The following is a 111,717-nucleotide window of genomic DNA, read 5'->3' as shown; positions in this document are numbered from 1 at the left end:
GGGGCTTAAGTCACATCCAAGACCATTATATTTTGTTGACAAAGATATTGTACCTCAGGTTCTCAACCAACCAACCCATAATATCTGTGTAGAGGGTGCCACGACACTCGCAGCGTTCCAACCTCTGTCAGCATCTAGTACTCAGAAAGGTACTTTCTGGAGTGCCGATCAGTTCTTTCTTCCTAGATTGCGATGGTATCGAGGTTCAGGCATTCTATCGGGAAGCTGGCTAGATGAGATTCAGCCAGATCGTGAAGCTCGAACAATCATCCCACCAATTAATCCGGAACTGACGGAGTTTTTTGGTAGCGACGATCTTCGCAGTCGCCTCAAGATGGTCCAAACAAACACATCAGAGGGCAACGGTGTTCGGGTTTCGCTGGAACTTGAAATTAGTGGTTTCAGCAATCAGCCTACACGTCTGGCTATTTCAAAAGACTACCCAATCAAGTCAGAAGATGAGCTCCAGGGGCAGCTGCCTTACATCGCTCTTTGGCCTAATCTACCTAGTGAAAGTCGATGGACAAAGTATTATCTCTCTGTTCAGGAGAGTAAGGAGAGGTCAAGTTCTTCATATGCGTTCGCGATCGATATGCCTACAAAAGACTCAAAGGATTCGATCCTTGATGGAGATCTTGGTACGATCTATCGGGTTTGGCAGACGTCAGCACACCCAGATGTTCTGAGTCTAGTTGACAAGCGTGGTGATCATCTGGGTATCATTCCAATATTAACTCCTCAGGTCACTACAGGACGTTCAGGGAAATGGACTGTAGGCGTTGACTTTGGTACATCGTTCACTAATCTCCATGTCTCCAAGGCGGGAGCCAGGGAGCGTCTAGAGCTGTCCATGCTGACGCTCAATATTACGGATACAGCGGAAAACTTTGATGGTAATAAGGATTTCTTCGTTCCATCCATCCTGACCGCACCACAAGATGGAACGAACCCTCCAATGGCAACTCTGCTAACAGTGCGAGGAGCGAGCGAGAGTGAGACAACACCCGAGTTCATCACAAAGTCACGTATCTATGTACCATCGCTGGATGAACCACCACTGAGCGACTTTGTTGTCAGTGATATTAAGTGGACCAAGCCAAAGTATTTAGATGCATTCCTAACCGCACTTATTAATATGGTTAGTGCTCACGCGGCCAAGGGAGATGTCAGTGAAATAACTTGGAAGGCATCATACCCAACTGCTTTTTCGGAGTCCGAGGTTAGTCGGTATAAGAATGCGTGGGAAAGGGCGTTGCGTTCGGCAGCTGGTCTCAGCAAAATAAGGCACAAACTGGGTAACGATGGAACTGCAGCATCTGCGTTCCAAACAGAGAGTATCGCATTCGCTCAATATTTCGCTGATGAGATCGGTGAGCAGCTTGTCTACACAACGTGTCTGGATGTAGGTGGAGGTACATCAGACATCAGTATTTGGAAGGATATGACGCTGGTTCACCAGCTCTCAATTCCGTTCGCAGGTCGAGATATCTTCCACCATACACTCAAGCGAAATATTGCGCGCATCGGCGAGGTATTTGGCTTATCTGACGAGAAATCACAAGAGCTCCTCGTGGATCTCAAGGAAAGTGGAGAAAACTTTGATGCCTACCTGGATAGTTACCTGAGACTTAAGGGTGGAAGCGTCCTTGAAAGAATCCGCAACTCGGAGAATACAGAGGCAATCCAGCGTTTTAGGGGTCTCCTGGCATTCGCCTATGGAGGATTGTATTACTACATCGGTCTAGTTCTTCGATATCTCAACCAAGAAGATGCCACACCAGTTTATCTAGGGGGAAATGGCTCCCGCTTCATTAACTGGATTGAACCAGACGGCCAGTATTCCGAGTCCTCTGACATCAACAAGGTCTTGTCATACATCCTAGCGAAAGCAGGCAATTATTCTACTGATCAACGTAGAGATACGGTTCTATCTAAGTATCCCAAGCAAGAAGCTGCAGGTGGTCTAATTGTAGATAACACACGTTTGAAGGGCGTTTCATCCTCGGGACCAGAGGCCTATGCAGGGATTTCGATGAAGTTTGTAACTGACGTTGGAACGCTCACCTTCAAGCCGGAAGACGAGCTGCAACTTCCAGACGACTGCCAAGAAATCAAGTCGATCGCGATCGACGACTTCACGGAAATTGGTAATTTCATCGAAACATTCAATCAGGCTGTTCGCGTCTGTGGTGTTCGGGATTTGATGAGCCCGATCACGGCCAAGACTGCGGAAGAGTCACTAGAGGCAATTAGGTTTGATCTTGACAACGAAGTCAAGCAACTACTCAACAATCGTCGATCCACGGGCGATGGATCACGACAGAACTACGAGCCTGATCCGGGGTTTATCGTTGCTCATAAGGCACTCTTGAGAGTTCTTGCAAAGCAATGGTCGAAGCTCTGAACCATGGATGCATTTCAAATGACAACAGCAATTCAGGACATACTCTGATGGTATCGGCTTTTATGGGGATTTAGAAAATGAGTCCCAGTCATAAGTTTTAGATTGCCAAACATTTACCGCTTTATCTCTCCAGAACCTTTCCTCCTCTATCTTAACAGAAAGAATCATCCTCTGACCTTCTCAAACCACTCATTGCTTCCTACCTAGAATGTCCAATCTCGAGACGATCCCTTTCCAACTCATGGCGGGGCAGCAGTTTTCCAGCTGTTCTGATTCAAGGTCATGCGGCAGCGAGAAAACGACCCAGAAGGATAGATCGGGACAGCTGGTCATCGAATTGAACAATGGCCTGCCTGTAAATGCAGTCTTTTACTTTCCAGATGAATCAGAATGTACTGACAGCCTGCGTAGGAACTGTGATCTAGTAGCCACGTTTAAGGGGAAAGAACTTGAAAGCTTGGTCAATAACAGCCAAGAGTTGGAACAATATCGAGTCGCCCCAGCAGCAACTATTCAGTCGCCCGCCATACAGGACGCTAACAAGTTTCAGGATACTAATGCGGTCGGCCAACCTGATGCTCCAAGAAATGAGAGTAACTTGTTCACATCGCCATACTTCATATTTGGAGTTCCCGCATTACTAGTCGCCCTATTCCTTCTATTCAGATTTTTTCGCTTGCCCTCGCCACAGAACAAGAGACAAGCACGTTCAATGGGAGTTAGACCGACTGCGGCTTATGGACAGTCATTACAGCCAAATACCCCGCAAATAGCATCAGCTGGAGTTACTAGCGACATAAGTCGGCAGCTTTCCGCCATGCAGGCTCAAATCAACCAGCTTAATGCAAAGATCGGCAATCTGGAAACAGAACTGATTGTGATAGGTCAGAATATTGATTCGGCAAAACCTAGGGTTTCACCAATCGTATCGAGCCAGCCACTGAGCGCGAGTCCTGTCCAGATTTCTGCACCACCCCGCCAGCTGGATATAAGTCTGATCAAGGAGGCGGTTGCAACTTCTGATTACCGTCTCATTAGTAACTTTGCTCATGAGTTCGTGACCGAGACACTTGACTCAAGGCAGGGTAAGGAGGAAGGTGTACGTTTCTCTATTGATGGCAACCAAGAAACATATCAGCAACGTGCTCAGTCTGAGTTTATTGCAATTACCTATGCGAATCAGACGTACCTGATTCCAAATATTCTGCCGAATGCTACTGATCCTGCTAGGACGATCAAGCGACATGTTGATCGCAACAAGGTGTATCGGGGCGATGGGCAGAACCTGCTGAATCTTTCCGAAGTGGCGACTGTTGAAAAATCTGGGGAGTCATACGTATTGGCAAAGCCAGGCCGAATCGGTTGACACGATGCTAGAAGAACTCTTTATTTATTGAGTTCTTCTATTCTCTAAGCTTCTTCATCGTCTCTTCAATCGACGCTTGTTCCAAGTCAAGCTCATCGACCTCGTCGGAAGTATCCTCCTCTTTGGGTTCTGAGGATACATCAGATTTCGACGTGCGGGCGGGTACTGATTCGGGTGGGTGATATCCTGCTTTTGAGTTTGATTCTTGTACGGCTTGATTAATCACGGCTACGTCGACAAGCTGCCCAACCCCGCAAAGACCGAAGGTGAATAGCATTGCTGTACCCAATTGATATTGACCGAGGTACATCCGATGCAGGCCGCAGATGCCTACAAAGCCAAGGCCCCAGAGCAGGTAAGCAATTGAAGCGTGCTTCTCTTCGTGGGTGGTTTCCTGGTTTGACATTGTTCTAGGTAAGAGTCAGATTTACTAGCCCACACGTAGCCGCATGTTTACGGTGGTAGACGTCAAAAGAATCCCAACGGAATGTCCGTGGATCATATCTGCTGTGACTTCGATCTACACTTGCATGTGTTGTTACCCTAAACATCGGAATACCATATTTAGCTTGCCACAGAAGGACCTGTTTAGCCAGCGTGTTGTATTGATCACGTGTATACCCGGAATGGCTCGCTACATCACCACGGCCATCTGGAGGTGTTTCAAGGCTGATATGAAGCGCCACATTATTCACTGAGAAATTATTCGGTGATTTACTATGAACAGTAAAGTCTCCAAACCTTGAATATCCAGCACCGTACGCACGATTTTCATCAGGAACAAATCTGATAAGATCCCCATTCTGACTCACAAGCATGTGATAGCTGGCTTGGTCATTATCATTTGGATGAGGGGTCTGGAAGAAATTAATTGTTGCCGGGGCGGAGATAACAGTTTCATGAAGCACGATCAAAGCTGGCTGATGTGGGATTTCCCTACCAAGTAGATCTTTTGCGTCTCGATCACCAAAGTTATCTGAATGAGCAGGTGCTTGCTGCTCCTCCACAAGGCCAAGCGAGCTTCTGCAGGCCTCTAGATCGGCCTCGGATAATGGCTCGATCCCAGAGCTAATCAAACGCTGTACTTCGGGCCAACTTTTCTGGTTCAGAGCTTGGCTCTCTGTTTGAGCAGGTTTGCCCGTAGAAGGAATATCATCACGGTTAAAAAAGTGAAATGCATAGTAACCGACACCAACGCTAAGAAGGCCAAGCGGCAATGCAATGAGGGCTGATCGGATGAGGGAAGACTTCCTGGTCATGTGCACAACTTACTGAATGAAGGAAAGATATCTATACTTTTTCATAATTCCAGATCTTCCATTTACCACTCTCACGAGCAAAGGTATATTTGTAATTATTGGTTCCAGTAGAGGGCTTGTTGATACCAGGTCCGTGCAGTGTGTCCTGAGTCCTTACTCTAACAATAATGCTGGGACGCTCAGGATCCTGAGGGTCAAATGAGATAACAGATTCAATATTGGTTGATTGATAGGTATAATATTGACGATTATTCCGGAGCCACGCAACAGGTCCATCAGATTTAGTCAGATCTGTCCACAGAGGTCCAGAAGACACAACTGATGATGCGGCAGATGCGTCATATGGGGAGGCAAAAACTCGCGATCTTACATTCCACCATTCTTGTATAACAGACTTAGCCTCTTGTTCCGAAATTGCCTGTTGAGATGGATTCCAGTCAAATGCTGTGGAAGTGCCCGAACCGCTGAAGCGACTAGCACTGCTGATAACGACTGCGATACTTGCAATGCCCAACGGATAGCAAACAGCGATGAGTAGCAACGCTGTCTGGTTGGAAAAACCTCCCTGTCCCTTCCAGGAGCGGGACATCAAGGATCCGAAGTAATGCTTTTTCATCATGGAGTTCTCTAGAAGACGTAGGAATGTCGGGACTAGCCATATCCCTGATTTTCATCCTCAGCATCAACGCCACCAGTTTTTCGGAGCTTATAGTTGGTGCCATTGCATTCAGCTGTATAGTTTACATAGCCGGCGAACCGACCGTCTGGGTAATTTTCTCTAACATAACCGCCGCTTGAACGTTGCTCGGGAGTTGAATTAACGATCTTGTATCCTTTTGATGTGTAATCACCAGTGCTGGAATACTGTTGATCATTGCACCATGCGATGGAAAGCCTTTCGGCTTCTCCTTTCTCATTCGGATACTGCCAAGAATACCTACCCGTGCCACTATATTCCCAGACTTCTACTTCGCTTGAATTTGCATCTATAAGTTTATCTCGAGCTTCTTTCATGGCAAGAATCTGATCGCCGGTTAGGGAACTATCCGGCATGCGAGAAAGCAAGTGGTAGACCGAGTACGTGGAATGCTCTTTCGACTTAATGGCAGCGTAGAGAAGCAGATTGAAATCCTTTTGTCCAAGCCTAGGGTTAAGTAATGAGATATTATTTTGTCTAAGTGTCAAATACTCAACAGGAACATTATTTGCCGCCAATACAAGCTTTGGGATGTCAGTATATGGCTTGCAGGTTATAGACGAGGTCTTAAGAGTGCTGCGACCATAATTTACCGTTAGAACACCTGTGTCAGCGTTGAAAGCTGCAAGCTTGATGTGTCGATCAGGCTTGGTATCCTCGAGCTGAAAACCATCGTGAGTCGAGGCTTTGACTGGAATGCCTCGAAACAGCCAGTTTTTGGGTACATCTTGTACCTCACGACTCACCAAGAAGCTGTTTCTGCTCCATTCATTGCTTGGATTGACAATGACGAACTCACTGCCCGACTTGATAATGTACTCAATATCCTTGTCATTACCACAGCTATAGGCCTGTAGAGTTCTCTTGGGGCCAATCCCAAGAATAAGCGCAGCCATCACCCCTCCCGAAGCTACCGCAGCGGCGGCGATGGCAATAACAAGCTGCTGGTTAATCTGCTTTGTCATACCTCTCGCGGAGGCTTGGCGTACCTACAATAAACCATCTGCTGTACCATTGCTTCAATAGCGAAGGCCCCAAGCTCGACTCAGCTCGATTGTAAGACCTGCCTCCTTAATGCGATGAATCTAGCAGGCTAGCTCTCCGCTTTTTAATGCCCAAAGGTAGGCACCTTAACGAGGGAATAGATACGAGGTATTTTCTAGACCAACAGGTGTTTTCGGCCCAAAGCTTTCAGTCGTTTTAAAACGAGTCAAGATGCCAGGCTGCTTTGCATCCTGGTCGAGGTAAAAGTACCCAGCGGCTGCCCATCCTGGTGTTGTGCGTGACTGATTATCTTTAAAAGCAAACGTAAATGTCCTCCCCCCGTCAGCCGCTCTCTGAAGGTTGGAGATGTTTATCTCGCCATGGATTGTTACCCTTTCTCCATTGGCGGTATCCACAAAGTCGTATGTAGCTGCACCAGTCTCATCCTGCACCAGCTTCGCCAAGCCGTAGATACAGAAGGTTTCCTTTTTATTGCACAGTCTATTTGTAATTGGTAAATCGATGCCGTTGAAGGTGACTTGCTGCGATGAACGCTCGTGTTCGACCGGGTCTGGCTTGAAGTCTGGCTTGTGGGGCTTGTCTGCTTCTTGTTTATCCCCACTTAATAGATTTGTGCTTGTGGTGCCAGTATTCTGATGCGCTGTTTGATTCTGTGTGACGGCACCGATGATTACGATGAATACGCCTGCAAACAGCCAGCCAAGCACTGCTAGGGCATTCGAGGAAGCAACCTGACTGCTATCAGAGTTGTTGTTCAAGATCGGATCTTGTCTCTGCCTGTCTTTCTCTGTTTCCTTATGAGAGGGTTCATTTTCCTCTCCTCCAATAGCATCAAGTTGATCCAGCAGATCTTCCGACTGTTTCATGACCTGCCCTAGGTCATGTTCACTATCACGAGCCAAGATCACCTCCCATGTCAATAATCCCCAAACTATTGTACCCCCTCCCGGATAATGCGTCAAATCTAGTTATACCTGTTCCAGTCTTCTATGAAGAATAAGACTGCTGTGGATATCCGTAGCCACAACATCTCGACTGATGCTTGTCAATGTGGCCACGCCTGAAAAGCCGACTGGCATATGGCTCAAGTCTTATCTCTGAATAATATAAGTCAGCATGGCATGTCTTATCACTCCTCAATGATTCTGGAACTGGTCACTTGATTTGATTCGGCGTACATTCTTGGTGATCAAGCTGCTCGCGCAGCCGAGCGATCAAGCGCTGAAGCCACGCCTCACGCCGCGTGAGGGTGAGCGGGATCGAGGCCGATTCATTGAGATGCAGCTCCACACCGGGCGCCAGCTGGAAGCGATGCCAGCGGCTGGAGGAGGCATTGCTGCGCCCCGCCATGCGCGAGGCGCGCAGCGACGGCGATCGACTGCTCAGCGGTGCGCCGAGCAACGGCAACAGCGAGGGGGAGGGTTCAGGGGCAGACGACTGGATGCTCTGGAGGTAATCGAGGGCGTCCTTGCTATCGGGGACAGGGGAGGTGGGATAAGGGCCGTCATCCAGCTGGTTGAGCTGCTCCTGCAGAGCCTCGTCACCGCCGGCCACCAGGGGAGCAATGGCCGAGAGGCTTAATCCGCGCCTGGCCAGGGAGCGAACCAAGAGCAGCTGCAACAGATGGCGCTGGCCATAGACCGCGCGGCGGCCATCTTTGCCGGGTCGATCGATCAGACCTTCGGTGGCATAGAGGCGCACGGTGCGCGGGGTGATCCCTTCCCCCATGCGCTCGCCGGCCAGCTCCAGCAACTGATCAAGGCCGTAGATGGCCTCGCCGGCAGCGGGAGCGGACGCAGAACGGGAGGAGGGCTTCAACATGCAGAAATGGTAACACTGTTGCAGTGCAACTGTCAACGCGAGTCGTAAGATGCTGGGATCGGATCAAGCGCTCATGCCACCCCTGCTCGCCTCCCTCGCCGCTGCGACCCTCCTGGCCCAGGCCAATCCCCTGATGATCCCCGCCAAAAACGGCAACACCTGCCCCGGTGGCACCAGCTACGCCGGCGCGGGCTACTGCAAGGTGCGCGGCAACGTTCAGTACTTCCCCGCTAAGAACGGCACCACCTGCCCAGGCGGCAGCTCCTACGCAGGGGCCGGTTATTGCAAGGTGCGCCAGTGAGCGCTGCGGAGCTGACGATCACACCGCGCTACGGGGAAGCCCTGCTCTGGGCTGAGCAGATCCACCGGGATCAGCGCCGCAAAGGCAAACCCATCCCCTACATCTCCCATCTGATCGGCGTCAGCGCCCTGGTGTGGGAAGACGGCGGTACGGAAGACCAGGCCATCGCCGCCCTGCTGCACGACGCCATCGAGGACGCCGGCCAGAGCCACGCGTCCATCGCCGAACGCTTTGACAGCGCCGTGGCCGACATCGTGCTTGATTGCACCGACACCAACGGCACACCTGTGGGCGGAGAGAAGGAGCCCTGGCTGCTGCGCAAGACCCGCTACATCGCCTCCCTCGAGCACAAACCAGAGGCCTCGCTGTTGGTGACGGCAGCTCAATGGTTCACAGCTCCAGGGACAAGCAACCGGCTTGTGGTGCACAAGGTTTGTCCAAGGGGAATGGTCGGCCGGTTGTCTGGCGTGTCTGATGAGAGCCGGTTAGTTAGGCCGCTTCGCTTAGATCTCGCTCTTCAGCCAGCTCATCGGGAGAAGGGAGCAGTTCCCTGATCAGTTGAGCAACAATCAAACCCCGATTGCGGAAACCCATCTGGGCCTTAAGCCCGTCAATCCAATCCACGAGATCACGAGGCAGCTCTAGCGTTACGAGCACCAGCTCTTGCTGATCGGCTTTTTTGCTGGTCTCCATCGCAAACCTCTGGGTGGTTTCAGCTCATAATGCCTGCCTCACGAAAGGAGGCAAAAAAGTCCTCCTGTAGGGTCGCGCTCTCTCGCAGCTCTGCGCAGGGGACTTGTTGTCGGGCCACTCCCGGAACATGAAGGTGAGAGTCAAGGCAGGGTTGTCCAGAAGGATGTCAGCGCCGACAACCTCGGTCAAAGGCTGTAATCGCAGGCCCTGCTTAGGCGCTCGCCACTCACCCACCCGCGATCAAGGTTGTGCGGAGCGCAGGGGGCAGACGCCATGGAGATCGGACAACTGGCTACACCAGCGGGTTGACCACGAAAGCACGATCCTTGTTGTGCTTCATTGGGCTAGCGGCAGCTCGGCCTGATCCAGCAGCGGATTGGTCGCGGTGCCCATCGGTACAGGCATTTCCCTCTGGTCAGCCAAAAGACTGCCCACGCTGCCTTGCACTCAGCAATGCAAGCCGGTATGGTCCTTGGTGCTCACGGACACTGGCTTCTCCGCTGGGCTTTGACCTCTGGCCAAAACTGCATGAAGCCTTATCAATTCTTATTCACCACACTGGCGAGTACGAGCGCGATCGGCGCCGTCGGAACCATTGTCGGCCCCTCGATCGCAGATTCGCGTCCTCAATATTCCGCCCCCCCCTCAGCACCACCCTCCGCTGAGCATCTCCTCGCCGCACTGCCCACCACCGATCGCCTTTGGGTGAAGGTGCGCAGCGCCATCAGCATTGAAGAGCTGGCCGAGAAACTCGCTCAAGACGAGAGCAAGCTCGCCAAGCTCAACGACGTCGACGAAGACCATTCCTTCGGCCGTGGCGATTGGCTCGTCCTTCCCAGCCAAAGCAGCAAGCAGGCCAAGCAGCTCGCAGCGATCGACACCAGTGAACTGCGCCGCACACCTCCTCTCGCCGCTCCCCCCGAACCCCAGGAGCCCGCGCGGATCAAGCTCGGCGACAGCCTCGCCAAAATCGCCAACCGCTACAACCTCAGCATCAGCGAGGTGTTGCGTCTGAATCCTGGTCTTCAGGTCGCCCGACTCGTGGCTGGCACGCCGATCCGCGTGGCCCATTCCACGCCTGGCCGCAGCCGCATGATCCTTGGTCTCAAGCCCACGGCCTCTGGTGGCCTGAGCTGGCCCGATCAGCCTGATTTCGGCTTTGGCGGCAACCCGGCCGCTGAATTCGGCAACACCGCCTGGATCTGGCCGACCAAGGGCATCTTCACCTCCGGCTACGGATGGCGTTGGGGCCGGATGCATAAAGGCATCGATGTTGCCAACAACGTGGGAACGCCGATCGTGGCGGCCCGCTCAGGGGAGGTTGTGGTGGCTGGCTGGAACAATGGCGGCTACGGCTACCTGGTGGAACTGCGGCACGCCGATGGGTCCCGCAGCCGCTACGCCCACAACAGTCGAATCCTGGTGCGCGTAGGCCAGGTAGTTAAGCAGGGAACAGTGATCTCTCAGATGGGCAGCACGGGTCGCAGTACAGGGCCCCATTTGCACTTCGAGATTCTTCCGGCTGGCCGTGGAGCGGTCAACCCTTTGCAGTTCTTGCCGCAAAAGGCCTAGAAGTATTTAGAGATCAATAGGCATCAAATGCGACTTGATATTAAGCCGCATTCGCCACAGTCTATTTTTTAGTTTTGGCGCAGACAGCCCCATTACAAGAGATCTTGACAGGCTTAAGAGACAGGAGATCAACGGCACCGGATGAGGGATCAAATCGCCATTTGGAGGTGACAACAACGTTGTTTTGCTGAGCAGATAGACTTGGGTGAATAAAGTTGCCGAGGCTTGTAGCAAGAACACGATTACCATGTCGTGTCTTGATGATGGAGATCGGTTCTGCGCCGTGTGGACCTGTACCGATAGCGACGTCTACCAGATTTGCGTGAATCCATGAGGATAAGATCACCTTTAGCTTGGAGTGACTTTGCGGGTTCCAGCTATGCAGAGCCAAAACACGGAAGCCAGAAGCAGTCGCCATTTGAGTTTTTAGGCGAGCTAGATCTTTGTCGCAGATAATATTCTTGCAATACACAGCATCGCCTCCTATATAAGCACTAATGAATGTGACAGGTACCAGTCCACCAGAGACCGCATAAATACCGCTCGAAGGCAAGGCAGTCGAGGAAGTATAAATCCCATTAAAGAGCACGGCACTCTTTGACGATGAAATTTGGCGTGAGATCCCTGAAAGATGAGACAGGGTCTGCAATGGGCCCAATCCTTCTGGCGAGCGCAGGCAGTCAAAGGAATGGTTATTGGCAAGCCCAATGAGATTGAAGCCAATCAGACTCGCATCAGCCAAGTCCTGTGGATGGCTTAGAAATGCAAAGCTTGATTTGCTACGAGGAGCCCAGAACGCACTGCATCGATGGCCAACACTAGTTTCCCAATTGATGAAGTTAATATCACCTACCAAACTCCGACTCGGATCGAGTTGTTGATATGCACGCCGAAAGCCAGATCGATAGACAGGGGTAGCAACATGAGACGATGCCCATCCTGCATCCCCGAATGCAGAGAATGAAAACTCAACCGGGCTTTGTGGCGACGAAGCTTGTACATCGAGCAGGGGCTTCGCGACTACATCTACAGTACTCGTATAAAGACCTGAATTGTTTACTCGATATTGCGAGGGAATAGCTGATGCACAGGAGGATATAACCGGCATTAACAAGCCAAGGACTGCAAGTCTGCGGATCACTCTCGAGGCTTTCAAGCTTGTACAAATATAGACCGCCAAACGCCTTGTGTATAGGCAAATCCCCATTTGAACCCATGCAGAGATTGCATCAACCACTACAGCTCGGATAGCATAGGAATACGCTTAGCAAGTGGGGTGTAGCAGTCCGTACAAGCTGAATCGCCAAACAAGCCTAATGAAGGCTGCCCTCAGTTAGTTTTCCGACACAACAACTGGGCTTTGTCAACGATGGCGTACGTCAGCCTCAGCATGCGTTGCTTTGAACTGGAAAACACTAAGTGAAGCCCAGTGCTAGCAAACCCTAGCGGAAAAGCGAAGCATATTTATCCATAAAAAGTCGCTTAGACCTGAGGACGCACTGATCACGAGTAAGACCACCTAGCAGACGATGAGAGTCATCATGGGTGAGGTGAAATGCATACGAGGCTGACATGAGTGGGCAGCCTTCTAACTGAAGAGAAATCAGGAGGTCATGGTCTTCCCATCCATAGGATTTGTATATCAGGTCGTGCCCTCCACACCTCACGTAATCATCTCGTCTGCAGATCAGGTTGCCAAAGCCTGGGCGAGTGTTCACAGATGTCCAGTGTTCAATCGAAATGTATTTAGAGCCATTTTGGTCAGTCGATAGTACTGGTAGCTCACCCGACCATATTGTTTGAGCTGAAGCCATGCCCACTTCATAGATATCCCTGATATAGACAACGCTTCTCTTGGCATTAGGCTTATTGACGCAATCCAACATGCCACGAAAAGATGATCTTGTGAATCTTAAGTCGCAGTCAAGGAAAAACAGATAGTCTGCCGATGTAAAGGCAAAGCATTGCAGTTGAAGGATGCTCTTTGAGTGCGGCAAGCGAAGACTAGCGCCAGATAGCGATGATTTCTCTGGTGACACATAACGCTTCCACGAAGACTTCCTGGTGCCGCCATTATTTGCCAACACAAGCACGAATGATCCACATCCGAGAACGATTGATGAGAGGCAGAATGTATTTAGCAATTCTAGACCGGAATTCAACCAGAATCGAAGGTCCTGATCTCTTCTGTAACAGGGAATGACAAGGTCAATCATCTATTCCTTGAGTAGTAACGAACCCGATTTGCTTTCACAAGCTCTGGCTCGTTCCATCCATTTTGGTCACAATGGTCAAAGTGAAGATACAAGAGATCTCTCGAACGAGCACAGATACGCTTTGTCGACTTGCAATATCGTTCAAGTACATCTTGATCTTCGCAACCCCAACCCACAAACTCTTCGTCCCATCCACCGATTGATAGCAGCTCAAGACGGTTGTATGCAGGGCAAACCATAAATCGCTCACCTTGCATCAGCTGCTTATAGATAGCTCCGCTACAGTCTTCGGGTGCAGCCTTTGGAACTGAGATAGTATAGCTATTGACACAAGAATCATCATTTCCGGACATGACTCTGTATCCACCAATGATTAACTGTGGTGATGTAGTCACAAGACTGCACAGCGTGTCTATGGAGAACATTGGAAGAAGGTCGGCATCAAGTGGGATGACATAGTCACCTCGGGATTCACTAAGAGCATGGTTAAGGAGACGTGTCTTGTGGAACTCCTTACGATCAGAATCTACCCTTAGACACTTAACACCATGCTCAGCCAACAATTCCGAGAGTTCGCGATCGGAAAATGCTGTCTCTTCTACAAAGATCAGCTCGCACTCTGCCCGTGTGATCTGAGGAAGCAGGTATTTACAAATGCGCCGTACATCATCTACTCTGTGACGGGCCGGCAGTAGGAAACTGATGACGGGCATGATAGAGCGGATTATCTCTTCAGGGAAGGCGGAAGAGTTGAGGGACCTGCTCCTGCAAAGCAATATCTACTCATCAAGACTCGCCGAGGTGAAGAACCCGGAGCGGATGTCGTTGCCATCTATCCACAATATACTGGTTGATCAAGGAGGGATCAAAAAAGATGACTGGTTAAGTTTACAGAATGTAGTCAGTGAAAACTTTTTTGCGTCTGAGTACAAGGGAGTTACCAGTGGCAGATCGGGCAGACGTGCTGAGTATACAAAGCCAGCGGAGTGGATCGTGCAAAGAGATCTCTGGCGACAAAAGAATCTATCGAGGATTGCAGGAAGAGACTATGCTGTCGTCAATATTGCATCACGCTTATTCCCTCACGATCCCTTTGATATATCGATACTTGACTGCAGGTTGTCAAGTGACGAATACGAGAGACTTGGCAAACTGGTTGACTATTATAAGAGCCAGGATGTCACGGTAATATTTAGAGGCTTTCCCGCACGACTAGTCGAGTCACTGGATTTTCTACAGAGAATAAGAGGAGCTCATGAGGGCAGAACAATCATTCTGACTACTGGCTGGTCTGTTCATCCACGAGAGAAAAAGGTCATTGAGAATCGGTTTGGGAAATGCAACGTTTTCAGTGAATATGGGGCTCAGGATCTTGGTATTCAACTGTATTCATGTGAATACTGCGGCATGTTCCATGCAGAAAATCCACGCAGCCTGATCAGCATTAGCGGCCGAAAAATATTTTCAACGGACCTCTACAGTCATACGCAGCCCGTGATTGCAGCAGAGACAACCGACTTAGCAAGGGTAAGGTCTGATACGTGCCCTGCCGGGGAAGGCTTGGTCTTCATGCCCATTTGCATGCCACCAGTGCTACTTCCTCCATCAGAGCGCTCTAGTAGCAGTATCCAACAAATTAGTCCTGGCTCACAAAAGCTGTTGTTGGGGCCTAATGCGCACCCTATTCTTGCTGAGATCCTAAATAGTGGTCCCAAGGTCAATTGGAACCCTAGAGATAAAAGAAAGGACTACAGGCAAGCGCTGCAGGATCTTCTTTCAAAGAACAATATTAGCGAATGCAGAAGTCTGCTTGCATCAGTTCTTGACAAGGAGATGCTATTGGTATGGAAACAAAGGAAAATGAGCTTAGTCTCATTCCTTCTGGGATTCTTAGTGGTAGCCGATAATCATCAGTGGATAGATCTTGCCGGACCTTGGCTCGATAGTAGCGGATCTGATTATCTTCTAGATCTTCTTTCAGCTACGCGAGCAATCTGTGAGAATATCGAGCAGCGAAGCGGTCTTAGTGATGTAGCTTTGTTGGTCGTCGACATAGTCATCAGCCTTTTCTCACTTGACCCAAGCACTCCATTTACTAACTCGCTTGATTCGATAGAACCTCTTCTGGAAGACTTATGCAGAAACATTGGCAACTCAAGGCTCGGCGTAGCCAGCCTCCCAATGGCATCAGCTATCAATTCTTATCTATCTGCCTATTGCTGGAGACATCGCAGAGATATGCTCGAGATGGTATTCAGCTCCTATTCTGGATTCAAGACCCCAAACATGAATTTGATTGAGCAATACCAGTCACTGGGGCTTTTAAGAAAGATCTGACCGATGCTGATGGATATTCAATTTCGAAAAGACAGGCTCCTGAACTCTTGTTGTATATACAAGTCTGCGATAGCACGCTCTGAATCCAATGTGGATAGTTTCTTTATCCGGCGACCAGAATTTAGGGCCACTTGGGATGCGATTAATAGGAAGTCAGAAGATATGTTTAGAATAAGTTCGGCTCTCAGTGAACAGCTCACTACTCAAACCAGTCAGGCGGCCAAGGAGCGACATGACGTCGTCTGTGTGGTTGCATATTTGAGAGATCATGATTACTTCTATGATGCGATCTCATCAATTTTGGACCAGACAAGAAAGCCAGACCGTGTCGTTATTGGTATTGACAATGCATATCAGGATAACGCTTCACAAGATATTCAACTCGCGTCACGAGCACTGGAATCAGCAGACATTCATGTGTCCACCGAGCTTTTCGCAGGCCTAAATGGTCCATATCATATATTTAATAGCATTATTAGCAAGATGAATGACGCTGTCCTCCTCTGGCTTCATGATTCAGATGATATTTCACATCCTACAAGACTAGAAAAACAAATTGCGTTCATGGACTATCACCAGCTCGATATCTGTGGATCATTTGAGCTACGATTTGATCAGGCCGGATATGAGCTATTCCAGTACCCCGTCAACGTGTCTCGTGCACTATCGATCGAGCCTGGCCATTGCATGCTATGGCCTTCCTCGCTAATTAAAGCAAGTCTCTGGCGAAAACTTGGCGGCTGCAGTGATGCGTTCAGATTTGGCGCTGATACAGAGTTTCAGCTTAGAGCCTGTTTCGTCGCACGCATGGGAAATCTGCCTTCTTTTCTTTACGCAAGGAGAAGACGATCCAATTCACTAACATCATCCATAAATACCGGCCTGCGTTCGTGGACCCGTGGATATATTAATTCCATCTATAAAGCTGAGTATTATCAGCGTCAAATGATTCGTTCTTCGGGAAAAGAACCCGTGCTTACGCCTCGCTTCAGCGTGGCCAACGGTCAATTCGGTGGTGAGCGATGCATAGACACGCTCACCGACAGTAGTGTCTAGAACTATAAACAGACATACTCTCCCCATGGAAGTTCAGTGTAATCAATATTTCTATTTGCCTCGCGGCATACTCCCTTTTGGACAGATCCATTTGGCATCCTGAACCAGGTGATAATATAATCCGTCTGATTAACACCAAATGTCACCTTCGTAGTGGTATCACAGGATTTAAGTATATCTTCTGCTATTTGACGCTGGGTATCACTGGAATTCATGAAGCGTTCGGTTCCTTCAGTACCAGAGAGACTAAAGGTCGCGTATTCATTGAACGAGAACGGATTCACGGCCATGGGGCTCATCTCACCGCTTGTGAACTCATCAACTTGACCGCCGTTAGCGGCTATCATTCTGCGTGCCGCTTCGAGCGATTCTGCGCAGGTCTTGGTTCCAGGCTGATATATGGCTGACTGCCTTTTACTTAATAAGGCAATACCGAGACTGACAACTCCTACAGGAAATAGCGCAATGAGAAGAAATACGGGCTGTATCTTTCCGAATACAGAAGCGCTCTTTTTCATAGGGCTTTTTTGTATCGCCCTACCTTAGCAGTCCCTTGTTCTATGGCAAGCTTTTTTGTTGTCTCCTGGTGTGATCACTCTATTTCAAAAGACTTCCTCCACGCGTACCTGCGAATGGGGATCTCCCCCGCCATTTCTTTCCTTGCGAGTTTTAGCACGGGCGCATTGGAGAGGATCAGACTAATATCCACTGTGACGTCAGTCGTTGCGGCAAGGGCACCGATATCTCGATGGGGATGGTGATGGAAAGGCTTGCGAGAGTTTGCGCGGCTGATTTCACCGCTCCTGCAACACCACCCCCTGCCTGAGCACGGTGACGCGATCCACCGCAACCTGATCCGCCATCGGGTGACTGAGGCGCAGCTGCTGCAAGAGCGCCCAGTCGAGCTGCTCCCCCTCCAACCAAGCCGGGAACCATTGGATGCGGGTCATCGACAGCCAAGCGGGCCAGCGCTCAGGAACGGTGTCACCAGCCGTCGTCCCAGCCACCCACACCGTGGCGGTCTCGCCCTGCTGCAAGACGCGGTAGTGCACCTGCAGCTTGTTGTGTGGGAGTGGACTTCTGCTCATCCCTGCGCCTGCCGCTCGTTCTCCTGTTGCTCCTCCTGCCAGGCGCGATGCAGATCAATCCGTGTGATCCGGTAGCCCAGTCGCCGTGCCGCCAGGATCAGCTCCTTGCGCGAGCGGCAGTGCTTGAGGGCGCGCTGCAGGGCTGCATCAGCCTCCACATTGGCCACAAAACGCTCCAGCTCTGACCAGCTCATGGGAGAGGAACTCCTGGGTCTCTCACCATGCCAAGGGCGCCTGAAGTGCGCCAGGTTCCGCAGATCACACTCCTCCAAACCCTGCGTCAGCACTGGGAAAACCGGCCGGGACACCGGCCGGCGGGAGGCGGAGCCTCCCGAGGTGGCTCAGATCACTGAGACCGTGGTGCCCTTACGGCCCTGGAAATGCCGGGCCATCGCATGAGCATCTTCTGCAGGAATCAGGCGGAGCTTTTTGACGGGCTTCCCGCGACGACCGATCGGGGTGGTGATGCGCTCATGGCCATAGGCCTTGATGCCATCGGGATAGGTGTGCAGCACCAGGAAACGGATCTCGCAGCAGGGAGCGGTGGGGCGTGCCATGGAAGGGGAAGGCGTGGAACACCCCGACCGAGGCCCGCTGTGGCGGAGGCGGCAAGGACTGCGCAGCAGCCCGGCCTGATCCTTGCCGCCTCTGACGCAGTGGGCACGCTGGGAGGGATCCACGCCGCTTCCATGGCACGCGCCGCCGCGGCTGTGTGGTGAGCCGAGTGCTGGTGCGGTTCGGAAGGGAGAGCCTCAAGGCCTAAGGCCAGGAGTGAATCACCGAGAGGGGGAGCAGTCCTCGAGATGCACCGCACCGGCTCAAGACGCACCGCAAGAAGCGCCGCGCCGGGCACCTCCAGGATCGCCCCTGGTCAAGGGCTGACGCGAGGCGAGCGGACTGGTTGGTGTGGCGCGATCGCCCCGGCGGAGCCGGTGCTCACCGCGCATCAGCGACTGGACTCGCCCCTTGACTGGCGGAGCGGTCCTGAAGGCGTCCCGTCGCTGCGTCGGAAGGCGTCAGTTCTGTATGGCTACCCATGCTGTTGGTTTCGGTCCTGAGGATCCGGTTGGGTTGGTGGAGTCCTGTTATCGGGCGGTGGAGTGGCTGCTGGCCACCCACACCGCCAAAGGGCTCTTGATCCCCAGGCCCTGGATCGATCACCCCTATGGGGAAGAAGAGATCGCCCTGCTGGAAGAGGAGTTGCTTCCTGCAATGGCGGTGTTTCTCGCCAGGGTGGAGGCGATTGATCGAGCGATCGAGGCCGATCAGGAGCTGGAGTTCAAAGCTCACCAGGTCCGCTGAGGGCCAGGCCGGCGGTGGCCGGCCTTTTCTGCTGTTCCCGTTGGGCGGGTCAGGCCGCGGGTGCGTCTGCCAAGAAGCTCTCGATCCAGCGCTGGTGCCGGCTGGTGGTGATCAGCCCAGCCAGGGATGGTTGAGCCTCAGGCACCTGGAAGGCAGCGCGGAAGCCTTTGGAGAAGGCCTCCAGCCGAGCAGGAGCGAGGGCCTTGATCCGCTCCTGCAAGGCTGTGATCGCAGTTGGCTCCAAGGCTTTCTCGTTCTGTGGTGCCGCAGGTGTGGGCTTAGCCGTGACCGCTGGCTTGGCATCGCTCACCTGGCGCTGCTGCTTGTCGTAGAGCGCCAGGCCGAACGGATTGCCAAAAGTCATCAGCGCCCGTTTGGTGGCATCGGTCTCCGCTTCTTTGAGCGCCGATTCATGGGCCAGGCCCTTGTCGGCATCAATGCCATGGCCGGCGCCTGAACCCTCGCGGATCAAGGTGCGGTGGCCGGCAGTCACCGTGATGCGCACGCGGGCGGTGTAGGTGACACCCCAGCCGCTTTTGCGATCCCGCCCAATCGGGCGTTCGTGTTCCGCCACGCAGCGGCTGATCAGGGTGCAGCGCTCCCAGCCGTCAAAACCAAAGATGCGGTTGGCCTCTGCAATCACCTGCCACCCCTCGAGATAGCTGACGCGGCCACGCCCCTGCTCCCGCTGGCGCACATGGGCCCGATCCAACGGCGCCGACAACAACGCCACCTGCCTCTCACTAAACCCGGGGCCGGGGCCAGGGGCCCCCTCGATGTGGGCGGTTGCAGGGGCAGGCGATGGTTGAGCAGCGTCTTGGCTCAGCGTTTCGCGCAGTAGTTGAAGCGTTGTGGGTGGCCGGCTGGTGGCGTTGCGGCGAATTGGAGCGGAGTGGGTAGTGGCTGTGGATGTGATGGCCATGGCGATGAAGTGGTGTGTGTGGAGTGGTGAAAAGGAAGTGGGGCCCGCACCTGCAAAACCCCACTGCGAGGCCCACTGTGGGGGCTAGGTGATGGACCAGTGGCGGCGTTTGATGAGGCGTGCGCCTGGGACGGCGGTGGAGGAGAGGGAGAAGGCGAGGTGGGCGGCTTCTGGTTTGGGGAGGCCTGAGATGGCGGAGGAGATGACGGAGCGGATGCGGGCCTTGATGGAGGTTTTGTTTGGTGTGGTGGTGGTTTGGGTGGTGAGGAGATCTGGAGGGAGGAGATCGGGTTCATCGATCTCGATGGCTTCTGTGGTGCGTGAGGTGAGGCGGTGATCGAGCAGGTTGTGGGCAGTGGCGGATGGGTCGAGGCGGGAGAGCAGATGAATGAGGGTGGATTCGAGGGCGTCAGCGCGGTTGTCTTCTCGTTTGGCGAGGGCTGAGAAGCGCTTGGATTGGCCGGAGTGGTAGTTGGCTTCTGCGCGGAGGCGTTCGATCACCCAACAGGTGGCATCGGCTTTGCGCAGGAAGGCCTCGCGTTTGTTGTCCTCAAGTGCGAGGGATTCCTCGAGATCAGCAATGGCGAGAGCACGTTCGTCGTCGTCCTCGGTGTCGAGACGCTCCGAGAGGCGAGCAATCCACGAGGTTTCGGCTTGGAGATCAGCGCCGAGCTCCCAGAGGGTGGGGAGCTGGGGGGTGACATCAGGAGGGGTGGTGACAGGAATGGCGACAGACATGGCTGAGGTGTGTGATGTGTGGGAAGGGAAGAACGGATGAGGCCTATGCCGCCTCAGGGATCTGGATCACCTCGATGGGGATGGCCGAGCGGCGGCTGAGGCGATGGGCCTGATCGAGCAGCGAGGCCGTGCCGCGGGATCCCGGGAACGCGATCACGAGCAAGGCAGCGCCGAGGGGAAGAGCGGAGAGCAGATCCAGAGAGCGCTGGAGCATCTGGCGATTGCGGATCGGCCCAGCGGCGCGGCCGTGTTGCCTCCAGGCGGCAGGGCAAGGGATCTGGGGCCAGCCCAGCTGATCGGCAGCGGCCGCGATCGCCTGATCAGCCCCGCGGGCAGCGCCATGGAGCAGGGCCTGTACCAGGCGGCCACGGGTGGCGCGCAGGAGATGGGTGGCGATCAATTCGGAGGGCCAGGTGAGATCACGACCACCACCGGCCACGACCACCAGCTGGCCGCTACCTGGCAGAAAGATTGAGGCAAACAGAGAAGGATCAGGCGGCGCCAATGCGGCGGCCTGGGTGAACAAAGGCATGGGAAGAAAATGAGCGTAGAGGGATCTCTTTCAAGGGCTCCGGCTACAGCGGAGGCCATCCCTTGATCACCTTCTTATTGTATCAGTACGGGCGTACTATGCGCCAGGTGAGACGGGGCTTGCGGGGCTCTCTTCTTGAATCTTTACGGCTCTAGATCCAGGCATCTGGGGCATCAGCAGCGGGGCAACTCTTCTGAAAGCCGAGCAGCCATCAAGCGCCCAGAACGCAGCCACCAACAGCGCTTCTAGGAGCATCAGACGGGCCCCAATGCGCCGGGCCACCGCAGCCGCGGGAGGACGCCATGCCTGCAGAACCAACGCCACACATCCCGGCGGCGGCAAGGACAGAAGAGATCACGCGAGCGCCAGGGCCGGTGTCCGCGCAGCGGCTACGCCGGCTCGCGAAGCCCTGGCGCCGTGTGACATCCTCCAATTCCGCCGCCGGGTGGCGACACACGCGCGAGCAAGAGACCCTGTTAAAAGACGAAGACCTTGACACAAGGACAGAGTCCTCGCGGCTATAGAAATACAGAAGAAATAACTAGTAGCCAGATTATTGAGCTAGAAACTGGGCCAGAAAGGTCCATGAGATGAAACGCGTTGCAGCAGCTGGCATTGGGGCGGGTTGTATTACGGCATTAGCCGCAGGCTGGTACCTGCTCAGCCCTTTCGCGGCAGTCGCGGGATGTAGAAACGCAATTATTGAGCTCAATTCTGAAAGGGCATCAGAGTGCATTGACTTTCCAGTTCTAAGAGAAAACCTTAAATCCGAGCTTCCTGCACTGCTGGCAAAACAGATGCAGCAGGACCCAGAAATGCAAGCCAATCCTTTCGCCAGCTTCGGCATGGCCCTGATCATGCCAATGGTATCTGCAATGGTTGATGCTTACGTCACGCCAGCGGGACTAAGAACAGCCTTCGAAATGGCAAAGTCAAGCCAATCTGGCGTAGGGGCTAGCACAGAGAATGAGGGCGAGGCCGCCGCAGCCAATAGATCAGCAGAGCTGAGCGAGTCATTACAGAAAAGCTCGCTCGGTTACAAGGGCCTTGATAAGTTCCAGGTAACTGGAACAAACGAAGACGGGTCTAAGATCACGCTTATATTTAATCGACAAGGGTTTGCGGACTGGAAGCTCTCAAGCATAAGCTTCTAGCAACATAGTCTTTACAAGCAAGTATTCACCAAAAGAGCTAATGCAGAGCGGAAGATATGCTATCTGCAGTAAATAGAGGAATTCCAGGCCTACCGTATCTTTAGATCACCCAGGGCAAGGACAGGGCAAGAGGAACCAACTGCTTCCAGCCATCGTTCTGATAATCCAGCCTGTCGCGAGTCATGCGCAGAAGACTCACTCCAGCTCAAACGTGTTGTGGACGATGCCGCTTCCGTCAGGGCCCGGGACAGTGACAACAGCAAAGCGTTGGCCTCCGCGTCGATAGTCATAGCGACAGAAGCCCATCCCCGTTCCCGAGCAGCCGCTCAGGCTGGCCAGGGTGTTGTGGGCCAGTCGCTGCTCAAACGGCAGGGGATCGCGATCGGGCTTGGCCACCCAGCCGTCCGCAAGCAAGCGCGCGTCAACCTCACTGATCGGCTCTCGAGGTTCGATCACCGGCAGGGGCGTCTCTGTATCGCCACCGGAGCGCACGGCCTGCGTGAGCACAACCCCCGCCGCCGCAGCCACCCCCAACCACCAGAACCGTCTGGGCCAGCGGGGATTGGCATGGCTGGCGGCCACGGGCGCGCTGAGAACCGGGGTACACGCCGATTACAGCAACGAAACGTCGCCAGCGGTCACTCCGCCGTGGAGCTGGCGACCGGTTCGAGGAGATCCAACAACGCCTGCAATTCCGCCTGCGGCTCCCGCTGCAACACCCCCATCACGTCCGCTCCGGGGTCTGCCGCTTGCGCGAGTGCTGCACCAACGGCTCCCTGAAGTTGCCCGGCCAGCTGCAATGCCATCGGGGCAATCGCTCCATCCACGGCCACAACCGCCAGGCTGCCCAGCCACTCCATCGCCGCCCGACAGGCGTGGTCCTGAAAGGAAAGACACTGCAGCAGAGTGCGGCACTCTGCTGCATGTACAAAAAGCGTCAGAGCCCTGCGTTCCGCGCGCCGGCGGGCTGTAGCGGAGCAGGGTTCAGCAACTGCCATGGCAGAGGGCAAGGTCCCGCTCTCCTGCTCGCCGCTACGGCGTAACGCCATCTCCAGACGCTGCTCCGCTGATCTCCGGAGCACCCCATCCGGCAGCTGCTCCACCAGGGCCTGACCGTCACGCTCGACCGCTTGCAGGGTTTCGAGTGATGCCTCACCGGTGCACGCTGTCAGAGGTGCCAAAAGCCGATCAAGCCGCCACTCCAGCCAGTGCTTCGCACCGACGAGCAATCCCTCGATAGCGCTGGCTCCCTGGCTGCGGAGCAGCCCATCGGCGTCCTGCCCCTCAGGCAGCTGCACCACAGAAGCGCTGAGCCCACCGGCAACGAGCTGCGGCTGCAACTGTTCAAGCAGCTTGTCCGTCGCCGCTTGCCCGGCCCGGTCCCCATCGAGGGCAACGAGCAGATGCTTCATCCCCTGGCGTTGCAGGAGCTGCAGCTGCAACGCCGACACGCTCGTCCCCAGACAAGCCACGGCATTCGTGAGCCCCGCCTGGTGGAGCTGGATCACATCCAGCGGGCCTTCCACCAACAGCGCTGTGCCCTCCTTACGGATGGCCTCCACGGCTTGGTCCAGCCCAAAGACCACCCCATTGCGTTGGAAGAGCAGGTCGTTCGTGCTGTTGCGGTACTTGGGTTCCTGGTTGCCGATAGCCCGGCCGCAGAAGCCAGCGGTCTGGCCGGAGGCGTCATTGAGGGGAATCACAAGGCGCCCACCGGCAAAACCCAGGTGCCAGGCGCGAGCGGTGTAGGCACTGATGCCACGGGCCTGGAGGTAGTCGGCGCCATCGCCGCCTTGCTCGAGCTGTTGCACCAGTTCCAGGTGGAACTGAGCCCGCTGCTCACTGCGCTTGGCCATCAACTGACGCCTCTCGCGCCACTCCTGCTCGAACTGCTCCTGCGCCTCCGGGTCGCCTTCCGCCACGCTCACACCCGTGCGGCGGGCCAGCTCGAGCACGGCTTCTTGAAAGCTCAGGCCCTGCCTGTCCTGCAGCCAGCCGATGGCATCGGTGCCTTTGCCGCAGACAAAGCAGTGCACCCGGTTGCGCGTTGGGCTAACAGACAGCGAGGGGCGGCGATCGTCGTGCCAAGGGCAACGGGTCACGAACTCCCGGCCACTCTTCTGGAGTTCAGTGGGCCCAAAGAGATCCGTGACCTGGGCCCGTTCGCGCACGCTTTCCAACACCGCCGGCGTGAGCAGCCCAGCCGGGCGACCCGTGGGGTGGCCGCTGGGATGCCCACTGGGTGCACGGCGGGCCGCACCTCCAATCACCCGATGAGGGGCGGCCATGCCGCTGGGTTTGCCACTGCCGCTGGCCATGCCACTGCTGTTCATAGGCACTCCACGCCGGGGTAGAGGTCAGTGCCGGTGAACAGCTTGCGGGCCTCGTCGCCCTCCAGGTAGCAGTGGCTGCGGTCCAGGCGAATCGTGGTCTTGCTCAGGTCGGAGCCGGCGGCCATCTGGCCGTGGCGGTATTTGCCGTGGTGCACCTCTAGCAGGCCCGGCTGAGAGGGAGTGAATTCATCGAGCTTGGGCCGATCGATCAGCCACACCGCCGATGCGTAGCGCTCCAGCTCGGATGTGCCCGCCAGGTGGGAGACATCGGGGCCGGTGGGGTTGCCGTAGGCGCCGCGGTTCAGCTGCGCCACCACGAACACATCGAGTTCACAGCGGCCGGCCAGGGCCTTGATGGCGGTTGCACGGGCAGCCAATTCAGCGGTGGTGTTGCTGCCGTAACCAGGCGTGGGGCCCATAGCGTGGAAGTGATCGAGCACCACCGCCGCCAGCTCGGGATGGGCGCTTTTGCAGTCCTCCACCAGAGCCGCCAGCTCTTCCACCGTGGCGGCGAAGTGCGATTGGTAGAGCACCCGGCCCATCCGCTGCCCGTTGGGGGCAATGCTTTGTTCGAACTGAGCAGAGAGCTGGTTGAGGTGTTCGAAATCGCGGCCCTCGATCACCTCACCGCGGCCCTCGAGTTCATTGGCGGAGTAGCGCGGCGTGAACACCCCGCTGGCGCGGCGGCAGTAGTTGGCCAGTAGCCGTGCGCCGATGGCGCGGCGGCTCAGTTCGCAGGAGAGCACCAGGACAGAAGCGCCGTTGATGGCGAGGCCCATGGCGGCGGCGATGCCCACCGTGGTTTTGCCCACACCGGACTTAGCAGCCAACACCCAGGTGCTGTCGCCAGTCCCGGGGAGCACCCCGCCGCGCATGTCGATGTCCAGCGAGGGGATACCCGTCGAGATCGGCTTGGGGCGTTGCTCGGCTGGGAGAGAAGCCAGCGCGAGGCACTCGCGCCTGGCATCGGCCTCGCTGCAGACCTGGAAGCTCTGGCGATAACGCCCCGCCGTGATCGAGGTGGCGTCATTGAGCAACTGCCGGCAGCTCTCCAGTTCGCCATCGATGCCGCAGTCGATCTGCTCGCGCGCCAGGAGCTTGCGCAGGCCTGGATAAAACAGCGCCCGTGCCTTGGCGCTCTGGAAGAGCCGGCAGGCAATTTTGAAGTCCAGCTCGGGGTGAATCAGGCCGTCATCCCCCCAGGCGATCACCTCAGACAACGCTTCCTCTATCTGAAAAAGCGACCCGCGGAAGCGGCCTTCCAGGGCGCGTTGGCGCAGGTCCTCACGGATGGCGTTGGCATTGAGCACGTCGATGTCACGACGGCCGCGGAACAGCTCATCGATCTCAAGCGCCAGGGCCCTGAGCCCCGGTTGGGTCCAGATCGAGCCGGGCACCACCTCGTCAAACCGCAGACCAATGGCGCGGCGGAAGAGACCCCAGCGCTCGCGTTGGTCGTCGGTTCCGACCAACACCGCAGCCAGCAGATTCTTTTCGTGCTCCGCCAGGGAGTGATCAGCCGGCACGTCCGGGACCTCAGCTGCCATCAACCCGGCGGCGGTCTCAATGAAGACGCCTTCATCGATCAGCCGTTGAATCAGCGACGGATCGAAGGCACCGGGCATGGGGGTCTTGAACTCCTCGTTGCCGGGGTCATTGGCGCCGGCAGCGGTGTTGGCATTCGGGGTGGTGGTCATGGCGTGAACAGCGATGGGACGTGTGGGCCCTGGATTCAGCGCCTGGCCTCCTCGGCGAACTGCTCGGCCGCCTTGCCTGGCGTTCCGAAACCGGCGGCCTCCAGAACTTCCGCCAGGTGTTGTTTTTCGCTCGCCGGAAGCTCGCGGCCCGCCATGCCCTTTCCCTTCCACTCATGACCGTCCCAGAGCAGAAGCTCACAGGCACGAAGGTGGTCGGGGTGGAAGGCGGGAGCCGGGCGTTTTTGGCCCACTCCTGGAGTGTTCCCACCGATGGCGCTCGTGAGCCGTTGGGTGTATGTCGCGGAGTCAGATGCGCCCCAGCAGAAGACATGCCAGAACTCCACCCCCAGACCCGCTGCCTTGCGATCAGCGCTCAACAGAGCCATGGCGCAATCCGAGCCGCTGCGGCCCTGCGGGTAGGTCACGCGCCAGAAGTCAGGCACGCGCCGTAGTGCGCTGATCAGCACCGACCAGAAGGCCTCGGCGCCGCCGGCGTGGCGAATCGCCTTCTGCAACTTGCTGACCAGGGCTGATCCCGTGGGGTGGTAAGCCGGCCAGCTCTGGGGTTTGTGCTGGTTGTAGGTGGCAGTGAACTGAGCGATCAACGGGCTTTTTGGGGCAGTGCTCTCGGGCTGAGCTGAGGGTTCCGACGGTCCCGCGGTTATGGCTTGCTGTGTTTGCAGCACTTGGTCTTGCTTGACCTCTGCGGTTTGTGGCTCCGGCGTGCATGCATCAGAGGCCGCAACATCGCCTCTCTGATCGCCTCGACCGCATGGACCCTGGGGCTCATGGAGGCGAATGCAAAGCCCTGTTGTGCTGCTCGTGAAGCTCAACCAACCGATGGCTTCCAGATCCAGCAAATCGGCCCGGATTTCTCGTGGGTGCAGATGCCAGGCCTCCGCCAGTTGACGGCAACCCACCTGAACGCTGGATCCACCTCGAGCACGGAATTGCAGGTGCCCAAACAGCGTGGCTACACGCAAGGCGCGACTGGGACGCCGCGACCCTGTGCGCCCACGATCGAGCTGTTGCAGGGCTCGGTAGGTGAGATCAACGGCCTCAGTGCTGACGGCGTAAAAGCGCATGGGCGATGCAGGAATGCCTGCCCGTGGTGATACCTAGAGGCTATGGGGGGCGCCCCTGATCACTGTGCTGGACTGAGTTCTCTGGTGGGCTCGATGCGCCAGATCGGCTGGTGGCTGTTCCCTTGGTGTTGTCCCACCCCGAGGAGCGGCTGTTTGGGCTGTTCTTTTGGTTTTGTTCTCTAAGAGTTTTTAGAGATATAGATGGTGAGCCAATCTGATCCACCCCCTGTGACCAGTCTGGCTACAGCAATCGAACCAATCTGGCTACAGCAGTCAGATCGTTCTGGCTACAGCAGAGGCCTTTGGGGTTGGAGCTTGAGATCAGATTGATCCAGCCGCTGAGCTCAAGTCGCCCTCACCTGAGCAGGGCCTCATGGTCCAGTGAAGGCAATCTGTACCCACCGCTCACAGGCCAACGCTGTAACGCAACCCGGCCGAACGGCGCAAGGGTGAAACCACGGGGAATGCTCGCGGCAGTTGCCGCTGTTTCCCATGCCCCCTCGTCATGCCCCCGTTGCCTCCACCGTGAAGACCTGGCTGAACACCAGCAGTGCCCATCGCCCACTGTGCGAGCGCACGGTGATGGAGCTATCGCGCCGGATTCAGCGCTGGCAACAACACCCCGATGGCCCCAGCCATGCCCCCAAGCCCTTGCGCCGCAGTGCCTTGCGGGCGCGGGAGCAACTGGTGCGCCACAACCTCGGCCTGGTGGCTCACACCTGGGGCCGCCATCGCTGCAGCCTGCCCGCCCACGACGACACCACTGCCGATGCGCTGCAGGAAGCGGCGCTGAATCTGGTGCGCGCAGCCGAGAAATTTGATCCGGCCAAGGGCTATCGGTTCTCCACCTACGCCACCTTCTGGGTGCGGCGGGGGTTCACCGAGTTCGAACAACGCGCCAAGCGCGCGATTCGCTTCCCGGCAGAGAAAGCAGCGGTGGTGCTTAAGGCCCTGCGCCTGAGTCAGCAACAACAGGCCACCACGGGTGATGAACCCTCGCTGGAGTGGTTGGCCGCCCAGCTCAAATTCGATGGCAAAGCGATGAACGCGGAGCAGTTGGCGGAGTTCATCCGGCAGTGGGATGCCACCCGCACCGGATCTCTGGATGGCGCAGAGGACGATGGCGACGAGAAGGGTGGTTGCAGCCGGCTTGATCTGGCCTCCCTGCAGCAAGCAGCCGAACAGCAGCAGACACAAGAGCCCGACCCACAACACGCGGCCCTGCCGCAGTTGATGAGCTGCCTGGATGAACAGGAGCACCGCCTGATCCGCAACCGCTACCTGCGCCGGCCGCCGCTGAGCCCCTGTCAGCTGCGCCGCTCCATGGGCGGGATGCAGCGCGAGCAGCTGGAACAGTTGGAAGCAACCGCTCTTAACAAGTTGCGCCAGTCCGCCACCGAGCACAACCTCAAGATTCAGCTCTGATCGATCACCAGCCACTGGCTGGCCGTACAACGCCCGGGGACCAGTCGTCCTCGGGCATTTGTCCTGTTGTGGCCCAGGTCTATGGCCTGTTGCTACAGATTGGTGATTGGCCTGGGGGTGATGCAACCCGAGGACTTGCGGCGTCACGTTCAGACCCTGCAAAGCACGATTACGAGCCTTCTCGATGGCTGGACCGTTGTGGTCTGCAGTGCCCACCAGCGCATGCGCGACACCACAGCGCTTCTGCTCCCGCAGCTGCAATTCAGCGCGAGCAGCACCGCAGAACTCCTGGCGCTGCCGCTACCTGAAACGGGGAAGTTGCTGGTGCTCTGCGACGACGACAGCCCCGATGGCGGGGCCACAGAGCTGATCACGCAACTGCGCGAGCGCCACGGTGACAAGCGTTGCCGCTTCCTGCTCTGCCTGGATGCGGCGATCAGCGGCGAACGGCTGGTGCGGCTCTGGCGGTTGCGCCCCGATGGAATCAGTTGCCGCGAGAGCTGCGGCAGTGGCCGTCTGCTCCAGTGCGTCGCCGTGCTCCTGCGCCACGGCCGCTACGAAGACCCCCAGCTCTCCGATCGCATCCGCCACCTGCTCGCCAACACGCCGCTGCAAGAAGAAGCCGTAGTGCTCTCCGTGAAGGAAGAACAGCTGGTGCGCCTGGTGGCCGGCGGCCGCAGCACCCGCGAGATCGCTGCTCAACTGCAGGTGCGCACCGACACGGTGCGGCGCCGGCTGAGTGCCTTGTACGGCAAAACAGGAGCCCGCAACCAAGGCGGACTCCTGGTGTGGGGCCTCGAGCACGGGGTGCTCAAGCAGCCAGATCTCGCCTGCGGGCTGCATCAACGGCCGGGGCAAGAGCAGGGCGCCGCGGCAGGTGGCAACAGGCACCGGAGCCGGGCAACACGTCGCTGAGTCGCGTGGCCGCCAGCAGTGCATCGAGCTCAATGATCTGCACCGCCTCGCGCTGACGGGGCAGCCAACCGGCGAGCAACTGGCGATCACCCAGGGGCAGCGGCTTGGGTAGCTCGAGCCGTTGGCCGAGGAATGGCAACCAACGTTCGACGCCGTCGGCCTCACGCCAGGGTTCAAAGCTGGCGATCTCCGCCAACTGTTTGAGGGAGATCTCGCCGTAGCTGAGGGAGGTGAGGTACATCACGTCCTTGAGCTGCTCGGCCGCAAGGGGCAGAGGCATCCAGAAGCCGCGATCTGCGGCGTTCTCGATCGCATCACGGTGGTGATGGGTGAGCAGAACCTTGGTGGTCATGGCGATCAGGAATCACTGCACCGGTTCTGGCTTTGAGGCCCTGGCGGGCACCGCCCACAGATGTGGGCACACCCACCCCACAGCTGTGGCATTGGCACCCCACACCTGTGGGATGGAGGTGGTCACCGCACAGGGGGACTTGAGTCCCCATCAGGGATCTGGCGGATGCAGCCGTGGCTGAGGCGTGGCATTTCATCAGGTTTTCTTCCAGGCATCCAGACGACACCTGAGACCGTTGTGCTCACCCTCGAACCGCAGCCCCAGCCCCATCGCAAAGCGGGCCCTGCCCGCACGGAACCCTTGGGGAGTTGCGATCTGTTCATGCCTGTTGTGTTTCGTGGTGCCGCCATTGGCGGTGTGATCGCTCTGGTGATGCAGGCGTGTGGGCCGACACCGCTCGGGGCGGTGGTGCGTGGGGCGTTGGTTCAGCCCATGCATGCCCGCCAATCCGTTGCAGCGGAGCTCGTGCAGAGCAAGGCCAATAGCCTCCCGCACCTGCCAATCCCTGCATGCCAAGACGCTGCCTGCGCCGGCCGATGACCCGTGAGCAACGGGCCTTTGCTTGCGCTCATCTGGGCCTGGCGCATCAACAGGCGCACCGCTTTGCTCGCCGCTGGTCGATGGCGGTCGACGACCTGATCGGCCCCGCTTACGAGGGGTTGTGCAAGGGCGCGATCGGCTTTGATCCGTCGCTGGGGCATCGCCCCTCCAGCTATCTCGTCCCGAAGGTGAAGGGCGAATTGCTGCACTACCTGCGCGATACGGGCTTCTCGCTGCGCATCAGCCACCGGCTGCGGGAGTTGTGGATCAAGGCACGCAAACACGTAGCGCAGGGCCTGAGCGATCAACAGATCGCCGATCAACTCGATGTTCCTCTGGAGCATTGGCTGGATTGCCGCCGCGCCTGCGGACAACGGCCGGTTCCACTACATGAACTCCAGCGCGATTGAGCGCTGTTCAAAGCACAACCCCGGAACCTTTTGGGGTCCACCAACTGTGCACACCCGCCACCAGTAGCCTCCCGCACCTGCATCTCTCTATGGGTTCAGCCAAACACCGCCACCAACCAGCCCGTCATCTCCCCGGAAGGGGGCAAACACCGGGCGCCAACACCGATCAAGACCGCGAACTGCTGCAGTTCAATGTGCGCCTGGCCAAGGCCCGCCAGGCCCAGGCCGACACCAACCGGATTGAGCGCAAGGCCTTCCGCGAACACGCCCGCATCGAGAACGCCGTCACCGCCTACACCCGGGAACTTTGTTCCCTGTTGGATGAGCGAGGCTTTACGCAGGGCGTGACCCTCAGCCGCATCCCGGACGGCGGGGACTCGGTACTGATCGTGCAACTGAGCGATCTGCACTTCAACGAGCGGGTTGAACTGCCCTCCAACCGCTACGACTTCACCGTGGCCGCGCAGCGCCTGGCCAAGCTCGCCCAGCGGGTCAAGCAACTGGGCCAGAGCTATGGCGCCCGGAAAGTCGTCGTCGCCTGTCTGGGGGATTTCCTCAACAGCGACCGGCGCCTCGATGAGCTGCTCTCCAACAGCACCAACCGCTCCCGCGCCACGCTTCTTGCCGTCGACATCCTGCGGGCCTTTCTGCTCGATCTACGCGAGCAGTTTGAGCTGGAGGTCTATGGCATCACCGGCAATGAAAGCCGCGTGAACAAAGAGCTCGGCTGGAGCGATGAACTCGCCACCGACAGCTACGACCTGATGATCTACGAGATCCTCAAGCGCGGCTTTGCCGGCACGGAGGGGATCAACTTCTGCGGCTTCCGCGCCAACGAGCTCCTGTTTGAGGTGATGGGCCGCACGTTCCTGTGCCTGCACGGCCACCAGATCGGCGCGAATGTGCAGAAGTCGGTGCAAGAGATCACCGGTAAGTACGCCGCTCAAGGCATCACGATCGACTACACGCTGTTTGGCCACCTGCACGCCAGCGCCATCGGCGATTACCACGCCCGCAACGCCTCGCTGGTGGGCAGCAATGCGTACTCCGAGGCAGGTCTGAACTTCTGCAGCAAGGCGGCGCAGAACATCCACATCGTCTCTGGTGCCAAAGGCACAGATGCCAAGGGCACGGGCGCCATCGATGGAGTGAAGGTCGACCTCCAGGACATCACCGGCATCAAGCCCTATCCCTTTGCCGCTGAGTGGGAGGCCTACTGCCCCAAGAGCGAGCGCAAACTCCACACCCCTTCTGTTGTTTACCAGGTTGTTGTCTGATGACTGTTGCCACTGCCACCGGTGCCATCGGCACCCACGCCACTGTGCAGCTCGCGACTGAGCTAGCCGCCACCGAGCTCCAGAGCGCCCTGCTCCAGGCGATCACCGGGTTGACGCAACTGGTGAGCCAGCTCAGCCAGCAGTTCCCCATTGCCCAGCCCGCTGCGGCGGCTGAGCCCTGGATGGAGGAACGCCCCACCCAGGCAAACCAGCCGACATGCGTGCCCAACCTCTCCCCCCTCTGGGATGAGCTCTCCGTCGTCGAACTCCGCTCCCTCCTGCGCAGCTACCCGATCGATCGCACCTCACTCCCCGCCGCCATCGAACGCCTACGCCGCAACGAACTCATCGAAGCCCTCAACCAAATCCAAGCCCTCGGCGCCTAAGGGGCCATAGGCCCCCTTGCGATTCAGATCTCGGCCACTCGCACACACCTCACACACGCGTATGACTGCAACCCTCACCGCCAATCCTGTCTCCCTGGGCGAACCCGCACCGGGAACTCCAGAAGCCCTGCTCCTTCTCGCCAACGCCGGCGTTCTGCCCGCAAGCTCCGGCGCTGACGACCCGCGCTTCTCCGCTGACTCCATCACCACCTGCGTGAATCGCCTGCTTGAGGTGAAGCAACAGCAAGAACTCCTGACCGCCGAGCAGAAGGAGCTGAGCGAACAGCTACGGCTGGCGCACCTACGCGGTGACCTGCTCACCCTCCTGCCTGCCGGCAGGGACGGCAATGGCTATCAGATCACCCCGGACCTAGTGCTCAACCGCCGCCCCGGCCGTAAGCAGTGGACCTACTCCATCGACTGCAAAGAGATCGAATGCCAACTCAAGGCACGCCAGAGCTATGAGCAGCAGAGCGGCTTGGCTAGCTACAGCCTGGGTGCGGCGTTCTGGGAGGTGCGGGCGAGCAAGGGCTGAGACGCCCATCGCCACGGCGCAAGACATCAAGAGCCCTGGGCTACGGCCCGGGGCTTTTAAATAGCGAGAAAGCCCAGGATAGCCCGCTGAATGAGTTCCACCTTGTTCAAAAGAACTAAGGTATGAATCCAGATTGGCCAGCTGACGACGAAGCTCGTACAGAAGACCAACCTGAAATAGTCAAGACACGCAAGCTAGCTAAGGTAAGAAGATCACAAACCAAGCCATGACAGGCAACAAGAGCTTCGCCGTCTACTTTGATGATGGCGCACACAGCCACCAGCTGTCCTGTTTCGACACTCAGGAGGCAGCACGCCTATATCTTGAAGCGGAAGTGGCTCGCTTTCAAAATGAGGAAGGCGAATACGCAAATCTTGAATTTCTCGGCGAGGAGGATGAGGAGTTTGACTTCGAGCTAGCCCTCCTTGACGAGGAGGGCTGGTTTGAGGAAACGATTGTTTTCTGGAGTCCCAGACACGGCTACCACAGTCCCTAACGAGAAACGAAGTCACCTTTAACAGATTTTGCCTCTCGCCAAAACTGACAGCACAAAACCCCCAAGCGATGCCCGGGGGTCCTGAACCAATCAACATTCCAATGGCTGTAGATGGTCGAAGCAGCTGGCGTTGGCGCCTGGGGCCGAACGTTCCAGGTGTGGGTTGTTTGGTCTCCTGGGGCACCTGTGGCGGTGCAAACGGAGTGTCGATCAGTCAGGCGCACAGGTTGAGGACCTTCCTCTTGCCCGGCTGAGCGACCCGCCCACGGTTGGGTGAAGACTGTTGGAGCAAGGGCCTGCAGTCAGCGTGCTTCTGGCTGGTAGCAATATGGCGCGTCATCGTCAGGTCATATGGCTAACAATCTGACTTGCTTTATGCACAACTGTCATTACGGAGAACGTCACCAAGCCAAATGAGACCAGATCAAAGAATAAATAGATGCAAGACGCCTAACGTCCCTGGCAGTTGCCTTACAGAATCCAGGAAAACCAACTCGAAGTGGCTCGCCTAAGCCAGATACCGAAATTGGGCAATCCCAAAGGATGTCACCTCATCATCATGATCTTCTGGTAAGCTTCATTGGCCACCTTGCCATTATACTTTTTAATAGTATTACCCATAAGGCAGGCATCAATTATGGCGATAATAGCGGGAATAAAAGTCCAGCAGAATAAGAGATATAGAATCCCGACTCCTGGACTTCCGATCCAAAACTTGTGAACGCCTAGTCCGCCCAGAAACAGGGCAAGCAGAACTCCCGTCGTCACACTCTTTCTCGAAGAGTTGTATTCATTCATGAACATCATCTTCTCTTGGGGAGTGAAATCCTTAGTCAGCAACAGCGTGGTGCTATCCATGGGAAAAGTGTGTGTGTCGTAGCCTGGTGAATGAGTCACCCCGTCAGCGGAATGACTTTCGGGATTGAGGGGAGCTTGAGAGTTCATTAGCGAATCCTCAAGTCGGGAACATTGGGATGATATTTCGTCAAGACTGGAAGGGCGTTCATCTTCTAGTCGGTCGGTCGGCTTTGCAGCCGAAGGATCCATACTTAGGGACCTAAGAATTGAATTCGTACATTCCTTCAATTGTGAATGCTGTATGGGACCATAGCCTCCAATATTACCGGAAGCATGAATATCAGTTCCAGAGGATGAATGTACCAATTGGAAGGATATTTCCAAGCCCCAGGAAACTCCCTGCATACCACGCTTGGCGACAACCATGTCTCCAATGTGAAGCGGATCGCACCCATTGCAAATGACAGCCTTAACCAGGAGTTCAGCGACAAGATCAGGATCTCTCTTGTCGCTATAAACCGTCGAATAGGTTGGCACGCTTAAAAGAGCCTACAATCAAGTTATAATCGGCATGAGAGGAGGTCGCAATGGAAGAGATTATAAAACTTGCTACACCTAAAATTATTCAATAAAAAGCAACTCAAAAACGATTGAGGGAAGCGCGCATAGCACACTCAGCACAATGCCAACAAGAATTGACAGCCCAATGCCAAGTTCTCGATCCCCTTTTCGGAGCGCTTGCCATCGAAGATAAGGGTAAAAGAATCCATACTGAACCCCAATAGCAATACTAAGAGCATACCCAGGATCCCAGCCAGTTATCTTGTAGAGAAAAGAACCAGCAAGGAAGATAAATCCAGTTACATAGAAATAGCTCCATTCCTTAATCTGCGCGCAGACTGCAAATGGAAAGAAAAAGGCGATCCAAGAAAACCCTGCAGGACTAGATGACAAGACATTCCTAACAACACCACTAGAAGATTCAAGGGCGGGAAAGGCATTCCAGACTTTCTTGATCTTATAGCCTTCGTGGACAAGTCTGTCGATAGCCTCAAGCCTGGTCCTCATCTTGGAACTAATAGCCATTGGATTACTTGAGAGGTATGGCTATTCTATCAAGAGACGTTTGATTTACTGCGCAAGGCAACACTCTAAAACAAATGCACTACATGCATTGAAATCCAGGACCGATGGAGCCCTCGAGCTTGCTATGCTCGCTTTCAGGCGTTTACAGCCAACTTGTATGTCCCGGTGTAATTAATCAGCAGTTCTTGCTTTCCCTTAAACTGTTGTGGGTTTGAGTTGATTGTGCGTGGTTTAGCAAGATACGAGCATAGCTTGCAGCAGCATAGCGAGCACTACACCGGCAAGCGATATAGTACCCTAGAGTAATTAGTGTATTTTCATCGTACAGCTAATGCCTCTACTTTCAAATTTGCCCGGGTCATACTGGAGGATCAGTTCCTCCATCATCTGCTTCACGTTTCCTATAATTCTCGGAATGCCGGTGATGGCACAGCGAAGTGCTCTTTCTCAACGGTGCTCATTTAATGAGATAGTTGAATCGTGTGATTTGCGCGAAATTCAAATTAACGGAAAATATGCCGGAACATCTATAAGATGGAAATCTGACGGCAAGCGTGTCAATTACTACTTCTCTGAATGCGGCGGGAATGACGCGTTCACGTACTGCAAGGTCAAAATCGTTGAAGATAACGGACGCACTACTTATGGCAAATCTGAGCATGGAGGACGGGGAACATACATTACCTCTTCAAGAGGTAACAGAACTTGGTATCCTCCATTCTGAACGTTTTCGTTCAAGCTTAGGCACATATACCACGCGCTCACAAACGTACTTAAGATCGTCATACAGGTCTGCAACAATACCAGAGTTCAGATAACCATACTCTAAACTTTATTCTGCAACTCCACTTATCTGGTGCATCTGAGCTGCTCACACACCTGCTTGGGCAAGCTAGTTAAGTAGTGTATTTCTCAAGGTGCTGCAATACAGGCTCATACAAATTGGAGCGTGTCTGCCAAGGCTAGTGCTGTAGCAGGCCGAGCACCAGGAGTGTGTAGTAAACGTTGGGATGCCCGACTGATTAGCCCAGTTAGACACAGATATTCTGTCCCCAGTAATAATTACTACCATCGGGATTCTTGCACTCATCTTCTATCAGCTCATTGTCCTTGTTAAGAGACCATCCCTGGTACCACTCCCAATAAAAGAACTTGACGCTAGCCACAGGTTCACAGGCCGAGATGATCTGTTCTGCATATTTCTTTGTTAGTTTTGGGCTGTTCATTATGTTGTAGCCAGCCTGCCCTTGTTGGCGGGTGACTGAGCCCCTCCCCATTGCTGAAGCCAAGTAGAAAACAACAATTTCGTCCGCATTATTAAACGGCGAACGGAATGTCTGCATCATCTCGCCTTCCCCTCTGAACTCAGCAGTGCTGACCCTCTTTATTGTTGTCACTGCCCCAATTCGCCCTTGGATGTCGCTTGATACTCCTTCTATGGCTGCTTGACATCTATCTTGCGCTTTTCCAGCTTTTACTACTACCAGCTGTGATGCCACAAGGATGGCTGAGAATAAAATGCTTTTAACAGCAATTACTGGCTTCATACCTGGCTTTGCGTAAAAGTCTTTAATTATAAGCATGGCTCGACTGTTTCTGCCTCATTTGCCATCTACTGTCTACTTCTCCTCTTGCGTAGGTGACCGCCAGTCCGTCTAAGCCACACCCATGGAAACCAGACCTTACCCTCCCAGTCCTCTCCCGCGGCCCCCTCGGACATCTGCGGCTGCCTGGTGATGAAAGACCAAGACGAATTCGCTTTTCCGTATGACATTCGGATTTCTTAGCTGATTGTCATTTATACAATCAACATTATTTGATGATACACGAATAGCGGCCAGACCTTGTTTGGAGCTCTATGGTTGAAAGTTGCCGCGATTCTCCGTGCCCAATAGTTGAATTGAAGGCGACGTCCCCATCGTAGCTTCTGAAGAATTTAGATTGACCGCCATAAAAGATTGCCGTATAGCCTGCTTTGCTAATTCCGTTTAGCGACAGTGTGCTTTTGAGGTTAAAGGCACTCGGCGAACCCGTCACAGATACTTGTGTGCCGGAAATCTTTAGGGCAGCATGCAATCCATTGTTGCATTTGGCAGAAATTATCTCCACTGCATTTGCTGGTAAACAAGACGCCAGAATCGACGCTGTGATGTAAATAAGCCTTTTGGCCATGCGTTACCCTACATGTTTAGAACGAAAGTATAGCTCTGTCCATCTACCCACCTACTCGCGTAGCCAGCACACCCATTTAACATCTTGCGAGTTATCCCTCGCGGCTTCTCCGCTCGCCCTGCCGAGAAGGTTGCCCCCAACCTCATCGGTTGCCTCTTGGTAAAAGCCAACCCGATGGCAAGTTGCTGTGGGGCGTGGTGGTGAAAATCGAGGCATATTCGCAGGGAGCGACCGCCTGCCATGAGAGGCTGTCTGTAAATAGCTTCTCAGATTCGCTTTACTTGCATGCTTGCTTATAAGCAGCAGTTGGAATGCCCGTCGGATATCCCGCACCTTCCATCGCTGCTAGTGGAGCTGCACTGCCCCATTTCCCGCCAGTGACATCACGCATCATCCCTGTTGGGCAATAGACCCGAAAGGTATATATCCCATGTTTGCCACTTTCGGGTTGCCTCCACTGCACGCTTGATTGCCATAGCCCTGGCTTGTCAAGTTGCTTTGCCCCTTTTGTGGATACAATCGGAGTGGCTTGGGCTTGAATATAAAATATTTCTACCGCAATGCGCGTGCAGATAGCTGCAGCCGCCATTGATATAACTGCTAGGTGAATTCTTGCTTTTTTCATCGTTTTTCTTGCCTTCGTACAACTTTTAGGAGTTTATCTCTTTTCTTCCTTCCAAGCCACACCCATAGCTATAGAAGCCTTCCCAGTCCTCCCCCAATCCTTCTTCGCCCGCCCCGCCGAGGTTGTTGCGCCCGAGCTAATCGCCTGCCGCCTGGTGAAACACCAAGAGGACGGCAGCCTGCTCTGGGCCGTGATTGTGGAAACGGAGGCGTATTCGCAAGACGAGCCCGCTTGCCACGGCTACCGCCGCCGCAGCCCCAGCAACAAAACCTGTTTGGGGAGCCAGGGCGAGATTTGCCTTTGCCGCTAGTTGGAGAGGCAGAAGATAGAGCCTGACTCTATATTGCGAATACAGTTTTTGCCAGCCACGGGAATCCATCCATTCTCTCCTATTCTGAAGATGTATCCGTCTGACAAATCCTTAATTGAAAGAATGCTTCCGTTTGAAAATATTACTTCACATCTTATGTAGGCAGGCTCTGCCTCGTCCCGCGCTGAGTAGCAGGTATTTGTCTGCGATAGAGCATGTGGCGTGAAGCAGGAAAGACTTGCCAGCCCCACCAGTGCCCCTTCACGAAGTTGCTTCAACATTTCTAAGAATCGTGCTTTACCAAGATTGGCATAGTTTTTCGATGCAGACCCCACCCCAAAAACCACCCCATAGCCAGCACACCCTCCCAGCACCTATCAGCCCTCCCCCAATCCTTCTTCTCCCGCCCCGCTCAGGCGGTTGCCCACGAGCTCATCGGTTGCCGCCTGGTGAAGCGCGAGCCCTCAGGGGCGTTGCTGTGGGGCGTGATTGTGGGAACGGAGGCGTATTCCCAGGAGGAGCCCGATGCAAGGAGAGAGTTTTCGAAAAGCTTACTCAGATTCACCTCACCTGCATGCTTGCTCATAAGCAGCAGATGGAACGCCCGTCGGATATCCCGCGCCCTCCATCGCTGCTAGTGGAGCTGCACTGCCCCACTTCCCGCCAGTGACATCGCGCATCATCCCTGTTGGGCAATAGACCCGAAAGGTGTATGTCCCTCGTTTCCCACTTTCTGGTTGTCTCCACTGCACGCTTGATTGCCATAGCCCTGGCTTATCAAGTTGCTTTGCACCTCTGGCAGATACCATGGGAGTAGCTTCTGCGCCAGCAGAAGCTACGCTTGCTGCTAATAGCGCGCCCATTACGGTGGACGCATTGAATGGGTTCCTAGACATCATTAGTTCTTCTATGTTGCTTATTTTTTGAATCGACAAAGTCTATTTTATCTCTTTTCTTCCCCTCAAGTCACTCCTGTAGCTAGCCCCTCGCCCTCCAAAGAAGAGGAGTAAGGTCAAGACTGTTCGACTGTGCAAGTCGGCTTGCATTATGCCAACTCTTTGCGCCTGCACAAAGCTTCCGGTGTCGCCGCACTTGTACACACGCATAACTTTTTGGTCCCGAACCGCCGTAAGCCACATACACACTTTTGAATTCCGTGCTTCAAGGCAAAGTGACCCTGCCACCAATCGAGATGGCTCTACTTAATCTGCCAGTTACTTTTGGCAATCGGTTATCTGCCAAACATCTACAACCATTGGTTTAACCGTGTTACAAAGAACTTGCACCGATCCATTTTTAGTCCACTTGACTCGCTAATGAATACCCCTCTTGCAACAACATCGTCGTTTACTTTGAGAGCCCTCACTGCTGGATGATTCCTCGGGACCTCGCAATCGGTGCTTGCGCCAAATAGCTCCCACCCCGCCCCCGGTGGCAGAGTCGCGGAAAAAGTGATGTTGACAGTATCGTTGGTGGTTCCATCGTCGAGGCTCGAGACTTGTAGGCCGTAAATCTCGACTGGCTTTAAAAGATACTTGTCTTCTGCTACAATAGAATTCTCCTTAAATTCTTTTGCGACATTCCACAGATACTCTTTGTGGACAGGTTGATCTATGTTCGCATTCTGAACAAGCTGCCTTTGGCTGGTCGTTAATGGCTCAACGCATGAAGTAGCAAGGAAAGAAAGGATTGCCACAGCCGGACCAGCTGCAACAATTCTTGAAATACCAATGAGTGAGTGCTTGTTTTGGATCATGCAACTGAGGCTTTGCTACATCTCTACAACAGAGTAACTCCGTTCCGTATCGGTCCGACCAATCTCGTTGGTTATTTGTATCGCTGCGAAATGCGCTATGGCTAGATAGCTTCGGCCGCTCTTGGACGTTCGTGTGGTTTTGCGGCCATTTTGTCCGCGTGGGTTTGTCTTCGTTGTCCTGGTTCCTCCAAACAGGGATTGTCGGTGTTGTGGCGTTACGAATATTTCTCCTCTTGTTTTGTAGGAGTCCCCTGGGTCATGGGCTGGGCAACCCACCGCCCCACTGTCATGGCTCAGATCCGCAGCGGAGTGCAAGGCCTGTCGGAACCCTTCTGGGCCTCACACCATCCCCTTTGCTCGCTTTCTTTCGATCGCTCCTCCCCCTGATCCCAACCCTCCTGCCGATGCTCAGCTGGACGCGCTCCTGTCTGACGCCGCCCACTCACCAGGCAGCCTCAGCCGACGAGCTCACGCTTCCTCCTTTCCAGCAAGACCACGCCTTTGCGGCCTTTGAGCAGGGCGACTGGTTGGCGGAACTGGATCTCCTGCAACTGGGCACGGCCCTGCAGCGCACCGCCATCGCCCGCGGCGGTTACGACGGCCGCTCCTTCGATGTCATGGTCGCCATCGCCGACGTGTTGGAAGCCGATCACGGCTGGAGCTTTGAGCAGTCCGATGCCTGGCTCGAACGCATGGGGCTCTGGGAGGAGGAGTTCTGATCCAGGCGCGGGCACCCCTGGAAATACAGCCACCAGCTCAACGGCCAGCCGCCTCGCTCGCTCGCGCAAAAGCGGCCGCCGTATTGCTCGCTGAAGCCCAGGGGTAGCTGCGTAGATGCACCTCCAGCGAATGGCCCATGCTGTGGGCCATCGCACCCGCATCAATCCCGCGTCGGTGGCCGCGAAGGCTGTAGGTGTGCCGGAAGCTGTAAGGAACAATCCGGCGGCCCTCTCGGCTGGCGGCATCACGAACCTCAGTCCAGGGCGCCTGCCGGTTCAGATAAGTCCCAAACGAATCACCCGCGCCATTGCCACTACGAAGCGGTGGGAGCTCAATGTCACCGGCCTGCCAACGACTCAACAGCTGCCAGTCAGTCAGGCCACCAGCTCTATCCAGGGGCAACGGGAACACACGACGGGCGGCTGTATCGCCCCCTCCCGATCGCTTCTGGTAACTGCACCACCAATAGGCCTCGCCGGTCGCGCCGCCAGTCCGTACAGAAAGGTGAAGCAGCTCGATGGGCCGCAGTCCGAGTTCGGCCAGCAGTTTCAAGGCGTCGCACCAACGCTTGCCGGCCCCCTCAGTGGGCAGGGCCTCCAGAAGATCGAGGATCTGCTGATCAGTGGTGAAGGGATCACCCTTTTGGGTCCTGTTCACCGTTGCATCCCTGCGGCCGACATGCCGCTTGAGATCTGCCGGTGGAAGCCAGAGATCAGGGAAGCGCTCCCGATGAACGCAATGGTTCAGAAATTGAGCGAGGGACTGTGCACGGATCTGACGCATTCGACTCCCTGGTGCCCAATCGCGGATGCAGGCGTCAAGGAGATCGGCTGGATTCCCTGGTGGCCTGCGCCCATTGAGGAGCTCAACCGCCATCGACACCACGGGCTCATAGGCGTGGTTCCAGGTGGCTTCCTTGATGTGGTTCCCATGGTTGCGCTTCTGTTCCTGGAAACCGTCCGCCGCCTGCCGCCAGTTCAGAACAGTGCTCGGCGACTTGCCATCGGCCAACTCCGCGGCCGCGCGCAGCGTGTGCCCCTCGCTCCAGTGCACATAGATGTTGCGGATGCGCGTGTAGGCGTCGCCACGCGTGCTGCGGTCCCAGGCAAAAGGGAGGGTGATGCTCTCCGGGGTCTCGCCACGGCGGCGGACCGTCAGTCGCACCTTTCCATAGTCTTCGCGCACAGTCCAGCCAATGGCTATTCCGCTCACCTCCTCACGGAAGAGCACCTCCCAGGCCTGTTGCCGTCTGACTTCTGGCACTCCAGAGTTCCGCTCAAATCCCGCTCAAAACTAGCCAATTCCGGCCAGACAGGCCATGACAGCGTCCGCAAAAACCGTTGCAAACACTGAGATCGCAGTTCTGACCTTAACCCATGATCTGCTTTGGGAGCACTAGGTCGCAGGTTCGAATCCTGTCGCCCCGATTGACTTCTCAGGGATTAGCTGCGGAGAGCGCGCCCAAAACGCGCCCAAGCCTGCTCAGGCGTGCCAGCCCTCACCGCATCCCCCTCAACCTCATCCCAGCGGATCTGCTCCCACCAGTCCGGGATCCACGGCTTGAGGTGACCGCGAAAACATCCTGTCGCAGAGGGGAATTTCCACAGGCAGAGACAAACTGCCAATGCCATTAACGGATGAAATAAGAAAATCGACCAACACGGTTTCGCTCAGGGCAGAAATGGCTAAAAAGATGAAAGAGGCTTAAAGGACCTTGATCAGACAAAAGCTTTTGGCTCTTGCCATTGCAGCGGCTGCAAGCCCGCTGGCAGTTTTTGCTGCACCACCAGCGAAGGTTTTAAGCGAGCTTCCCTCTTCAGCAACGTGGTCGCTGTCGCCAATGTTTATGGCCAATGCAATTGGCCAGACAGGTCTGAACGGCCAACGCGACACCACCCCAGAAAAGCTTCTTAACCAACTCAGGCAGTCGCTTGAAAAGGCTGGTTACTCAGAGCAGCCGATTAGAACGACTGTCGGAGCGTGGGGTTTTTCCGCGACGTGGGCAACTCCAGACGGGGTCGAGATTGACGGAACAAATAGTGGGCAACAAGCTGTCTTAGTAACTCAGGCGACAGCAATTGCCCAAGGAAAGGTGAATCTAAATATCCGCTTTGATGGAGTCGCACCCATGCAAAACCAAGGAAGCCAGACCCAAACAAAGCAAGAATCCAAGCCGGAAACAAATATAAATATCAATATTCCTTCGCCCAGGAGGTTCTTTTAATCAAACCCTGTCAGCCGAGCATGTCCCTTACACCCCCAGACCCACCTAAGCCATAACCGATCTGGAGGCGCACTGAAGACAGCGCCGTCCGAGCGGGGGAGTGCCATAGCTCCCCCCCCAACCATCCAGAGCAGCAGCTGACCTGCTGAGATGGCTGGTCAGCACAAGCGCCTCGATACTCCCCTCAACAACGGGATCGGCGGTCGTGAAATCGCTTCGGTTGAGCTTCTCTGCTCTAGGTGCAGCTGCTTTGGCACTGGCATCCATCCCCCAGGTCAACGCCAAGCCCGTTGAGGTCGCCCAAGGTTCCGCTGAGGACCTTGGGGTGATGAGCATCAGCCTCAAGGACATCGTCAAACCGCAGGTTGGTGTTCAAGGGCAGACCCAAGGAGCAGGCACTCCCAACGAGGCTGGCATTGGCGGCTTCCTGCCCCTCATCGTCGGTAAGAACAGCGTCTTCTTTGCTGATGTCCTGGCGAATGCCAACTTCGCTGATTTCAACAACTACAGCAGCATCATCAACACCACCGTTGCTGGCACCACCATCTCCACCTCATCCCGCCTGGGCTATCGCTGGCTCAACGGCGACCGCAGTTGGATGTATGGCATCAATGCGGGCTATGACACCCGACCAATGAGCACGGGTCCTGCAGATACAGGCATCCCTGTCTATGCCTCACGCACTGCTTTCTCCAGCAGGCTGCTGTCAATGCGGAAGCAGTCAGCGACAAGTGGGCATTCAATGCTTATGCGCTCATTCCAACGGGTGACACTGAGCAACGGCTCAACACCGTCTATCAAGGCGGCGCACTGGATACCTTTGGCTTGGATGCGGGTTACAACCTGACGCCAGCCCTGAAAGCCTCTGTTGGTTACTACTACCAAAACGGCGATGCAGGGGAAGCAGATGGCTCTGGTGTCTTGGGTCGCCTCGCTTATTCCATCAACAACGGACTAACGCTTGGCACCAACCTGTCTTATGACAATGCCTTCAAGTCACGCTTCTCTGCTGACATCAAGTGGCGTTTCAATACCAATGGAGGTCCTGGGAAAGAAACACCGAAATCCAATGCTGCAGTTGAAGCCCTAACATCAACTCCAAGCAATCGGGATGTGCGGGTGCACGACGATGGGGCTGCCAATGCAGGCAAGAACATCCGACTCGACTGTGACGAACTGCGAGGGCAATTATCAGGATGTCCATCACAGATAAGAAATTTAATAACAACAAAATTGACAGAGAAATTAATTACCAAAATTGATGAAATATTACAATGAATAGTAAGCCACAAAGGCTAACCACCCAAAGCCCCTGCAACCGCAGGGGCTTTTTAATCCTTTAATAGACCACCAAGAGCCATCAATCAACCTCCAATACCTGGCACTATTGCGGGCTGATTAATAGTTAGTTAGTTCACTCCCCCGCCATTTCCATCACCACCCTGGGCGTGCGTTGACGGCCGAACGCACTGCTTAGGTGAAAGAGACAGGAGGTAGCGAAACCGATGCATGACTGTTGACAGAGATAGATCCGCTTTTTATTAGCTCAACAGCCGCAAGCATCAGCCTCCTTTTCTCTTCAATATCTTTTGGCCTCTCGATCAGTACTGAGATCTGGATGGACTCATCTCTGTACTCAATGGTGTAACCGTCGCCATGTGTTGTCGCCGACCACATGCTTCTTCAGGCTTCAGCAGTTATTTGCCGACCCTAGCTTCACTCGGCGGCTGTAAGTGGCTCAGGCTCACTCCTCCCCCGCCATTTCAATCACATTCCTCAAGGTCACCCATTGCAGCGGAGTCCATGGCGGTCCAGACCACAACGAGTGATCTAAGTACCCATTTGCCCGCTCCGTCCACGCATCCCGGCTCTCAATCCACCGATTGATCGGCGCCATCGCCTCTTCCAGCGCTTCGTCGCTCAGGTCATCGCCGCCATCACGCCACAGCGGGCTGTCGAACCGAATCCGCGTATTGGCCCGGACCGCGTCACGCAAGCTCGGAAGCCCAGGCGGGTCAGTCTCCAGCAGCGTTGAGCGTCCACCGCCAGGCAGCAGGTACTGATCCAGTACACCGGCCTTAATCAGGGTTTGCTGAAGAAGGGTGTCATCACCATCGCCGGCGAGGGCCCAATACTGCTTGGGGTAGCTGGCTCTGGACAGGGGCCAGAGCCGCGTGCCAGTGCCGCCGCAGAGGATGACGGGAACAAGGGTGGACATGGGCGGGGTACCACCTACAAATGAAAGTTTCCAGCGCAAAAAGCGGCATCAGGAGAGCACCCACACCGCGACTTGGACAATGCGAACCAAAGCCGCCAAATCCGCCTTTTCAGTATAATGCTAATGGAGTATTTTAACTAAAAAAAGTCGTACCCTGCTTTGGCAAGAAAAGCGAAAATCCGAGCAAGAATTAAACCCCCTGAACAGGTTCAGAGAGTTAGCCGGCAGCAGATAGAACCGTTCTTGCCGCGCGCAAGGTTGCACTTGCAGCGACAAACACGGGATTGGCAGCCAGATTGGCAATAGCAGCTGGGCTTGCCGTGTTCACAATCGCATTAAACGCATTAATTCCGTTCGACAAGGAGGTCAATGACGCTTGATTCGCGAGTCCTTGCAGTGATACCATCAAAACAACAGCCTGTGAAGCAGGAGCACCAGTTGTGACGAGCTGAGCTCCAAGGCCAATCGTCGGGGGGGCAAGCCCAACAGCAATGGCCACCGAGGCAAACTCTACGAGCGCGAACGAAGAGGACTGGGTTGAGGGAATCTCGACAGATTGCCCCTGAGTAGAAACAACAATACTACTTTCGTTGATTTGAATGGTGCCTGACGCTCCATTAGAAAGCCTTGATACAGAAATCGTTTGTCCAACGCTGACTAAAGAATCAGCTGATTGAGCAAGCTGAGCCAAGGACACCAACTCTTGAGCCGGAGAACCCGTGATGCCAACACTCACGTCAGGCACCAAGGCCTCGGGGCCGCTCAACGCAGCGGCCGGTGAAGCTGCCACCACTGCTGAAAGAATCGATGCCTGCTCAGTTGTAACCGTTGAAACAATCGATGCGTCGACTGCTGTGACCACAACCGGAGAAGCGGTTACGGTTCCATCCGGCGTGACAGAAACGGTTGACGTTGTGGAGACCGCTGTGACAGGCGAAAAGTTTGGTGTACTGATCGGGGTTGAAGACGATCCAGATGTGTTGTTGCCGGAATTTTGTCCGGCGTTCGACGGACTAGCAATCTGAGCCAGGGAAGGAAGTGAACCGACAAGCGGAATCGAGACCGACAGGGTTGCAGAAATGAGAAGACGGGAAAGGATCATGGGAGGCATCAATCGAAGTTAGGTGTGGTGAAGTTGCGACCCCAGCTAATACTGAATACAGCCACTGCGCCAGCAGGGGTTTGATTAAAGAGATCCGAACCGAGAACGTTCAACGTGATCGGAGTCTCACGAAATGGTGTGTAAGAGAGCTGTGCGTTAGCACCACGCCCACTCCAGCCAGCGGAAACACCTAAAGCGGGAGAGAGTTCAATACCAACGGAGCCGAAGCCACCAATCGCATCTTCAGAATTGATCGCCGTATACGGAGCATAGGTGGAGTTACCAACACCAGCATTAAACTGCAGGGTCTGACCAAAACCGGAACCCGGTGGCCTCAGTGGGATGGCATAAGAAAGAGCGCCATAGTAAATATTGTCTTGACGGCCTTCATTCCCCCACTGGGCGAAGTTTTGCCAAGCACCCGCAAGCGATAGTCGTTGGCCTGGCTGGTTGATCAGCAAACGACCGATGCGGGCAGTAAAACCACCGTTGGCGCAGAATTGATTCACACTTCCGCATCCACCACTGAGCTCGAGAGCAATAGCTTTTGCGGAGCTTCCAAGACCAAAACCTAAGTTGAAGGATCCATCAACAGTCCCATTGCGTTGACTACCGGCCGTAGCTCCAGAAACACCAACAAATACATCACCCCAATTCGCCACAAATGCGGAGGGGACACCAGGACTCAGGGATGGAGATGGCCAGGGTTTTTCGAATTTAACGATGGGATCGATGCGAAGTGATTCGCGAAGCTGCTCCGTCGAAGCCGATGACTGAGGAACGGTTGATTGACTGGATTGAGCAATCGGAGAGAATGAGTTGGATTCAGACGTACGACCAGCAAGAGGCGATGAGCGAAGGTCCGACACAGCGACAAGACGCTCTGATTGAACTGAGTTCGGCCTTGTCTGAACCGTAGAGGGCGACGATCGAGCAGACGCACGGGACTGCGTCACGGGCGCGGCGCCAGAGGCTGGACTTGAATAAGGCCGAGCCATCGATGCAGAACTGGAGCCAACTTGGGCCGGTGGTCCAGGGTTCGTCACACTGCGGTCTACCAAGCGCCACTGGAGCTGGGCGCTGGCCGGTCTTGATAAACCAAGAGAAAGCGCTAGGAGCGCGTAACTGTGAATACTGAAGCGTGGAGCTGCCGGCACAACAGTAATCAGAATTTCAGATATTCAAACAAAAATCTGAGAGCCCGGCACTTGCAATTCATTTTACGCATATGCTTATCGAGGCCAAGGAGAAGGCTCCTGCTTGCTTTATATGTTGGCAGTTCAAATCAGGACAGGTCAAGGTTGCTACTTGGATCGACAGTCCATAAGTATCGCTAAGCATCCACGGGTTGAGATTGTTGTTCAGTTGTCCATTCAGGAACGCATCTTGTAAGCAGCTCCATTGCTATTTGGCAATCCTGGTGACTGATCGCGAGTTTGAGTTGGTCGAGCATCGGCCAAAGCTCCGCCGGTGGCAGAGCCCGTTCACGGGCGCGATAGATCAACGGGTGCGCCGTCGGCTCCGATTCAGCGTCAATCAACAGTTCCTCATAAAGCTTCTCGCCGGGGCGCAGGCCGGTGCAGCGGATTTCGATATCGCCATGGGGATTGCTCTCGTCACGCACCGTGAGGCCGCTGAGGCGCACCATCTGCTCAGCGAGATCCTTGATCCGCACCGGCTGGCCCATGTCGAGCAGAAACAGATCACCACCTTCGGAGAGCACCGCCGCCTGCAGCACCAGCTGCGCTGCTTCGGGGATGGTCATGAAATAGCGGATGATCTCGGGGTGGGTGAGGGTGATCGGGCCGCCAGCTTCGATCTGGCGGCGGAAGAGGGGCACCACCGAACCGGAAGAGCCGAGCACATTGCCGAAGCGCACCATCGCCAAGCGTGGGATGGGTCGTCGACCGTGAGCCAACGCCTCGGCTGCCAGCTCCAGAGCCTTGGCCTGCACCACCAGCTCGGCCACCCGCTTACTGGCCCCCATCACATTGGTAGGCCGCACAGCTTTGTCGGTGGAGATCAGTACCACCTGTTCAGCGCCACAGTTCGCCGCTGCTTCGCACACCACACGGGTGGAGATCACATTGTTGGCAAGCCCCGCCAGTGGATTGACCTCCACCAGTGGCACATGTTTGTAGGCAGCGGCGTGAAACACCACGCTGACCTGTTGATCACGAAAGACTCGCTCCACCAGCGCTTGTTCCGTTGAGCTTCCCAGAACGGATTCCAGTGCCACCCCTGGCGGCAGTTGTTGGCTGAGCTCCTGATGAATGGCGTACAAGCTGGGCTCGCTGCGCTCGAGCAGCACCAGGCGAGTGGGTCTGAGCTGGAGGATCTGGCGGCAGAGTTCACTGCCGATCGAGCCACCGGCACCGGTGACGCAAACGCTCTGTCCAAGGATCCCCGGGCCGAGCAACTGAGGGTCCGGCGGAACGGCATCACGACCGAGCAGATCCTCGATCGCTACCGGGCGGAGCGCGTCAATCGAGGCGCGGCCGCTGGTGATGTCCTCAACGCTCGGCACCTGCAGTACGGGCCAACCCCATTCCTGGAGGTCTTCGACGATGCGGCGGCGCCGGCTGCGGCCGAGGGATGGGATCGCCAGCAGCACCTGATCGATGGCGACGGTTCGGGTGTGCAGCACTTGGGGGGGCTGCACTGGCACACCGTTGAGGTCGCGGTTCCAGAGCTGGGGGTTGTCGTCGAGAAACATCACCACGCGGTGGCTCCCGGCAAGGCGCAACGCCGCTGCCAGCTGACCGCCGGCGGAGCCGGCGCCATAGATCGCCACAGAGGTGCGAACCTGGCGCGGTTGATGCTGCAGGCTGAGCAACCAATCGCGCAGGATGAAGCGCGCGGCGGCCGTGAAACCAGTTAGCAGCAACCAGAGCAGAAGCCAGCTGCTGCGGGGCGGCATCGACAGGCCCTGAAACAACCCAACGGGAAGCAACAGCAACACCAGTAGTCCATTGCGACCGGTGAGCTGATAGAAGGCGCGGCTGCCCGCATAGCGGGTGAGGCCCTTGTATTGCCCCGTGAAGGCGTAGAGGGGCAGACCGATCACCAGGCTGGTGGGAAGCATCCACCAACAGTCGATCAACTGTGGGCTTACAGGATGGGCCAGGCGCAGCCAGAAGCTGAGCCACACCGCCAAGGGAATGAACAGCGCATCAGCGGCGATCAGGAACAGCCGCCTCTGCCTGGGTTGGAGGCGCAGCAGGTTGCTGAAGAACGGGTGATTAGCCATAAAAAAAGCCCCCGCTGCGATGCAGCGGGGGCGATGAGGGGAGGCGATACCTCCGCCAATCGAGGTGAAGCAGGGTTCCTCACGGCCCGTAGAGAAACCTGGAGGAGACCTTTAGAAGGCGCCGCGCAACCAGAGCCCGAGCGAGCGCCCGTCCCAGCCGGTGGCGCGCCAGAGCTGCACCCGCAACAGATCACGCAGACGGCGATAGGGAAGCTCTGGCAACGATCCCTGGGGCAGCAGATCAGGCGGCGGCGCCTCAACCCGCACGCCCCGTACTCCGAGAACCTGACGTGCAATCGCCAGAGCGCGATCGCGATGTGAGCTGTCGGTGATCAAGAGCAGCCTGCGCTCACTGGCGGGGAGCACCCGGCTGAGCGACGTGATCTGCCCCACGGTGTCGTCGCCGGTCTCGAGCGAGCGGTAGTGATCAGGGTGGGGGCTGAGGCCTCGCTGCAGCAAAAGCCGCAGAGCAACCTGCTGATGGGGCGCATGGCCGAGCACCCAAAGGGTGGCTTCTGGCTGGTGTTGCCAAACACTGAGCGCGAGCGCGGTGCGGCGGGGATCCTCAGCGAGCACCGCGATGGCGCCTGGCCCCCGGGCTCTCCCTCCGATCAGCGGGGCCAGCTGCGGCCAGAACCACCACAACAGCCCGAATGCCGCGCAGGCGCTGACCACAACCGACAGGGCAGAGCGGGACTGCAGCAACACTCAACGACAGGCGCGCTGCAACACCGCGCGTACGGCGGCGGCGTAGCTGACCATCTGCTGGTCTGTGATCGTGGGATGCACCAGGAACATCAGGCTGGTGTCACCTAATTGCCGAGCAACCGGCAAGCGCTCACTGGGAGCGAGGCCTGCCGTTTGGAAGCACTGCTCCAGGTAGATCTCACTGCAACTGCCGGAGAAGGCAGGAAATCCAGCGGCGGCAATTTCGCTGAGGATACGGTCGCGGCTCCACCCCGCCGCTAGGGCCTCCGGCTGCACAAAGGCATAAAACTTGTACCAGGCGTGTTCGATTCCCTGCGGCGGCAACGGCACACGCACCACAGACAGATCAGAGAGCGCAGCGGCTAAGCGCTGGGCATGGCGGCTGCGGGCAGCTGTCCACTCCGGCAAGCGCTTGAGCTGAATGCGGCCGATGGCGCTCTGCAGCTCCGTGAGGCGAAAGTTGGAGCCGAAGCGCTCATGCAACCAGCGAAAACCTGGCGGGTGCTCCCGCCGGTGTACGGCCTCAAGGGTCTTGCCATGGTCTTTGAATGCCCAGATCGCATCCCACAGATCAGCGCGGTTGGTGGTCACCATGCCCCCCTCACCCGCGGTGGTGAGAATCTTGTCTTGGCAGAAACTCCAGGCAGCCACATCACCAAAGCTGCCCACACTGCGACCAGCAATGCGTGCGCCATGGGCCTGCGCGCAATCTTCAACAACGACCAAGCCATGGGCGGAGGCCAGCTCAAGAATGGCTGGCATGTCGGCGGGCCAACCGCCGAGGTGCACCACGGCGATCGCCTTGGTGCGAGGGGTGATCAGCGGCTCGATCGTGGCGGCAGTAATTGCACCGGAATCAGGATCGACATCGGCAAACACAGGCCGTGCACCCAACAACACGGCGCTGGACGCCGTTGCAATGAACGTACGCGGCGTGGTGATCAACTCATCGCCAGCACCTAATCCAATGGCGAGATAAGCGGCTGAAAGGGCCAGCGATCCATTGGCCATGGCGATGGCCTGATCAACACCGCACCAATGGGCGAACTCCTGCTCAAAGGTTTGGGTGTGTTGCCCCGTCCAGGTGTTGACCTTGCCGGAGGCCAACACACGTGAAGCGACCTCAATTTGCTCTGGATCGAACTGAGGCCATGCAGACAAGGTCATGGCTGAAGGTTTTGGAAAACGGCCGCACTGGAAAGCAACCGGCTACCGGTTGTTTCCTTGAAAGGGCGGCATGGTGGCGTCGCCGGCGGCGCTGATGCCATCGCGACGGATCACTTTCCAAATCGTGATCAGGAAGATGCGCAGATCCAACCAGAAGCTCTGGTGATCCACGTACCATACATCGAGGCGGAATTTCTCCTCCCAGGAGAGGGCATTACGGCCATTGATCTGGGCCCAGCCGCTGAAACCGGGCTTCACGTGATGGCGGCGGGCCTGCTCGGCGGAATAGAGCGGCAGGTAATCGAGCAGCAACGGCCGCGGGCCGATGAAGCTCATCTCACCGCGCAGGATGTTGATCAGCTCGGGCAGTTCATCGATCGAGGTGGATCGCAGCCAGCGGCCAAGGGGCGTGAGGCGTTCGGCATCGCTGAGCAGCGCTCCGCTGGGATCGCGATGGTCGGTCATGGTGCGGAACTTGAGCAGGCGGAACGGCCGCTCGCGGTAGCCGGGACGCAGCTGCCGGAACAACACCGGCGCCCCCAGCCGCCAACGCACAAGCAGCGCCACCACCAACAGCAGCGGCGCCAACAGGAGCAGCGCCAGCAGCGCGCCGACGCGGTCAGCCGGACCCTTGAACTGCCGATAGATGCGGATAGATCGATAAGATGGCGACAACTTGTTCAAATTGATGGATCCGCTGCGCAATCCCTTTGCACCTGGGGCCGGGTCCAGACCGCCGGAACTGGCAGGACGGGATGTTGTGCTCGAGCAGGCGACTCTGGCCTTGCGCCGCGTTCGACTTGGACGGGCCGAGAACAGTCAGATGCTGCTGGGGCTGCGAGGTGTTGGTAAAACCGTGCTGCTCAATCGCATCGCCGAGCTGGCAGGGGAGATCGGCTATGAGCAGGTGCAGCTGGAAGCCCCGGAGGGCCGTGCTCTGGCGAGTTACCTGGCACCAGCGCTGAAAACCCTGCTGCTGCGGCTGGATCGGGTGGAACAGGCCCGGGTGTGGGCAGGGGAAGCGATGGCGGCGCTGCGCGGCTTCGCCAGTGCTTTCAAGGTGAGCGTGGGGGAAGTGAAGCTGGGCCTGAGCGAACCACCCCGTGCCGATAGCGGCAATCTTGAGGTGGATCTACCCGAACTGCTGGTGGCCACGGCGCAGGCCGCCAAAGCTGCCGACACCAGCGTGGTACTCCTGATCGACGAAGTGCAGTACCTGGCCGAAGAAGAACTCCGGGGCCTGATCGTGGCGCTGCATCGCATTGCGCAGAAAGGGCTGCCTCTGATCCTGTTCGGGGCGGGGTTGCCTCAGCTGGCAGCGCTGGCGGGGGAGGCGAAGTCGTACGCAGAACGGCTGTTTGCCTTTCCTGAGATCGGAGCGCTGGATCCAGCTTCGGCGGCTCAGGCCATCGTTGAACCGATTCAGCAGGAAGGTGCCTGTATCGACGCTGACGCGTTGGCCGAGATTGTGAGGCTCACCGAGGGTTACCCGTATTTCCTGCAGGAGTGGGGCAAACACACCTGGCAGGCAGCCAGGGCAACACGGATCACGCTGGAGGATGTGGCGAAGGCCAGCGTTGAGGCACGAACAGCCCTGGATCGCAATTTCTTCCGCGTGCGCTTCGATCGGCTCACACCGCGGGAGCAGGCCTACCTGGCGGCGATGGCGGAACTGGGCCCTGGCCCGCATCGCTCCGGCGCGATCGCCGAACAGATGCAAAAGAAGGTGGAACACATAGGGCCCCTGCGCAGCGGCCTGATCCGCAAAGGGATGGTGTGGAGCCCGAGCCATGGCATGACGGCCTTCACCGTGCCGATGTTTGATGGATTCATGCAGCGCACTCTGCTCAACGCCGACTGACCACCCGCGCCGGATTGCCAGCCACCACAGCAGCGGCAGGCACATCGCGCATCACCACGGCGCGGGCGCCCACCACGGCCCGTTCACCCACCACAACACCGGGGCCGATGAAGGCATCGGCTGCAATCCAGGCGCCGGAACCGATGCTGATCGGCCGCTTGAGCACCGGAAAAGCGGGGTCGCGGATGGCATGGTCGCCGGCGCAGAGGTGGGCGCCCTGGGAGATCACCACATCGGCCCCGAGCCTGATCGGGCCGAGGCAGTAGAGGGTGGTGTTCCAGGCGATGGTGCTGCGGGGGCCGATGCTTAGGTTCCAGGGCTGATGGATGCGGGCTGCGGGATACACCCGCACACCAGGAGCCACCTGGGCGCCAAAGACGCGCAACAAAGCACGACGCCAGCCCCAGCACCAGCGCGGACTCCAACGCCAGAGGGGCTGCACCAGGGCCCAGAGGGCACGGCGAAAGTAATCGAGGGGCGTGTAGTAACGGAGGCCGCGCATCACTGGGTCAACCCGGTTGCAGCAGCCGTAGCAACATGCGGCGCTGATGGTCCTGGCCACCGAAGAAGACAGCCAGTACACGAACCAGTTGCAGGGACGAGTCGATCTGAAACCAAAGCACGGCCTGATCGAAGGCGAGATGTCTCAGCCCAGGTAGAAGATCGTCGTGGGGTTCACCGCGGAACGGGGCAAGGGCAAGCCGTTCCGCCGATGTGATGATCTGGTCCACACGACGCTCTGCATGGCTGGAGGCTTCAGCGGTTGATTCACCGAACGAGCGATAAGCCTCAACGAGGTGCTCTTCGATCAAGGCAAGATCTTGAGCCGCATCAGCAGCGAAAACAACCGTCCAGACCGGAAGACTCATCCACGTTTGGCCTTCAGGGCGCCACGCAGATCGTCTGCCGTGACAAAAGGCCCTCGGGAACGTTCCTGCAGGAGGGCCCTGAGGGCATCGCGATGAAGACTGGCATCGTCTTCCTGGCGACGCAGCAGGTCGAGTCCCTGTTGCACAACCGCACTGATGGAGGCAAAGCGACCGGTCTTCACCAATGCCGAAGCAAAGGCATGCTGCTCATCCCTGAGCGAGATTGAACTCTTAACGGTCATCCGAACAGCACCACGACTTCCAGTATGACTCAGTAGCACCAAAAGCGCAGAACCCGGCCTAATCACCCCGATCGGGATCATTCGAGGACAACAGCCCGGATCCGGGTCATAATTTCCCGATCGGGATGACTGGGTCGCCTTGATGGGGGTTGTTGCGTCCGTGGCGGAGCTGGGTGTTGCCCTGCGCAAGGCGCGCAAACACCTGGGGCTCACTCAGGCCGAATTGGCTCTGGCGGCTGGGGTGGGCGTGCGGTTCCTGGTGGAGCTGGAACACGGCAAGCCGAGTGTGCGGCTGGCGCTGGTGTTGCGTGTGATCGATGCTTTAGGTGGGGAGCTGGACCTGAGCGGGCTACCCGGCGAGGACTCAGGCCATGGCTGAGCTGCAGGTCTGGCTGAACGATCAATGGGTTGGCCTGCTGGCCCTGGAGGCCGGAGCGCTGCGCTTTCGCTATCAGCCCGATTGGCTCCAGCAAACGAAGGCTGTGCCCTTATCGCAGACCCTGCCGCTACAGGCGGCTTGGATGGAGGACGCTCAATGCCGCCCCTTCTTTGCCGGCCTGTTGCCGGAAGGGCAGCTGCGGCGCTTGATCGCGCAACGCTTTCAGATCTCGGGCGAGAACGATTTCGGCCTGCTGGAAGCGATCGGCGGCGACTGCGCTGGGGCGATCAGCCTGCAACCAGCCAACACAGATGCTGAGGCGGACCAGTCAGCCGGCGTGGAGTGGCTGGACGATTCAGCGCTCAGCGCGGTGCTAGGGGAGCTGCCGCAGCGGCCAATAGCTCGCCGGAGCGGATGGTCTGCGATTGTCGCTCGCCGGAGCTCAGGACAAGCTGCCGGTGGTGGTCGCGGGCGAACGCATCGGCCTCCCCAGAGGACAACAGCCGAGCACCCATATCCTCAAGCCCGCGATTGCAGCGGTGAACGACAGCGTGCACAACGAAGCGTTCTGCATGGCCTTGATCCGGGCCATGGGCATGAGCGCTGCGGACACTGAGATCCGAGACATCGGTGGCCAGGCTGTGCTGCTGGTGCGTCGCTATGACCGCATCAAGGGTTCTGGAGGTCAGTGGATCCGTCTCCACCAGGAGGACTTCTGCCAGGCGCTAGGCGTGGACCCCAGGTTCAAGTATCAGAACGAAGGCGGCCCGGATCTGGAGGCCTGTTTCTCGTTACTGCGCCGTTCAACACGGCCGAGTGCGCCACAGCTACTTCGATTACTGGACGCCGTGATCGTGAATGCGTTGATCGGCAATCACGATGCCCACGCCAAGAATTTTTCACTGTTGTATGTCGATGGCCAAGCAAGTCTGGCTCCGCTCTATGACGTTCTCTGCACAGCGGTGTATCCCAATCTCACCGCGAAGATGGCGATGAAGATCGGCAGCAAATACAGATTTAATGAGGTGCAGCAGCGCCACTGGGAGCAGTTCGCTGAAGCTGCAGGACTGTCTCCAGCTCAGACCAAGAAGCGGATCCTGCAGATTGCGGAGCAGCTACCGGAGGAAGCAGCCAGGCTGCAACACACCGCCCCGTTTTCAGACAAGCCTGTGGTGACAGCCATCAGCCCCCAGCCAGGCATCCAGCAAGCGATCCGCATTCGCCGGGGTGTAGTGCCTGGACGCAGCGAGGGCATTGGCTGCCAACTGCTGCAAACGGGAGCGATCAGCCGCCAGAGCCGTGATCGCATCTGCGAGACCTGTGGCTGCAGCCGGGCCGGGTTCGATCACCAGTCCACAGCCGTGGAATTGCACCAGCTGCGCCAGGGCGGAGCTGAACGGCGCCAGGGCGAGCAGCGGGGTGCCGCAGGCCAGGGCCGAGAAGGTTTTGCTGGGCAAGGAGGCACTGGCGGCAGGGCCGTCGAGGGCCACCACCGCCAGATCAGCGGCTGAGAGGCTGGCGGGCAGGTCTTCCAACGGCAGGGGATCAAGAAAACGCAGGCAGACAGGAGCTGAACGCAGTGCAGACGCGCGGCGTTCCAGAGCCACACGTTTGTGCCCCTCCCCGATCAACAGCAGCTGCACATCGGGCGCTGGAAGTATGGCCGCCGCATCCACTAGTGGCTCCAGCGGATGGGTGAGCCCGAGATTGCCCGAGTAGGTGATCAGGAGGTGTCCGGGATCGATACCCAGCTGGTGGCGGAAGGCAGCGGCGGCAGCGGGATTTGGCTGCAGGCGACTGGTATCAGCCCAGGGAGGAATCACCACCACCTTGCGGCGCCAGAGGGCGTCACTGGCGAAGGCGGGGCGCAGCTCAGCCGCCATGGCATCTGAAAGGGTGAATACCCGCTCCGCGGAGGCGAACACACGCCGGTTCGCCCAGGACCAAAGGGCCGTGATCGGCGCCAGCACAACGGGCGGCAAACCCAGCTGCGCAAGCACCTGGGGATAGAGGTCATAGAGCAACAGGGCATAGGGGCGCCGCGCCAGGGGAGCGAGCAGCGGCGCCAAGGGCGGATTGCTCACCACCAGAAGGCTGCGGTAGCGATGGCCACGGCAACCGAGGTGCCAAGCGAGCTGCAGGGAATAGGCCAGCCAGGTGAAGAGCCGAACGGCGCCGGGGGTGCGCCGGTAAGGCACGCCGCGATACAGCACCACAGGAGTGCGGCGCTGGGCGGCCGCCACAACACCGACAAACAGAGGGCCGATGGTCTGGTTTACCAGCAGCAGTGGGGCTTTCAGACTCGGGCGCTGCTGATCTGTTGCCGTACTCATCGAGAACAGCGATCAGGTCTCGGAGTTGTCGGCTGTAAGCGCCAGGCGTTCAGAGAGGGAAGACACGAAAACACCGCGTGGATCCAAGGCCTTCACGAGGCTCTGCCACTCGGCAAGGCGGGGATAGCTGCGTTGAACCATGGCGGCCGGCTGGCGGGAATCCTTGGCCAGATAGAGCCGCCCACCAGCAGCAGCAACCTCCTGATCGAGCTGATCGAGAACCGGGAGCAACCCGGGGACAGCGGCCGGCACATCAGCGGCAAGGGTCCAACCGGGCATCGGGAAGGAGAGCGGAGCTGGGTTGCCATGGCCGAAACGCTTGAGCACGGTGAGGAAGCTCGGCGCACCAACCTCCCGGAGAGCCTGCAACGTGCGTGAAACGAGATGGGCCGCTGCATCGGGCACGGCGAACTGATACTGCAGGAAACCGGCCGGGCCATAGATGCGGTTCCAGTCTTGGACGCCGTCGAGAGGATGAAAAAACGGCGCCATGGCCTGCAGTTCGGCTTGCCGCTGCTTCGGGGCCTTGCGGTACCAGGCCTCGTTAAAGGCGCGTACGGTGAACTTGTTGAGCAGACCACCCGGAAGAAACGGCGGTGCCGAGGCGAGCGCTTTCGGGTCGTACTGGAGGGGATCAGCCTGCAAGTTGTGAGGCAGAACCTCGGCCGGCACGTGATCTCCGCAGGTGAGAACGCCGCGTCCTCTGGGATCCAGGCTGTCGACCCAGGCAACGCTGTAGCGGTATTTGCTATCAGCTTCCACCATCGCCGCCATCAGCGACTCCAGATCGCGGTAGCGGGTGGTGTCGACACTGATCAGCGAGCTGGTGATCGGGATCAGCGAGAACGTGGCCTCCACAATCACGCCGGTGAGCCCCATGCCACCGACGGTGGCCCAGAACCACTCGGCCTCTTCCACATTGCCGCGCCCGCTGGGCGTGAGCTCACGCAGTGTGCCGGTGCCATCCACCAGAAGCAGGCGCTGAACGTGAGTGCCGAAGCTGCCATCCACGTGATGGTTCTTGCCGTGGACATCAGCGGCAATCGCACCGCCAACCGTGACGTTCCGGGTGCCGGGAGTGACCGGCAGGAAGAATCCGGCCGGAACGATCACCCGCAGGATGTGATCGAGGCTGATGCCCGCACCTGCGGTGACGGTTGCGGAGGCGGGATCAACGGTGATCTGATCGAAAGCCGGCAGCTCGATCACCAAGCCACCACTGCGATGGGCGGCATCGCCATAGGAGCGTCCCAGGCCCCTGGCGATCAGGGATCGGGGCGACGCAGCACGAATCAACGCCTGGAGCTGCTCCAGTGTGGGCGGTTGAACCACCGACGTGGACACAGGATGGGTGCGGCCCCAGCCGCTCAGGGTTCGTGTTTCGGCCGAGAGGCCTGAAAGCAAGGTCAAGGTCACACGGATTCAGAGCCTGGAGGCGAGAGAGGAAGGGAGCAGGCAGATCAGGCGCATGAGGGCAGCCCACCACCAGGGGAGATATTCGATGCCGCGACGGTTGGGACGGCGCAGCAGATCCCGGGCCACGGATTCAGGGCTGGCACAGAGCAGGGCGGGAGCCTTGCCCACAGTCATCGGTGTGGCGATGAACCCAGCCTTGATGATGCGGACGGCGAATGGTTTGGCATGCGCGCGGAGCAGCAACCCCTCGCACAGTGTTGTGAGGGCCGCCTTCGCTGCTCCGTAGTGGTAGTTCGAGGGCCGGCCGCGATCGGCTGCCACGGAGCTGAACACCCAGAGGCGGCCCGAGCCTGCCAACCGCTCAGGGGTGGCGATGGCGGTGAGCCAGGGGATCAAGCCTGTGTAGTTCGCAGCGGTGATGCGCTGCGCTTCAGCCGGGTCGTGGCGAGCCTGCTCGGCATCCCCCAGTGCACCGGCGGTGATCAGATAGAGATCGAACGCACCAACTAAAGGCGCATGCTCTCCAGGGATGGCTGCGTCCGCGAGGAGGTCGACAGATTCGGTGGTGACTGCAGCTCCAAAGCGCTGTTGCAATTCTGCAGCGAAGGCCTGATTGGCCTCCAGGTTGCGGGCCAATAGATGGAAGTGGCGGCAGCCGCGTTGAGCGAGCTCCCGGCAGATGGCCTTCGCTACAGCACTGGTACTACCAAGAACAAAAGCACTGGCGATGGAATATTGCAGCATCACCAGGTGACGGCTCCGTTAGGGGATCGCAGCCATTGCCAGAGATTCACTGGCAAGGGGAGATACGGAGAGGCCCAGATCAGTGGATTCTCCCACCATGCTGCAGGAACATCGAAGACCTTGGCAGCTGGAGTCAACACATTCAGACCAAGGATCCAGGCCAGCCAACGCTGCAAACGGCTGAGCGACCAGCCGCCTTGCTCTACAAGAATGGTGAGGCCAACAAGGATGGCCGGGAAAAGAAAGGCAAAAGAACGGCTCACATCGGCGACACTGAAGGTGGCGAGAGATGTCAGCAGCAGGCCAATGCCATAAACAAGACCCCGGATCGTGACCCGTTCACGCCATAGGATCGACAACGCCATCACGGGCACCAACCAGAGCCAGCGGAATCCCAGAAGCACCATCACCAGCAATCCCGGCCAGGTGGAAGGCTGCAGCACACGTTGCAAAGAACCACTCAACAGACTTCCGCCGCTGTAGGCATCAACGATGCCAGGCCCGATCCAGCCCTTGGCCAGGGCAGCACGCACCAGAACCGCAACAGCCAGCCCCGCAAGAACCCCAAGCGTTGGGCTGCGAAGCTCTCGCACAGCAACGGTGAGCTTGTCGGAAGCCCTCCACCACCAGAGAGCCAGGAACGGCAGTGCCAGAACGAGACGTTCATCATTGAGGGCGCCAAGGGCAACTGCAGTGGCGACCAAAAGAGGTTGGCGCCAGATGAGCAGAAGGGCGATCGGCAACAGGGTGAGGGAATCGGGATGCCCCCAGGCGGTGTTGGTCCACTGGGTGACCATGGTGGTGGCCAGCGCGAGGGTGCCGAGCAGGGCAACAGAGGCACTGAAGCGCTGCCACAGAGCCCAATGACAACAAGCCAGAGCGAGGATCAGAGCCAGATAGGCAATGCCGGGGGAACCAAGCAAAGCCGGAAGATCGCGGCGATCACCACACAAACCGAGAGTATGAGCAATCCATGGCTGAATGATTCGATAGGCAAGGATCGGCTCTGCCAAATTTCGCGTGAGTGGATCGATGCACTGGGCCAGCAGATCGTCGCGACGCGTTGCACCTGAATTCAGACCAAGAAACAGCGTGAGCCTTGGGGAATAGAGGACGATACTGAGCGACCAACTCAGGAGTCCAATAGAGAGAGAACGAAACATCAGGCTGCTCGAGATAAACGCGACCGAGAAAAAAGCGAGACAGTCAGCGCCAGCAGCATGACGGACCAGATGGTGAACAGACGGCGCAAAATGGCAATAGGGAGAGCCAGACCAAGATCAACACCACGTTGCGTGAGCAGTACAGCAGTGGTTGCCTCATTCACCCCCAGTCCACCAGGAATGGAAGAAGCCAGACCAGCCACACCAGAAAGCAGATAGATCCCAATGGCTGAAGCTGGCGGAATGGCAGTCTCTGCCACAGCTGCAACCAACAGCCACAGGATCAAGCCTTCAACAGCCCAGAATGCCAACGAGCAGAAAAGGGCAGCCGGAACCGCCTTGGCCATCGCAGCCGTGGGCAACAGATGCCTCAACCAACCCCGAAGGGGCTGGTCGCGACAGCGCAGCAACCAGAGGCAGAGGAGCCCAGCGGGCAGCAAGAGGAGGGACATCGGCTGGAGCCAGCCGGCAGCAAGGACACTCGGCAGAAGCAACAACAAAAGCGACGCCACTGCCACCAGGTCACACAGCCGTTCCACCAGAAAGGCATCCAGAAGAGGCTTACGCGGATAGCCGAGAACCTGATGAAGATCCGTCACCCTGCTGAGTTCGCCCAGTTTGCCTGGGGTCGCTGTGAGACTGAATCCCCTGAACCATCCCAGAAGATCAGGCAAGGACACAGCACCAACCCCGGCTGCACCGAGCAGCAAACGCCAACGCAGATAGCGTCCTGCATAACTCACAGCCAGCAGAGCATAGAGAGCTGGCAACCAGCGCACTAACAGCGCCAGATGCTGCAAAAGCACGGCACGATCGAAGCCGGATTGCAGAAGTACGCCCCGCATCGCCATGATCAAAAGACCGGCGGTGAGGAGGGGCAGCAACCAGGATCGGCGAGATTGCTGGGGAAAGGGTCTGGGTTCAGGATCAAAAGAACGCCAGTGCGGCCTTCCGCTGGCCTGGAGGAGTTCGCGGTCGCCAGAACTATCGCCATAGGCCTCCAGCTGATCCATGGGCGGCGGATTACCCAGGTGAAGGGAAAGGCGCCTGACCTTCTCGGCACCCTTGCAGTTTGGCGTTGTGAGCCGGAGTGGGTGGGCGGGCCCGACCGGCAGCAGATCACTGCAGCCGGTGGCAATCAACTGCACACCCAGATGGCGAGCCAACGGGGCGATCAACGGCTCCGGTGAAGCCGACACGATCAGGCAGCGATGCCCCTGCTGCTGATGCCAGCGCAGGCGGGCAACTGCCTGAGGACGAAGCTGGGCAACCAGAATTGCGGGCAGCTTGTGCAATGCAGCCTCTCGCCGCTTCAGCGGCGCTGCCAGGAGTGCTCGGTTCAGCAGAGCCTGCTTGAACTGAGCGGTGCTGCAACGCCCAATGCGCCAGGCAAGCAGTTGCTGGGCGAGCATGAAGAGATCAAATACCAGGCCAATAGGACCCCGAAGCAGCAACAAGAAACTCCGCGTGGCATCACCGCGAATGAGCGTGCCGTCGCAGTCGAAGGCAGCTATCACGGTTTAGGGAGCACCGCGCGAATCAGGAACTGTTTACCAAGCAGCTGCCATGCCCAGTGATTCGATAAATACAGCTGCACCAATCGCGGATGAGTGGGCAAGCGAGACCGGAAAGAGTAGGGCAGGAAACGGTCGTGAACAGCCACCACATCAAGCCCAGCAGAAGCCAAATGCTCTAAAACGGTGAGATGGGACAGAGGAAGCAAGTGATCAGCGAAGTCCCAATAGTCAGCCGCGCAATACTTGATGTTGGGCCCCATGATCGTTATCACCCCATGAGAGCTCAGGGCTGACTTGCACCCAGCCAGGAAATCCTGGAGGGCTTCAGGACTGGGGAGATGCTCAAGCAGGTTGGAGATCCAGATCAAATCATGGCCCTGCTCAAAAACAGCATTCTGGAAGGCTCCTTGCTGAAAGTGAACCTCAGCTGACAACTGTGGAGACCGCGCACGAAGATCACATCCGGTCAACAGAAGTCCTCGACTAGAGCAGGCATTCAGAAACTCCCCATCTCCGCAGGCTGGATCTAGAACTGAACGCACGTGCTCGCCCTGACGACACCGCACCGCATCCCGCAGAACCCAGGAGGCAATGCGACGCCAGACAGCTGCCTTCGTGGACGGGGAAATGCCATCAAAGCGATATTGATAGATGCGTTCGAGATCAAGTTCCATGGGATCCGAGTCTCTGGCGGAATGTGAAGGTCTTCTGAGCCACAAAGGAAAAGAGGACAGGGGCTGCGACTCCCAACGAATGGGCACTTGTCCGCAGAGCCTGATCGTTGGCAGATCCCATCTGTGCTGACACAAGCCACTGCAGGCTCTGGTGGTAAACGAGCCAGGTCAACCCCAGTGAGAGAACATTGATGATCGTGAAGCGCAGGACTTCGGCCGCGGTTGCCCGGCTCACCGCCTGAAATACAAATCCCCTGCACAACAAATAAGAGGTTGAAAGACCAGCGCAGAAACCAGCGACAACCGCCCAGGCATCCAACATCACCAGAGTTCCAAGGAATCTGGTGAAGATGTTGATACCTGCAGCAAAGCTGTTTGCAAGAACAAAGCGCAGGAACTGGGCCGACAGCAGTTGATTCACCGCACCACCTCTACGGCCTGCCGAGCCAGCTCCCGACCGAAGCCGATACTTTCGCTGATTCCCCGGTCTTCCGGGTAATAGGCGGTGGTGTCTGCCGTGAACACCCCCGGGAATGGCTGCAGCGGCGGGAGACTCTGCTGGAAGTGCACACCACAGACCGGCTGGGCAAAGCGGTAGCGGCTGCAGTGGCTGGCCAGCAGGTCAGCGTCGCTGAGCTGGGGGTTAATCGCCTTGAGACAGGCCCAGGCATCAGCGATGAAGGCCTCGTTCGGTCGCTGGTATTCGGGGTGATCAGCGGGGATGTAGAAGGGCACATAGCTCACATGCCCCGTCAGGGGCCGCAGGTTGCTCATCTCGATCACGCCAGGGATTGCAAAGCGTGTGTCGTTGACGTTGGTCCAGAAATTGGTGGTGACCGGCTGACGGGTCTGGAGCACCACACACGCGCAGGCCACCGACGGCAAAGCCCTGTAGCGATCGACCAAGGCCGGCTCGACCCCACCAGCCTGCAGAACCGGCGCCATCAGGGGCAGGGGCACCGTGCTGATCACGCAGTCAAACACTTGCTCTCTAGATGGTGTTCTCAGCACCGCACCACCGGAGGGGACAGGCCTCAGGGCCTGCACCGGACTGCCGAGCTGTATCTCGCCCCCACCCCCTCGAATGGCATCAGCCATTGCGTCGATCAACTGCTGGGATCCCCCGCTTAAGAAGCCGAGGGTTTCCTTGAGGCGCCGGCGGGACTGAGCCAGGCGGCGGATGCGGCTCCAGATCCAGGCGGCTGAGATCTGATCGCTGTAGTGGAAGAACTTATAGGCGAACAGCTTGTGCCAGAGCACTTGATAGCCCTGTTCACCCAACCAGCTGCGCAACCACTGAGTGGCAGTGATGCCATCGAGGGATCGCCAGTTGCGGATGGTGAGGCAACGGGCCGCATGCAGCAGGTAGCGAACCCGTGTGAGCAATGGCAGGCGCCGAAAGCCCAGCACCGCACCAACAGATCCCCAGGGGTGGAGGCGCCCGTCGAGGTAAAAGCCCATCTCAGTGGTGCGCCATTGCAGCTGATCCTCCAGACCCAGCTCCCGCAGCATCTGGAAGAACGCCGTATCGCTGAGGCAATGAAAGTGGTAATAGCGCTCCAACTGCATGCCGGCAAATTCGAAGCAGGCCGCCATACCCCCGAGGCGATCATCAGCCTCGATTAAGACCGGGCGATGCCCCAAACGAGTGAGCTCGTAGGCCAACGCCAAGCCCATCGGGCCGCCACCGATCACCGCGATTCTGCTTTTTTCCAGTGAGGATGAAGACATCAGAACGGCATTTCCACCTGGCTGAAGCGCGGATCCTGGTAAGTGATCCGCAGCGCCTCCGCCAATGGTGTGGGGGTGACCGCAAAGATCGCTGGCCAGGCGATCACCTCGAATTCATCGCCTGCGGTGAGGGCCTTGAGCTGGGAGCGGGTAAAGGCCGGCTGCCTAGAGATCAGCGCCCAGAGCTGGAGCAGAAAGCCAAAGAGTGGGATCGGCAGATGGATGATGCAGGTGCGGGCGTTGACAGCCCATCGCAACTGGCGCATCAGGCTGAGGTAGCTCACCTTCTCCAAGCCGGTGATGTCGTAGATGCCCTGCAAACCGGGATCCTCCAGACAGCGCTGGATCAGCATGCAGAAGTCGCCCACATACAGGGGCTGACGAATGAACCTGCCAGATCCCGGGATGGGGAACAGGGGCAGCTTCTGCATGAACCGGGCCAGCCAGCCCAGATGCTTGCGGTCGAACCAGCCAAACATCAACGTTGGTCTCAGAACCACAGCACCAGGCCATTGCTGCAGCACCAGCTGCTCCTGGCTGCGCTTGGTCTGCGTGTAGAGATCGGTGGCCGCAGAATTGACCACTGAACTGCTCACGTGTACAAGGCGGCGGATGCCTGCCTGCTTGAGCTGCTCCAGAACGACCTTGGTACTAAGCACGTTGTTGCGCTCGAACTGGCTGGGGTCGGTAGTGCCAATCTCGGCTTGGAGCATCACGCAGGCATCACAGCCTCGCATCGCTGCTGGCCATTGCTGACCAACTGTCAGGGTGAGGTCTTCACTGATGAATGCGACTGCGGGGAAGAGCTTTTGGGCAATGGCCACGGCTTCCAGCTTCTTATCCACCACCAGCAGCTCCCAATCGGGATGGCTGCCCTGCAGCAGGGCGATCAGGTTCAGGCCCACCAATCCGGCACCACCGGGCAGGAAGACCCTCACAGTTGCACCCCCACTTCAGGCAGCAGATCAGCCCGATGGCTGAAGCCAACTACCACCACGCTGACCAGCCAGGCCAAGAGGGTGAACTGAATGCCCCGATCGCCTAGCAGGATCTCTTCCGGTTTTTCGCTGGTGCGCTCAGGTGTCAGCAGACGCCGGCGTTCAGCTTCCTCGGGATCACTGAGCAGCTGATAACGGAAGATCCCCACCAACGCGAAGGGCACGGAGAGCAGCATCCAGGTGGTGGAGGCCCCATTGAGCGCAGGGCCCGCGGCCCAGAGGCTATAGCTCATAAAGGCACTGGTCGCGACCAGGCTCTCCAGCCGCAGAAGCAGGGGCAACGAATAGCGCTCCAGCACCTTGCGGGTGATGACGCCAAGGTCCTGCGCCACGCGCAGCTCCGCTTTGCGCTTCTCGATGGCCAGGAAGAGGGCTAGGAGGCCCACAGTGAGCAGGAACCAGGGAGAGAAGCCGAAACCACCAGCCACCACGCCGCCAATCGCTCGCAGCAGAAAACCAGAAGCGATGCAAAACAGATCGAGCAGCGGCATCCGCTTGAGCTGCAAGCAATAGCCCACCTGGATAAAGCCGTAGAGCAACACGACTCCTGCAAGAGCAGGGCTGATGGAGGACGCCAAGATGAGGCTGGCCATGGCCAACAGAATGGCTGCCGTCAGAGCTGCCGGAACACTGACCAGGCCGGCGGCAATGGGCCTGTAGCGCTTGCTGGGATGGGCCCGATCCGCTGCCACATCCAGGCAATCATTCAGCAGGTAGATCGCACTGGAGATCAGACAGAAGGCGACCAGAGCGGCTCCAGCACGGAGCCAGATGGATGGCTCAAAGCGAAAAGCAAAGAGTGGTGCCGCAAACACCAGGGAATTCTTCGGCCATTGCCTAGGCCTACAGGCACGAAGGAGTGGAGGCATCAATGAGAAGCAAGAGACATAAAAGCTGGACACTCCACCGAGACATCTAGATGCCGCTTCGCGCAGGCCTAGCTGCTTCACGCCAGAGCCCGCACCCTCGCCGGCACGCCAACAGCGGTGACGCCATCGGGCAGATCGCTCACCACTGCGGCACCGGCGCCAACGATCACATCGGCACCGATGCGGATCTGTTGGATCACGGAAGCGCCGATCCCGATCCAGCTGCGCTCTGCCACCAAGTGTATTGATCAGTCCATGATTCACGGATCTGCTGAGCTATCAGAACATGGCACCGTGCTGGGTTCAGATGAGCCAGGAGATCACCTCGCGGGGCTGGCTGAGCCACACATCAGGAAGCATCTCAGTACCGGGATCCGCGGGACTGCGGACTGACTGCCGCGGAACCAGATGAATCGGATCAGGACACCAGGCTGCACCGAGGCTGAGCCAGCCCCTCTGATTTGGGCAAACGAAATCTTTGGTTGGATTATCAGCGATGGCGGCGTAGCGCCGATTGGGCCACAGCCTTTCAATCTCTAGAAAACGCTCTGGCGATGGCTTGGTGGATTGCCACTCTTCTGAGATCAACACCCGCAAATGCTGGAGGCCGACAGCCTGAAGCTTGAGTCGCTGACTGATTGATCGACCATCTGTGAGCACAACCAACTGAACACCACATCCCTGGAGGTCACAAAGAAGCTGCCCAATTCCTGGTAGAAGCTCAAGAACAGGAGTGTGCAACCGGTACACCCAGAGCAACGACTCTGCCACTGAGGACGGCAGCCCAAGCAGGGCACAGGCATGACCCCAGAGATCACTGATGCCGTTGCGGTGGGCTGCCACCAGCACACCAGCCATGGAGCAGGAATGCAGGGATTCCAAATGTGACTCAACAGCCGCAATCCCGGAATACAGATACTGGCGTTCAGAAATCAGGGTGTCATCCAGATCAAGTGCCACCACCCAACGGCTGAGGTCAGGCATCGGCGCGAAGAACCATGCTGTCGTATCGCAACATCAGCAGATCAGCCTGCCAGTCATCAATTGAGGAGGGAGTCTCACCAAGCAACCATTCGCGAATCAACAGCTCGGGGAAATTGACGCCAGCGGCATGGCTCAGTGGATAACCTCCACCGAAACGTGGATTGATCTCCACACCGAGCAGGCGATCGCGCTCGGGGTTGGTGAAGACCTGCACGGTTAAACAGCCCCGAGCACCTTGAATCCGTTCAAGGCAAGGGCGCAGCAGGGAAATCACACCGTCCTTTCGGGTGATGCCTTTGCTGATCTCGCCACCGCGGGTTTCCAGCCTTTGGCGGGGCACCATCGCCAGGAGCCGGCCATCGCGGCCATACCAGGCATCCACCGTGTATTCCTGCCAATGGGGCGGAATCAGCTCCTGGAAGAGGTTGCGGGGATCGCTGCGCTCCGCCGCGGTGAGGTGGTGTTCGCTGGGAATGGGCCGAACGCCCTGGCTGCAGCTGCCATCCACCGGCTTGAGAAAGCAGGGGAAGCGGAGATGGGCCGGATCCAGCACCGCTGGGCTGGGCAGGCCGATCGCCGCGAAGAGATCGGCGGTGCGGCGCTTATCGCGGCAGGCGGATACGAGTTCCGGCTCGCTGATCAACACCTGCACATCGGCTGCCGCGAAGGCCGAGCTGGCCTGAGCGAGCACCAGCAGTTCCGTGTCGATCGTGGGGATCACCAGCACTACCCCCTGCTCCTGGCACAGCGCGAGAAGGGCATCGGGGAAAGCGGGATCGGTGACCCTTGGCATGGCATAGGCGCCATCGGCCAGAGCGCAAGCCGCAGACAGATCTGGATGAAGGTCGGTGGCGATCACACGGGCTTCAGGCCCCAGCAAGCTGCGGGATGCCTGCTGCAGAGCCTGGAGCAGCTCCACGCGGCGACCGGCACTGGAGAGGAGGAGTGTGGGCGGCGGATTCATCGATGAGCGCACCCCTGCCAGCGCTGCAGGGCCGTTGCGTGCCAGGCGGGGTGAAGGGCAAACACATCACCGCCAGGACTGGCATAGGCGGGGAGCAGTTGGCCCGCCGCATTGAACAACTGATAACCACAATCATGGCGAAGCAACTGGCCGATCTCGCCGTGATCGACCTGGATCTCCACCATCAGGATCGGCGGCTTGCGCTGTTGGAGTAATGGCAGGGCACCTCGGAGTACGGCTAGCTCATGGCCTTCCACATCGATCTTGATCAACTGGGGCAGGCATTGCTGGTGCTGGCACCAATCGGTAAGACTCACGGTGGGCACCGTGACCGTAGTAGTGCGAAGGGTGACGCCTGGTGTGTGGGCAGCAGTGATCTGCAGGCCACGAAAATCGGCTACAAGAGAGTTGTTCTGACCGGTAATGTTGTCGAGATGGAAGGTGGCAGAGCCGTCTTGATCGGAGCAGGCTGCTTCGATCAATTGCACGTGTGCTTTACCGGCGAGGTTCCGTCGGATGTAAGGAAGGTTGTTGGGGCCAGGTTCAAAGATCACCAGCTGGCCGCCCTCACCCACCAGTTGGGCTAAATGCAGGGCGGTATAGCCGATGTGGCCACCAACCTCCAGCACGCAATCTCCGGGTTGCAACAAGGCGGCGAAGGCGACCATTTCCGCGCGCTCGCGGTCTGCCCCATGAAACCAATAGCCCTTGTGTTCAAACAGGCTCAAGACGAGCGGTTCACCGGTCCAGTGGTGGCGTACGGTGATGTCACGGTTGATCGCCTTAAGAAGTGGCAGCACCAGCTTGCGCAACTGAGGATTGCTGTAGAGCGATTTCAGGGGATTCACAAGCGGAGACAGTCTGGAGGGGGAGCGCTGCCAAGCAGCCATTGGTAGAGGCCCACTGTTTGTGAGGCCACCGAAGGCCAGCTGAACCTTTCAGCCACCAGCTGGCGCCCGGCCTGCCCCATCGCCGCAAGCTCAGCGCTCCTGCTCAGGGCAGCGGAGTGCCAACGCCGCAACACCGGCAGCAGTGCCTCGGGATCCGGAGGCGCCTGCCAGGCGGCACCAGCATCGAAGGCCTCCGGAAGGTTGCAGGCGGATGAAAGCAAACACGGCAGCTCCCAGCTCATCGCCTCCAGAGCCGCCATCGGCAAGCCCTCACTGAAGGAGGGGAGCACAAAACCCCGGGCATGAGCCAAAGCGCTGGCCTTTGCGGCACCGTGCAGGGGGCCAAGCACGCACACCTGCGGAATGGGAGAACGCAGAAGTTGATAGGCCAGTGCTCCGCCGTCCCCGAAGCCAGCCAGCACCAACCAGGACTGATCGCCATAGGCCGCCCCCTCACGCAGTCGTGCCCAGGCACTGAGCAGGGGGCTGATCCCCTTCTTGTTGTGAAAACGGCCCAGGAACAGCAGCACCGGCGCGTCTTCAGGCACGCCATGGGCGAGCCAGGGGGCGCGGGGAAGCGCAGCCCTGGCTGCGCCAGTGATCTGGGGCAAGGCCACACCGTTGGGAATCAAGGCGATCGGGGCGGTGATGCCAAGAGCACGAATCGCATCGCGCTCAGCGGTGCAAAGCGCCTGCAGACAGGAGGCGCGCTCCACGCTGCGCTGCTCACCGGCCCACCAGAGCAACTGCTTCAGGGCTCGGCGTCGCTGCCAGGCCCAGGGATCGAGCATGCCGTGGGGGGCAACCACCGTGGGAACGCCTGAGCGACGCAGGCGGCGACTGGCACGGGACGGTGCCAACCAGAGACCATGGCTGTGCACCACATCGGCTCCCTGACAGGAGCGCGCCAAGGCGCTGGCTCTGCCAATCGCCGCGACCTGATCGGCGCCTAGGGCGGTGGCATCCATCCCAGCCTGCCGCTGCGCCAGTTCAAGCCCGCGTACGGCAGTGGCCAGACCAGCCGCAGATTCAGCGAGGCTGGGCAGCAGGTGCTGAACGCGGATCATGCCTGAGCACAGGGCGACTGATGCGGTAGTAGTAAAAGAACAAGGGCAAGACGGTGAAACCGAAGAGCATCACGACCTGGGGCAGATAACCGCGACTCACCACCACATACAAAAAGGTGACTGCACAAACGTAAGTGACCTGGGCGATCGGTTCCTGACGACGCCAGAGAAACCAGAGCCAGAGACGACGACAGAGCCAGCCAAGGAGCAGATAACCAACGATCAGCGCCGGCCAGCCGCCCATTAAAAAGTATTCGGCGTAATTCAGAAACGCAGCGCCCGCATTATGCACAGAGCTGTTGTAGACGACAGCCGTGGCGTCTAACAGGTAAGCAGCGCTGTCCTTGCCCGGTAGGAGTTGCGAAGGGATTGGAAAAAGCACCGTGTTGACCAGAGGAGTGATCCCCACATACGAGATATCAGAGGGGGTGAGGGCCATAACACCTCCTGAGGTGAGAAAGATACCCGATTCTCCAAAACCAGCCAGCACCAGATCCCAGAAACCAAGGCCTTCTATACCAGACAAATTCAAACCCCGACCGTAGCTCCGGGTCAAACCGATCAAGCCGGCCAGACCCAACAAACCAGCCACCGCAGGGATCACCACACCAGCACGAGGCTGGCGCCCCCGAGCCAGGTAGAACACCAACAGAACGCCTGAAAACAACAGGGCGAGTCTGTAGCGAAAGCCGAGTGTGGTGTAGATGCCGCTGGCGGCGATCAGCCAAAGCAACAACTGCAGGCCTCCTCGGCGTTGACTGGCCCAGACCGCGGTGAGCAGCAGAATGCCTGGAATCAGAAAGTTCACAGCAAGGCCGGCATAGTTAGCGAACGGCCCGAAATCCAGACCCCGGCCCACAGCTTCGACCTGTCGCGCCGTAAGGGGATTGAGCAGAAACAGCAGGCGTGGACCCGTGAGCAGTCCAAAAAATGTGATCCCTAAAACGTTCAGGGTTTGCCCGAGCCGCCAGGCCTGTCTGGAGTCAAAGCCGGTGCTGCGACGCGGCGGCGGCAGCTGTTGACGAATCAGACCATAGCTCACAAGAAAGGCAGCGAAAGAGATCGCAGCGCCCTGCCAGGCAATCTCCATCCCATAGCGGAGATCTACACCGCGATCAGTCCAGTCACCCTGTTGCAAAGCATGCAAGGGACCAGCAACGGTGTAATACAGGAAGATCACACTGAGCATCACCGGTGGCTGAAACCAGGCGAGGTTTTGCTGCGGCTGAGACCAACACCAGACAAACAATCCAAGGATCTGAATCAGCACCAGCACCAGCCAGACCTGCTCGCTGAAGCTCAGCAGTGAAGGATCATTCATCGCAGACTGAGCAACTGTGCCGCCAATGCGGCGCGACGCGAGAAACGCGGTTGGGAGATGGCGCGATTCACGGCCTGAGACAGGCCGTGAGCGAAGCTGGCGGGGGTGAAGGCCTCCAGGCGCTGCCGAGCTGCTCTCATCATCGCCTGCCTGCTTTCGGCTGATTGCTGCTCGGCAGCGTGAAAGAGCGCGGTGAGTTCGCCAGGTGCTGCAGGGTCGAAGCACCAGCCGGTGCTGCCGTGCTCGATCAGATCCACGGCGCAGCCGCAGGCGCTGCTCACCAGGCAGGGCAGGCCGGCGGCCATGGCCTCGTTCACCACCAGGCCCCATTGGTCGCTGCTGCTGGCAAGTACGAAGGCGCTGGCCTGGCCGTAGAGGCGGCCCAGCTCCTCGAGCTGGGCGAATGGCTGCAGCTGCACGCGGGCGGGGTCAGGCAGGTCACGGATCTGAGCAGCGATGGCGGCCTTCAAGGGGCCGCTGCCCACGAGCTGCAGGCCCCAGCTGCCGCCTTGGCGCTGGTAGGCACCGAAGGCCTGGAGCAAGCCGCTGTGGTTTTTCTTCTCAACGAAGCGGCTCACACAGAGAAAGTGGGGCTGGCGGGGTCCGGCCTGGGCGGCGGCGGCCTCGAAGAACGCGTGATCCACCACATCCCAGGGTTGTGCGATCGCAGCCAAGGGAAATCCCAGGGTCTCCAGATAGGCCCGGCTTTCGCTGCCTGCCACCACCGCCGCCGAATAGCCGCGCAGCAGCTGGCGTTTGAGCCACTCCTTGGCGGCCGTGCGCGGTTCATCACGCCGGCGGCTGTCGCTCACAATCACCAGGGGGATGCGGCGGCGGTGGGCGGCCAGCAGCAGGCGCTGGTAGGCCGGATCGGCCCAGCCAACACTCACAATCACATGGGGCTGGCAGCGATCGAGCAGACCCGCCAGCTGACCATCCAAGTGGGCCAGGGGGGGATCAGCATCGGGATCGGGAGCACCCCTGAGGCACTCCAGGGCGTAGGGGCCGGCGGGATTAAAACGCCAGGGGTATTCCTGGGATTGGGGCCGGGTCTGGAGCACCGTGAGCTGAAGGCCGGTTTGCGCTGCCGCCACGAGGCGCACCCGGTGGTAGGGGCCGACGCGGTGCAAGGCAAAAAGCACCTGCATGCTCAACCCACACCCAGAGCCGTTAGCAACCGCTCGCCATAGCAAGCCCAGGTGAAATCTCGGGCAAGCTCGCGGGCGGAAGCACCTATCAGCTTGCGCAAGCCGTGGTCCTCCAGCAACAGTTGCAGGCGATCGGCGAGTGCCCCAGCATCGCGAATCGGCACGATGAAACCATCCACTCCATCCCGCACCACGGAACCGCAGTGGGGCGTGGTGACCACGGGTACCCCGCAGGCCATCGCCTCCAGGTGCACCAGGCCAAAACTATCCGCCAGGGTGGGCAGCACAAAGATGTCCGCCCGGCGGAACTCCTCACGGATCTGGCTGCGGGGCACCTGGCCCAGATAGGTGGGGCCCTGGAACAGTGGGTGGGTAACATCCACCTGGGCCGGGCCAGCCACGCGGCACTCAAAGGAGAGCCCACGGCGTTTCAGCAGCCGGCAGGCTTCCGCCAGCACATGGTTGCCCTTGCGCAGTCCCACCTGGCCCACAAACAGGATGCGGCCGGGCTGCGGATCGTGCACCAGCTCAAACCAGTGCTCGGGGATGCCATAGGGCACAAGGCTGATCTTTCTCGGATCACAGCCCAGGGCGATGGAGCTCTGGCGGCAGTAGTCGGAGGGCACCAGCACCTGATCGCTGAGGGCCCACTTCTGCCGGTCGCGGGCGATGCCGGCCTCCACCACCTCCTCCGGCTCGCCTTCGGGTTCGATGCCGGGATAGCGGCGGCGCTCCTCCAGCAGGATGCGGCCCACATCGGCGCCGATGATCAGCTCATGCACCACATGCAGGCCCTTGTCTCTGGCCTGGAGAACAGCATCGATGTCGTTGTTGATGAAGTTGGTGTAGAGAGCATTTGCACCAGCGAAGCGCTCGCGGCAGGCGCGCACCAGCACCAGGGCATCGCTGCGTGAACCTCGGCGGGCCCAGCTCAGGCTGGCCAGAGGTTGGTCGCGCACCAGCTGGCGGGGCAGATCATCAGGCAGCTGGCGGCCCAGCAGGCGCTTGAGTGGCTTGGGCTGGAGCGCCGGAGGCCAGAGCGCCTGGAGCAGCTGCAAAGGCCGGTGACTGCTGTGCAAGTCGGTGTAGAACGCCGATAGAGCCCTGGCGCGGGCCAAAAGGGCTGGCACGGCGTAGTGCATGCGGGCCCCGGCCTGTAGCACGGCATAGCGGCGAGCGGCATGTTGGGCTTCAGCCATGGCTGTTACTCCAGCTCGCACAGCCGGCGCGCCACCCAATCCACCGCACTGGCATGGATCGCCAGCACGTTGTCGCCGTGGCGCGGGGGCCAGCGGCCTTGGGTATCGGCGGCATAGGGCACGAGGGTATTGCTGAGGGGGCGATAGAGATAGAAGCGGTACTGCCAGCGCGAAGGCATCCCCTGGGCCGGGAACAGGTCCGGCTGCTTCTGCAGCTGGTGGCTACCCCAGGCGCCACTGCGCCGCAGGCAGCGGGCCAGGGCTGGCAGGACGCCGGGGGCGCGGTTGGCAGGGGAGCTCCAGATCGTGCGCAGGCCGCAGGGAACAAGGAGGGCAGGGCGGCAAAAATGGCTTCCAGCTAGCCCGTTCATCTAGCCAGGAGAGAGTGATGATGGCGGAGGTCTGGTCCCTGCAGGACGCCAAAAATCGATTCAGTGCGGTGGTGGAGGCGGCACTGGGGGGCAGGCCGCAGTTGGTGACACGGCGCGGCCAGCCCGCGACGGTCGTGATCGCTGCCGCCGACTAAGAACGCCTCAAGGCGCTGGAAATGCTGCACCAACCTAGCCTGGCGGAGCTGCTGCTGGCCCTGCCCCCGGACGACGAACCGTTTGAAGCAGCCGAACTTGAGCCGCGCCCCTGGCAGGCCGAGCCGGAGCACTGAGGGGAGCTCGTGATGCTGCTGCTCGACACGATGGTGCTCTCGGAACTGCGCAAACGCGATCGCGATCCAGCGGTGGTGGCCTGGTTGGCGCAACAACCGCCTAATGCTCTGCACCTGAGCGTGATCAGCATCGGAGAGATCCAGCGAGGCATCCAGCTCAAGCGCAGAAGCGATGCCTTGTTTGCGGCACGGTTGCAGCGCTGGCTTGACGACCTGCACAGCCTCTATGGCGAACGGATCCTGCCGATCAACACCGCCATCGCCCGGCGCTGTGGGCAGCTCGCCGCTGACATCGGCCATCCCGGCGCCGACATGATGCTCACGGCCACGGCGCTCGAGCACGGCATGCAGGTGGTGACCCGCAATGAACGGCATTTCCTGCCCACGGGCGTGGGCCTGGTGAACCCCTTTCGCCGCGACTGAGCCGAACCACCTCAAGCCTGGGGCTCCAGCAGCCATTCGATCGCCGGCTGCCAGCGCACCCTGCCGGCGGAGCCAAGGACCGGCGGTTGCAGGTCGAGGCTGAGCACCAGGGGCTCGGCGGAGCGGCCCGCAGCGGTGGCAGTCAGCTCCAGCAGGGAGGTGAGCTCCCGCTCCCGCGTACGGGATCGATGAGGCTGGTACACACCTGCACCAGCAGCTGGCGACCATCGGGGAGCAGGGCCAAGGCATCCACCTCGCGGCCGTTCTCGCTGGGCAGGTAGCAGAGTTACGCACCCCGGCGCTTGAGCTCCACAATGACCGCTGTTTCCAGGGGGTGGCCGAGGTTGGCACGGCCGCTGCGGTCGTAGAGCGGGATGAGGCCAGCATCAATCGGGTAGAGCTTGCGGGGCAGGCTTTGCTGCCGGCGCAGGGAACCACCACCGGCAGCCAGGCTGATGACCAGAAACGCCTGTCCAGGTGTTGCACCAGTTCAGTGAGATGTTCGCAGCTGATGGCCAGGCCCTGGGAGCGCATCGCCTGGTGCAGTTTGTTCACGCTGAAGGCCCCACCGGCATGGGCGAGCAGCTGGCGCACCAGCCATTGCAGCGCCAGAGGATTGCGGATGTTGGGGCGTTTCATCACGTCGCGCAGCACCGTGCTGTCCACATAGCTGAGCAGCAGTGCCCGGCGGCTGCGGGCATCAAGGCCCTGCACCTCGGGGAAGCCACCCTCCAGCAGATAGCGCTCCAGGTGGTGTTGGAGCAGGGAGCGCTCAGCGCTGGACCGCCTGCGCCGATCAACCGCTCATCCTCCAGGCTGATCCAGGGAAGACCCGAGCGCTCCATCCCAGAAGCAGCGAGGCGTCCGGCAAGCTCCTGCCAGAGCAGGCTGGTTTTTCCCGTGCGGCGCATGCCGATCACCGCCAGCACCTTGCCGGGCACCCGGGGAATCCAGGTGTCCCACCTGGTGAGAGCCGGCAGGTGCATGGCGATGCCATCGACCAGGTTCTGGTGCAACAATCGCCGCAGGTTGTCGTCCATGGCGACAACCTAGAGGGCTTTCTTAACGCGTAACACGGCAAGTTACCGCGGAGCCGTCACCCCGCCCACAGCTCAGCCAGCTCAATGGAGAGGCCGGGGAACAGCGCACCGGCATCGAGGGTGACAGGCTGCAGACGCTCCGGCGGGTTGCTGGCATCGCCGCGCCAGATCTCCACGGCCTGCTCGGCGGGCAGCAGCAGCCAGCCGAGCTGGGCGCCATTGCGGCGGTAGAGCTCCATTTTCCGGCGCAGGGCACTCACGCCACGCGGACCCTCATCTGAGGGGCTGGCCAGCTCCACCACCAGATCGGGGCAGAGGGGCGGGAAGCTGCGGCGCTGCTCCGGGGTGAGAGCCTGCCAGCGCTCCAGCCGCATCAGGGCCGCATCGGGGCTGAGCACGGAGGAATCGGGCAGCCAGAAACCAGTGGAGCTGTCAAACAGCTTCAAGGGCAGGCCGCTCTGGCGGATCGCCAAACCCAGCTGCACCAGCAGGGCGCTGTTGCGACTGCCGGTCTCTCCTCCGGTGGGTGTCATGGCGATGAGATGTCCATCGGCGGCGAGTTCCAGCACTGCCTCGGGATTGGCCTGGCACACCCGCTCAAACTGCTCCGGAGTGAGCCGCAGATCCCAGGGGAGCTGCAGGGGAGCCGGCAGATCGGCAACTGAAGGTGATGGGGGCGCCAGGGTCATCGCACCAGGGCCGGTTATTCCAGGCTAAGGGGATTGGAGAATTGCCGCCAGCTGCTCCACCGCAGCATCCCAAGTGAACTCGCGCCAGCGGAGTGCCAAAGCGTCTCGCCAGGCGATGTACCCCTCGTAGGGGTTCAAGCGGGCGGTAATCCAGTCAGCTACCTCAGCAGCGCTGGGGTGGGCCGGGAAAAGCTGACCGCTACCAGCATCGGGCAGGGTGGAGGCAATCCCACCCACGTTGTGGGAAATCAACGGAACCCCCAATCGAAGGCATTCAAGATTGGAGCGTGGAGAGGCCTCCGCCTCCGAAAACAGCGTGCCGAAGTGCCAACTGCGCAGCTCGGCTACGAAGCGTGCTGTGTCGGTCTGTTTGTTGATGAAACTCAGGGGCTGCAGAGCCGGGTGGGGTGGCAACCGGGCCGGATTGGGTCCGATGGCGCGGATCACAGCGGGGATGCCGCGCTGTTGCAGCGCCTCGGCCAGCTCCAGCAGAAAGAGCCCACCTTTGCGTTGCCACTCCTTGCCGAGAAAACCAAGCCGCAGAGGCTGCGCTGCGCTGGGCGGGTGTGGCAGTGCGGCTGGCAGCAGCTGGGCCAGCTGGGCCTCATCGAGGTTGGCGCCACCGGGCACCACATGCACCTTGGCGGGATCAATGCCGTAGTCAGTGATCACCGAATCAGCGGCCCATTGGGCCATACACACCACCTTGCTCGCCAACTGGTAGGCGCTGCATTCGCGCTTCAGAAGTTTGCGCTGGTGTGCATCGGCAATGCGTTCGCCGGCCCCATAATCCTCCAGGACCTGACGAGTGGTGGCATCGATGTAAAAGGCAACACGCCAAGCAGAGGGCCAGGGGTGGGACGGCAGCAATGGGAAATGACTGAGCAGCTCCAGGGGCTGATCGGCCGGGAGCTGTGCCTGGGCAAGGAGAGCCTGCGTAAAGGACTCGCTGTACTGAAAACCGCCTGGTTTGCCGCTCAAAAGCAGCTGGCGCAGGTTCCAGAAACGGCGCTGCCAGTGCAGCTGTTCAGGCTGTAGAGCCAGGCCGCCCTCGAATAAACCCCGCTTGAGCCCGGCTTGGAGCAGGAAATAGGGCGTGTTGCTAGCGGTGGCAAAGTTTGTGGCATCGCCGCAGCAGAGCAACTGGCGGGGCCGCGTGGGTTGAACGGGAGCTGTAACACTCATGACGTCAACAGGCTGTACCAGCGCTCCGCGCAGTGGACGATGTCGTATTGAGCGGCATGGGTGACGGAACGCTGGGCTAAAGCAGATCGCGCCTCAGGCTGGGTCATCAGCTGATACAGGCGGTCGGACCAGGCCTGGTCATCACCCGCTGGTAGCAGATCTCCAGCCGCAGCATCCAGCAGCACCTCCCGACAGGCCGGAACATCGCTGGCCAGGATCGGCAGCCCCGCCGCCATGGCTTCGATCAACACGATTCCAAAACCTTCGGCAGAGGTTGTGGAAAAGGCAAAGATGTCGGCCTGGCCCAACAGTTCGGGAATATCGCTGCGACGACCAAGAAAAACTTCAGATGCATCCAGCCCTGATTCGGTCGCCAGGGCCTCCAGCCGATGGCGATCTGGTCCATCGCCCACAAGTTGTAACTGCCAGCCGGGCTGTCGGGCCGCTGCAAAGGCTCGAATCAGAGTGCTCTGATTCTTGATCGGATCGAGCCGGGCCACCATCACCACCCGGCGAGGATCGCCGGGGGGGCGCTGGGCGCGGGAGGCGGCCGCACGGTCTGCAATGGCCGCGGTATCGCAGCCGTTAGGAATTACCGGGCCCAGGCGCAGGCCCCGCGGCAGGGGCTGCAGCGAATCAACAATTGCCTGGGTGCAGGGCACAGCCACCACGCCCAGCCGCTGAAACCAGCGCAGTAGGCGGTGCCAGGTGCGTAGACGCTGGGGGGCAGCTGGAGCGGTGTTACCCAGATGTACCGCCAGCCGGCGAACCCCGGCCAGACGAGCACCAAGGGCAAGCCAAAGCATCGGTCGGTTGCAGGGGTAGATCAGGAGCGCATCTAGCCGAAGACTACGGCAAAGCCGGAAGCTGCGCCAACCAAGAACAACGCCATCAACTCGAGACCAATCGTATATTTTTAAAATAAGATTTGAATTATGAAGCCTAAGAAATGGATGAGCGAAATCTACAAGACCCGAATCTGCGTTTAGAAGATAAGATTGAAAATACCCGTCCCCTTTGGCACACAAAAGCAGGGCAAGCGAATCAACCCCTCCGTATTGCAAGCCTTCAAGAACATGAAGCAATCGCAAGCGATACAAAGAACTCGATAATATCACGACATCTTGAGGCGATTGATCAAAACTCGCTTTAGAATGCCAGGAAATGCAGAGAGATAATCAAACAGGGGTGCTCGCGTTAAATCACGCAATCGGTCGTATGTATACGGATGCACAACATCCAACAAGGGCCCAGCTTCTTGAGCACAAGCCCTGAACACGTCAATCAGATCAGAGCGAGACTTGCTGCAATAGACAATAATGTTCTGCCTGTAGTACTCAGAAACCTCTTGATGATTCCAGATGAACGGTCTGAGAATGTCAAAGGGGACGAAATCATGCTTATCGAAAAGATCACACCAATAGCTTTGCCATTGCTCGTTCACATGATTACTGCCTCCTTGACCTGGAATAGCAGCAGAGAACATGACAACATCGCCAGCTCTCGTAAGGCTTCCAATAAAATCTAAAGCGGAGTCTTCACACAGGTGTTCTGCCACCTCAAGGGACACAACCAAGTCATACTTCCTACCTAACGCGAGATCCTCAGGCGCCTCAAGATCACAGGAAATAAATTTGCCAATCAGGCTGGGCGGAATCACCTGCCTCGCATACTCGCCATCTACTCCAAGATAATCATCTATATTCATTTCACTACATGCAACACCCCAGACACAGTCGCCACTTCCGATATCGACTACAGAGGTGAAATTGTATAGAGCTTGCAGACGGGAAAGCACAATCCGAGCACTCTCAAGAGCCGCCACTCTTTTTGAGCTGTAGAATTCTTCATTGTAATGCGGGTTGTCGATGACTTGCATTTGGATTCAGAGAGATTTGAAGTCAGTGAAAACAGGGAGTGGAACTCTTAGTCTCGAGCAGAGTTGATGAACGTTGGCAGTGGAGACGTGAATTATAACTAGAATTAAAGATAGCAAGTGAACAACAACTTCTCTGTACCGATTGGTATTAAATCGAGTGATACAAGGCATTGATATGCACGACATGAGGGCAGCTGACAACTATTGAATAATCTCAGACGAAACCAAGTTCCCTCCCGTAGGCTTCAGCCATTGCAGTGACGCTGAAATTGCGCAAGGCCCATTCCTTAGCGGCAACTGCACGTTGATGAGTAGCAACCGGGTCATCAAACACCTCGCGGATCCCATCAGCCAGCGCATCAGGAGAGGAGGGCTCCACTAACAACCCATAAAGGCCGCTATCGAGTACCTCGCGGCAGGCGCCCACATCAGAGGCCACGATCGGCACGCCTGCCGCCATCGCTTCCGCCAGAGCGATCCCGAAGCCCTCATCGGGGCGGGCGGAGAATACGAACAGATCCAGCTGGGAGAGCAGTTCCGGGATGTCGCGGCGACTCCCGAGCAGCTGCACCCGATCGCTGAGCTGCAGCTCATGGATCAGGGCCTCCAGCTGGTGCCGGCGGCTGCCCTCACCGATCAGCCACAGCTCCACAGCCAGGCCTTGATCACGCAGCAATGCCGCGGCTCGGATCAGGGTGGATTGATCCTTGTGCCCCTCCAGCCGCGCCACCATCGCCAGCCGCGGCGGCTGGCGGACACGGGCGGATCGATGCACAGATGCAAAGCGATCAAGATCGCAGGCGTTGAACACCGTCCTGGTTTCGCGGGTGCTCACCCCGAAATCACGCACGGTTGCGGCGCGGATGTACTCCGAGCAACAGAGCAGCCGAGAGGTGAACGGCCGGCCTAGCTGCACCAGCAGCTTGAACTTGCGAAAGGCAGTGCCGGTCCACACGGGAGGCAGGTTGCCCACATGGGCGCAGAGGCACGACACCCCGGCCAGCCGGGCGCCGATGGCGATGAACGCATGCCAGCCCAGGGGGAAGCTGAGCACGGCCGAAGGTCGGCGGCGTTTGCAGAGCCTGTAGCTGAGCCAGGCCAGGCGTGGGTAGCGGCCCAGGCCACTACCGAGCCTGAAGGTGTGAATGGGGATTCCCAGGGCCTCGAACTCAGGCCGCAGGTCGGTTGGGTGGCCACGGAGGCAGAGCAGCTCCACTACTAGCCCCTGCTGCTGCCAGTGGCGTGCAAGTTGCAGTGCAAGCTGGGGACAGCCTTCAGCGACAAGGGAAGTGAGAACGATAAGTACGCGAGTCATACAACCGGGAATCCGGGAATTGCGAAATTGTTAGATTTGCCATGAAAGAGATAAGCCGAATGGGCTCACGCCAAAGAATTCCGAAGCGCCCTTATGCCAAAAGAATTGAGCAAGTCAATCAATCAATGACGCAGACACAGAGAGAAGGACGAATCTGAATGCAGGAAAAAATGCGATAATCGCGCGAAACGAAAGCGCAGAAGAAAGAATTATCCAATAAAAACACTTGCTAAAACATCGCAATAAGCTAAAAACCCAAACTAGAGACATCTACATTATACTCATGATGCAGACGGGACATTGAGGGAGATAAAAGCTGGCGGTAAAAAATGAGATCGGCCTCTGGCATGCTGCCTAAGAAAAACGGGAGATTATCAGGGGTTTTAGTGGGCAGTAGGCCAATCTCAAGACTCCTAAGAGCGACCTTCAGTCGTTGAGGAAATAATGACGCGATTTTAGCCATAGGGGTTCTACGAAGGTGTTCGAGACCGGAGTAGACCATCTCTCTTGTCTCGCCCTTCGGATTCAGGTCTAGCCCAGATGGAGTATCAATAGAGGGAAAAGATGAAATCTTTTGAAGAACCTTAGTGGGACGGCCCTTTAACTCATCAAACTTTAATACAAGCAAATTGCCATCATAGAAAAATTTCCTGTAAAAAGAAAGCTGCAGGCAATAATCGCTAATCGAAGCGAGTTCATAGCATTCAATCGGCGAAGGGGCTTTAAGGCCGCTTCTCAGATATGAATTTGTCGCCCAAGGGCTAGCGTAATGAAAGTTGCAATGAGAAAGAATCCGCTCAATAGGGTCGCGAAGAATATAAATCAGCTTAACATTATGGAGAGTGGATTGAATATAAGATGCTGCAGAAGGGAATTGAGGGTATTTTGTATAGGCTGTGCTTGCTTCCAAGAGCAATGCATCTTCAGGCAGGGGGGCATCGCTGGATGACCTAAAGAGGGCCAGATAGTCGCTAAGATTTTGGGAACAACCTGACGGTCCCGAAAAAAAAGTTTGGCTCCTTATCAAAGCTACAGGGTATGACACTCGGAAACTGAGTTAACCAGTGGTAAAGACTGGTAATTCCTGACTTGGCAGACCCAATAATAATCGCATGTCTCATGGGGAAATAGATTGAGTGATTGCACCTCACACTTGGAATGGTGCATTACCAGATTCAAGACCAAGAACTCGCATAGCAGAGCTCTTATTCGCATGCAGTGCTTTAGCCAGACGAGGAAAACCAGAGATTCCATTGCCTGCCCGCGCTACATAGAGATTCTTGCTAAATGCCATGGCAAAGAGGTCGCAAAATGTGCTTACAGTACGATCTTCCTGAGATCCTAGATTTGAATAATGAATGGGAGCAGGATTGCCATCCAGACTAAGAGGCCGCAACGAAAAGACTGGACGCAGACTTGATAGGCGAGCGACAAAAGAACGAATAACACGATCGGAGTCTGAGCAGACGAGAAGTGGGCGATGGGTATTTTTTTGGGCTATAGAATCTAGGAGCACTTTCCAATTTGCCTGTATATCAGAAAATCTTACTTGAACACTGTCGTAACACTTAGGAAGACTGGCAATCTTTTTAACAACACTGCTCCTGTACGGTTCCTTGAGCTGGAGTCGCCGCAATAAGTCAAACCCAAAGCCACCACCTCTTCCAACATGAACCAGCATGTCGCAAGGGTAAAGGCGATAAACGTCAAATGTAATATATCGCTTAGGACCTTTATCAAGATATGTGCCAAGGTCTGAGTCTTCGGATTCGATGTAGTGTTGGGCTTCAAGGGGATAAAAGCTTGCAACGCCATCGAAGAGCTCATGATAGTTTTTATTGATAAATTCAATGGATTCAGGCCAACCGCTGAACACATCATCAAGCGGACCAATAGATGAGTACTTTGAACCGATGTAGAGCTGGCGAGAGGCTCTCAATGAATATCTGTAAAAGCGCAGCGTGGTACATAGCAAATCATTAAGACCGCCGCCAGGCATGCAAAGAATGGTTTTGCCAGGTTGTGGGCATATTCGCCGCGCTTCTCTTAAACGATCATGAGCCAGCTTGAAAGTGCCAATCGTTGACCTGATGCGAGTGGGCAGCTGGGGCATTGAACTCAGAAATATAATGATAAAGCTATGAGGGGGCAGCTATGAAAAAAGCACTACATGCAGCGGTTTAAACGAGATCAGCTTTAGGCATGGGAGTTGTCTGCAACTTTGGCGATACCTCAATTGTCTCATCGTAATAGCCACACCAAAAGAGTGCTCCCACTGCAGAGGGCGTCAAGGATGAGGATGCTCTCCAGATACCCTTGACTTCAATACCTCTGAGACCAGATATAATAGACATAATTCGATAAATGCACAAAAGGGCAATAGGCTTCATTGTTCATTCAACAAAGAGTTCATCCAAGGAGTAAATGCGTTTGGTCGTTTTTAGCGATGAATCATTCGCCTGCAAATACTCCCCAAGAACATAAGTAGGTATACCAGCAAGCTCTGCGTCAATAAGCCTAGTTAATATTCCGGAAGTTTGAGGCTGATAAACAAGTACCGCCTTACAGCTAGCCATTAACTGACAAAGAGATTCACTCGAGACAGCTCCAAGAACATGAACATTCTGTGGAGCGTCATCACGAAATACATCTGTACCATATCCGGCTAGAACAAACTCTTTAGATGGGCAACTCGATCGTATCAGCGACAAAAGTGATTTTATGCCTTTTTTGGTGGGGATATTGCCAGCAGATCCTAGAATAAGAATATCTCTCTTAACTGTATATGTGCGCATAGCACTAATCATAAGGAGCTCTTCGCGATAGCCTTCAACGGGAGAATATGGAAGGACCGAGACATTAGAAGCTCCAAGGCATTTTATTACCGCGGCATCAAATTCTGAAATTGCGAAGATTCTAAGAGCTTTTGTGTATATATAGCGTTCGACATGGTATTCGCTGGCTGGCGAAGAGAAGTACTTCTGCGCTTGGCTAGGAACTAAGAACTCAACGTTCTGAGGGAATACAATATACTCGCGGCCTGATGCAGCCAGCAAGGCTGCCAATAACATTGTCTTCCCTGATGCAAGCTCGATCGAGATCTCAGAGTGAGGAGACTCTTGTAATTTATGGTCTAACCATGCACCCTCTATCAGGGTAACAATAAATCCTCTGAGTGTAAAGTGTCTTAGGCCAATTTTTAAGATATACTGAAAATATTTAAATACAAGAGGTACGCGGATGATAGCCTGGCGAAGCGCAACATTGTTAGGAGGAGGATTGATAGTCCTCTTGGAGGCTTGCTTTGCTAAGGAATGGAGTTGCATGCTCCGATTGGTGCCCCCGTGCCTATTCTGCCCAAGACTAAAGGCCAAGATGTGCATTGATTTGGAAAATCCTGAAGAACTCAGTTTTGAATTACCAATGAGATTTCGCGACCCTGAGATCGCCCTCGGTACATGGAATGCTGCAACAGACCGCATGCGGTGACGCGTGGTAAGACTGGGATCAGTTCGTGCAGTGGCCTGACACCAAGCGCGAGGTCGGCTCCAAAGGAGTTCACGCGAACGACCAGCCAGCTGGTTTCTCAGAGTTACCGCCAGGGTTGATTCAAAGTATCAAGCCGGCTTCTCGTGCGGTTGGCGGATGGCGGGTGGCCATTGCCAGCAGTGCCGTGATGTCATGCATCACTGCCTGCAGGCGGTCGCGGATCGAGTCGAAACCGGCCAGGCGCAGCAGGTTGAGGCCAGGGGTGCCCAGCGCCGCCATCACGCCGGAACCGTTGCCGCGGTAGCGGTGGTCGTCCTCATGGCGCTGGGTGTCACGAATCCAGCGCCAGCTCTCGATACTCCAGTGCTCTCTCTCCAGCCTGAGCAACGCTTCTGGGGTCGTGCGCAGACTGGTGAGGAACCGGTGCGTGGCCTTCAACGGCTTGCTGTCACGGATCCCGGTAGCGATCACCTCGGCGATCCAGCTGGTGCCCTGCCATTTGGCCTTGATGTGCTCCGAAGCTTCTTTCTCCCTCAACGTCCAGCGGATGTCACGGCGATGGCCGATCTCGTGATCCGTTGCCACGAAAGGGATGTGGCGCTTTCCAAGCAGCTGCGCGGCGATCTGGCGGTAGAGCCTCTTCTGGGTGAAATTGACCGTCAGGAGGAAGTCGGCCACCTGCTCCGCGAGCTGCCGAAAAACATCTCCCACCCAATAGGGCAGGGCTGCCTAAAAGTATGATCAAGCCGTGGCTAGGTGCGTCGTCACACCACCAAGCGCCAGCATCCCCATGATATCGGGGGCCAGCTCACGGAAGCCATGGCGGACTGAGCGGTATCCGCCATGGCGTAGGAGGTTCATCACCACGGTTCGCAGGAAGGAGAACACGCCGGCACCGGTCTGATTGGCGTAGCAGTGGGCGTCCTCACCGAGCTGCGTATCGCTCATCCAGTGCCAGTCGTTCTCAATGCTCCGTCGCTGACGGATCAAACGCAGCAGGGCATCTGGGGTGGTGCGCAGGCTGGTGATGAATCGGTGGCAGGCGATGTCACGCTTGCCTTTGAGGGTCGTGCTGCTGGTGATCACCTCCACGATCCAGGCGCTGCCTGGCCAGTTCGCCTTGATGTGCTCAGGCGCCTCTTTGGCCTTGAGTTCCCAGCGTGTCTGGCGTCCGTGCCGCTTCTCGACATCCGTTGCTGCGAAAGGGATCTTGCGCTTTCCTTCAAACTGGCAGCCGATCTGCCGATACAGGATCTTTTGTTTGGATTTGACGGTCAACAGGAGGTCGGCCCCCTGCTCCAGGCACCAGCGAAAAACGCCTGTGTCGTGTGCAGTGCGTCGGCCTGGATCAGGACGCCATTGAGATCAAGCGTGCTGAGCAGCTCCTTGAGCGCTGCCTTTTCACTGGATTCGTGGGTGTCATAGGTCGTCTGGGCCAACGCCACCCCAAGGGCTCGGGCGTAGACGGTGACCTGGGCAACGAACCGGTGGTTGCCGTCTTCTGTCTCGATGGCGGAGCCCCGCAGGGTTTTCCCGTCGCAGACCAGTTGGTCCAGACTCTCGGCACCACCTGGGATCTGGCTGATCATCCAAGCCTGCAGCACCTGGCCGAATTCCTGCAGTTGGGCCTTATTGAACAGGTAAAGGAAGGTGGCGTCCGAGGGCCAGCGCTTGAAGTTCAAGCCCAGGGTCTGGTTCAGCGACTCCCGGTGCCGCTACTGCTTCGCAGAAGCCTGCGGCTAGGCGAATGCCTCCAGATCGCGGGAGCTCCTGCAGCCGCTCAAGATCCCCAGCACAGCAACCAACAGAAGGAACCACTGCGGTTAACGAACCTCTCGGGGTAACGGCCATCGGGCATCGCCTTGAGAAAGATGATCAGATCGAGATCGGTTGAGGCAGAAACGCTTTGGAGCACTGAGAGGGAGCAATCCCACTGACCTCAACCCATGCTCGCAGCCTCGGCAAGAATGGCTGTGACACACTTTGAATCAGCCCTGATATCTGCAGCGGCGCGGCGGCTACCGCTCGATCCACCAGGGATTCAGAGAGCTGGCCTACGACATCAAAGGGATGCTGGCGCTGGGGGGCATGACGATGGCTGGGGTCACGACTTGATTCGTACCTTTAGGAAGCCCTGGAACTGATAACGCTTGATCCGCTGCCCGTAAACCAGGCCAGGCTGCTCACCATTGCAGCGAGGACAGCGGAAGCCAACAGGCCAGCGCGCCTTCTCAAATGAGAGCTCACATGGCTCTTCTGTGCCGTACAGTTTCTGGAACACAAACAGCAAGAGTTACTTCTTTAACTGGATGCCGTTGCGCGCTAGTGCGTGAGCAGAACTTGCGTACCAACCCAGCCGGCGTGGCGGCGAGCGCGGAGTAAGCTGGATAATCAAGTTATCGGTTTTGCCGAGCAACTAAGGCTAAAAATTAATTACTAGAAAATCCATATGATCGAAGAATCTGTTTTAGCTTAGTCAGCAAAGCTAGGTTGAAAGAAACAAAGCTTCTCCTTCTACAAAAAGGTTGACCGAAGACCTCCAAATAGGCTTTGTCCCAATGCTCCAGGAATGAACGCGGATGGCGGCTGTTCCAGGGCTTTCTTGCGCCGTCGAGATGGATGATCACAGCATTATCCAAGATCTCCTCGACCGCAAGAAATCGACGCGTATGATCACATAGATTATACCAGACTGGGAGCCTCTGCCACTCATCCTGGATTGCAATGTTTAAAATATCTTGATCCCACCATTTAATTCGATCACGATGGTTTTTCATTACGCGAAGAAAACGATTAGACATATTCAGATCCCGCCACTTCGCCAAAGGTACAATAAGAACGCCAGCCTGGAAATAGGAACCACTACAAGGTCCCCAGATCCGAAGACCATTTTCTGGTGAACAGTGATCAACGGCTCCAATGAGCTCATGTATAGGCTCACGAAATAAAGATGAAGCCGAGCGCAAGGCTAACATATCGGAATCGAGATATACTGCATAATCTAAGCTCTCTGGCAAGATATCAGCGATAAACAGTCGATAAAAAGATGCAATTGAAACATGATCAGATTCTTTAAGCGGAAGATCTGCCGGCAGGAGGTCCGACATGTCAAGGAAAGTCGCCTTGCGTTGATAGCGGGCAAGAAACTGGCCAACCAGGTTAATTTGTTCGTCACCTAGAGACTTAGTATGAAGTATAAATATTGGAATGCCATGTGGAATGCTTTCAGTAATCTCTAATGAATGGAAGAACACCTGAAAAGGCATTACATAGGCGTCGTCAACAGAAAAAACGCAAGCAGTTGTCATGGTATAACGTGAATCAAATAGATTGAAGCAATCATAGGCAGTTGCCACACTTGTTACAATGAATTTTACCTGTAATACTTGAAGTACAATAGAAGGGATGCTGCTGCTTTCTGTGATAGAACGCTGTACACTGATTAAACAGATAAAAGAATGAACCTATCTGTTTTGGAATATGGCTAGGCGACAATATCATGAGCCATAACTCTTAAAAAGGATGAGATAGCATTTGCAAATTCAAACCTAAGGAATATTACTTAATGCTCATTCAGAATCAGAGGCATTAAAGCATCAGTTAATAATCAAGTCAAAGCCTCTCGAAGGCCCAACCGGGGAAGTACATCAACTTTTCCGCCAGGAGTTGCATTGATTAATTGACATCCATGATTGTCCAGAAATTTCTTAAAATAGATAAACATGCCTCTACAGTGCTTCTCATACGAAAAGGATGGCCATATATTGGGAACACCATCGACGAAATGTGATGCCCCGGAATAATCCATATCGACTCCTATAAGTATAATACGCTTAGCCCCATAAAAGAAAGCGATTTGAATCGCACTAAATATGACGCTATGGCCATAGAACAAGCCCTTTAAGGGTGATGTAGAAAAACCTAAGCCCATATCAACCGCCGGGACCAAGCTTGAGCAATCTCGCTTGAATATCAACTTAGGTGCAAAGTATAAGGTCTCCTTGGTTTTACTATGGATAAACTGGGCGCTAGTTAAGTCATGGCTGCCCAGCAATAATGGTACACCTAAGCCGTCTAATGAAGGGGCAATTTCTTGCAGCCTATGTGAATCTTGGATAACCAGCTCAAAACCCCTTGCGTTAATAATATCTAACAGTTCATAAGCTCTGTTCGTCCCTATTAGAAGCTGCCCGTTCAGAGCGCTGATATCAGTATTGTTAAGAGAGGGACCATTCCCAATGCAAACAACTGTTTTTCCATTCCACTGATGCTTTTTTAGTGCCCAAGATTTGGAAGATTGATAAGCATGATCAAGAAATGTTGTAGATTCAGATAAGTTTAATGATGGAAGCAGCTTGCGCTCTTCAAATGCATGAAGCATTGTACTGATATATGTTTTAAAAGACCTGCAGTTTGCAATTCGTGGGGACAGGAGTTTGATCAACTTGATTAATTAGTAGAAGTATAAACGAAGCAAGCTTGCCTCCATGGGATTATACATTGCCCATGATGATTGGTCTCTGACTCTAGGAATTATAATTATGGTCTCGCTTTTTGGCTATTATCATTCAATGAATCTGTAGAGATTGCATGATTCACAGGGTGCTCACCGCCGCACCGCCGACCACGGCCGCGCGGATCGCCACCAGCTGCGTCAGCAGGAGCTCCAGCCTGTGCAGGGGCACCATGTTGGGCTCGTCGCTGAGGGCCTGCTCCTGATCCGGGTGCACCACCATGAACAGGCCGTCCACGCCCATGGCCACCGCCGCCCGGGCCAGGGGAGGCCACAAACTCCCGGTGGCCGCAGGAGGTGATGCCGCGCCCGCTGCGTTGCTGCACAGCGTGGGTGGCATCAAAGATTACCGGGCAGCCGGTGGCCTGCAGCTGGGGCAGGCTGCGGTACTCCACCACCAGGGTGTTGCAGCGAAAGCTGGTGCCGTGCTCGGTGAGCCAGAGCCGGCCGCTGCTCGACTCCAGGCCGCAGTCGGCCAGCTTGGCCACCACCTAGGCAATGTCCCACGGCGCCAGGAACTGGCGTTTCTTCACGTTCACCACCTCCGCCGCGCCGGCCACGGCTTGGGAGCATCCAACATATGTCTACCACCTGCAGGCAGCGAAAGATTTATATATCAAGAAGAAGATACTATCGCCTAGTTTTATCCGCAACAAACAGTAAATCGCCGGCAACGTTAACAGATTCAAGCTTGTTGTATTTAACAAAGCGTTCCCATTCTCTCAGCTCTGACCACCCCGACACAAACACAAAATCAAATCCTGCTCGTTGAGCCGCTTCATAGTCATACCGACTATCACCCAAGAAAAGAGCAGGCTTTTTAATAGTGCCGCATGCCATCTCGCGAGCCAGGATTGAGTCCTTATTGTCGGGGCTGCCAAAAATCCCCCCATTAAAGAAATGATCCAGACCACGCGCTGCGAAGATTTCCCGCAGCTCAGCTTGGTCACCACCAGAAACAATGCACCAATTTGCATGTGCGGTCTTCGCGCGCAGGGCTTCTAACCCCTCAGTCACACTGCAAGTCATCAGCCCACCACGCACGGCCTGCGCATAACTGGCCAGGAGTTCATCGAGACCAGGCCCATCAACGCCTGGGACTGCTCCTGGGCAGTGCTCAGGAAGAATCGCATCAAGAAAGTGGGCAAATTTTCGATGACGGGAAATGCCCCCATTCGCAACATGATGGCCGACAAGAGCCTCTGCAGCGTTTACCCCCCAAGGTAGTGCTGCACTGTGGAAGGCTTCAGTCTTCATTCGGTTGGAGTCAAGAACGACACCATCGCAGTCGAATAGAAGAGTTGAGTAATTCTTAATATTAATCATTGACTAGTAAACATCCTTTAAAGCCAAGGCCATAGAATAGTCCTGCTCATCATCAATATCAATCCCTGAGATTTTACTTACAACATGCATGAATGGTTTAGAACCGAGAAAATATCCCTCACAAAGAGTAGACTCTCTATCACGCATATACAGACCATTGGTGACCCTAAAAAGCTCAGGCAGCTCTTGGCTAATCGTATGATTGCGGTTGGCTTGATAGTTGAGAGGCGAGCCATGCTGCCAGAGATAATCTTTTAATCTGTTAACGGAGACCAAGCTGTCATACTCTTTTTTGATGCAAACCTGTTCAAGAAAGATATGAAACGCTTGAAAATACTCCTCGGGCTTCATCAAAGGCACAACTACCGTCACCCATGCAAAATATTTAGTAGGAAGATCAGATACCACTCCTGATATAACTTCGCTGAATGAAGCTTTGTGCCCGTCACACAAATGAGTACTACGAGGCAAATACTGAACGCCCATCTTCTCAGCAATGCTTGAAACTCGTTTAGAGTTTGAACTAATAAAAATTCGATCTGAAGGATGTATCCGAAGAACCTGTAAGATTTTCCATTCTAGAAGGGTAGAATTATCTCCAAAGGGAAGATATATTTTCTCGTGAACTCTGCTACTTCCTTCTCGAACGGGAATAACTATTGAAATATCTTTAAGGGATGGTTTTAGCATTGGCGGCTGCTCTTTAGGTTCGATAATGCCTCCCCGAAGAGACTAACGTCAACGGAATAAGACAGATAATTAACTTTTAAAGTACGGTAGCGCGATAGCGAGGATGGTGAATCGCAAAAGATTCCCAAAGCTTTTCCACTCGAGACAACTGCAGTTGAAATCTCATCAATAAGCTTGAGTACATCTGGAGAGTCTACTTCTCCAGGCTTGCCAATCGACTGGGATAGGTCGTATGGGCCAACAAAGAGAACATCAAATCCTGGAACAGATAAAATTGACTTTATATTCCTGACTCCTTCTACTCCCTCCACTTGAAGAACAAGTAATGATTCATTTGATTGAGTAAGATACTTGAATTTATCTTGTGAACCAAAACGAGCAGCTCTTACAAACCGGCAGACACCTCGGCTCCCTAATGGATGAAATCGTGCAGCAGAAACTGCTTCTTTGGCCTGCTCAGCGTTAATAATATTTGGCACTTGGATACCGTCGGCACCACTGTCGAGTGCAGAACCAATAGCATGGGCATCAACACTAGAAACACGGATAATTGAAGCCATATTGGTCAGGCTGGCAGCTCGCACATGGTTATGAATGGTTTCCCAACTTGCAGGGCCATGCTCAGTATCAAGAATAATAAAGTCGAGGCCTGCATATCCAGCTGCTTCTACAAATGAGCTATCCGTTGTTTTGCTAAAAATGCCTATACATACCTGGGAGCTAAGGCGTGAGCGGAGGGTCGCCATAATGTTAAATTCCGTAAACACTCTTGTGCGAAATTTCGTATGCTGAGGCTGTTATGGATGTAACACGCATTTTCGGGAATGCTTTCGAGTACGATTTGACAAGAGCATTCATTTCATCGTTGCGTGTGTCACCAGCAGGATAGCCATCGAAGCCAGCCATAAGAATTTGTGCAACATTGCCGCTTGCCGCCACCGCAAGCGCATAGGCAAGCACTAAGGAGGTCGGGGTCACGCAATGGGTCTCAAATATCTCAAACCTCCCTGCATCAATCCCCAATCCAAAGTCAAGCAACTCAACGCCATCCAGCTCGGCATGGAGATGATCAGGAAGCATGGAAGCCGGCGTAATCAGTGGTTGAGGCAAATCGGCATAGGCCTCAGCATCAGCAAGCAAACGAACGGGATGGCATGCAATACGTAGGTCAATCAGTTTCGAATCAATTGCCGACTGGGTATTGAGAGCCAAGACCAAGGGCTGGGCCCGCCGCACATAAGCCTCAAGGGCAGCAGCGTGGGCCGCCACACCAGGGCCGGTGCCGAGAATGAGTACATCCCTGCCTGCCATCAAATCTGCTGGCTTCCAGGTACCACGGGGCCTTCCACGATAAAATTGGCGGGCTCCATCAAGAGAATCCAAACTGAATTTCTTGCCACCCTGCGCTCGAAGTTGTTCGGTGACAGCAAGTATATCTTCATCGTCATACCTGGGATCGCCAATCATCTCCTGAATATAGGAGGGATGAATGCCGTATTTTCCAGCAAGATAGTAGTAAGGATTCGTGCCCCAGCCATATCTAGCCTTCATCGGCCCAAATGTTTGCCGGATCAAGGCCATTAATGGCACCAGATTGGAACGCCTGCCACGCAAGGCTTCCGCTTCGATGACTAGTTCTTCGGTGCGCGCGTTGCCAGGTCCTCGCCCCATCCCAGTGACTGTCGCATCCAGCCAGCTCACACCTTCAGCCTGTGCACGCAAGGTATTGGCCAAGGCGAGACCCATGTTGTCGTGGGTGTGGACGCCTAGATCACCATGCCAGCCCTGCCGAAGCCAGCTCACCATACGAGCGGTATCATTAGGGTTCATCGACCCTATCGAATCAGCGAAATAAAGCACCTCGATTGGCCAGTCGCTGGCCATCGCAGTTAATTCTCGCACCTGCTCAATAGTGCGATCAGCAATCTGCATGAGATTGAAACCAACGCGATAGCCACGTTCACTAAGCCAAGCCGCCGCAGGCAGTGCCTTCGGTAGTTCGTGAAAGTGACAGGCCAAGCGGACGATGTCGACAGGTGTCTCTGCGGCAATCCGAGGAAACAGACGCTTCAGCGCAGGGATACAGCCGATCTCGGTGCACAGATCGGCCCCATTCACCATCACGGCGACCAAAAGGTCAGATGGAATGGCAAGGCTATCTAGGAAATTATCAGTGGTGTATGCACATGCTCCTTTAAAGCCCTCATTCTTGAGGAAGCGAAAACCCAGCTCCACTACATCAACTTGAGCTGCCTTCATTGCCAGCAGGTAGTCTTCGACTAATCCAGCAGGAAAGTCCCAAGAGTTGTAATATCCACCATCACGAAGTGTGCAGTCTAACAGCAGTGGCATGGAAGCGCCATTCATCTCAACTTTTAACCAGCAGAATGGTTCTTGTCTGTGCGCACCAGCAAAGAGATCACAGTGACAAGGTGCGCTGCGGTGAGCCATCGGCTGCAATTGCACCCCGCTCCAGCTTCACAACGCGATCACAGCGCTGAACCGTAGTCAGCCGGTGGGCGATCATCACGATGGTGATTTCCTGGCTCAGCCCTTCCACCGCCGCCATCACCGCCTCTTCCGTACCGGTGTCGAGCGCGCTGGTGGCCTCATCGAACACCAGCAAACGCGCCTGCTTGTAGAGCGCCCGGGCGATGCCGAGCCGCTGCCGCTGGCCGCCACTTAGGCGAATTCCTCGCTCCCCCACGAAGCTCTGGTAGCCCTCCGGGCTGGCCTCAATGAAGCTGGCGATCTGGGCCTGCTCCGCCGCCTGCCGCACTCGTTCCAGATCGATCTGGCCTTTGGGCACACCAAAGGCGATGTTCTCGGCAATCGAACTGTCGGCGAGGTAGATGCTCTGGGGCACATGGGCAATCGCCGCCCGCCAGGCCGCCAGCCGCTGCGGATGGGCTGGATCGTGCAGATCCACCCCATCCACCAGGATCCGCCCCTGGCTGGGCTCCAGTAAACCCATCAACAGGTCCACCGTGGTGCTCTTGCCGCTGCCGGTGGTGCCGATCAGGCCGATGCGTTCACCGCGCCGAATCTCCAGATCCAGCCCGCGCAGCACCTGAGGCTGGTCCGGGCCATAGCGGAAGTGCACCGCTTCCAGGCGGATCGCCTGGTGCAGGGGGAGTGGCGCGGCCACCGTCACCTGCGGTGGCAGGGGCTGGTTGAGCATGGCCAGCACACTGGCCAAGTCAGCGTTGGTGCTTTTCAACCCTGCCCAGCCGACATACACCTGCTGCAGTGCAGGCAGGAGTCGCTGGGCCCCCAAGGCCATGGCCCCGAGCAACGGAATCACGGCAACTCCGCTGCCGCGCTGCAGCACCAAGAATCCCCCCAGCACAGCGATGGCCACCAAGCCGAGGGCCTCCAAGGCATAGCGGGGAAAGCCAGCCAGAAATCCGTTCGTGGCCCTCAGCTGCCGCTGGGGCCGGTCAGCGCTGCGGTAAATCTCTAGATAGGTGGGTTGGCTTCCATCCAGCAGCACATCGCGGATTGCCCCCATGCCTTCCTGCAACGCCTTGATCTGCAGGCGTGCTGCCACCGCAATCTTCTGGCCATTCACGCGCAACTGTCTTCTGGCAGTCACCGCCAGCAGTGCATACACAACGCCGAAAAGGGCCGCTGCTGCCAGTGCCACAGGCCAATCAATCAGCAGCAGCCCCGTGAGAAGACCAACTGCCACCACCGCTGCCGTAATCAGCTGCAATAGGGCACTGAGCGCGCTCACCGTGCCGCTAATCTGACCGGTAACAGCTGTGATCAGCGTCGCGCTGTTGCGCTGCACATGCACGGCATAGGGCTGATACAGCGTGCGCCGGTAGGCCTCACAGCTCAGATCCGAACCCACCGCCGCCGCCAGGCGACCATTCAGCCACATGTTGGCGAGCCGGATCACCGCCGCCAGCACTGCCGCCGCCGCAAAGGCAAGCGTGGCCGGCAGCAGCAGATCGCTCGCCGCCGTGAAGCCCACCCGCGCCGCCAGCGCCTGAATCAACGGCTGTTGCCACAGCCGCTCCGGATCACTGAGCACCCCCAGAAACGGCAATACTGCCCCCAGCGACACCAGCTCCGCCCCGCCACTGGTCAACATCACCAGCAGCAGACAGCCCAGCTGGATGCGCCGCCGTCGGCTGAGGTGGCCCCAGATGCCGCGCAGCAGGGTGCGGGTGGATTGGGGTGGTTGATCCATTGCCAGCGTCATCGTTCAGCCTTCGCCCACGGTCCGCACCTGCAGCGCCTTCGCAGGCACAGACGTTGCGCGTTGTGCGTTGCAGCGAATGGTGGTGCTGGGGGCGGATGGGAGCATGTAGGGCGAGCAGGGATTGGGTGCTTGGCTGCGGCAGGGTTGCGGCAACACAAAGCCCCACTGCCATGGCAGCGGGGCTGGAGCAGGGGGCCTTCGGGTGTGGCGTCAGGCCTGGGGCGCGGCGTTGGCGGCCAGCCAGGCGGCCAGATCGGCCGGGCCCTGGAAATCGAGCAGGGCCTGGATCTGGGCGGTGGTGGCCTCGCTCAGCGGGCCTCAGCGGCGGTTGAGGAGGTGGAGGGCCACGGCGGCCTCGTTCACGGTGGCCAGCGCTGGCTGGCGTAAAGTTAGCCGTGGCTTGGAGTTGGGGCTGCAGCCCGTGCGGAGGCCGGTGGAAGTCAAGTCTTGTTTGCGGCAGGAGGCTGAACGCCTCGTTCGGGCTGCGGCTCCTTTGGGTTCAGAGGGAAGCCCCACCCACGTCCTTCAGTCTCCCAGACCCACAGGACGTTGCTGCTTGATCGGTTCTGCCAGCAGGCGGCCCAAGGCTCCTGGATCGATGATGTCGAGGCAGACTCAGCATCCACCGACTAGCGCATGATCCGCAGCTGATCCGGCAGCGTCAACGGTTGAGAAATAGCCAAGGAGCGTATTGGGCCGCAAGCAAGCACTTCAAGCGCTGTTGATGCGCAATCGAGGGCATCACGCGTCCCCGGCGCCAGCGTCGAATGGAGGAGGGGCTCACCTGCAGGCGAGCAGCCAAACCCGTGAAGCTTCCAGCTTCCAGCTCCAGTGCATCCTCCACCAGATCAGCGATCTCATGACGCGCAATCTCGGCATCGGTGGTGTGATCGATCCGATCCCAGTCCACCTGGGGCGTGATGGATTTCCAGCTGCCGTCAGGCATCAGACGCATCAGTGCGCCGTTGTCTGTGTGCCTGTATCTCCCGAGGAAAGAGCTTCTTTTGCATCTGCCCGTAGAGACGAACCCGATCTTCACCGTACTCACGTCGGGTATCGGGTTCTCTGAAGGCCTTGCGGCCTGTGAAGTAGTTATCGAGGCAGATCACCTCCTCACCGGCATTCATCAGCCGATCAACAAGATGGGATCCAAGGAAACCGGCTCCACCTGTAATCAAGTTGCGCACGAAGAAGACCCGAACAGTCGAAGGAGCAAGGACTCAATCAATGACGCTGATCCAGCCACGTGAAAGCAAGCTGCGCTCGCTTACGCCATTGCCGAATTTTGGGGTAGCGATCCTCAAGGCGCTTGAGAACATTGTCTTGAGGGGACTGGGGTGTGTAGCCATTGCCATAGCCATAGCCATAGCCATAGCCATAGCCATAGCCATAGCCATAGCCATAGATCTTGCTCATGGGCTGGGTTTGATTGGTGATCAGACCGAGCAAGTCAGCCTCAGAAGTCTGAATCCGCTTAATGGCCTGGTCTGGCAGGCTGCGATCGATGCGACCAAGACTCACCACAAACAACAAACCGTCGAGGTGATCGCCCAAGAGAAGCGGGTCGACAAGGTCAAGTGCCGGAGGGCTATCAAAAAGAACAACGTCAAAGCCAGGCATCTCACGGAGGGTTTGAATCACCTCCTGGCTACGGCTTGAATTGAGAAGCTTGACGGCATCAGGCGGTCGACGGCCCACAGGCAACACAGCCAGATTGGATTCAGGCCACTGGATCAGTTCAGAGAGAGCTGGTGGACTCTCAGTAAACATCTCGCTCCATCCACGGGCACCGTCTACACCAAGCCGCTGATGGAGTTGAGCCTGGCGAAAATCTCCATCTACCAACAACACCCGAAGCCCTAAATCAGCAAGGGTTTGGCCGAGCAGTGCAACCAGTGTGGTTTTTCCTTCACCACTTGCCGTGGAAGTCACGGCTAACAGACGCAAACTCCTCCCTGCGCGCAGCAACTGAAGCGAACGATGCAGATTACGCAACGACTCGCGCAGAGCAAAACGCTGTTGATCATCCAGCTGATCCAACAGTTGCAACACGGACGACTGCTGATCAAGCGGCAAGAAGGGAACACTGCCAAGCAAAGGCCGATCAATCGAGAACTCAACTTCACGAGGGCTATGAAACACGTGATCCAAGCGATCACGAATCAGAGCCGCACCAACCCCGGAAGCAAGAGCCAATAGAATCCCATTCACCAAACTCTGACTAAGATTTGGTTCAACCGGAATGGAGCCAAAGACGGGCGGACTGATTACTTGCCAAGGCAACGTCTTTTGGGCAACTTCTAGGCGGTAAGTTTCGCGAGCCTTGAGGTAGCTGATTAGATTTTCACGGGCAACTTCTAGTCGCTGGTTGAGTGCATCGTATTGCTTGACAAGTTCTGGACCAACCACGCGAAAAACAGCTTCTAACTGCGCAGATTGCCGCTTGATCTGTGATTGCTGAACAGCATTTTCCTGGAGAGCCGAAGCAACAGCATCCAGCTGACGACGCTGCAGCAGCACCCGCAGCTTATTGCGCTGAGCCGTGAGGCTCTTGACTGAAGGGCTATCAGGCCGAAACGTAGCACTAGTCGAAGCCAGCTCCCGTTCGACATCAATCAATTCAGAGAGCAGCTGACTGAAGGCACCATTCGCGAGGACAGCACTGAGATCAGCACCCGTTGTAGCCGTGAGATCCGTTCCGTTAATGAATTGCGGTGAAAGGAGCCGTCCACGACGTACAGAGGCCCGCAAGGCAAGCAGTTGAGCCTCAGCTTGTTGCAGCGTGCGAATACTTTCCTGCAGAGAAGCTCGCTCTGCTTCAATCTGCTGTGCACGTGCTTCAGGAACAAGCAGTGCATTCTTCTTTCTAAAGTCTGCAAGTTCTTGCTGAATATCATTCACACGCTGCTGTAGACCTGGCGCCTGCTCATCAAGGAACTTCAGTCCCTGCACCAACTTTTCTTGTCGCTGCCTCAGGGAGTATTGCAAATAGGCTTGACTAAGAGCACGGAGCAGACTGTCACCCTGGGATGGCTCCCCCCAGGTCAAGGACACATTCAGGACCCCATTGGATTCACGCGTTGCGGTTTTGATCGCTACACGACCGCTCAACGCACCGTTTGGCAGCCCTTGGGACCTTGCCAAAGGCTGCAGCAACATAGGACTAGTCAGCACAGCAACAAGATTGGGCAAGTCAATCGAGCCGCTGTTCACAAAAGCAAGTTCATCGAGCTGATTGCTCGACTCACGCTCTTCTGATAATGGATCGCTGACAAGAAGGGTAAAACTACCTTGATACAGAGGCGACAAGATCCTCTGCTTGATCGTGATCAGCCCGGTTGCCGCAAGCGTGATGCCAAAGACAACCGCAAACCATCGACGTCTGCGCTGAAGACTAATCCAGATCTGACGAAGCTTAATGCCCCCCTCGGTTGAAGGAGGCATCAGGAGAGAGCGATCTGGAGCCGACGACAACGAACTAACCTTGTCAAGGCTGGTATTGGATTGCATAAATGACAAGGCCAAACACCTTCAATGCTTAAAGCGGATAAGGGCGCTCATCGGCAACGACTCAAACCTGAGGCTGAATCGTGATTCAAAGGAGCGAAAACCAAACGCTGATCTGTTCAACTAGTCTAGTCTGAAAGATTCTTTTTTAGTCGACTGCCCCATAGCGAGATTCTCGCCGAAAATGACGCGGGATTTCAAGGCATCCGGCCTAAATGCGCAAAATGGTGCCGCACTTGCTTGGGCCGGCCGTACCACGGCCAAAACGGTTCGTTGAAGTCGCGATAAAACAGGGTCACATCCAGGTGATCAATCGGTACGCGGTGGCGCTTGGAGAAGGCCACCAGCTCCTGCATCGTGGTGATCTGCCGCAGGTGAAACTGCAGATGCAAATGGGCACTCACCCAATCCACAAACGCCTGTACCTTCTGCCGCCGGCGCTCCAAGTCGCGCAGGGCGGAGCGGGGCTCTGGATCCGGCTGGGAATATCGGCTCATCAAACCCGAAAACGCCGTTGGTGCCATTGCCAGGCATGCTCGATCATCGTGCGCAGCTCTGGGTAGCGGGGGATCCAACCCAGTTCACGCATCGCCAAAGCAGCCGAAGCCACGAGCACCGGTGGATCACCCTCTCGCCGGGGGGCCACATGGGCCAGCAAGCCGCGCTCCGTGACCTGCTTGGCGGTTTCGATCACCTCCTGCACGGAATACCCGGTGCCATTGCCGAGGTTGAACACCTGATAAGTGGGTGAGGGTGCCAGCCGCTCGAGCATCTGCTTCAGGCCGAGCACGTGGGCATCCGCGAGATCACACACGTGGATGTAATCGCGAATGCAGGTGCCATCGGGGGTGGGGTAATCGTCGCCATAGATCTGCAGGTACGGCCGCCGGCCGCTCATCACATCTAGTACCAGCGGGATCAAATGAGTTTCTGGTTCGTGGTGCTCACCCACCAGAGCGGAAGGATGGGCACCGGCTGCATTGAAATAGCGAAAGGCCACCGATGGTTGGCCGTGGGCCTTGGCCACATCCGCCAGCAGCTGCTCCACCATGGCTTTGCTGCGGCCATAGGGATTGATCGGCCGCTGCGGGCAACTCTCCTGAATCGGGATCTGATCCGGGTCGGGTACGCCGTAGGTGGCGCAGGTGCTCGAGAACACCAGCGGGATCATCTCGCCGCGCCACTCTCCCTCCGCCAGCAACACCTCCACCAAGGTGAGCGACTCCGCCAGGTTGTTGCGGTAGTAGAGCGCCGGCTTCTCCACGCTCTCGCCCACATAGGCATAGGCCGCAAAATGCAACACCGCTTGCACGGGGGCCCGTTCAGTGGCGGGGTGGTGGCCACCGATCAGTTGCTCCAGCAAGGCACGATCACCCACCTGGCCTTCCACCAACGCCACATCTAAGCGCTCGAGAACATCGCTGTGGCCATACACCAAGTTGTCGAGCACCACCACGCGGTAGCCCTGCTGCTTCAGAGCCATCACCGTGTGGGAGCCGATGTAACCGGCCCCACCAAGCACCAGAATCGTCATCCCAAACGGGCCAACTGGCCCTCACACTCCTGGCGGTAAGCCGTCACCGTGCTCGCTCGGCCCTGCTCCAGCAAGATCCGCGCGCGCCAGCCCAGCCCGGCCAGCCGGCTGCTATCCAACAACTTGCGCGGCGTGCCATCTGGCTTGCTGGCATCCCACGAGATCGTGCCGCGAAAGTCGCATTCACGCGCCACGGCGTTGGCGAGATCGCGAATGCTGATTTCAGCGCCACTGCCCACGTTCAACACGGTGAGCAGCTCTCCATCGTCGCCGCAAGGTGCATCGCTGGCGCAATGCACGACAGCGGCCACCGGGCGTCCAGGATTCGCTGGATGGCTCCTCTCGAGCAAGGCGCGAACAAGGGGGAGATCACCGTAAGCACCTTCCACCAGCGCCCAGGCATGGGGGAGAACAAGGTCCGCGTTACCGACGCTGAGGTTGTCCAGGACGAGTGCGTTGTAGCCGGCTGAGGTGAGGGCAGAGACAACGTGGCTACCCAGGTAGCCAGCGCCCCCGGTGACCAGCACGAGCGGGGACGACATCAACACAACCGGTCAGGCATCAGAGCAGCAGGAGCAGGGGACACTTGCTCAAAAGTGAACTAGCAGACATCGATAGTTAGGGAAGGAAAAAGGAAGCAATCAGAAGACAAGATCAAAAGACTAAAGGCCTAAAAGCGCTCAAAGAATCGGGACGTCAGCTCCAATCATCCCAAGGGATCAAGGCTGAACAACGCCAAATAGATACAGCTATGGCGTGGAGGGCAAGAGGACGCGAGCGGTCGCTCAAGCTGTCGTTCTCACGGAGCAATCATGGCCGCCTCAGATGCAGTGCACGGACGAGATGGACTGAAAATAGATAGAGGGGTTCACCAAGCGAATAGCACTATGCAGCTACAACATTCAGGAGTGAGCACCTGTCTGAACTGGTAAAAGCTTAGTTGGGCTATGCGTCCCAAGGCCTTCACAAGAACGCTGTCCGATCGGATCCAGATCAGTAGTCACTCAGAGCGAGCAGAATGAGCACACGAGCGCCGCTAAGCATCACTTGGATTCGATCAGGAAGACTCGCAATTGGCCCGATACCGATCAACAATCACCAGTGGGAATCGCTCAGCAACCACTGCATCCGCAGCGTTCTTAGCTGTTGTGCCGCCAACGAAGCCGATTGGTCACCTCCCACACTATGGGAGCAGCGGCGCATCAGCCTGAGCGACCACCGCGATCCAGACGCCCTGCAACCTGCTCATCTGGCACAGGCCATCGACATGGCCATTGAGCTTTGGACCATGGCCCCACCCCTCTATCTCCATTGCTATGCAGGCCAAGAGCGCTCACCGCTGGTTGCGATTGGCGCCTTATGCCGCAAGGAGAACCTGGATCTGTTTGAAGCACTGGCTCAAGTGAAACGGCTGCACCCAAGAACCAAACCGTTGACCCAACACCTGGTGCTGCTGGACGAACTTCTCAAGCAATAAGATCGACCTCATAGGTCGCCATCGCCAGGGCCGTCAGAACCAATGCACGGCACGCCTCAATAAACGGAACTGCCAGGGGGCACGCTGCAACATCCTTCAGCATCAGGATGTAGGTGGTTTGCTCCAGCGGCTGAGCAAAAGGAATCAAGCTGAGCTCATCGCTATCAGGAACCCCCACTTGCAGCAGGCTCGACATGTAGGACAAGCCAACCTTGGACTGCATAGCGTGAACCCAATCACTGATGCGAGGAGCGAAGCGGGAGGAACCAGCATGCTTCCACGCTCCACGAGTCTTCAGCTCGCTGGCTGCGCGAGTTGCAACACCCTCAGGTTATGCAGGACTCGGAAAAACCTGAATATCCTGAGCTGAAACCTCGGCAAAGCCAACAAGAGGATGATCAGCGTTGAGAGCCAGGAACACCGGTTCACGCATCAAGGGAATAGCGACAAAGGGAGAAGACTGCTCTTCCAATGCGGAAACAATCAGGTCACCAGCCAGATCAAGAGAAGAGCTAACAATCAGATCAACGCGTCTCGCGAGCAGATGACGCCTGAGCTGCTCAGCAGTGAAGTAATGATGAGGCAACACGTCAAGCCATGGTCTTTGGAGCGAAACGCGGACGCGGCCGTGAAGGTAGGCAACAACTTCGGCCGTCCGCATTCAAAACGCCAATACTGAAAAGCCTGACTTAACAAGCAGAATGCATTGCTATTCTGCAGGATATCCTCATCAACACCACAGCCGCGCGATGGATAACTCAGACCAAACACGCCAAGTAAATCGCGCCAGCGACGACTAAGTTTGGAGGCAGAAACACCTCGAATGGAAGCTGCGTACTCGATATTGCAGTAAAGGTGCCACAGATCGACGAGATCCAGAATCTCAAACAGGGAAGTCTGCGAAACCTTGGTCATCACAACAAACTCGCTCTAAGCGGCAAGAGCCTGCTCAGGTTGACCAAATCGGCCAACAGAGAGAGAGAGAGAGGTAGCGTCATACGATCAAAGCGCAAGCTGAAATCGTCTTTGAGCAGATCTCCGAAAAGTAGCCGGAGCGATGGGAGTCGAGTCGTATCCATAAGAAATGTTTCATTCGACCCCGAAAGCTAGGGGTTCTGCTGCGACGACGAGGACTTGGACGGTTCCAGGCTCAGAAGGGCTCTGCTTAGCAGCCCACTGTTCAACCGCAGCTTGGACCGTGGGATTGCGGGGCGCGACCAAGGCCTCGCCTGCACCTTGGTCATCAACCACAATCGGAATTTCTTGCCGCTCGCGCAGACCGGGAGCTGGAACACGAACCATCGCAACACGGCTGACAGGCCTTGATGGATTCAATTGATGCCGCATCGCTGTACGCCAGTGCAACGGCAGTGCAGCAAGAGGGTCGCCAGATCGCTGCTGTTGCATCCGTTCAGCACGAGCAGCGACAGGCATCGCTGGCTCTTTGAGAGAAGCCAGCGTGATTTCTCCTCCCAGCCCGTCAGCCTTCCTGAGGCGATGCATAAGTGAGGCAGGCTCCGTCAAGGCAGTTCGGGGCAGCTCAAAAGAGCCTGGACGCTCTGGCTGAGATAGGGAAGGTTGAAGCGAGGCTTGTGGAGTCGGTGGATTGTTGACAGGTTCGAGCTCAAGAAGCGCCAACGCACTGGTTCTTGCAAGCCGTACTGTCGGATCTCCATCGGAGAGTGCAGATTGGGGCAGTGTGGAAAGGGGTTCATAACCTGGATTGATGGAGCGCTCAGAAAGTGCCCCCAGCTGCATCAGACGCATCGCGACATCCTGCTCTGCAGTGCCGCCAACAAACTGGGGAACCTCACGCCAACGAGCCAGGATCAATTGTGATTGATCGAGAAGCCAAGGAAGGCTCCAAAGACCTGCATTGGCAAGAGCAATCAAAAGAATGGGATGCCTGAAGTGTTTCATGGGTCAGTTGTTGTTGTTGTCCTGAATCAGCCTGACCAAAGCCCAAATATTGACGAGGCCGGTCACCGGTGTAGCGATCGCACCGATCGCATCGGATAAGCGTGCGTAATTGCTGCGATTCACAATGACCGTGTCTCCATCACGCAAAGGGGGATTTCGGGAACTGCTGACGCCTTGTGAGTAGTCAATGGAAAACAACTCACGTGTCGCTGTGCCATTGCGATTAATGCGCACCAACTCAACATCGCTGCGCTTGGCTCGCCATGTTTTGGGACCACCAGCAGCCAGAATCGCCTGGACAACCGGGGTATTGGCCTTCAGCTCAATGCGCCCAGGCTGGACCACTTCTCCCACCACATTCACCTCAATGCTCTGAGGTGAGAGATTGGCTGCAGCCAGTTCCATGACCTCGGAACTGGGCGTCAAAGCAGTGCCGATGACAATCGTGTCACCATCAAAGACAAAGGGGTTCTGGCGCTTGTCTCCACGTTGCAACAACGCCGCGAGATCAAGCTGAGCCTGCCTCAGCTGCTGACTATCGCCAGGAAGACGACGCTCCAAGGTCACATTGGTCAGGTCAGCGTTGAGGGTCAACCCTCCTGCCTTCTGAATGGCAGTCACCACGGTGGGTAATCCACTGATTGTACTGGCTGGACCACCTTCAGTCTGTGAGATTTCGCTCGTTGTCAGCGAGTAGAGACCAGGACTCTCGACCTCACCAACGACAGAAATCTGAATCGGCCTGGCACGTACAACCCTCAGGTTCAAGTCAGGCCGCAGCAGATAACGCCCGTAGAGGCTCTTGAGCCATAAATTAGCCTGGTTGACAGTTAGGCCTTCCAACACAACATTTCCAACCAGTGCCAGACTCGCGCTACCGTCATTAAGGATATCAAAGACTCCACCTAGATCTTTCGCACCCGGATCAAGGATCGTTAGCTGGAGTTGATCACCAGGACCCAGGATGTAAGCATCTTGGGTCACAATAAAGTTCTCAGAGGGGGCTTGCATGCGCCCTTGAGCGACAGCTTGCAAACCAGCCGCCGCTCCGTTTGAGAAGCTAGCCCACGCGATTGCTCCGCAACCGATCACAACACGCCTAAGCGCAGGCGACAACCTAGAAAGCGAGCGTTCAGCGGCCATGGACGAAACAGGCCATAGGAGACAAGTCCACATAAGTTAGACAGACAACAGAACCTGACCCGAGCCAAGTCGCAACAGGCATAGGAGAATGCGGACAGCGGAGCCGAAGAGATTTGACGGCACTCATGACAGCCAAGCAATCTGACCCTTGAAGGGCGACAAAACCTCGGCCAGCTTTTTGTGCAGATGCCGGAAAGTATCAGCAAAGCAAGGATCAGAAATCACATCGCGATGAGCAACAATGGCCAGGCATTCACAAATATCAAGGTCATAGTTTAATCTTTCCAATTGATAGTGACGCTCAAGCCGCGGCAAAAGATGAGGAGCTGCGTAACTCAAGGAGTGGCCATCAGACCCAGAACCTTCCCAAGCTGACTCCTCATACTGAGCCGACGGATACGCGAGTGTTCCAAGGCCATGGCTTTGCAATGCAGACATCAGCAAAGGAGCCGCCCCCAGCGAAAGCCCAGGTGAGGAGTACTGAGCGAACACATCAGCATCAAGCTCATGACTTCCCTGAAGGGGATGATCCCTATGAGCAAGTAACTGCAGATCCCAGGTGCAAATGGGGATGCACATCATGGCCGTCCCCAATGGCGTCCTTGCCAGACGGAGCCGCGACAACGGCTGATTGAGCAGCGGCTGGAATTCCATGATTCCCATCACGGCCATATCCAGAAGTCGCTGCTCCAGAAGCGAGAGCAGCCGAAGACTGTTCATCGGCCTAATCGGAAGCTCTGATCCCCATCCATCCACCATGGGAACAGGCTGTCGTCCAAGTTGCCAGCCTCGCGTGAAGCGCATTCGGCCCTGCCGAACGCGACTGCGCTGAGACGCCTGCCTCAGACTTTGCAGAACATCGAGATTACGAGTGGCCTGATAGCGGTCACCGATACGGTCAAAACCAAATTCCCAAGCCTCACTGAAGGCGCGATAGCGCCTCGAACAACTGCTCTGAGACAACCCAAGAGCCTCAGCAGAGATTACGGTGCTGTTAAACAGCTCTAAATAATCAAGGATCTCGAGGTCGGAAGGAAATTCCGTCTGCACAACGAATGTAGGCGAGCCTATCACGAACGGATTAATATCAATATTACCCAGGCGGGTACCAATAATTCAGTAGAAACCGCCAGGCTGCATATGCATATTCAGCAAATGATACTACCTATCGGGCTATGCAGATTGTGCATTTCAAGCCTGAAGACCCGTTGCACAAATGGATCTCACGGCAGACCGTAACAACAAATACACAGGTGAAGACGCCCAAGATCAAAGCCACTTCGACTTAACCACCCCAAAAACAAACCCCTACCCAGTGTTGGGTAGGGGTCAAAGGGTGCAAGGAGAGAGAGAGCCTAGTCGTAAAGCCTTTTACCATCAGCTCGGCGATCAGTCAGCCGTCGCGCCTGACGTCGTGTGAACTCCCCGACGCTGGGATTCGGCACCAATGGATCAACATGGGCAACCTGCTGCCAGAGGTCACGATGAGCCCAGCGAATCGCGAGTGAGCCCTGATGATCTCGACTCAGATGGCACCACCGCTTTTGGCCGCATTCAACACAAAACATCTCCTCTAGCCATTCATTGCTAAGGACTAGAACCGGATAAGCCTGAATGACCAGACGGGCTTTCTTGTCTGACATCCCACGCGATTTCAATTCTTCTGACGACAGAAGATGAATGAAGTACTTCTTACCGGTGCCACTAATCAGCTGTTCATGATGAGCCGGACAGTAAAGCTGTCGTCGTCTGGGTCGCTGCCGAGTACGTCCAGCACCAGCTTTAGATGGCGTCCGGGGGTGTGCGGCACCCTGCCCATTCCTGAGTTCCAGCGCTGTGGGTTCGCCCAGTTGATCGGCCGTATAGCTGACCCCTGTAAGACGCTTCGAATTCATAGCCCATGGCCCAATGGGACCTATCAGCGCACACCCTCACGAACAGGAGCAAGCTGGGAATCACGATTTGCATACGCACCTGCACAATGCGCATCAGAGCAGTCGGAACCGTAGCCACCGTTACATCGAGACTTCGTCGGCTGAATACTGCAGCTGCAGTGTTGTGCGATGGGCCACCCCGCTTGGTCCCTTCTCCCCCCTGAAGCGACGTAACGCCGCTGTCACTGCATGAGCTTGCCTGGCGCCAGCGAAGCATCAATGCCGTGCAAGCAGCCATCGAGGGCACTGAAGCCCCCATGACTGTTACGGCCATCAGACCCGAGAAAACCGTCCGGGAGAACGGCCGGCGGGAGGCGGAGCCTCCCGAGGTGGCTCAGATCACTGAGACCGTGGTGCCCTTTTGACCCTGGAAGTGCTGGGCCATCGCATGAGCATCTTCTGCAGGAATCAGGCGGAGCTTTTTGACGGGCTTCCCGCGGCGACCGATGGGGGTGGTGATGCGCTCATGGCCATAGGCCTTGATGCCAACTGCTTCGCAGAAGCCCAAGGGCTACGGGATAGGTGTGGAGCACCAGGAAGCGGATCTCGCAGCAGGGAGCGGTGGGGCGTGCCCCGAACACAGCCCTCGGGGAAGGCGTGGAACACCCCGACCGAGGCCCGCTGTGGCGGAGGCGGCAAGGACCGCGCAGCGGCCCGGCCTGATCCTTGCCGCCTTCGACGCAGTGGGCACGCTGGGAGGGTCCACGCCGCTTCCATGGCACGACCCGCCGCGGCTGTGTGGTGAGCCGATTGCTGGTACGGACCGGAGGGGAGAGCCTCAAGGCCTAAGGCCAGGAGTGAATCACCGAGAGGGTGAGCAGTCCTCGAGATGCACCCCACCGGCTCAAGACGCACCACCAGAAGCGCCGCGCCGGGCACCTCCAGGATCGCCCCTGGTCAAGGGCTACGCGAGGCGAGCGGACTGGTTTGTGTGGCGCGATCGCTCCGGCGCTGCCGGTGCTCACCGCGCATCAGCGGATGGACTCGCCCCTTGACTGGCGGAGCGGTCCTGAAGGCGTCCCGTCGCTGCGCCGGAAGGCGTCAGTTCGTCATGGTCAGCCATGCGGTTGGTTTTGATCCTGAGGATCCGGTTGGGTTGGTTGAGTCCTGCTATCGGGCCGTGGAGTGGCTGCTTGCCACCCACACCGCCAAAGGGCTCTTAATCCCGAGGCCCTGGATCGATCACCCCTATAGGGAAGAAGAGATTGCCCTGCTCGAGGAGGAGTTGCTGCCTGCGATGGCGGTATTTCTCGCTCGGGTGGAGGCGATTGATCGAGCGATCGAGGCCGATCAGGAGCTGGAGTTCAAAGCTCATCAGGCCCGCTGAGGGCCAGGCCGGCAGTGGCCGGCCTTTTCTGCTGGTCCCGTTGGGCAGATCAGGGGATGCGCAATTCGCAGGTGTCGCCTGCGCTCAGATCAGCCACCACCTCCACCACCTGATTGGCGGCAGCTCTGATCCGCGGCCAGCTGGTGGTTGAGAGCACAAGAATCGCGATGGTGCGCTCCTGAAGGTTCTGTCGGTAGCGCAGGTTGGTGTCAGTGGTAATCAGCAGTTCAAAGCCTTGCTGCTCAGCCAGGCGGATCAGATCGCCATTGGTCACGGTGGACCAGCCCTGCTCATAGGCCGTGCTCACCACATGGGCCGTGAGGGATCGCCGCAGGGGGGCAGGTGTTCCCTGGTCAAACAGGATGCGCACTACGCCAGGGCTACAGCTGTGCTTCTGGCGGCGTGCTCGAGCACCAGCCGTGCCTGCTCGATCGTCACCCCAGGGAAGACCTCCACGAACTCCGTGAGGGAAACGCCGTCCTCGAGGTTCTGAAACAGTGCAGCCACCGGGATGCGCGTGCCGCGGAACACCCAGGCGCCGCTCACGCGCTGGGGGTCCCGTTCCACGGCGGAGCAGTCCGCCCAATCCAGCTGGCTGGTTGTCGACATGGCGGCTGCCTCAAAGGGCCAAAGAAATCGTAGGCAGGTCGCTGGAATCAGGCGGTAGCGGTTTCAGCCAGGAAGCCCTCGATCCAGCGCTGGTGGCGGTTGTTGGTGATCAACCCCGCCAGCGAAGGCTGGGCATCAGGCACCTGGAAGGCAGCGCGGAAGCCCTTGGAGAAGGCCTCGAGGCGAGCAGGGGCCAGGGCTTTGATCCGTTCATGGAGAGCCGTGATGGCCGCGGGCTCAAGATGGGCATCAGCCGCTGGAGAGGCCACGAACCCAGCTGTCGAGGCAGCGGAGCTGCTCACCTGGCGTTGCTGCTTGTCGTAGAGCGCCAGGCCGAATGGATTGCCAAAGGTCATCAGCGCCCTTTTGGTGGCATCGGTTTCGGCTTCCTTGAGCGCCGATTCATGGGCCAAGCCCTTGTCGGCATCAATGCCATGCCCAGCGCCTGAGCCCTCACGGATCAAGGTGCGGTGGCCAGCGGTAACGGTGATGCGCACGCGGGCGGTGTAGGTGACGCCCCAGCCGCTTTTGCGATCCCGGCCAATCGGCCGTTCGTGCTCCGCCACGCAGCGGCTGATCAGGGTGCAGCGCTCCCAGCCGTCAAAACCAAAGATGCGGTTGGCTTCTGCAATCACCTGCCACCCCTCGAGATAGCTCACCCGGCTGCGGCCCTGCTCCCGCTGGCGAACATTGGCCCGATCCAACGGTGCCGACAGCAACGCCACCTGCCTCTCACTAAAGCCGGGGCCAGGCCCCCCCCTCGAGGTGGGCGGTTGCAGGGGCGGGCGATGGTTGAGCAGCGTCTTGGCTCAGCGTTTCGCGCAGCAGTTGGAGCGTTGTGGGTGGCCGGCTGGTGGCGTTGCGGCGAATTGGAGCGGAGTGGGTGGTGTTGGTGGCTGTGGATGTGATGGCCATGCCGATGAAGTGGTGTGTGTGGAGTGGAGAAAAGGGAATGGGGCCCGCACCTGCAAAACCCCATCGAGAAGGGGCCCCTGCCCCCTCAGGTGATGGACCAGTGGCGGCATTTGATGAGGCGTGCGCCGGGGACGGCGGTTGCGGAGAGGGAGAAGGCGAGGTGGGCGGCTTCTGGTTTGGGTGGTGAGGAGGTCTGGGGGGAGGAGATCGGGGTCATCGATCTCGATGGCTTCTGTGGTGCGGGAGGTGAGGCTGGCGTGGCCCCTGAAAATCGGTCCAGGTGAATGAGAGTCCTCATCCGACCAGACTGGGCCGGGGACTCCACCATGAAACGAACCCGCCACACACCCGAGCAGATCATCCGCAAGCTCAAAACGGCTGACCAGTTGCTTGCCCAGGGCCAGACAGTTGCGGAAGCCTGCCGAGTTCTCGAGGTCTCCCAGCCCACCTACCACCGCTGGCGGCAGCTCTACGGCGGAATGAAGGCAGAAGAGGCCAAACGGCTCAGCCAGCTGGAGAAAGAGAACGCCCGGCTCAAAAGGCTTCTGGCGGAAGCAGAGCGCGACAAGGCGATGCTCAAGGATCTCGCTGAGGGAAACTTCTGAGCCCGGAGCGCCGCCGGCGGGCCGTCACAGTCCTGCAGGAGCGTTACCGGGCATCCCAGCGGAGGGTCTGCCGCTTGGTGGGCCAGCACCGCAGCAGCCAGCGCGATGTCGGCAAGGTCGTCGATCTTGAGGAGGCCAAGCTGAGGCATCGTCTCCGCGAGATCGCTTCCGAGCACATCCGCTGGGGCCGGCGCATGGCCCACCGCCTGTTGCGGCGGGAAGGCTGGACGGTGAACCACAAGCGGGTGCACCGGCTCTGGCGCGAGGAGGGCCTGCAGCGGCCCACCCCCGCAAGCAGAAGAGGGCACGCCCGGCTGACGGCTCGGTGCGACGTCACCAGGCTGCGCACCCGCACCAGGTCTGGGCGATGGACTTCCAATTCGACGCCACGGCCGATGGCCGGCGGCTCAAGTTCCTCAACGTGATCGACGAGCACAGCCGTCTCTGCCTGGCCATCCGGGTGGGCAGGCGCTGCAAGTCCAAAGACGTCGTGGCGGTGCTGGAGGAGCTCACCAGCCTCTACCCAGCCCCAGCGTTCATCCGCAGCGACAACGGGCCCGAATTCATCTCCCACGCCCTCAAGGGCTGGAGCGTGAACAGCGGCACCACCACGGCCTACATCGAACCAGGATCACCGTGGCAGAACGGGTTTGCCGAGTCGTTCAACAGCCGGTTCAGGGATGAGTTCCTGAACACTGAGCTGTTCACATCCGTGAGCGAGGCCCAAACCTTGGCTGATCGCTGGCGCTGGGAGTACAACACCTTGAGGCCGCATTCAGCCCTCCAGGGGCGTACGCCCCTGGAGGCAGCTCAACCAGCTGCTGCATAACCACCCACTCTCATTGCGCCTGGACCAATGAAGGGGGTCACGTCAAGGGGAGCAGATATCACCCAGCAAGCCCTAAAT

General features: G+C 57.3%; 118 protein-coding genes and 10 pseudogenes (1 of these 128 only partly in view). 36 read left to right on the top strand and 92 right to left on the bottom strand.

The genetic code is table 11. The annotated features are described in order from the left end of the window. Window positions 1-2,404 carry the 3' portion of a hypothetical protein gene (locus CB0205_RS16045; protein ID WP_156797897.1) on the top strand. The gene continues 875 nt to the left of window position 1, outside the view, so 2,404 of the gene's 3,279 nt are visible here — the last part of the coding sequence; the start codon falls outside the window, past its left edge; its stop codon occupies window positions 2,402-2,404. Between the two features lie 208 nt (window positions 2,405-2,612). After that, window positions 2,613-3,770: a hypothetical protein gene (locus tag CB0205_RS16040; RefSeq protein WP_156797896.1), complete on the top strand. Its 1,158-nt coding sequence runs from the start codon at window positions 2,613-2,615 to the stop codon at window positions 3,768-3,770. Between the two features lie 37 nt (window positions 3,771-3,807). Here the strand turns inward: CB0205_RS16040 and CB0205_RS15085 are convergent, their stop codons facing one another. From CB0205_RS15085 to CB0205_RS14570, 6 genes are all read right to left on the bottom strand, one after another. After that, window positions 3,808-4,176 (bottom strand): TM2 domain-containing protein, encoded by a 369-nt coding sequence (locus tag CB0205_RS15085; protein ID WP_010316458.1) that lies wholly within the window; start codon window positions 4,174-4,176, stop codon window positions 3,808-3,810. Window positions 4,177-4,180: 4 nt separating this feature from the next. Further along, complete coding sequence (locus tag CB0205_RS15405; protein ID WP_156797895.1) at window positions 4,181-5,029, bottom strand: N-acetylmuramoyl-L-alanine amidase; 849 nt, start codon at window positions 5,027-5,029, stop codon at window positions 4,181-4,183. 31 nt (window positions 5,030-5,060) lie between these two features. Continuing rightward, window positions 5,061-5,618, bottom strand: a complete 558-nt coding sequence (locus CB0205_RS15400) for an ARC6/PARC6 family protein (protein WP_071777969.1) — start codon at window positions 5,616-5,618, stop codon at window positions 5,061-5,063. A gap of 62 nt (window positions 5,619-5,680) precedes the next feature. Further along, window positions 5,681-6,691, bottom strand: a complete 1,011-nt coding sequence (locus tag CB0205_RS16035) for a hypothetical protein (protein ID WP_156797894.1) — start codon at window positions 6,689-6,691, stop codon at window positions 5,681-5,683. 165 nt (window positions 6,692-6,856) lie between these two features. Then, window positions 6,857-7,597 carry a hypothetical protein gene (locus CB0205_RS0108345; RefSeq protein WP_029626238.1) on the bottom strand — a complete coding sequence of 247 codons (741 nt, stop codon included), beginning with the start codon at window positions 7,595-7,597 and terminating at the stop codon, window positions 6,857-6,859. Between the two features lie 289 nt (window positions 7,598-7,886). Further along, entirely contained in the window at window positions 7,887-8,552 is a 666-nt protein-coding gene (locus CB0205_RS14570; protein ID WP_010316448.1) for a MerR family transcriptional regulator, read from the bottom strand. 73 nt (window positions 8,553-8,625) lie between these two features. On the opposite strand from CB0205_RS14570, the gene CB0205_RS0108335 reads away from it, so the two are divergent. The 3 genes from CB0205_RS0108335 to CB0205_RS0108320 all read left to right on the top strand — a co-directional run bounded on the left by CB0205_RS0108335 (window position 8,626) and on the right by CB0205_RS0108320 (window position 11,118). Continuing rightward, window positions 8,626-8,853, top strand: coding sequence for a hypothetical protein (locus CB0205_RS0108335; protein WP_156797893.1), 228 nt, complete (start codon window positions 8,626-8,628; stop codon window positions 8,851-8,853). An 11-nt stretch (window positions 8,854-8,864) separates the two neighbouring features. Beyond that, complete coding sequence (locus CB0205_RS14565; RefSeq protein ID WP_232197277.1) at window positions 8,865-9,407, top strand: HD domain-containing protein; 543 nt, start codon at window positions 8,865-8,867, stop codon at window positions 9,405-9,407. A gap of 667 nt (window positions 9,408-10,074) precedes the next feature. After that, a complete protein-coding gene (locus CB0205_RS0108320) occupies window positions 10,075-11,118 on the top strand; it encodes a M23 family metallopeptidase (RefSeq protein ID WP_029626237.1) in 1,044 nt (347 codons plus the stop codon). A gap of 61 nt (window positions 11,119-11,179) precedes the next feature. Here the strand turns inward: CB0205_RS0108320 and CB0205_RS15395 are convergent, their stop codons facing one another. Together CB0205_RS15395 and CB0205_RS16730 are read right to left on the bottom strand one after the other, a co-directional pair. Further along, window positions 11,180-12,259 carry a CapA family protein gene (locus CB0205_RS15395; protein ID WP_071777968.1) on the bottom strand — a complete coding sequence of 360 codons (1,080 nt, stop codon included), beginning with the start codon at window positions 12,257-12,259 and terminating at the stop codon, window positions 11,180-11,182. Window positions 12,260-13,330: 1,071 nt separating this feature from the next. Then, the gene (locus tag CB0205_RS16730; protein WP_071777967.1) at window positions 13,331-14,047 is read right to left on the bottom strand and encodes a glycosyltransferase family 2 protein; all 717 of its coding nucleotides are present in this window, start codon (window positions 14,045-14,047) and stop codon (window positions 13,331-13,333) included. Between CB0205_RS16730 and CB0205_RS16030 the strand changes: the two genes are divergently transcribed. Then, window positions 14,046-15,671 carry a hypothetical protein gene (locus CB0205_RS16030; protein WP_198001922.1) on the top strand — a complete coding sequence of 542 codons (1,626 nt, stop codon included), beginning with the start codon at window positions 14,046-14,048 and terminating at the stop codon, window positions 15,669-15,671. The two genes, CB0205_RS16730 and CB0205_RS16030, sit on opposite strands and share 2 nt — an antisense overlap. Before the next feature lie 90 nt (window positions 15,672-15,761). After that, a complete protein-coding gene (locus CB0205_RS15385; RefSeq protein ID WP_198001921.1) occupies window positions 15,762-16,727 on the top strand; it encodes a glycosyltransferase family A protein in 966 nt (321 codons plus the stop codon). A 2-nt stretch (window positions 16,728-16,729) separates the two neighbouring features. On the opposite strand, the gene CB0205_RS16025 is transcribed toward CB0205_RS15385, so the two are convergent. Continuing rightward, a complete protein-coding gene (locus tag CB0205_RS16025; protein ID WP_156797890.1) occupies window positions 16,730-17,245 on the bottom strand; it encodes a hypothetical protein in 516 nt (171 codons plus the stop codon). A gap of 205 nt (window positions 17,246-17,450) precedes the next feature. Here CB0205_RS16025 and CB0205_RS16650 point away from each other — a divergent pair, with 205 nt between their 5' ends. After that, on the top strand, window positions 17,451-17,519 hold the full coding sequence (locus CB0205_RS16650; protein WP_255344647.1) for an excalibur calcium-binding domain-containing protein: 69 nt from the start codon (window positions 17,451-17,453) through the stop codon (window positions 17,517-17,519). A gap of 2 nt (window positions 17,520-17,521) precedes the next feature. Here CB0205_RS16650 and CB0205_RS0108305 read toward each other — a convergent pair whose 3' ends face one another. The 3 genes from CB0205_RS0108305 to CB0205_RS0108295 all read right to left on the bottom strand — a co-directional run bounded on the left by CB0205_RS0108305 (window position 17,522) and on the right by CB0205_RS0108295 (window position 18,372). Beyond that, on the bottom strand, window positions 17,522-17,815 hold the full coding sequence (locus tag CB0205_RS0108305; RefSeq protein ID WP_010316439.1) for a hypothetical protein: 294 nt from the start codon (window positions 17,813-17,815) through the stop codon (window positions 17,522-17,524). Then, window positions 17,812-18,009 (bottom strand): Nif11-like leader peptide family natural product precursor, encoded by a 198-nt coding sequence (locus CB0205_RS0108300; RefSeq protein WP_010316437.1) that lies wholly within the window; start codon window positions 18,007-18,009, stop codon window positions 17,812-17,814. The genes CB0205_RS0108305 and CB0205_RS0108300 overlap by 4 nt, the downstream gene beginning before the upstream one ends. A gap of 147 nt (window positions 18,010-18,156) precedes the next feature. Next, window positions 18,157-18,372 (bottom strand): hypothetical protein, encoded by a 216-nt coding sequence (locus tag CB0205_RS0108295; protein ID WP_010316433.1) that lies wholly within the window; start codon window positions 18,370-18,372, stop codon window positions 18,157-18,159. A 469-nt stretch (window positions 18,373-18,841) separates the two neighbouring features. Here CB0205_RS0108295 and CB0205_RS0108290 point away from each other — a divergent pair, with 469 nt between their 5' ends. Beyond that, window positions 18,842-19,117 carry a hypothetical protein gene (locus tag CB0205_RS0108290; protein ID WP_010316430.1) on the top strand — a complete coding sequence of 92 codons (276 nt, stop codon included), beginning with the start codon at window positions 18,842-18,844 and terminating at the stop codon, window positions 19,115-19,117. Window positions 19,118-19,166: 49 nt separating this feature from the next. On the opposite strand, the gene CB0205_RS14560 is transcribed toward CB0205_RS0108290, so the two are convergent. The 3 genes from CB0205_RS14560 to CB0205_RS0108275 all read right to left on the bottom strand — a co-directional run bounded on the left by CB0205_RS14560 (window position 19,167) and on the right by CB0205_RS0108275 (window position 21,309). Then, window positions 19,167-20,039, bottom strand: coding sequence for an RAD52 family DNA repair protein (locus tag CB0205_RS14560; RefSeq protein WP_029626236.1), 873 nt, complete (start codon window positions 20,037-20,039; stop codon window positions 19,167-19,169). An 84-nt stretch (window positions 20,040-20,123) separates the two neighbouring features. After that, window positions 20,124-20,777 (bottom strand): siphovirus Gp157 family protein, encoded by a 654-nt coding sequence (locus tag CB0205_RS0108280; RefSeq protein ID WP_010316427.1) that lies wholly within the window; start codon window positions 20,775-20,777, stop codon window positions 20,124-20,126. A gap of 43 nt (window positions 20,778-20,820) precedes the next feature. After that, a complete protein-coding gene (locus CB0205_RS0108275) occupies window positions 20,821-21,309 on the bottom strand; it encodes an SLOG family protein (protein WP_010316425.1) in 489 nt (162 codons plus the stop codon). Window positions 21,310-21,899: 590 nt separating this feature from the next. On the opposite strand from CB0205_RS0108275, the gene CB0205_RS15380 reads away from it, so the two are divergent. Further along, entirely contained in the window at window positions 21,900-22,463 is a 564-nt protein-coding gene (locus tag CB0205_RS15380; RefSeq protein ID WP_071777964.1) for a DUF2939 domain-containing protein, read from the top strand. A gap of 195 nt (window positions 22,464-22,658) precedes the next feature. Here the strand turns inward: CB0205_RS15380 and CB0205_RS14550 are convergent, their stop codons facing one another. Genes CB0205_RS14550 through CB0205_RS0108245 form a run of 4 tightly spaced genes read right to left on the bottom strand, consistent with a single transcriptional unit; the run spans window position 22,659 to window position 27,578 of the window. Next, window positions 22,659-23,045 carry a hypothetical protein gene (locus CB0205_RS14550; RefSeq protein WP_010316420.1) on the bottom strand — a complete coding sequence of 129 codons (387 nt, stop codon included), beginning with the start codon at window positions 23,043-23,045 and terminating at the stop codon, window positions 22,659-22,661. 56 nt (window positions 23,046-23,101) lie between these two features. Further along, window positions 23,102-24,796: a DNA primase gene (locus tag CB0205_RS15075; RefSeq protein WP_010316418.1), complete on the bottom strand. Its 1,695-nt coding sequence runs from the start codon at window positions 24,794-24,796 to the stop codon at window positions 23,102-23,104. Further along, complete coding sequence (locus CB0205_RS0108250; protein ID WP_010316416.1) at window positions 24,793-26,493, bottom strand: DnaB-like helicase C-terminal domain-containing protein; 1,701 nt, start codon at window positions 26,491-26,493, stop codon at window positions 24,793-24,795. Before CB0205_RS0108250 ends, CB0205_RS15075 begins: the two co-directional genes overlap by 4 nt. A gap of 35 nt (window positions 26,494-26,528) precedes the next feature. Next, window positions 26,529-27,578 (bottom strand): hypothetical protein, encoded by a 1,050-nt coding sequence (locus tag CB0205_RS0108245; RefSeq protein WP_010316414.1) that lies wholly within the window; start codon window positions 27,576-27,578, stop codon window positions 26,529-26,531. Window positions 27,579-28,070: 492 nt separating this feature from the next. On the opposite strand from CB0205_RS0108245, the gene CB0205_RS0108240 reads away from it, so the two are divergent. After that, window positions 28,071-29,003: a sigma-70 family RNA polymerase sigma factor gene (locus CB0205_RS0108240; protein ID WP_029626235.1), complete on the top strand. Its 933-nt coding sequence runs from the start codon at window positions 28,071-28,073 to the stop codon at window positions 29,001-29,003. Between the two features lie 120 nt (window positions 29,004-29,123). Beyond that, complete coding sequence (locus CB0205_RS0108235) at window positions 29,124-29,918, top strand: LuxR C-terminal-related transcriptional regulator (protein WP_232197276.1); 795 nt, start codon at window positions 29,124-29,126, stop codon at window positions 29,916-29,918. On the opposite strand, the gene CB0205_RS0108230 is transcribed toward CB0205_RS0108235, so the two are convergent. Further along, window positions 29,815-30,270 (bottom strand): hypothetical protein, encoded by a 456-nt coding sequence (locus CB0205_RS0108230; RefSeq protein ID WP_029626234.1) that lies wholly within the window; start codon window positions 30,268-30,270, stop codon window positions 29,815-29,817. The two genes, CB0205_RS0108235 and CB0205_RS0108230, sit on opposite strands and share 104 nt — an antisense overlap. Before the next feature lie 237 nt (window positions 30,271-30,507). On the opposite strand from CB0205_RS0108230, the gene CB0205_RS0108225 reads away from it, so the two are divergent. The 6 genes from CB0205_RS0108225 to CB0205_RS0108200 all read left to right on the top strand — a co-directional run bounded on the left by CB0205_RS0108225 (window position 30,508) and on the right by CB0205_RS0108200 (window position 33,914). Beyond that, window positions 30,508-30,810, top strand: a complete 303-nt coding sequence (locus CB0205_RS0108225; protein ID WP_010316407.1) for a hypothetical protein — start codon at window positions 30,508-30,510, stop codon at window positions 30,808-30,810. Next, window positions 30,780-31,220, top strand: coding sequence for a sigma factor (locus CB0205_RS14540; protein ID WP_232197275.1), 441 nt, complete (start codon window positions 30,780-30,782; stop codon window positions 31,218-31,220). Before CB0205_RS0108225 ends, CB0205_RS14540 begins: the two co-directional genes overlap by 31 nt. An 89-nt stretch (window positions 31,221-31,309) precedes the next feature. Beyond that, entirely contained in the window at window positions 31,310-32,497 is a 1,188-nt protein-coding gene (locus tag CB0205_RS14535) for a hypothetical protein (RefSeq protein ID WP_010316392.1), read from the top strand. Next, window positions 32,497-32,883 (top strand): hypothetical protein, encoded by a 387-nt coding sequence (locus tag CB0205_RS0108210; protein WP_010316391.1) that lies wholly within the window; start codon window positions 32,497-32,499, stop codon window positions 32,881-32,883. Before CB0205_RS14535 ends, CB0205_RS0108210 begins: the two co-directional genes overlap by 1 nt. A 61-nt stretch (window positions 32,884-32,944) precedes the next feature. After that, window positions 32,945-33,418 carry a hypothetical protein gene (locus CB0205_RS0108205; RefSeq protein WP_010316390.1) on the top strand — a complete coding sequence of 158 codons (474 nt, stop codon included), beginning with the start codon at window positions 32,945-32,947 and terminating at the stop codon, window positions 33,416-33,418. Between the two features lie 226 nt (window positions 33,419-33,644). Further along, window positions 33,645-33,914: a hypothetical protein gene (locus CB0205_RS0108200; protein ID WP_010316389.1), complete on the top strand. Its 270-nt coding sequence runs from the start codon at window positions 33,645-33,647 to the stop codon at window positions 33,912-33,914. Window positions 33,915-34,460: 546 nt separating this feature from the next. On the opposite strand, the gene CB0205_RS16690 is transcribed toward CB0205_RS0108200, so the two are convergent. The 3 genes from CB0205_RS16690 to CB0205_RS0108185 form a co-directional block, all read right to left on the bottom strand. Further along, window positions 34,461-35,138: an NINE protein gene (locus CB0205_RS16690; RefSeq protein WP_304412084.1), complete on the bottom strand. Its 678-nt coding sequence runs from the start codon at window positions 35,136-35,138 to the stop codon at window positions 34,461-34,463. Window positions 35,139-35,333: 195 nt separating this feature from the next. Next, entirely contained in the window at window positions 35,334-35,798 is a 465-nt protein-coding gene (locus tag CB0205_RS0108190) for a hypothetical protein (protein ID WP_029626233.1), read from the bottom strand. Between the two features lie 1,031 nt (window positions 35,799-36,829). Next, on the bottom strand, window positions 36,830-37,381 hold the full coding sequence (locus tag CB0205_RS0108185) for a hypothetical protein (protein WP_156797888.1): 552 nt from the start codon (window positions 37,379-37,381) through the stop codon (window positions 36,830-36,832). A 673-nt stretch (window positions 37,382-38,054) separates the two neighbouring features. Between CB0205_RS0108185 and CB0205_RS16520 the strand changes: the two are divergent. Continuing rightward, window positions 38,055-38,212, top strand: a pseudogene (locus tag CB0205_RS16520) (DNA-3-methyladenine glycosylase); the annotation flags it as partial. A gap of 35 nt (window positions 38,213-38,247) precedes the next feature. Here the strand turns inward: CB0205_RS16520 and CB0205_RS16015 are convergent. Then, window positions 38,248-38,595 (bottom strand): hypothetical protein, encoded by a 348-nt coding sequence (locus CB0205_RS16015; protein ID WP_156797887.1) that lies wholly within the window; start codon window positions 38,593-38,595, stop codon window positions 38,248-38,250. 64 nt (window positions 38,596-38,659) lie between these two features. Between CB0205_RS16015 and CB0205_RS15375 the strand changes: the two are divergent. Continuing rightward, a pseudogene (locus tag CB0205_RS15375) lies at window positions 38,660-38,886 on the top strand (DNA-3-methyladenine glycosylase); the annotation flags it as partial. A 369-nt stretch (window positions 38,887-39,255) separates the two neighbouring features. After that, window positions 39,256-39,429 (top strand): annotated as a pseudogene (locus CB0205_RS16725) (DNA-3-methyladenine glycosylase); the annotation flags it as partial. A 722-nt stretch (window positions 39,430-40,151) separates the two neighbouring features. Here the strand turns inward: CB0205_RS16725 and CB0205_RS16010 are convergent. After that, entirely contained in the window at window positions 40,152-40,661 is a 510-nt protein-coding gene (locus CB0205_RS16010) for a hypothetical protein (RefSeq protein ID WP_156797886.1), read from the bottom strand. A gap of 404 nt (window positions 40,662-41,065) precedes the next feature. Here CB0205_RS16010 and CB0205_RS0108175 point away from each other — a divergent pair, with 404 nt between their 5' ends. After that, complete coding sequence (locus tag CB0205_RS0108175) at window positions 41,066-41,380, top strand: hypothetical protein (RefSeq protein ID WP_050778458.1); 315 nt, start codon at window positions 41,066-41,068, stop codon at window positions 41,378-41,380. 37 nt (window positions 41,381-41,417) lie between these two features. Here CB0205_RS0108175 and CB0205_RS0108170 read toward each other — a convergent pair whose 3' ends face one another. Next, a complete protein-coding gene (locus CB0205_RS0108170) occupies window positions 41,418-42,644 on the bottom strand; it encodes a site-specific integrase (RefSeq protein ID WP_010316381.1) in 1,227 nt (408 codons plus the stop codon). Window positions 42,645-43,113: 469 nt separating this feature from the next. On the opposite strand from CB0205_RS0108170, the gene CB0205_RS16005 reads away from it, so the two are divergent. Beyond that, complete coding sequence (locus CB0205_RS16005) at window positions 43,114-43,605, top strand: hypothetical protein (RefSeq protein ID WP_156797885.1); 492 nt, start codon at window positions 43,114-43,116, stop codon at window positions 43,603-43,605. Between the two features lie 205 nt (window positions 43,606-43,810). After that, a pseudogene (locus CB0205_RS14525) lies at window positions 43,811-44,883 on the top strand (carbamoyl-phosphate synthase L chain). An 808-nt stretch (window positions 44,884-45,691) separates the two neighbouring features. Here CB0205_RS14525 and CB0205_RS15365 read toward each other — a convergent pair. The 7 genes and pseudogenes from CB0205_RS15365 to CB0205_RS0108130 all read right to left on the bottom strand — a co-directional run. Next, window positions 45,692-45,823 (bottom strand): annotated as a pseudogene (locus CB0205_RS15365) (sugar phosphate nucleotidyltransferase); the annotation flags it as partial. Between the two features lie 217 nt (window positions 45,824-46,040). After that, the gene (locus tag CB0205_RS16000; RefSeq protein ID WP_156797884.1) at window positions 46,041-46,925 is read right to left on the bottom strand and encodes a hypothetical protein; all 885 of its coding nucleotides are present in this window, start codon (window positions 46,923-46,925) and stop codon (window positions 46,041-46,043) included. Between the two features lie 8 nt (window positions 46,926-46,933). Further along, the gene (locus tag CB0205_RS15995) at window positions 46,934-47,794 is read right to left on the bottom strand and encodes a hypothetical protein (RefSeq protein WP_156797883.1); all 861 of its coding nucleotides are present in this window, start codon (window positions 47,792-47,794) and stop codon (window positions 46,934-46,936) included. Between the two features lie 464 nt (window positions 47,795-48,258). Beyond that, window positions 48,259-50,175 (bottom strand): nucleoside-diphosphate sugar epimerase/dehydratase, encoded by a 1,917-nt coding sequence (locus CB0205_RS0108145; protein WP_010316360.1) that lies wholly within the window; start codon window positions 50,173-50,175, stop codon window positions 48,259-48,261. Window positions 50,176-50,286: 111 nt separating this feature from the next. After that, a complete protein-coding gene (locus CB0205_RS0108140) occupies window positions 50,287-50,880 on the bottom strand; it encodes an ElyC/SanA/YdcF family protein (RefSeq protein WP_198001920.1) in 594 nt (197 codons plus the stop codon). 3 nt (window positions 50,881-50,883) lie between these two features. Then, a complete protein-coding gene (locus CB0205_RS0108135) occupies window positions 50,884-52,050 on the bottom strand; it encodes a DegT/DnrJ/EryC1/StrS aminotransferase family protein (protein WP_010316358.1) in 1,167 nt (388 codons plus the stop codon). 42 nt (window positions 52,051-52,092) lie between these two features. After that, complete coding sequence (locus CB0205_RS0108130; protein WP_304412083.1) at window positions 52,093-52,725, bottom strand: sugar transferase; 633 nt, start codon at window positions 52,723-52,725, stop codon at window positions 52,093-52,095. A gap of 13 nt (window positions 52,726-52,738) precedes the next feature. On the opposite strand from CB0205_RS0108130, the gene CB0205_RS0108125 reads away from it, so the two are divergent. Continuing rightward, window positions 52,739-53,911: an ATP-binding protein gene (locus CB0205_RS0108125; protein ID WP_010316356.1), complete on the top strand. Its 1,173-nt coding sequence runs from the start codon at window positions 52,739-52,741 to the stop codon at window positions 53,909-53,911. Here CB0205_RS0108125 and CB0205_RS0108120 read toward each other — a convergent pair. The 3 genes from CB0205_RS0108120 to CB0205_RS0108110 are packed head-to-tail and all read right to left on the bottom strand — an operon-like array spanning window position 53,898 to window position 55,022. Then, entirely contained in the window at window positions 53,898-54,413 is a 516-nt protein-coding gene (locus CB0205_RS0108120; RefSeq protein ID WP_010316354.1) for an acetyltransferase, read from the bottom strand. The genes CB0205_RS0108125 and CB0205_RS0108120 overlap by 14 nt on opposite strands. Before the next feature lie 7 nt (window positions 54,414-54,420). Beyond that, on the bottom strand, window positions 54,421-54,780 hold the full coding sequence (locus tag CB0205_RS0108115) for a type II toxin-antitoxin system RelE/ParE family toxin (RefSeq protein WP_010316347.1): 360 nt from the start codon (window positions 54,778-54,780) through the stop codon (window positions 54,421-54,423). Then, on the bottom strand, window positions 54,777-55,022 hold the full coding sequence (locus CB0205_RS0108110) for a type II toxin-antitoxin system ParD family antitoxin (protein ID WP_010316345.1): 246 nt from the start codon (window positions 55,020-55,022) through the stop codon (window positions 54,777-54,779). Before CB0205_RS0108110 ends, CB0205_RS0108115 begins: the two co-directional genes overlap by 4 nt. A gap of 142 nt (window positions 55,023-55,164) precedes the next feature. Here CB0205_RS0108110 and CB0205_RS0108105 point away from each other — a divergent pair, with 142 nt between their 5' ends. From CB0205_RS0108105 to CB0205_RS16715, 3 genes and pseudogenes are all read left to right on the top strand, one after another. After that, window positions 55,165-55,401 carry a helix-turn-helix transcriptional regulator gene (locus CB0205_RS0108105; protein ID WP_043705754.1) on the top strand — a complete coding sequence of 79 codons (237 nt, stop codon included), beginning with the start codon at window positions 55,165-55,167 and terminating at the stop codon, window positions 55,399-55,401. Further along, window positions 55,394-55,684, top strand: a pseudogene (locus CB0205_RS16720) (HipA N-terminal domain-containing protein); the annotation flags it as partial. The gene CB0205_RS0108105 and the pseudogene CB0205_RS16720, both read left to right, overlap by 8 nt. Before the next feature lie 175 nt (window positions 55,685-55,859). After that, window positions 55,860-56,465: pseudogene (locus tag CB0205_RS16715) on the top strand (HipA domain-containing protein); the annotation flags it as partial. Window positions 56,466-56,558: 93 nt separating this feature from the next. On the opposite strand, the gene CB0205_RS0108095 reads toward CB0205_RS16715, so the two are convergent. From CB0205_RS0108095 to CB0205_RS0108005, 19 genes are all read right to left on the bottom strand, one after another. Beyond that, window positions 56,559-57,734, bottom strand: a complete 1,176-nt coding sequence (locus tag CB0205_RS0108095; RefSeq protein ID WP_010316336.1) for a glycosyltransferase family 4 protein — start codon at window positions 57,732-57,734, stop codon at window positions 56,559-56,561. 12 nt (window positions 57,735-57,746) lie between these two features. Continuing rightward, the gene (locus CB0205_RS0108090) at window positions 57,747-59,150 is read right to left on the bottom strand and encodes an FAD-binding protein (protein ID WP_010316335.1); all 1,404 of its coding nucleotides are present in this window, start codon (window positions 59,148-59,150) and stop codon (window positions 57,747-57,749) included. 6 nt (window positions 59,151-59,156) lie between these two features. After that, entirely contained in the window at window positions 59,157-59,894 is a 738-nt protein-coding gene (locus tag CB0205_RS0108085) for an SDR family NAD(P)-dependent oxidoreductase (RefSeq protein ID WP_050778450.1), read from the bottom strand. After that, window positions 59,894-61,057 (bottom strand): hypothetical protein, encoded by a 1,164-nt coding sequence (locus CB0205_RS0108080; protein ID WP_156797882.1) that lies wholly within the window; start codon window positions 61,055-61,057, stop codon window positions 59,894-59,896. The genes CB0205_RS0108085 and CB0205_RS0108080 overlap by 1 nt, the downstream gene beginning before the upstream one ends. Then, on the bottom strand, window positions 61,057-62,574 hold the full coding sequence (locus CB0205_RS0108075; RefSeq protein WP_029626228.1) for an HAD-IB family phosphatase: 1,518 nt from the start codon (window positions 62,572-62,574) through the stop codon (window positions 61,057-61,059). The genes CB0205_RS0108080 and CB0205_RS0108075 overlap by 1 nt, the downstream gene beginning before the upstream one ends. Further along, entirely contained in the window at window positions 62,571-63,248 is a 678-nt protein-coding gene (locus CB0205_RS15990; protein ID WP_029626227.1) for a bifunctional 2-polyprenyl-6-hydroxyphenol methylase/3-demethylubiquinol 3-O-methyltransferase UbiG, read from the bottom strand. Before CB0205_RS15990 ends, CB0205_RS0108075 begins: the two co-directional genes overlap by 4 nt. Continuing rightward, entirely contained in the window at window positions 63,238-63,669 is a 432-nt protein-coding gene (locus CB0205_RS0108065; RefSeq protein ID WP_010316328.1) for a GtrA family protein, read from the bottom strand. Before CB0205_RS0108065 ends, CB0205_RS15990 begins: the two co-directional genes overlap by 11 nt. Beyond that, a complete protein-coding gene (locus CB0205_RS0108060; RefSeq protein WP_010316326.1) occupies window positions 63,666-64,979 on the bottom strand; it encodes an NAD(P)/FAD-dependent oxidoreductase in 1,314 nt (437 codons plus the stop codon). The genes CB0205_RS0108065 and CB0205_RS0108060 overlap by 4 nt, the downstream gene beginning before the upstream one ends. Further along, window positions 64,979-65,917 carry an NAD(P)-dependent oxidoreductase gene (locus CB0205_RS0108055; RefSeq protein WP_010316324.1) on the bottom strand — a complete coding sequence of 313 codons (939 nt, stop codon included), beginning with the start codon at window positions 65,915-65,917 and terminating at the stop codon, window positions 64,979-64,981. The genes CB0205_RS0108060 and CB0205_RS0108055 overlap by 1 nt, the downstream gene beginning before the upstream one ends. Beyond that, window positions 65,914-66,846 carry a decaprenyl-phosphate phosphoribosyltransferase gene (locus CB0205_RS14515; protein ID WP_050778448.1) on the bottom strand — a complete coding sequence of 311 codons (933 nt, stop codon included), beginning with the start codon at window positions 66,844-66,846 and terminating at the stop codon, window positions 65,914-65,916. The genes CB0205_RS0108055 and CB0205_RS14515 overlap by 4 nt, the downstream gene beginning before the upstream one ends. Before the next feature lie 77 nt (window positions 66,847-66,923). Next, entirely contained in the window at window positions 66,924-67,082 is a 159-nt protein-coding gene (locus CB0205_RS0108045) for an acetyltransferase (RefSeq protein WP_304412082.1), read from the bottom strand. 67 nt (window positions 67,083-67,149) lie between these two features. Next, complete coding sequence (locus CB0205_RS14510) at window positions 67,150-67,830, bottom strand: HAD family hydrolase (RefSeq protein ID WP_010316311.1); 681 nt, start codon at window positions 67,828-67,830, stop codon at window positions 67,150-67,152. Next, entirely contained in the window at window positions 67,823-68,794 is a 972-nt protein-coding gene (locus CB0205_RS0108035; RefSeq protein ID WP_010316309.1) for an ATP-grasp domain-containing protein, read from the bottom strand. The genes CB0205_RS14510 and CB0205_RS0108035 overlap by 8 nt, the downstream gene beginning before the upstream one ends. Further along, a complete protein-coding gene (locus CB0205_RS0108030) occupies window positions 68,791-69,642 on the bottom strand; it encodes an FkbM family methyltransferase (RefSeq protein WP_010316307.1) in 852 nt (283 codons plus the stop codon). The genes CB0205_RS0108035 and CB0205_RS0108030 overlap by 4 nt, the downstream gene beginning before the upstream one ends. Further along, window positions 69,639-70,751 (bottom strand): glycosyltransferase, encoded by a 1,113-nt coding sequence (locus tag CB0205_RS14505; RefSeq protein WP_010316304.1) that lies wholly within the window; start codon window positions 70,749-70,751, stop codon window positions 69,639-69,641. The genes CB0205_RS0108030 and CB0205_RS14505 overlap by 4 nt, the downstream gene beginning before the upstream one ends. Then, the gene (locus CB0205_RS0108020; protein ID WP_156797880.1) at window positions 70,714-71,940 is read right to left on the bottom strand and encodes a hypothetical protein; all 1,227 of its coding nucleotides are present in this window, start codon (window positions 71,938-71,940) and stop codon (window positions 70,714-70,716) included. The genes CB0205_RS14505 and CB0205_RS0108020 overlap by 38 nt, the downstream gene beginning before the upstream one ends. A 128-nt stretch (window positions 71,941-72,068) precedes the next feature. Beyond that, a complete protein-coding gene (locus CB0205_RS0108015; protein WP_043705749.1) occupies window positions 72,069-73,220 on the bottom strand; it encodes a glycosyltransferase family 4 protein in 1,152 nt (383 codons plus the stop codon). Between the two features lie 2 nt (window positions 73,221-73,222). Beyond that, window positions 73,223-74,419 (bottom strand): glycosyltransferase family 4 protein, encoded by a 1,197-nt coding sequence (locus CB0205_RS0108010; protein WP_010316298.1) that lies wholly within the window; start codon window positions 74,417-74,419, stop codon window positions 73,223-73,225. 5 nt (window positions 74,420-74,424) lie between these two features. Continuing rightward, window positions 74,425-74,790: a hypothetical protein gene (locus tag CB0205_RS0108005; protein ID WP_010316296.1), complete on the bottom strand. Its 366-nt coding sequence runs from the start codon at window positions 74,788-74,790 to the stop codon at window positions 74,425-74,427. Between the two features lie 20 nt (window positions 74,791-74,810). On the opposite strand from CB0205_RS0108005, the gene CB0205_RS16510 reads away from it, so the two are divergent. Together CB0205_RS16510 and CB0205_RS0107995 are read left to right on the top strand one after the other, a co-directional pair. Further along, window positions 74,811-74,945 (top strand): type II toxin-antitoxin system Phd/YefM family antitoxin, encoded by a 135-nt coding sequence (locus CB0205_RS16510; protein WP_083797926.1) that lies wholly within the window; start codon window positions 74,811-74,813, stop codon window positions 74,943-74,945. 147 nt (window positions 74,946-75,092) lie between these two features. Continuing rightward, a complete protein-coding gene (locus tag CB0205_RS0107995; RefSeq protein WP_010316290.1) occupies window positions 75,093-75,503 on the top strand; it encodes a type II toxin-antitoxin system VapC family toxin in 411 nt (136 codons plus the stop codon). An 11-nt stretch (window positions 75,504-75,514) separates the two neighbouring features. On the opposite strand, the gene CB0205_RS0107990 is transcribed toward CB0205_RS0107995, so the two are convergent. The 22 genes and pseudogenes from CB0205_RS0107990 to CB0205_RS0107905 all read right to left on the bottom strand — a co-directional run bounded on the left by CB0205_RS0107990 (window position 75,515) and on the right by CB0205_RS0107905 (window position 95,839). Beyond that, on the bottom strand, window positions 75,515-75,706 hold the full coding sequence (locus tag CB0205_RS0107990) for a hypothetical protein (RefSeq protein WP_010316288.1): 192 nt from the start codon (window positions 75,704-75,706) through the stop codon (window positions 75,515-75,517). 435 nt (window positions 75,707-76,141) lie between these two features. Beyond that, entirely contained in the window at window positions 76,142-76,543 is a 402-nt protein-coding gene (locus tag CB0205_RS15980; RefSeq protein WP_010316285.1) for a hypothetical protein, read from the bottom strand. Window positions 76,544-76,599: 56 nt separating this feature from the next. After that, a complete protein-coding gene (locus tag CB0205_RS0107980) occupies window positions 76,600-77,232 on the bottom strand; it encodes a Uma2 family endonuclease (protein WP_010316283.1) in 633 nt (210 codons plus the stop codon). A 24-nt stretch (window positions 77,233-77,256) separates the two neighbouring features. Beyond that, window positions 77,257-78,417 carry a glycosyltransferase gene (locus tag CB0205_RS0107975; RefSeq protein WP_071777961.1) on the bottom strand — a complete coding sequence of 387 codons (1,161 nt, stop codon included), beginning with the start codon at window positions 78,415-78,417 and terminating at the stop codon, window positions 77,257-77,259. Next, on the bottom strand, window positions 78,414-79,223 hold the full coding sequence (locus CB0205_RS0107970) for a glycosyltransferase (RefSeq protein ID WP_010316280.1): 810 nt from the start codon (window positions 79,221-79,223) through the stop codon (window positions 78,414-78,416). The genes CB0205_RS0107975 and CB0205_RS0107970 overlap by 4 nt, the downstream gene beginning before the upstream one ends. Before the next feature lie 308 nt (window positions 79,224-79,531). Continuing rightward, entirely contained in the window at window positions 79,532-80,296 is a 765-nt protein-coding gene (locus CB0205_RS14495; protein ID WP_010316278.1) for a hypothetical protein, read from the bottom strand. Between the two features lie 214 nt (window positions 80,297-80,510). Then, window positions 80,511-81,611, bottom strand: coding sequence for a glycosyltransferase (locus CB0205_RS0107960; protein WP_029626225.1), 1,101 nt, complete (start codon window positions 81,609-81,611; stop codon window positions 80,511-80,513). A gap of 247 nt (window positions 81,612-81,858) precedes the next feature. Beyond that, window positions 81,859-82,521, bottom strand: coding sequence for a sulfotransferase domain-containing protein (locus CB0205_RS15345; protein ID WP_198001919.1), 663 nt, complete (start codon window positions 82,519-82,521; stop codon window positions 81,859-81,861). Window positions 82,522-82,758: 237 nt separating this feature from the next. Beyond that, window positions 82,759-83,724 (bottom strand): hypothetical protein, encoded by a 966-nt coding sequence (locus CB0205_RS15975; protein ID WP_156797878.1) that lies wholly within the window; start codon window positions 83,722-83,724, stop codon window positions 82,759-82,761. Window positions 83,725-84,004: 280 nt separating this feature from the next. After that, on the bottom strand, window positions 84,005-84,937 hold the full coding sequence (locus tag CB0205_RS15970) for a hypothetical protein (RefSeq protein WP_156797877.1): 933 nt from the start codon (window positions 84,935-84,937) through the stop codon (window positions 84,005-84,007). A gap of 283 nt (window positions 84,938-85,220) precedes the next feature. After that, window positions 85,221-85,811 (bottom strand): hypothetical protein, encoded by a 591-nt coding sequence (locus tag CB0205_RS0107950; RefSeq protein ID WP_010316270.1) that lies wholly within the window; start codon window positions 85,809-85,811, stop codon window positions 85,221-85,223. A 30-nt stretch (window positions 85,812-85,841) separates the two neighbouring features. Continuing rightward, window positions 85,842-86,378 carry a hypothetical protein gene (locus tag CB0205_RS0107945; RefSeq protein ID WP_010316268.1) on the bottom strand — a complete coding sequence of 179 codons (537 nt, stop codon included), beginning with the start codon at window positions 86,376-86,378 and terminating at the stop codon, window positions 85,842-85,844. Then, window positions 86,375-86,782, bottom strand: a complete 408-nt coding sequence (locus tag CB0205_RS0107940) for a hypothetical protein (RefSeq protein WP_010316266.1) — start codon at window positions 86,780-86,782, stop codon at window positions 86,375-86,377. Before CB0205_RS0107940 ends, CB0205_RS0107945 begins: the two co-directional genes overlap by 4 nt. 502 nt (window positions 86,783-87,284) lie before the next feature. Further along, a pseudogene (locus CB0205_RS16505) lies at window positions 87,285-87,390 on the bottom strand (transposase); the annotation flags it as partial. A 139-nt stretch (window positions 87,391-87,529) separates the two neighbouring features. Further along, window positions 87,530-88,408, bottom strand: a complete 879-nt coding sequence (locus CB0205_RS15335; protein WP_071777958.1) for a glycosyltransferase family 8 protein — start codon at window positions 88,406-88,408, stop codon at window positions 87,530-87,532. A 299-nt stretch (window positions 88,409-88,707) separates the two neighbouring features. Then, entirely contained in the window at window positions 88,708-89,481 is a 774-nt protein-coding gene (locus CB0205_RS15965; RefSeq protein WP_156797875.1) for a hypothetical protein, read from the bottom strand. A gap of 214 nt (window positions 89,482-89,695) precedes the next feature. Beyond that, window positions 89,696-89,953 carry a hypothetical protein gene (locus CB0205_RS16345; protein ID WP_198001918.1) on the bottom strand — a complete coding sequence of 86 codons (258 nt, stop codon included), beginning with the start codon at window positions 89,951-89,953 and terminating at the stop codon, window positions 89,696-89,698. A gap of 290 nt (window positions 89,954-90,243) precedes the next feature. Beyond that, window positions 90,244-90,939, bottom strand: a complete 696-nt coding sequence (locus CB0205_RS15325; RefSeq protein WP_010316257.1) for an HAD family hydrolase — start codon at window positions 90,937-90,939, stop codon at window positions 90,244-90,246. A 3-nt stretch (window positions 90,940-90,942) separates the two neighbouring features. After that, on the bottom strand, window positions 90,943-91,629 hold the full coding sequence (locus tag CB0205_RS0107915) for a cytidylyltransferase domain-containing protein (RefSeq protein WP_029626224.1): 687 nt from the start codon (window positions 91,627-91,629) through the stop codon (window positions 90,943-90,945). Beyond that, window positions 91,623-92,375: an HpcH/HpaI aldolase/citrate lyase family protein gene (locus CB0205_RS15320; RefSeq protein ID WP_010316252.1), complete on the bottom strand. Its 753-nt coding sequence runs from the start codon at window positions 92,373-92,375 to the stop codon at window positions 91,623-91,625. The genes CB0205_RS0107915 and CB0205_RS15320 overlap by 7 nt, the downstream gene beginning before the upstream one ends. A gap of 4 nt (window positions 92,376-92,379) precedes the next feature. Continuing rightward, window positions 92,380-94,080 (bottom strand): aldolase catalytic domain-containing protein, encoded by a 1,701-nt coding sequence (locus tag CB0205_RS0107910; RefSeq protein ID WP_232197271.1) that lies wholly within the window; start codon window positions 94,078-94,080, stop codon window positions 92,380-92,382. Next, window positions 94,049-95,839, bottom strand: a complete 1,791-nt coding sequence (locus CB0205_RS0107905; protein ID WP_156797874.1) for an ABC transporter ATP-binding protein — start codon at window positions 95,837-95,839, stop codon at window positions 94,049-94,051. The genes CB0205_RS0107910 and CB0205_RS0107905 overlap by 32 nt, the downstream gene beginning before the upstream one ends. A gap of 129 nt (window positions 95,840-95,968) precedes the next feature. On the opposite strand from CB0205_RS0107905, the gene CB0205_RS0107900 reads away from it, so the two are divergent. Next, window positions 95,969-96,226, top strand: coding sequence for a hypothetical protein (locus tag CB0205_RS0107900; RefSeq protein WP_156797873.1), 258 nt, complete (start codon window positions 95,969-95,971; stop codon window positions 96,224-96,226). Between the two features lie 274 nt (window positions 96,227-96,500). Here the strand turns inward: CB0205_RS0107900 and CB0205_RS0107890 are convergent, their stop codons facing one another. The 6 genes and pseudogenes from CB0205_RS0107890 to CB0205_RS16500 all read right to left on the bottom strand — a co-directional run bounded on the left by CB0205_RS0107890 (window position 96,501) and on the right by CB0205_RS16500 (window position 101,422). After that, on the bottom strand, window positions 96,501-96,785 hold the full coding sequence (locus tag CB0205_RS0107890) for a helix-turn-helix transcriptional regulator (RefSeq protein WP_010316238.1): 285 nt from the start codon (window positions 96,783-96,785) through the stop codon (window positions 96,501-96,503). 127 nt (window positions 96,786-96,912) lie between these two features. Continuing rightward, a pseudogene (locus tag CB0205_RS15315) lies at window positions 96,913-97,026 on the bottom strand (NAD-dependent epimerase/dehydratase family protein); the annotation flags it as partial. Between the two features lie 37 nt (window positions 97,027-97,063). Next, on the bottom strand, window positions 97,064-99,283 hold the full coding sequence (locus tag CB0205_RS0107880) for a tyrosine-protein kinase domain-containing protein (RefSeq protein WP_010316236.1): 2,220 nt from the start codon (window positions 99,281-99,283) through the stop codon (window positions 97,064-97,066). A gap of 260 nt (window positions 99,284-99,543) precedes the next feature. Beyond that, complete coding sequence (locus CB0205_RS0107875) at window positions 99,544-99,843, bottom strand: hypothetical protein (protein ID WP_010316235.1); 300 nt, start codon at window positions 99,841-99,843, stop codon at window positions 99,544-99,546. Next, window positions 99,843-100,880 (bottom strand): UDP-glucose 4-epimerase GalE, encoded by a 1,038-nt coding sequence (galE, locus tag CB0205_RS0107870; RefSeq protein WP_010316233.1) that lies wholly within the window; start codon window positions 100,878-100,880, stop codon window positions 99,843-99,845. Before galE ends, CB0205_RS0107875 begins: the two co-directional genes overlap by 1 nt. After that, window positions 100,877-101,422 carry an NAD-dependent epimerase/dehydratase family protein gene (locus CB0205_RS16500; RefSeq protein ID WP_083797916.1) on the bottom strand — a complete coding sequence of 182 codons (546 nt, stop codon included), beginning with the start codon at window positions 101,420-101,422 and terminating at the stop codon, window positions 100,877-100,879. The genes galE and CB0205_RS16500 overlap by 4 nt, the downstream gene beginning before the upstream one ends. Window positions 101,423-101,898: 476 nt before the next feature. Between CB0205_RS16500 and CB0205_RS16495 the strand changes: the two genes are divergently transcribed. Continuing rightward, window positions 101,899-102,357, top strand: a complete 459-nt coding sequence (locus CB0205_RS16495) for a dual specificity protein phosphatase (protein WP_232197270.1) — start codon at window positions 101,899-101,901, stop codon at window positions 102,355-102,357. On the opposite strand, the gene CB0205_RS0107855 is transcribed toward CB0205_RS16495, so the two are convergent. The 5 genes from CB0205_RS0107855 to CB0205_RS0107825 form a co-directional block, all read right to left on the bottom strand. After that, entirely contained in the window at window positions 102,347-102,553 is a 207-nt protein-coding gene (locus tag CB0205_RS0107855; RefSeq protein ID WP_156797871.1) for a hypothetical protein, read from the bottom strand. The genes CB0205_RS16495 and CB0205_RS0107855 overlap by 11 nt on opposite strands. Before the next feature lie 135 nt (window positions 102,554-102,688). Then, window positions 102,689-103,018, bottom strand: a complete 330-nt coding sequence (locus CB0205_RS15955) for a hypothetical protein (RefSeq protein ID WP_156797870.1) — start codon at window positions 103,016-103,018, stop codon at window positions 102,689-102,691. A gap of 428 nt (window positions 103,019-103,446) precedes the next feature. Then, window positions 103,447-104,277, bottom strand: coding sequence for a hypothetical protein (locus CB0205_RS15950; protein ID WP_156797869.1), 831 nt, complete (start codon window positions 104,275-104,277; stop codon window positions 103,447-103,449). Between the two features lie 3 nt (window positions 104,278-104,280). Next, window positions 104,281-105,420, bottom strand: coding sequence for an SLBB domain-containing protein (locus CB0205_RS0107830; protein WP_232197269.1), 1,140 nt, complete (start codon window positions 105,418-105,420; stop codon window positions 104,281-104,283). Window positions 105,421-105,543: 123 nt separating this feature from the next. Continuing rightward, entirely contained in the window at window positions 105,544-106,470 is a 927-nt protein-coding gene (locus tag CB0205_RS0107825) for a hypothetical protein (RefSeq protein ID WP_029626223.1), read from the bottom strand. Between the two features lie 1,108 nt (window positions 106,471-107,578). Here CB0205_RS0107825 and CB0205_RS15945 point away from each other — a divergent pair. The 3 genes from CB0205_RS15945 (at window position 107,579) to CB0205_RS0107810 (ending at window position 108,681) form a co-directional block, all read left to right on the top strand. Then, window positions 107,579-107,719, top strand: a complete 141-nt coding sequence (locus tag CB0205_RS15945; RefSeq protein ID WP_156797868.1) for a hypothetical protein — start codon at window positions 107,579-107,581, stop codon at window positions 107,717-107,719. A gap of 301 nt (window positions 107,720-108,020) precedes the next feature. Next, window positions 108,021-108,143: a hypothetical protein gene (locus tag CB0205_RS16640; RefSeq protein WP_255344646.1), complete on the top strand. Its 123-nt coding sequence runs from the start codon at window positions 108,021-108,023 to the stop codon at window positions 108,141-108,143. 202 nt (window positions 108,144-108,345) lie between these two features. After that, window positions 108,346-108,681: a hypothetical protein gene (locus tag CB0205_RS0107810; RefSeq protein ID WP_232197268.1), complete on the top strand. Its 336-nt coding sequence runs from the start codon at window positions 108,346-108,348 to the stop codon at window positions 108,679-108,681. A 49-nt stretch (window positions 108,682-108,730) separates the two neighbouring features. Here the strand turns inward: CB0205_RS0107810 and CB0205_RS0107805 are convergent, their stop codons facing one another. Genes CB0205_RS0107805 through CB0205_RS15940 form a run of 4 tightly spaced genes read right to left on the bottom strand, consistent with a single transcriptional unit; the run spans window position 108,731 to window position 110,205 of the window. Further along, window positions 108,731-109,051 (bottom strand): hypothetical protein, encoded by a 321-nt coding sequence (locus CB0205_RS0107805; RefSeq protein ID WP_010316214.1) that lies wholly within the window; start codon window positions 109,049-109,051, stop codon window positions 108,731-108,733. Continuing rightward, window positions 109,051-109,290: a DUF433 domain-containing protein gene (locus CB0205_RS0107800; protein ID WP_010316213.1), complete on the bottom strand. Its 240-nt coding sequence runs from the start codon at window positions 109,288-109,290 to the stop codon at window positions 109,051-109,053. The genes CB0205_RS0107805 and CB0205_RS0107800 overlap by 1 nt, the downstream gene beginning before the upstream one ends. Window positions 109,291-109,337: 47 nt before the next feature. Continuing rightward, entirely contained in the window at window positions 109,338-109,994 is a 657-nt protein-coding gene (locus CB0205_RS0107795) for an RAD52 family DNA repair protein (protein WP_010316212.1), read from the bottom strand. A 31-nt stretch (window positions 109,995-110,025) separates the two neighbouring features. Beyond that, window positions 110,026-110,205 (bottom strand): hypothetical protein, encoded by a 180-nt coding sequence (locus tag CB0205_RS15940; RefSeq protein WP_010316211.1) that lies wholly within the window; start codon window positions 110,203-110,205, stop codon window positions 110,026-110,028. Between the two features lie 326 nt (window positions 110,206-110,531). Between CB0205_RS15940 and CB0205_RS15660 the strand changes: the two are divergent. Then, window positions 110,532-111,639, top strand: a pseudogene (locus CB0205_RS15660) (IS3 family transposase). Window positions 111,640-111,717 lie beyond the last annotated feature (78 nt).

It is taken from the genome of Synechococcus sp. CB0205 (assembly GCF_000179255.1).
GTDB lineage: Bacteria > Cyanobacteriota > Cyanobacteriia > PCC-6307 > Cyanobiaceae > Vulcanococcus.
The sequence above is the reverse complement of the archived record's forward strand: the minus strand, read 5'-3'. Positions and strand labels throughout refer to the sequence as shown.

Coding starts and splice junctions, on each gene's coding strand:
- CB0205_RS16000 (WP_156797884.1), bottom strand. CDS start 46,925: ATGATCCTTTCCCGTCTTCTCATTTCTGCAACCCTGTCGGTCTCGATT.
- CB0205_RS16025 (WP_156797890.1), bottom strand. CDS start 17,245: ATGAAAAAGAGCGCTTCTGTATTCGGAAAGATACAGCCCGTATTTCTT.
- CB0205_RS14505 (WP_010316304.1), bottom strand. CDS start 70,751: ATGATCCGCGTTCAGCACCTGCTGCCCAGCCTCGCTGAATCTGCGGCT.
- CB0205_RS15320 (WP_010316252.1), bottom strand. CDS start 92,375: ATGGCGACCCTCCGCTCACGCCTTAGCTCCCAGGTATGTATAGGCATT.
- CB0205_RS0108230 (WP_029626234.1), bottom strand. CDS start 30,270: ATGACCACCAAGGTTCTGCTCACCCATCACCACCGTGATGCGATCGAG.
- CB0205_RS0108115 (WP_010316347.1), bottom strand. CDS start 54,780: ATGAGTCTTCCGGTCTGGACGGTTGTTTTCGCTGCTGATGCGGCTCAA.
- CB0205_RS16030 (WP_198001922.1), top strand. CDS start 14,046: ATGATAGAGCGGATTATCTCTTCAGGGAAGGCGGAAGAGTTGAGGGAC.
- CB0205_RS15405 (WP_156797895.1), bottom strand. CDS start 5,029: ATGACCAGGAAGTCTTCCCTCATCCGATCAGCCCTCATTGCATTGCCG.
- CB0205_RS0108245 (WP_010316414.1), bottom strand. CDS start 27,578: ATGCGCTTTTACGCCGTCAGCACTGAGGCCGTTGATCTCACCTACCGA.
- CB0205_RS0108035 (WP_010316309.1), bottom strand. CDS start 68,794: ATGAATCCGCCGCCCACACTCCTCCTCTCCAGTGCCGGTCGCCGCGTG.
- CB0205_RS15380 (WP_071777964.1), top strand. CDS start 21,900: ATGAAACGCGTTGCAGCAGCTGGCATTGGGGCGGGTTGTATTACGGCA.
- CB0205_RS0108300 (WP_010316437.1), bottom strand. CDS start 18,009: ATGAGCTGGTCAGAGCTGGAGCGTTTTGTGGCCAATGTGGAGGCTGAT.
- CB0205_RS16730 (WP_071777967.1), bottom strand. CDS start 14,047: ATGCCCGTCATCAGTTTCCTACTGCCGGCCCGTCACAGAGTAGATGAT.
- CB0205_RS0108145 (WP_010316360.1), bottom strand. CDS start 50,175: ATGGCTAATCACCCGTTCTTCAGCAACCTGCTGCGCCTCCAACCCAGG.
- CB0205_RS0107995 (WP_010316290.1), top strand. CDS start 75,093: ATGCTGCTGCTCGACACGATGGTGCTCTCGGAACTGCGCAAACGCGAT.
- CB0205_RS15940 (WP_010316211.1), bottom strand. CDS start 110,205: ATGGCCATCACATCCACAGCCACCAACACCACCCACTCCGCTCCAATT.
- CB0205_RS0107800 (WP_010316213.1), bottom strand. CDS start 109,290: ATGTCGACAACCAGCCAGCTGGATTGGGCGGACTGCTCCGCCGTGGAA.
- CB0205_RS15975 (WP_156797878.1), bottom strand. CDS start 83,724: ATGCCCCAGCTGCCCACTCGCATCAGGTCAACGATTGGCACTTTCAAG.
- CB0205_RS0108085 (WP_050778450.1), bottom strand. CDS start 59,894: ATGCTGCAATATTCCATCGCCAGTGCTTTTGTTCTTGGTAGTACCAGT.
- galE (WP_010316233.1), bottom strand. CDS start 100,880: ATGACGATTCTGGTGCTTGGTGGGGCCGGTTACATCGGCTCCCACACG.
- CB0205_RS15335 (WP_071777958.1), bottom strand. CDS start 88,408: ATGACAACTGCTTGCGTTTTTTCTGTTGACGACGCCTATGTAATGCCT.
- CB0205_RS14560 (WP_029626236.1), bottom strand. CDS start 20,039: ATGGCCATCACATCCACAGCCACTACCCACTCCGCTCCAATTCGCCGC.
- CB0205_RS15965 (WP_156797875.1), bottom strand. CDS start 89,481: ATGCTTCATGCATTTGAAGAGCGCAAGCTGCTTCCATCATTAAACTTA.
- CB0205_RS14570 (WP_010316448.1), bottom strand. CDS start 8,552: ATGTTGAAGCCCTCCTCCCGTTCTGCGTCCGCTCCCGCTGCCGGCGAG.
- CB0205_RS0107905 (WP_156797874.1), bottom strand. CDS start 95,839: ATGACGCTGGCAATGGATCAACCACCCCAATCCACCCGCACCCTGCTG.
- CB0205_RS0108120 (WP_010316354.1), bottom strand. CDS start 54,413: ATGCGCGGCCTCCGTTACTACACGCCCCTCGATTACTTTCGCCGTGCC.
- CB0205_RS0108290 (WP_010316430.1), top strand. CDS start 18,842: ATGGCTACCCATGCTGTTGGTTTCGGTCCTGAGGATCCGGTTGGGTTG.
- CB0205_RS0107960 (WP_029626225.1), bottom strand. CDS start 81,611: ATGACTCGCGTACTTATCGTTCTCACTTCCCTTGTCGCTGAAGGCTGT.
- CB0205_RS0108190 (WP_029626233.1), bottom strand. CDS start 35,798: ATGGCTATTAGTTCCAAGATGAGGACCAGGCTTGAGGCTATCGACAGA.
- CB0205_RS15980 (WP_010316285.1), bottom strand. CDS start 76,543: ATGGACGACAACCTGCGGCGATTGTTGCACCAGAACCTGGTCGATGGC.
- CB0205_RS0108205 (WP_010316390.1), top strand. CDS start 32,945: ATGACTGCAACCCTCACCGCCAATCCTGTCTCCCTGGGCGAACCCGCA.
- CB0205_RS0107970 (WP_010316280.1), bottom strand. CDS start 79,223: ATGCTTTGGCTTGCCCTTGGTGCTCGTCTGGCCGGGGTTCGCCGGCTG.
- CB0205_RS16040 (WP_156797896.1), top strand. CDS start 2,613: ATGTCCAATCTCGAGACGATCCCTTTCCAACTCATGGCGGGGCAGCAG.
- CB0205_RS0108240 (WP_029626235.1), top strand. CDS start 28,071: ATGCCCCCTCGTCATGCCCCCGTTGCCTCCACCGTGAAGACCTGGCTG.
- CB0205_RS16500 (WP_083797916.1), bottom strand. CDS start 101,422: ATGTCGTCCCCGCTCGTGCTGGTCACCGGGGGCGCTGGCTACCTGGGT.
- CB0205_RS0108020 (WP_156797880.1), bottom strand. CDS start 71,940: ATGCTCAGTGTGATCTTCCTGTATTACACCGTTGCTGGTCCCTTGCAT.
- CB0205_RS0108320 (WP_029626237.1), top strand. CDS start 10,075: ATGAAGCCTTATCAATTCTTATTCACCACACTGGCGAGTACGAGCGCG.
- CB0205_RS15970 (WP_156797877.1), bottom strand. CDS start 84,937: ATGCAACTCCATTCCTTAGCAAAGCAAGCCTCCAAGAGGACTATCAAT.
- CB0205_RS15955 (WP_156797870.1), bottom strand. CDS start 103,018: ATGCGGACGGCCGAAGTTGTTGCCTACCTTCACGGCCGCGTCCGCGTT.
- CB0205_RS16345 (WP_198001918.1), bottom strand. CDS start 89,953: ATGCCACCCACGCTGTGCAGCAACGCAGCGGGCGCGGCATCACCTCCT.
- CB0205_RS0108110 (WP_010316345.1), bottom strand. CDS start 55,022: ATGACCGTTAAGAGTTCAATCTCGCTCAGGGATGAGCAGCATGCCTTT.
- CB0205_RS16035 (WP_156797894.1), bottom strand. CDS start 6,691: ATGACAAAGCAGATTAACCAGCAGCTTGTTATTGCCATCGCCGCCGCT.
- CB0205_RS0107880 (WP_010316236.1), bottom strand. CDS start 99,283: ATGCCTCCTTCAACCGAGGGGGGCATTAAGCTTCGTCAGATCTGGATT.
- CB0205_RS0108185 (WP_156797888.1), bottom strand. CDS start 37,381: ATGCTTATAATTAAAGACTTTTACGCAAAGCCAGGTATGAAGCCAGTA.
- CB0205_RS0107975 (WP_071777961.1), bottom strand. CDS start 78,417: ATGAGTGTTACAGCTCCCGTTCAACCCACGCGGCCCCGCCAGTTGCTC.
- CB0205_RS0108060 (WP_010316326.1), bottom strand. CDS start 64,979: ATGTCTTCATCCTCACTGGAAAAAAGCAGAATCGCGGTGATCGGTGGC.
- CB0205_RS0108125 (WP_010316356.1), top strand. CDS start 52,739: ATGGATCCGCTGCGCAATCCCTTTGCACCTGGGGCCGGGTCCAGACCG.
- CB0205_RS0108175 (WP_050778458.1), top strand. CDS start 41,066: ATGCTCAGCTGGACGCGCTCCTGTCTGACGCCGCCCACTCACCAGGCA.
- CB0205_RS0107855 (WP_156797871.1), bottom strand. CDS start 102,553: ATGTCGAGCCTGCTGCAAGTGGGGGTTCCTGATAGCGATGAGCTCAGC.
- CB0205_RS0108275 (WP_010316425.1), bottom strand. CDS start 21,309: ATGCCTTTGTTCACCCAGGCCGCCGCATTGGCGCCGCCTGATCCTTCT.
- CB0205_RS14510 (WP_010316311.1), bottom strand. CDS start 67,830: ATGCCTGACCTCAGCCGTTGGGTGGTGGCACTTGATCTGGATGACACC.
- CB0205_RS14535 (WP_010316392.1), top strand. CDS start 31,310: ATGGGTTCAGCCAAACACCGCCACCAACCAGCCCGTCATCTCCCCGGA.
- CB0205_RS16495 (WP_232197270.1), top strand. CDS start 101,899: ATGAGCACACGAGCGCCGCTAAGCATCACTTGGATTCGATCAGGAAGA.
- CB0205_RS16015 (WP_156797887.1), bottom strand. CDS start 38,595: ATGAAAAAAGCAAGAATTCACCTAGCAGTTATATCAATGGCGGCTGCA.
- CB0205_RS15325 (WP_010316257.1), bottom strand. CDS start 90,939: ATGATTAATATTAAGAATTACTCAACTCTTCTATTCGACTGCGATGGT.
- CB0205_RS0108345 (WP_029626238.1), bottom strand. CDS start 7,597: ATGAAACAGTCGGAAGATCTGCTGGATCAACTTGATGCTATTGGAGGA.
- CB0205_RS0107830 (WP_232197269.1), bottom strand. CDS start 105,420: ATGGCCGCTGAACGCTCGCTTTCTAGGTTGTCGCCTGCGCTTAGGCGT.
- CB0205_RS0108005 (WP_010316296.1), bottom strand. CDS start 74,790: ATGAACGGGCTAGCTGGAAGCCATTTTTGCCGCCCTGCCCTCCTTGTT.
- CB0205_RS16690 (WP_304412084.1), bottom strand. CDS start 35,138: ATGGTTGTCGCCAAGCGTGGTATGCAGGGAGTTTCCTGGGGCTTGGAA.
- CB0205_RS0108305 (WP_010316439.1), bottom strand. CDS start 17,815: ATGAGCAGAAGTCCACTCCCACACAACAAGCTGCAGGTGCACTACCGC.
- CB0205_RS15075 (WP_010316418.1), bottom strand. CDS start 24,796: ATGAACAGCAGTGGCATGGCCAGCGGCAGTGGCAAACCCAGCGGCATG.
- CB0205_RS0108015 (WP_043705749.1), bottom strand. CDS start 73,220: ATGCAGGTGCTTTTTGCCTTGCACCGCGTCGGCCCCTACCACCGGGTG.
- CB0205_RS15085 (WP_010316458.1), bottom strand. CDS start 4,176: ATGTCAAACCAGGAAACCACCCACGAAGAGAAGCACGCTTCAATTGCT.
- CB0205_RS0107875 (WP_010316235.1), bottom strand. CDS start 99,843: ATGAGCCGATATTCCCAGCCGGATCCAGAGCCCCGCTCCGCCCTGCGC.
- CB0205_RS14515 (WP_050778448.1), bottom strand. CDS start 66,846: ATGCCTCCACTCCTTCGTGCCTGTAGGCCTAGGCAATGGCCGAAGAAT.
- CB0205_RS0108235 (WP_232197276.1), top strand. CDS start 29,124: ATGCAACCCGAGGACTTGCGGCGTCACGTTCAGACCCTGCAAAGCACG.
- CB0205_RS15400 (WP_071777969.1), bottom strand. CDS start 5,618: ATGTCCCGCTCCTGGAAGGGACAGGGAGGTTTTTCCAACCAGACAGCG.
- CB0205_RS0108250 (WP_010316416.1), bottom strand. CDS start 26,493: ATGACCACCACCCCGAATGCCAACACCGCTGCCGGCGCCAATGACCCC.
- CB0205_RS0108200 (WP_010316389.1), top strand. CDS start 33,645: ATGACAGGCAACAAGAGCTTCGCCGTCTACTTTGATGATGGCGCACAC.
- CB0205_RS0108135 (WP_010316358.1), bottom strand. CDS start 52,050: ATGACCTTGTCTGCATGGCCTCAGTTCGATCCAGAGCAAATTGAGGTC.
- CB0205_RS0107915 (WP_029626224.1), bottom strand. CDS start 91,629: ATGCTAAAACCATCCCTTAAAGATATTTCAATAGTTATTCCCGTTCGA.
- CB0205_RS16510 (WP_083797926.1), top strand. CDS start 74,811: ATGGCGGAGGTCTGGTCCCTGCAGGACGCCAAAAATCGATTCAGTGCG.
- CB0205_RS0108010 (WP_010316298.1), bottom strand. CDS start 74,419: ATGGCTGAAGCCCAACATGCCGCTCGCCGCTATGCCGTGCTACAGGCC.
- CB0205_RS15950 (WP_156797869.1), bottom strand. CDS start 104,277: ATGAAACACTTCAGGCATCCCATTCTTTTGATTGCTCTTGCCAATGCA.
- CB0205_RS0107910 (WP_232197271.1), bottom strand. CDS start 94,080: ATGGCTCACCGCAGCGCACCTTGTCACTGTGATCTCTTTGCTGGTGCG.
- CB0205_RS0108080 (WP_156797882.1), bottom strand. CDS start 61,057: ATGTTTCGTTCTCTCTCTATTGGACTCCTGAGTTGGTCGCTCAGTATC.
- CB0205_RS0108105 (WP_043705754.1), top strand. CDS start 55,165: ATGGGGGTTGTTGCGTCCGTGGCGGAGCTGGGTGTTGCCCTGCGCAAG.
- CB0205_RS14540 (WP_232197275.1), top strand. CDS start 30,780: ATGCCAAGACGCTGCCTGCGCCGGCCGATGACCCGTGAGCAACGGGCC.
- CB0205_RS0108295 (WP_010316433.1), bottom strand. CDS start 18,372: ATGGCACGCCCCACCGCTCCCTGCTGCGAGATCCGTTTCCTGGTGCTG.
- CB0205_RS15990 (WP_029626227.1), bottom strand. CDS start 63,248: ATGGAACTTGATCTCGAACGCATCTATCAATATCGCTTTGATGGCATT.
- CB0205_RS14495 (WP_010316278.1), bottom strand. CDS start 80,296: ATGCAAGTCATCGACAACCCGCATTACAATGAAGAATTCTACAGCTCA.
- CB0205_RS0108335 (WP_156797893.1), top strand. CDS start 8,626: ATGCCACCCCTGCTCGCCTCCCTCGCCGCTGCGACCCTCCTGGCCCAG.
- CB0205_RS0108095 (WP_010316336.1), bottom strand. CDS start 57,734: ATGAGTACGGCAACAGATCAGCAGCGCCCGAGTCTGAAAGCCCCACTG.
- CB0205_RS0107890 (WP_010316238.1), bottom strand. CDS start 96,785: ATGCCTGACGGCAGCTGGAAATCCATCACGCCCCAGGTGGACTGGGAT.
- CB0205_RS0108280 (WP_010316427.1), bottom strand. CDS start 20,777: ATGTCTGTCGCCATTCCTGTCACCACCCCTCCTGATGTCACCCCCCAG.
- CB0205_RS0107980 (WP_010316283.1), bottom strand. CDS start 77,232: ATGACCCTGGCGCCCCCATCACCTTCAGTTGCCGATCTGCCGGCTCCC.
- CB0205_RS0108210 (WP_010316391.1), top strand. CDS start 32,497: ATGACTGTTGCCACTGCCACCGGTGCCATCGGCACCCACGCCACTGTG.
- CB0205_RS16010 (WP_156797886.1), bottom strand. CDS start 40,661: ATGATCCAAAACAAGCACTCACTCATTGGTATTTCAAGAATTGTTGCA.